Below are 115,343 nucleotides of genomic sequence, written 5' to 3'. Positions count from 1 at the left end.
CCTGCTCCTGCTCGATCTTGAAGAACCGCACCATCCGGGGGTGTTCGCGAAGGGTGACCAGCTCACCGGTGGCGGGGTTCTGGTAGCGGAAGAAGGAGGTGCGCTCCGGGTCGGCGAAGTCGCCGTCGAAGTCGACGATGTACATGCGCCAGCCCGGTTGGTCCTCGTTGGTGTGCCAGAGCCGGTAGGCGGACGGCGGGTACCACATGCTGCCCGAGAAGCGAACCTCCGCGTGGAACACGTCCTCCAGCGCGGCGATCGCGCGCGTCTTGGCTGCCAGGTAGGCGTCGTATCCTTGATGCGCGACGTGCTCGTCGAGGTTGATCAAGTGGAAGTCGCGCCTGACGTCACCGGCGGGCGCGGCGGCGACTCGGTCACGCCAGGCCTGGTACTCGGGACCGGATGGCGCCAGCGCCGTCGAGTGCAGGTCCTCCTCGCGAAACGCGTCGTGGAAACGGGCCAGGTCGACCGTTGACGGTTGAACCTTGAGCCGCGGGAGCTCGTCGATGATCGCGTCGAAGCCGGGCAGGTCGTTCATGTCGTACTCGTAGTGATAGACCGCGCCTGCCGGTGGCTTCGGGCGGTCCCCGGCCGGTGGGGCGTCCAGCGGCTCCGGCACGTCCCTGGCACCGGCCTCGGCGGATGCCGTGATGAGGTCGCGGACGGTGAAGTCGTAGCCGCCGGTACGGGCGAGCCGGATCACCTCCTCCACTCCGGTCAGGGCCTTCATCTGCTGCCGGACCTGCGGGTCCTCCTCGGCCAGGCGCAGGAACCGGGTGCAGGACTCAACGGTCATCGTGTCTCACTCCTTCGATGGGCGGGGCGGCACCGGCGGGTCGAGGAGCAGGACCGACGGGGTGCTCTCGGGCCGGGCCAGACGCAGGAAGTGCATGCCGAAACCCGCCAGGCCCAGCATCAGGCCCGGGAAGAATCCCGACTCCGGTCCCGGCCGGGCGTCCTCGAGGTTCCGCCATTGGGCCTGGGCCTGGACGTTGGCCTCCATCCGGAAGGCGGGCTCTTCGGCGAGTTCGGCGAACCGCAGGAACAACTCGGCGTTGCCCGAACGGCCATGGCAGAGCGAGTCGTTCTGCAGGCGCGGGAAGCCGCGCATCGTGGCCGTGAGCGCTTGACGCGCCTCGTTGAGCATGGCGTCGTCGTCCTTGCCGAGCAGGGCCCAGCTGTGGATCCGGGTCATTCCGATGCCGGCGGCGCCGTTGCACCAGGCGTTGGCGTAGTGGCGCCCGTTGCGGAGCCGGCCGCCCGGGATGCGCCGCAGGTCGTACCAGTCCTGCTCGTCGTGGTCGAAGTGGCGGGCCTCGTAGGCGAAGGCGCGCCGGCCGGCGTCGACGTATCCGGAACGGTCGTCGCGGCACCCGAGCATGATGAGTGCCCAGCCGATGCCGCCGGCTCCGTGCGAGAGGCCGGTCAGGTCGGCCGCCACGGTGCGCGGGTCCGGGCTGGGCCACGAGAGGGTGTCGCCGTCGGCCCGCGCATGGTGCAGCAGGTGCGCGGCGCATCGGTGCGCCTGCTCCAGGCCGTGGCCGCCGGTGGCGTCCGCGAGCCCGAGGAACACGGGGATGAGCCCGGCAACGCCGTGGAAGACGTCGAGGTGGCGGTCCTGCTCGATCAGGCCGGCGGCCTCGTCGGCGAGGCGGACGGCACGGTCGAGCAACGCGCGGTCGCCCCACAGGCGGTGCAGGTGGGTGAGGAGGTAGACCAGTCCACCGAGCCCGGCGAAGGCCCCGATGCGGCTGCGGTCGCGGGTGTCGAGCGCGTGGGCGAGGGCGCGTTCGGCGGCGCGGCGGAACTCCGGCCGCGGATCCGCCTCGTGGAGGTGGGCGAGGAAGAACGCGACGCCCGCCGACCCGAGGTACAGGTCGCCCTCGATGTCGACCTCGGCCTTGCCGTCGCCGGTGATGACGTACGACGTCCACGGCGCACCGTCCGGCTCGCGCAGCATCTGGCACAGCCGCAGCCCGACGGCGCTCGCCTGCTCGACGCAGGTGGCCGCGAAGTCCGGGCTCGTGACGTCGCCGCCGGACAGGCCCGCGGCGATGTACTGGTCCTGCTGGGCGCGGTTCCGCGCGGAGAGCCGCCGGATCCGCGCGGCGGCGTGGTCCAGCGGCGTCGTCTCGACCGTGGCCGCGACCTCGTCGTGGTGGTCGTGGACGAGCCGGTCGCCGTCGGCGTCGACGGTGAACATGGGCACGTCCAGCCGCCACATCGACGTCAGCTCCCAGGGCGGCAGCACGCCCTCACCGTCCCAGTTGCGGGGGAACGTGCGCACCGTGTTGACGAGCAGGTCCACCTCCAGCGGCTCGATCAGGCACTTGGGGTGGCGCGCGGCCGCGAGCAGTTGCGCGTAGACCTGCGTGCTCCAGTTGATGAAGCGCACCCGGGTGCCGGCGAAAAGGCCGGTCACGTACTCGACCGCCGGCTCGGGCCGCTCCTGGAACCACCGGTAGACGCGGTGGAACCCGGTCCTGATCGCGTCGATGAAGTCCTCGGCCCGGGTGAGCTCGTCGCCGACGAAGACGCGGTTGGGCGCTCCCGGCTCGACCAGCACGCCCGCGCGGTGTGTCACGGCCGCTCCGAAGGACATCCGGTGCTCGTTGATCCCTGGGACCGGCATCGGCATCCGGTAGGCGTCGCCCCCCGAGTAGCCGCTGAGCCTCATGCCCGTCTCGGTCGCGGTCGCGGGCGCAGGCCATTCGATCAGGCCGGTCCTGAACACCGAGTCCATGAGCGTGCCGGACGGCCGCGGCTGCCCCTTGGGCGGCGCGCCGAGCACGGTCTCGCAGTCGCAGATGAACGCGTGGCCGTCGGCGACCAGGACGTTCTCGAAGTGCAGGTCGCCCCCGCCGAGGATGTAGAAGATGGCGAGGTAGCCGCCGAGCTCGGCGTACACGTGCCCGGCCTGCTCGCGCGTCTCGACCCGGTTGCGTCCGGACGGGATCAGCGCCTCGTAGCCGTAACCGTCCCTGGGCAGCACCGGCTGCGGGGCGAAGTCGAGGACGTCGTCGTCGCGCAGCCGGACCAGCAGCTCCTGCAACGCGGCCTCGCCACGGACACAGCGCGGCTTGTAGACGAACGACGCGTCGGTGCCGTCCGCCAGCGTGACGTCGACGATCGCCACGCTGCGGGCACCGGCGTGCATGTCGGATCGGCCCAGGCGCACGGAGCGCACCCTGGCGATCGGCGTTCCGAAGAACGCCGCGGCGACGACGTCGGCGTCGGCGCGCAGCCGGGCGATCATCTCGCGGCCGTGGCCGGCGAGCAGCTCGGTGACGTGCGCCAGCCATCGTCCCAGGACCGGAAAGTCCAGGTAGAAGCGGTGGTAGGACGCGGCATCGGAGAACGTCTTGTCGAGGTAGGCCAGGTAGTCCTCACGGGTCGTCCGTGCCGGGTCGATGCCGTGCAGCGCGCAGTGCGCCTTGGAATCGGCCTCCACCGCCCAGGCCAGCGCCAGCTCGAAGCGGCCGAGCAGGTGCGCCTGGAAGTCGTCGATCACCTGGGCGTCGACGCGGAGGGCCGTCCGGCCGGCGTCCGCCGCGAGGGCTTCGCCCAGCCGCCGGCCCAGCTCGGTCAGGAACGGCTCACAGGCGATGGCGAGTCGGCCGTAGTAGACGTCGCGTTCGCGCCAGCTCGCCTCGGCGGCCCGGTCACCGGACCGGTCCAGCCCCCGCAGGGCGGCCTGGTACGTCGGCAGCCATTCGGCCTGCAGGTCCGTGAGGATCCGGCCGAGGGCGTCGTCGGGACCGGTGAGCGTCAGCTCGTGCCGCCGGTACTCGGTCAGGATGTCGGTCAGCGAGCGCCGGGTGTGCCGCGCCGGCCCCGGCCGTCGCGCGCGCTCCTCATGGAACCGCCCGGCCAGCCTGTCCGCCAGCCGGCCGATCCGCCACCGGTCGAACTCCGTCAGCGGTGGCGCGTCCTCGGCCGGCCGCAGCGCGGAGACGACCTGAGCCTGTTCGGAGAGGTTCGCGGCACGGGCCGCGAGGTCCAAGGGGAAGAGTGGGGTCACGGCGGGGTTCCTCGCTCCGGCGGTCTGCGCGGGCCGGTGGGCCGGTGGGCCGACCGTGTCGGCCCACCGGTTGGTTCTCGCTTGGCGGTCGACTACTTGGTGCCGCCGTCGCAGACGATCGTGAACGGGCCCGCGCTGCAGCTGCTCGCGCAGGCGTACACCTCGGTGGCGGCCACGCCCTCGGTCCAGAAGTCGAGGGTCTCCTCGTCCAGCGGCTCGACGGAGGCCGGAACGGCGCCCGCGGAGACGCCGAACGCCTCGGGAGCCGCCAGCACCTCGGCGCGGATGTCCGCGTCCGCCGCGGCGTGACGCAGTACGCTGCTCGGTGACATCACGTTTCTCCTTTTCTGTGGTGAACCCTGCCGTGCTACTCGACCAGTTCGGTCGCCAGTCGTATGCCGAGCTGCCGTTCGGCATTCTTGATCTCGGCTATCGCGGCGTCCATGTTCGGCTTGTCGTTCTGCCAGGCGATCATCTCCTCTTCCTCGGCGGATATTCCATCTCGAATCCAGAGGGATTCGAGCCATTCCTTGGTGGTCTGGGGGTGCAGGTCCGTCACCGGCGTCATCCGCGCCAGCAGCGGCTCCTCGTGGAGTGAGAGCGCGAGCCGGAGCACCTCCTGCAGTCTGCCGTCGGGCGGCAGCAGCGCGCACAGCAGCATGAGGTGCTGGATCTGACGGACCGTCTCGATCGCCCGATGCTTGGTCAGATCGCTCGGGGGCTTCGGCCCGGTGCCCTTGAGTCCCATGCGGCATGTCCTCCTCGGACGATCAGTGATCGCTTTGTGTAATGACTTCGTCACACAGAGTTAAACAAGATGGATGCTATTGGCGTGCCACTGGGAAGTCAAGGCCCTGCGGAATGTCCTATAGGAGGCGATTCGAGAGGAATGGAGGTCGGGGACTTGCCAGTCGAATTCATCAATGCTGGAATCTGCTCACGCGCGGAAGTGCGGAGAGCTCGAACGGTCCGCGAAGTCTCATTTTCCGGTATTCACCGTGGAGGAGGTGGAATGGCGACTCCCGCGACTCCTGTCACCGTCGATCTTTTGGATCCCGAACTGCTACGGGACCCGTTTCACGGCTATTCGCGGCTGCGCGAGCAGTCGCCGATGGCGCAGGTCGTGCACGGCGACCGAGGCTCGGCCCTCTGGATCGTCACGCGGCACGCGGACGTCCGGCTGGTGCTGAGCGACCGCAGGTTCGTCAACAACCCGCGCAACGTGCCCGGCATGGAGCTCGAGGACGGCCGCGTGGAGATCTTCCGGAACATGGGGATCGACGACGAGTACGCGCCGTACCTGCTCCGGAGCGTGCTGGACGTCGACGGCGACGACCATCTCAGGCTCCGCAGGCTCGTCTCCCGCACGTTCACGGCGCGCCGGGTCGCGGCGCTGCTGCCCCGGGTCAGGGAGATCACCGGCAGGCTGCTGGACCGCCTTCCCGACCAGGCGTCCCCGCAGGACGGCGTGGTGGACCTCCTCGAGCACTTCGCCTATCCGCTGCCGATCACGGTCATCTGCGAGCTGGTCGGCATCCCCGAGGAGGACCGCGAGCAGTGGCTGCGGTGGAGCCGCGCCCTGATGCGATCGCATGAGACCGGCAATTTCACCGCGGCGATCCGCGGCATCGTGCGCCACGTCGAGGAGCTCGTCACCCGCCGCCGGGCCGAGCCCGCCGACGACCTGCTGACCGCGCTGATCGGCGTCCACGACGAGGACGGCGCCGTGCTCAGCGAGTTCGAGCTGGTCACCATGGTGCTGACCATCGTGCTGGCCGGGCACGAGACCACCGCGCACCTGATCGGCAACGGCATGGTGGCGCTGCTGACCCACCGCGACCAGCTCGACCTGCTGCGCGCCGACACGACCGGGCTGCTGCCGCGCGCCGTGCACGAGCTGATGCGCTGGTGCGGGCCGGTGCAGGCCGCCCGGTTCAGGTACGCCGCCGAGGACGTCGAGATCGGCGGCAGGTGGCTGCGGAAGGGATCACCGGTGATGGCCAGCCTCGTCTCCGCCAACTTCGACCCGCGCCGCTTCGCCGACCCGCACCGGCTCGACGTCACCCGGCAGCCGGACGGCCGTCACGAGACCCACCTCGGATTCGGTCACGGCCTGCACTACTGCCTCGGCGCCGCCCTGGCCCGCCAGGAGGCGGAGGTCGCCTTCGCCGGCCTCCTCGGCCGCTACCCCGACCTGTCCCTCGCCGTCCCCCCGGAGAGCCTGGACCGCATCCCCATGCCCGGCGCCTGGCGACTGGCCGCCCTCCCCGTACGGCTCACCCCCACCGCATGACGGCCCACCCCGCCGTTCGCGGGACTCAGCGCGTGTTCCGTGCGGCGAGGCGGTAGAGGATCTCGCCGGCGTCCGGGACGACCAGGACGTCCGGGTCCGGGTTCGTGCTCCACCGGTCGACGTCGACGGTGGCGGGGTCGCGGTAGCCGAGGCCGTGGGCGGCGCAGACCTCCTCGGGGATGCCGGTGGCGAGCGTCACGTTGATCCGCGGCCGCTCCACCCCCGCCTCGAAGGTGCCCTGACCGCGCAGGTGCGTGCTGTGCGCCAGGACGCCGAGCGGCCGGTCGCGGAACCGGTCCCACTGGGCGAGGAAATAGTCGCGCGTGTGGTAGCCGATCTCGGCGAGGACCGCGCCGTGGGTGACGCTGAACCGGTCGATGTGCGGGGCGTAGACGATCACTTCACCGCCGTCGGCGATCACGGGCTCGACCTTGTACATCCCCTTGGCGGCCGTCCACATGTCGGCGTACCGGCGCGGCATCACCGACAGCACCGTCTTGTACGGCCGATCGACGTACCGGACGTGCACGCGGGCGGACAGGTCGGCGGCCGCGGCCCAGGCGTCCTCGGGCGTCCCCGCGTAGAGGCCGGCCAGGTCGGTCCCGCCCGGCCGTACGACCATGGCCAGGCACAGCTTCGGCGTCGGGATCATCGCGGCGGCGTGGTCGATGATCGCTCGTACGGGGGTGATGCCGCGGGTGCCGATGATGTCGTGGCTGGTGATCAGGGCGCCGAGCCAGTGCGAGAGATCGATCACCTCCGGGCCGGCGACGCCCGGGAAGAAGTACTTGTTGCCTCCGGAGAACCCGACGACCTCGTGCGGGAACACCGGGCCGCAGACGATCACGAGATCCGCGTCGACGACGAGACGGTTGATCCGTACGTCGACGGCGCTGTCGAGCCGTCCGCCGCTCAACTCGCGGACCTGCTCGGCCGTGATCGTGCCGAGGGCCGCGTACGTCGCCGGATCGGACCAGGCGTGGTTGAGAACGGTCATCTCCGGGAGCAGACGGTCCCGGCCGATCCCGGTGGCGCCGACGAGGGCGTCGAGGGCGGCGTCGTCCATGGGCTGGTGGGTGCCGAGCGCGACCAGGACGTCGATGCGGGCCGCGCGGCCGGCGAGCGCGTCGTGGAGCAGGCGGAGCATCAGGGGCATCGGCGCCGAACGGGTGCCGTCGGGGATGATGACGGCGACGTGCCGGCCGTCCAGATCCCGGCCGGCCAGCATGTCCTGAACGGTCCGGCGGATCTCCTCCTCGGTGAGCGTGCGCTGCGGCCCGCCCGTTCCCTGTACCACGATCGGATCTTCCTTCCCTCGGTCGCCACCGCCTTTCCGGAAGACCATCTCACCACCGAATCCCTGATGGAAGAACGGGGTTGCGCCCCGCGGAACGCACGGTTCCCCGCGCCGTGCGGAACGCACGGTTCCCCGCGCCGTGCGGAAAGGCGCGGTCCCACGGCGGGTCCTTCTGAGAATCCTCTGAGGAGCACCGGCCTAACCTCCTGCGCGTCGGACGAGTCGACCGCAGCGAGGCGACGATGCAGGACAGGCCAGACGACGCGCTCTTCCCCCGGGCTCTGCTGGACGCGCTGGCGAGCGCGCCGGAGGCGCCGGCGTTCGAGCACGGGGACCGTACGGTCGCGCGGGGTGCGCTGCTGGAGACGATCCGGCGGGTGGCGGGCGCGTTGCGGGCCGCGGGCCTCGGCCCCGGCCAGGGTGTCGCGCTGGTGACGTCGGTCTCGCCGGAGGCGTTCGCCGCGCGGGTCGCCGCGTACACGCTGGGCTGCCGGGTCGTCGGCGTACGGCCGGGGTACACGGCCGGGCAGCTCGCCGCGATGCTGGACGCCGACATCGCGGCGATCGTGGTCGACGGACCGTCCATGACGCCGGAGCTGATCGCGGAGGTCGGGGCGGCACCGCTGCTGTCGCTGGGGGAGAGCCCGGCCGGAGAGGACCTGCTCGCCGGAGCGGCCGACGGGCCGCTGACCGTCCAGGGACGACCCGGCGACGTCGCCCGGCTGACCTACACGAGCGGCAGCACCGGGCGCCCCAAGGGATGCGCGCAGACCTACCAGGCCCTCACCGCGCACTGGGTGCATCGGCCCGCCGCCTGGACGCCGGAGCTCGTCCGGATGGCGCACGGCTTCGAGCGTTGCCTGGTGTTCGGCACGCTGGCCAGCCCGGTGGTCATGGACTGGGCCACGTTGTGCCTGATGGGCGGGGGGACCTGCGTGGTCCCGGATCCGGACGACACGCGCCCGCTGTTCCCGTACGCCCTCGAGCGTCATCGGATCACCGGGACGATCATGACCGTGCCCCGGCTCTACCAACTGCTCGACGTGCTGCGCGAGGAGGCCGCCGACCTGGGGAGCCTGAGAGCGGTCATGGTGTCAGGGTCGCCGGTGAACCCGCGGCGGCTCGCGGAGGCCGTCGAGCGTCTCGGCCCGGTGGTGTACCAGGGGTACGGACAGAGCGAGGCGGGTCTGATCTCGGTGCTGACGCCCGACATGATCGCCGCGGGTCCGGCCGCCGTCCTGGCCTCGGTGGGCCGGCCGCTGCCGTTCGTCGACATCGAGGTACGGGACGAGGGCGGGCGCCCGGTCGGGGCGGGAGAGACCGGTGAGATCTGGCTGCGCAGCCCGTACATGATGAGCGGGTACTGGGGCGATCCGGCGCAGACCGCAGAAACGCTGCGGGACGGCCTGCTGCGCACCCGCGATCTCGGCCGGCTGGACGAGCGGGGCCTGCTCCACCTCGTCGGACGCAGCCGCGACGTGATCATCGTCAACGCCGAGGTCTGCTACGCCGGCCCGATCGAGTCGGTCCTGGCGGACCACCCGGACGTCGACCAGGCGTACGTCGTCGGCATCCCGGACGAGCGGACCGGCGAGGCGATCCACGCGTTCGTGGTGCCGGCCGAGGGCCGGACCCCGGAGCTCGGCGCGCTGGCCCGGGCGGTGCGGGAGCGGCTCGGCGCCGCGAGCGTGCCCGAGACGATCACGGTGATCTCCGAGGCGCCGGTCGCCGCCAGCGGCAAGTTCGACAAGCGGGCGCTGCGAGCCGGACTCGCGGACCGCGGGAAGCGGTGACCACGGATCGTCGTGGCGATGGTCGCCGTACGGGCCGGTTCCTCGCGACGAGAATTGTAACTGAACGTAATGTAATCGTGTCGGATGGTGCATGCTCACGCTTCGGGCGCAGGTAGAAGCAGGTACCCGAAGGGGGAGTTCCCCCGTATCGCCGTCGGCCGGGCAGAGGGACGATCGGTCGTGGTTCCTCCGAACGAGTACACCGAGGCGCAGAAATGACAAAAATCCCCCTCTGCGGCCGGGCTGAGGAGTCGGGCCGTTCGATACCCGCCGGTGGTGTCGTGTGACCTCCTACGACGACCTCCCCGCCGGATTCGCAGACATCGTCGCCCCCAGTCGACAGGCCAGGGCCCTCGCGCGCGCCCTGAGTTTCGGATGGCGGCCCATGGTCGACCGCCTGAGCGGACGCTTCGTCTCCCTCACGGTGCTCCGCATGGCCATCGAACACGGCACCCGCCTGCTACGACCGGATCCCGGAGTACGGGTCGAGGCCCTGGCCCGCGCGGCGGGCGCGCCGGTCTCCGGCGAGTGGGTCCGGCCGCCCGAGCCCACCAAGGGCGCGATCCTGTACCTGCACGGCGGTGGGTACGCGTTCTGCTCGCCGCGCACCCACCGGACGCTCACGAGCCGGCTCGCCGCCGACACCGGAATGCCGGTCCTGGCGCCGAGTTACCGCCTGGCCCCCGAACATCCGTTCCCCGCCGCGCTCGAGGACGCCCTGGCGGCCTACCGGTGGCTGCTCACCGACCTGCCGCCGTCCCGGATCGTGATCGCGGGCGACTCCTCCGGAGGCCACCTCGCCGCGGCCACGGTCGGCGAGGCGCTCCGTTCCGGACTGCCGGCGCCGGGCGGCGTCGTGCTGTTCTCGCCCTGGGTCGACCTGAGCTGCGAGCTGTCGGTGCTCAGCGACCGGGAGTACCGCGATCCGTTCATCAGCCCCGCGCTGGCGCGGCACTTCGGCCGGCTCTACGTCGGCGATCACAACGACTGGTCCGACCCGCGTCTGTCGCTGCTGGACTGTGACGGCCTCGAGCTGCCACCGTTCCTCATCCAGGTGGCGAAGCAGGAGGTCCTGCGTGGGGAGGCCGAACGGCTCGCCGAGGCCCTCACCAGCGCCGGAAACAGGTGTGAGCTGCAGATCTGGCCAGGGCAGATCCACGTGTTCCAGCTGTTCAACCGGCTGTTCCCCGAGGCGCGGGCGGCCGTACGGGAGGCGGCCGACTTCATCCACACCGTCGTCGGCATCGACGCTGCCGACGAGGCGGCCTGACCGTCGGGCACGTCTGACGCCGGTCGGCCGGTCCGACCGCCCGGATCTTCGAGGACCTCCTCCAGGCGGGCGCCCGGCCGGCGGCGTGCCCGGGCGCGCCCGAACGGGCCACCGCGCCGGAGTCCGGCCCGCACGGCGGCCCGGTCTGGATCGTGATCTCGCGGCTCCCCTCAGCCGCCCGGTGAGGAACCCGCCCGCGATGGGAATACGGAGATCGCCGGGTTCACCCCGCACGGGGATCGCCGGGCTCGCCCCACACGGGGATCGCCGAGTTCGCGCTGATCGGGCTCTACGCCGGGAACACCAGCGGAGGGCGCGGGCCGGCGGTCAGGTTTGGTCCCGGGCGGAGAGGGCATCTCGCGGCCGATCCAGGAGGTGGCTCATGACCGCGCACAGCGCGCACCTACGGGCGGCCGGACGCCGCGCGTCCAACAGCACGCCGTTTCAGCTTCTCGCCCGGAGCGGTCTCGCCGCCCGCGGCCTCAATTACCTTCTGGTGGGCTACCTCGCGATCAAGATCGCTTTCGGCAAGGGTGGTCACGCGGACCGGCAGGGCGCGCTGGAGACGGTCGCCAAGACGACCGGCGGCAGCGTGATCCTGTGGCTGCTGGCGCTCGGCTTCGCGGGCCTGGCCCTGTGGCGGTACAGCGAGGCCCTACTCGGCCAGTCCGGGCCGGACGGGCACAAGGCCACCAAGCGCCTGGCCTCCCTGGCGCGCGGGGTGTTCTACACCGGCGTGTGCGCCACCACGGTGGCTTTCATCATCGGCGCCGGCGGGCGGAGCTCCAGCGACAAGAAGTCCAAGGACTACACAGCGAAGGCGATGCACGAGATCCCTGCCGGGCGCTGGCTCGTCCTGCTCGTCGGGATCGGGTTCATCGCCGGCGGCATCGGCATCGCGGTCGGCGCCGTGCGGCGCAACTTCGAGAAGCAGCTCAAGACCGAGCAGATGAGCGCACGGGTCCGTAGGGTCGTCGAGGCACTGGGGATGGTCGGCCGCTCCACCCGGGCGCTCGTGTTCGCGGCGGCCGGGGTCTTTCTCGCCTACGCCGCGATCACCTTCGATCCCGGCAAGGCCAAGGGCGTCGACGGGACACTGCGCGAGTTCGCCTCCACCTCGGTGGGGCCGTGGCTGCTGGTCCTGGTCGCGTTCGGCCTCGTCGTCTTCGGCCTTTACTCCTTCTGCGAGGCCCGCTGGCGCCGGGTGTAGCGCCTCGCGGCGGGCGCCGTCGCCGGTCCGGCCAGGTCGTCCGGCGGCGTCGCCCGTACGGGCATCTCGTCCGATGCCGTCGCCGGTACGGCCGCGTCATCCGGTGCCGTGGCCCGTACGGTCGCCTCGCCCGGCTCCGGGTCGCCGGTCACCTCACGGGCGAGCGTCTGGACGGTGTGGGTGAGCAGGGCGACGCTGACCTCCAACCGGTGGATGCGCTCCTCCAGAAGGGCGATCGACGGTTCCGACAGCCCGGAGGCGATCTGCCGCGGCATCGGCTCTCCTCTCCCGTCCCGTGCGTCCACGCCCGATCCCGCCGCTCAGCTCGGCGGGATCGTGCTGCCCTCCGGGTGCCGTCCGGGCAGTACCGGCTCGATGCGGTAGAGCGCAGGGGTGGTGACGTGCCCGGCTCGGGTGGGCCGGTGCGCGCCGGCGGCCAGCGCGATCAGGTCCCGCGCCGTGAACAGGCCCGACAGCCGCCCGTCGTCGTCGAGGACCGGGACCACATCGGTCCCGGCGGCCAGCATCGCTCTCGCGGCCGTGGCGACGGAGTCCTGCGGGCGGACGTGCGGCGGCGAACGGTGACCGACGAGGGCTCCGACCGGCTTGCGCATCCGGTCGGGGCCGCCGCTGTCCCAGGCGGCGGCCAGCGTCTCGGCGTCCAGGACGCCGACGAAGCCCCCCTCATCGCTCAGGACGGGTACGTGATGGTAACCGCCCTGCCGCATCAGCTCCCAGGTCAGCAGCGCGGACTCCGTCTCGGTGACGGCGAGCACGTCCGTCGACATGGCCTCGCCCACCGGCTGTTCTTCCAGTGTCCCGGTCACGGGACCTCCTTCGTCGGAGGAGTGACCAGGGGGCTGTGCTTGTCGACTCCCTCGCTTCGCTCGGTCATGGTCTCGCCTCCACCATCATCGGATGAAACCGTCGTCCGCTGACGACGTCACTCCGGATTCGGATGAAGTGGTCGTGCCGTCCGGGGATCCATGGATCAAGCGGCAACCGGGACAACCCGGAGCGCTCCCCGGAGTCGTACACCGCCCGTGCCTGCCCGACGACGGTGACGGACCAGCCCGCCCGGTCGCCGGCGTCGAAGGCGTCCACCTCGAACGCGACGATCGCACCGCACGTCGCCGCGGCCAGCTTCGAACCGGACGCGGTCGCGATGATCACGTCCTCGCCGTGCAGGACGAAGTTCACCGGCTGGATCGCGGGCAGGGCCCGGTCGGTGAAGACGATCCGGCCGACCGGCACGGATCCCATCAGGGCGAGGCACTCCTCCCGGCCGAGGACCTCCAGCCCGTTCGCGTCGAGGCGCATACCTCGATGCTGTTCCGCCGGAGGTGTGCGGGGCAGAGGCGAACGTCCCATGTCCGATGGCCCTTCTCCGGCGGTGCGTCCGGTTCGGGACCTTCGTACTCGGCACGCGGCCTCGGTCCGCGGCGGGCGTCCGCCCGTCCGGGGACCTTCGTCCCTGCTGGCGTCCCGGCGGCCGTGATCAGATGGAGATCTCGGGCCGCCGACCGGCCGCGCGACGCTTCGTGCGAGGCGCGGGGGGTGTACGGAGCGGCTCGACCCGTGTCCCTCTCGCTCGAGGAGATCGCGCCATGACCTTGGCGGACGACGAACTGCGCCGGATCGACGCGTACTGGCGGGCGGCGAACTACCTGTCGGTCGGACAGATCTACCTGCGCGCCAACCCGCTGCTGCGGGAGCCGCTGACCCGAGACCACATCAAGCCGCGGCTGCTGGGTCACTGGGGGACCTCACCCGGGCTGAACCTCTGCTACGTCCACCTCAATCGCGTCATCAAGGAACGCGACCTGAACATGATGTACGTCATGGGCCCCGGGCACGGCGGCCCGGCGGCGGTCGCGAACGCCTGGCTCGAGGGCACCTACAGCGAGGTGTATCCGCCGGTGTCGCGTGACGCCGCGGGGATGGCCCGGCTGTTCCGGCAGTTCTCCTTCCCCGGTGGCGTGCCCAGCCACGTCGCGCCCGAGACGCCCGGTTCGATCCACGAGGGCGGTGAGCTGGGGTACTCCCTCGCCCACGCGTACGGCGCGGCGTTCGACAACCCGGACCTGATCGTCGCCTGCATCGTCGGCGACGGCGAGGCGGAGACCGGGCCGCTGGCGGCGAGCTGGCACTCCACCAAGTTCCTCGACCCGGTGACCGACGGCGCGGTGCTGCCGATCCTGCACCTGAACGGCTACAAGATCGCCAATCCGACCGTCCTCGCCCGCATCCCGGAGGCCGAGCTGGTCTCCCTGCTGGAGGGGTACGGCCACCGGCCGATCATCGTCAGCGGCGACGAGCCCGCGGACGTGCACCGGAAGCTCGCCGACGCCCTGGACGACGCTCTGACGGACATCGCCCGTATCCAGGCGGCCGCGCGCGGCGGCGAATCGACGGAGCGCCCGCGCTGGCCCATGATCGTGCTGCGGACGCCGAAGGGCTGGACCGGCCCGCGCGAGGTCGACGGGGTGCCCGTCGAGGGCACGTGGCGGTCCCACCAGGTGCCGCTCGGCCGGGTGCGGGAGGATCCGGAGCACCTGGCCGCGCTGGAGGCGTGGCTGCGCTCGTACCGTCCGGAGGAGCTGTTCGAGGAGGACGGCCGGCCGGTCCCGGAGCTGCGGGCGCTGCCGCCCGAGGGAGACCGGCGGATGAGCGCGAACCCGCACGCCAACGGCGGCCTGCTGCTGCGCGATCTGAACCTGCGCGACTTCCGCGACTACGCCGTGCCGGTCGACAAGCCCGGGACGACCTTCAGCGAGGCGACCCGCGTGCTGGGCGGCTTCCTGCGCGACGTGATCGCCGACAACCCGGACGATTTCCGGATCATGGGGCCGGACGAGACCGCCTCGAACCGCCTGTCGGCCGTCTTCGACGAGACGGACCGGGTCTGGGAGGCCGAGCGGCTGCCGACCGACGAGCACCTGGGCCCACACGGCAGGGTGATGGAGGTGCTCAGCGAGCACCTGTGCCAGGGCTGGCTGGAGGGCTACCTGCTCACCGGACGCCACGGGCTGTTCAACAGCTACGAGGCCTTCATCCACATCGTCGACTCGATGTTCAACCAGCACGCCAAGTGGCTGTACGTCACCCGCCGTCTGCCGTGGCGACGGCCCATCGCGTCACTGAACTACCTGCTCAGCTCGCACGTCTGGCGGCAGGACCACAACGGCTTCACCCACCAGGATCCGGGCTTCCTCGACGTCGTGGTGAACAAGAAGTCGGAGATCGTCCGGGTCTACCTGCCGCCGGACACGAACACGCTGCTGTCCGTGGCCGACCACTGCCTCCGCTCCCGCGACTACGTCAACGTCGTCGTCGCCGGCAAACAGCCCGCCCTGACGTGGCTGCCGATGGAGGAGGCGATCCTGCACTGCGCGCGCGGCATCGGGATCTGGGACTGGGCCGGCACCGACACCGGCGGCGACCCGGACGTCGTCCTGGCCTGCGCCGGCGACATCCCCACCCTCGAGACGCTCGCCGCGGCGGATCTGCTCCGCCAGTACTTCCCCGAACTCCGCGTCCGTGTGGTGAACGTCGTCGACCTGATGCGGCTGCAGCCCGACACCGAGCACCCGCACGGGCTGTCCGACGCGGAGTACGACGCGCTCTTCACCACCGACAAGCCGGTGATCTTCGCGTTCCACGGCTATCCCTACCTGATCCACCGCCTCGCCTACCGGCGGCACGGCCACCATCACCTGCACGTCCGCGGGTACAAGGAGGAGGGCACCACGACCACGCCGTTCGACATGGTGATGATGAACGACCTCGATCGCTTCCACCTCGTGATGGACGTCATCGACCGGCTCCCGCAGCTGGGCGGGCGGGCCGCGTACGTCCGTCAGCAGATGGTCGACCGCCGTCTCCAGGCCCGCGCGTACACGCGCGAGCACGGCGAGGACCACCCCGACGTGGCGAACTGGGTGTGGCCGCACGGCGGCGGGCTCTCATGACCGAGCGAAGCGAGGGAATCGACGAGCAGAGCACCTCGGTCATGCGGCCGGCGGAGGAGACCTCATGACGAAGGTGCTCGTGGTCAACGCCGGGTCGAGCAGCCTCAAGCTGAGCCTGCTCGACGCCGACGACACCGTACTGGCCCGCCCGCGGAGCCTGGAGGAGATCCCGGACCTGCCCGCCCCCGACGCGATCGGGCACCGGATCGTCCACGGGGGCCGGGAGTTCACCGAGCCGGTGCTGATCGACGACGAGGTCGAGCGGCGGCTGCGGGCGCTCGTCGACCTGGCCCCGCTGCACCAGCCGAAGTCGATCGACGGCATCGACGCCGTACGGGCGGTGCTGCCCGGCCTTCCGGAGGTGGCCTGCTTCGACACCGCCTTCCACGCCGGGCTGCCGCCCGCCGCCGCGACCTACGCCCTGCCCGCGGAGTGGCGGGAGAAGTACGGCCTGCGCCGTTACGGGTTCCACGGTCTGTCCCACGCGTACGCCGCGCGGCGGGCGGCGGAACTGGTCGGCGCCGACGCGGCGGGGCTGCGCGTCGTCGTCTGCCACCTGGGCGCCGGGGCGTCGCTGTGCGCGGTGGCCGGGGGCCGGTCGGTGGACACCACGATGGGGTTCACGCCGCTCGAGGGGCTGGTCATGGCCACCCGGTCCGGCAGCGTCGACCCGGGGCTGCTGCTGTGGCTGCAGCAGCACGCCGGCCTGACCGCCGACGATCTCGCCCAGTCGCTGGAGCACGAGTCCGGTCTGCTGGCCCTGGCCGGGACCGCCGACATGCGGCAGGTCCTCTCCCGCGACGATCCCGACGCGACGCTCGCGCTGGAGATCTACCTGCACCGGCTGCGCGACCGGATCGCCGGAATGGCGGCGGCCATGGGCGGTCTCGACGTCCTGGTGTTCACCGGGGGCGTCGGCGAGCACGCGCCCGAGGTCAGGCAGGGCGCGGCGGACGGGCTGGCCTTCCTGGGCGTGCGGATCGACCCGGAGCGCAACGCCGCCGCCCGCGCCGACGCGGACATCGGAGCCCCGGGGGCGACGGTCCGCTCGCTGGTCGTGACGGCACGGGAGGACGTCGAGGTCGCGGCGGGGACTCGGGCGGTGCTGCGGACGGCGCCCGGTTGACGTGCTCTCCGGCGGTTCGGTCCGATGTGCCCTGCACCCCGGTGACCTGGTGTTCCATACTGTGAGCAGCGGGTCCAGGCAGCAGCCTGACGGGGGAGGTCTCCGCTGCCATGCCTTCAGACAGCCGGTCGGGCCACGATCGGTCCGGCCTTCTGCCGCAGCTGCGGCTCGACGAACTGCTCGCCGAGCTGCAGACGCGGCTGGCCGCCGTGCTCACCACGCGTGACCGCGTGCACGCGCTGGTGGAGGCGGTCGTGACGATCGAGAGCGACCTCGACCTCGACGGTGTGCTGCGGCGGATCGTCCAGGCGGCGGCCGCCCTCGTCGGCGCCCGCCGGTGCGCGCTGAGAGTGATCGGGGAGGACGACCGGCTCGGGCGGCTCGTGACCGTCGGAGACTCCGACGGCTCCGGGACGGACTCGTGGTCGGACCGGTCGTTCAGCGTGCCGGTCCAGGTCCGGGACGCGGTGTTCGGCACGCTCTGCCTCGCCGACAAAGAGGACGGCGGCGAGTTCGACGAGAACGACGAGAACGTGCTCACGGCGCTCGCCGTCGCGGCCGGGGTGGCGATCGAGAACGCCCGGCTGTACGAGGAGGCCCGGCGGCGGGAGCGCTGGCTCGAGGCGTCGGCCGAGGTCTCGGCGTCGTTGCTGTCCGGCACGGAGCCGGAGGAGGTGCTCGTGTTGGTCGCCGAGCGCGCCCGGGAGGTCTGCTCCGCCGCCACTGCGTGCGTGCTCCTGGCCGCGGGCGACGAATTCGTCATCGAGGCCACCGCCGGCCGGCACGCCGACGCGCTCCGCGGAATACGGCTCCGCCTCGACGACGTCATCGGGGGCCGGGTCTTCCGGAGTGGCCGGTCCGTCGTGCCGGCCGACGCAGAGGAGTATCTGCGCGCCGCCGGGATCCGCCTGCCCGACCTGATCGGGCCGATGCTGATCGTCCCGCTGGGCTCGGGCATGACCGCGCGCGGCGTTCTGTCGGTGTACAACCCGCCCGGCGGGCCGAAGTTCGGGCGGTCCGCCCACCGGTTGCTGGAGGCGTTCGCCGTACAGGCGGCGGTGGCGCTGGAGCTCGCGGAGCGGCGCCGCGACGCCGAGCGGCTCGTGCTGCTGGAGGAGCGGGGCCGGATCGCCAAGGACCTGCACGACACCGTCACCCAGCGCCTGTTCGCGACGGCCATGACACTGGTGAGCACGGCCCAGGACATCGAACGGAACGATGTCGCCGTGCGCGTCCAGCAGGCGGTCGACGACCTGGACGACACGATCCGGCAGATCCGCTCGACGATCTTCGCTCTACAGATGGCGCCCGCCGAGCACGGACTGCGCTCGCGGATCCAGCGGGTGATCGACCGGGCGGAGGAGACCCTCGGCTTCGCCCCGGAGGTTCGCCTGAACGGCCCCTTGGACCTGGCGATGGACGACCAGGTGGCCGCGCAGGTGCCCGCCGTGCTGGCGGAGGCGCTGTCCAACGCCGCACGGCACGCCCGGGCCCATCGGGTGAGCGTGACCGTGACCGCGGCCGACCAGGTGGTCGTGCGGGTCGCCGACGACGGGATCGGGATCAGGTCGGGCGGACGCCGGAGCGGCCTGCGCAACCTCGCCGAACGGGCCGAGCGGCTCGGCGGTTCGTTCGACATCGGCCCGGGGGAGGACGGCGGCAGCGTCCTGGAGTGGCGCGTGCCCGCCCGCGGATCCGGTAAGGCGGAGCACGCCCGGTAAGGCGAAGGGTTCTCGTAAGGCGGAGACCTGGCGCCCGGCGGGCCCGCGTACGGGCCGCGGACGCTGAGACATCAACGATTCCGCTGGTGACAGGAGCCGAGCGGCGACCATCACGGGGACCTTGGTCCCTTCAACCGCGCCTTACCGGAGATGACGCTGGAGAGGTGAAGGAACCCCACGAACCCCACGAAGATCGTACGGCGTACGCGGCCGGTGGCGGCGGCCCGGCCGGGCAGCGACGATCTCCGCTGCCGATCGTCGTCGGGACGGACGGCTCACCCCGCGCCGGCCTCGCCGTCGAATGGGCCGCCGAGGAGGCGGGCCGGACGGGACGTCCACTGCACGTGCTCCACGCGATCGAACGCTGGCCGTGCGACATGCCGTTCCACCCGGCCCCCGGCCTGGGCGAATCCCGCACCGAGAGCGGTGCTCGCATCCTCGCCGAAGCCGTCGACCTGGCCCTGAAGGCCAGGCCGGACATCGAGGTCACCACCGGGCTGGTCGAGGAGGCTCCCGCCGAGGCGCTTCGGCAGGCGGCCTTCGGCGCGTACGAGACCGTGATCGGCAACCGCGGCCTCGGGGGCCTCGCGGCCCTGCTGCTCGGCTCGACCGGGTTGAAGGTCGCGGGGCACGTTCCCGGACCGGTGATCATCGTCCGGGGAGAGCCGGAGGAGACCCATGGTGAGGTCGTCGTCGGAGTCGACCGGTCCGGGGAGTCCGCCCTCGCGCTCCGGTACGCCTTCGAGGCGGCACGCGTCCGCGGCGCGTGGGTGCGGGCCGTGCACGTCTGGGAGACGTCGTTGATCGAGGCCGACGGCGCCTACCCGGCCGCGATCCGCGAAGCGGCCGCGTCCGCCGCGAACCTCCTGGTCGGCGCCGTGACACCCTGGCGGGACCGGTATCCCGAGGTCAGGATCATCGAACAGGCGGTCTCGGGGCACCCGGTCGGGGAACTCGTCGAGCGCTCCGCCCACGCGGACCTGCTCGTCGTCGGCGTGCGCTCCAACTGCGGTGGACGCCACGGCCTGCACCTCGGCTCGGTGAGTCATGGCGTGATCCATCACGCGCCCTGCCCGGTCGCGGTCGTCCGCGCCCGACCCTGACCAGGCGGGCGGCCTCAGCCTGACGGCTCCTTGCCGGGCGCCCCGACCGGCAGCCGGATCCGCACGCGGGTGTTCCCCGGCTCGCTGGTGAGCGTGCTGGACCCGCCGTGGGCCTGGACGACGGCGGACACGATCGCCAGCCCCAGCCCGCTGCCGCCGGCCTTGCGCGATCGTGAACCGTCGCTCCGTACGAAGCGTTCGAAGACGTCGTCGCGCAGCTCGGCGGGGACGCCGGGGCCGTCGTCGACCACCTCGAGGAGGACCGTCCCGTTCCGGTCGGGCGCGGCGACGCGCACGGCGACGTTCGTGCCCGGCGGGGTGTGGGTGCGGGCGTTGGCGAGGAGGTTGCCGAGGACCTGATGCAGCCGGAACTCGTCCCCGTACACCGTGACCGGGTCCTCCGGCAGGTCGAGGGCCCAGCGGTGGCCGGGGCCGGCGGCCCGAGCGTCGCTGGTCGTGTCGATGGCGAGGCGGGTCAGGTCGACCGGTTCGTGCGCGAGCGGGCGCCCGGCGTCGAGCCGCGCCAGCAGGAGCAGGTCGTCCACCAGATGCCCCATCCGAACCGACTCCGCCTCGATCCGGCGCAGGGCGTGATCGACCCGCGGACCGGTCTGGCCGGGGTCCCGGCGGGCCAGCTCGGCGTGGCTGCGGACGCTCGCCAGGGGGGTGCGCAGCTCGTGGCTGGCGTCGGCGATGAACCGCCGCAGCCTGTCCTCGCTGGCCTGCCGCTGGGCGAGCGCCGACTCGACGTGTTCCAGCATGTGGTTGAAGGCCGTGCTGACCTGCCCGACCTCGGTGTCGGGCTCGGTGTCCGGCACCCGGGCGGGCAGCGCGACCTCCCCGCTCGCCAGCGGCAGCTCGGAGACGTGGATGGCGGTCGCGGCGACGCGGCGCAGCGGGCGCAGGGCGAGCCGGACGAACGTGGCGCCGGCCACCCCGCCGACGGCGAGGACCACGATGAACACCGTGATCTCGACCATGACGAGCCGGCTCACCGTCTCATCGACGCCGTGCATCGGCAGCCCGGTGACCAGGACGTCGTGGTCCTCGCCGTGGCTGGCCATGAGCCGGTACTTGCCGAGGGACTCCAGTTCGACCGTCCGGGGCCGGCCGTCGGGGGACAGCGCCTCCAATCGCGCCTGGTCCGGCGCGGGCAGATCGAGCTCGCCGCCGTGGTCCCGTACGACGCCGCACTGGGTGACCTGGCCGTCTGCCAGGCGGGCGCCGAACGTGCCGACCGCCTGGCCCTTCACCCGGTCGAAGCGGTCGCCCTCCACGGCGTGCTCGAGGCTGATGGCGTACCGGCCCTTGGCGTCCTGGAGCTGGCTGTCCAGCCGGTCGATGAGGAAGCGCTGCAGGGAGAGGGTCGTGACGATGCCGACGATCGTGCAGGCGAGCGTGAACAGCAGGAGCGACCCGACGATCAGCCTGCCGCGCAGGGTACGGATCCGGAGGCGGCCCAGCGGGAGGCGGAGCCGGCGCCGGGGAACGCGGTGGCGGGGCAGGGGCCCTCCTTCGTCGGAGGAGCGACCCATGTGGCTGTGCTTTCGGTTCCCTCGCTCCGCTCGGTCACGGGTCATGAGGCGGGCGGCCGCAGGACGTAGCCGACGCCGCGCACGGTGTGGATCACCGGCTCGCGCCCGGCGTCGATCTTCTTTCGCAGGTAGCTGACGTACAGCTCGACGACGTGCGCCTGCCCGCCGAAGTCGTAGTTCCACACGCGGTCGAGGATCTGCGGCTTGGACAGCACCCGGCGCGGGTTGCGCATGAAGTAGCGCAGCAGCTCGAACTCGGTGGCCGTCAGCTCGATCAGGTCGCCGCCCCGGCGCACCTCACGGGCGCCCTCGTCGAGGGTCATGTCCCCGACCGCGAGGACCTCGCCGCCCTGCGCCCGCGCCAGTCCGGAGCGCCGGAGCAGGCCGCGCAGCCGGGCCAGCACCTCCTCGAGGCTGAACGGCTTGGTGACGTAGTCGTCACCGCCGGCGGTGATGCCCGCGACGCGGTCCTCCACGGCGTCCCGCGCGGTCAGGAACAGCACGCACACGTCCGGATTGTCCGCCCGTAGCCGGCGCATGACCTCCAGGCCGTCGAAGTCGGGGAGCATCACGTCGAGCAGGACGGCGTCGGGCCGGAACTCCCGGCCCGCCTTCACCGCCTCGGCGCCGGCCCCGGCGGTCATGACCTCCCAGCCCTCGAAGCGCAGGACGCTGGCGAGGACCTCCGCGAGGCTCGCCTCGTCGTCCACCACCAGCGCGCGCACGGGCGAACCGTCGGGGCGGGTCATCAACGGGTGCCTGGTCGACGGGGACTCGGGGGGCCGGGTGTCGTTCATCGTCACCTACGCTGCTCGCCGCACTTCTGCTCACCCTGAACGTTCGCTGAGAATCCCCTCTGAACGTCCCTCATCCGCGCAGGTCGCCGCGGTCTCAGCGGGCGCGCACAAGTGGTTCAGAAGGAACGTTCAGGTTCGAGCCCGAGAGTAGGCGTCCGAACGACCCAAAGCATACGGGGGGACAACTCGTGACCACTCTCGACGAACGGGCGGCGGTGCGCCGGCCACCCGGGCGCCGGCAGCCGGTGCGCGCCCGGCCCGAGCACGTGCTGGTCCCGATCGGCCTGGGAGCGGCCGCGGTGATCGCCCTCTGGTGGCATGACACTCCGGCCATCACCGGGTTCGGCGACTGGCTCACCAACGCCGGCCGCATCACCGGCCTGCTGGCGGGCTTCGCCACCGTCGTCCTCGTCGCCCTCATGGCCCGGATCCCGGCGCTCGAGCGCGGGGTCGGCACGGACCGCCTCGCCCGGTGGCACGCGATGGGCGGCCGGTACATGGTGTGGCTCGTCATGGCGCACGCACTCCTGATCATCTGGGGGTACGCCGTCACCGCGCACACGGACCCGATCCACCAGACCAAGACGCTGCTGCTGAGCTATCCGGACGTGCTGATGGCCACCGTCGCGGGGCTGCTCTTCGTCGGCGTCGGCATCGTGTCCGCCCGCGCGGCACGCCGCCGGATGCGCTACGAGACGTGGTACTACCTGCACTTCTACACCTACCTGGCGATCGCGCTGGCGTTCAGCCACCAGTTCGCGACGGGCGCCGACTTCATGACGAGCCTGCCCGCCCGCGTCCTGTGGTCGGCGCTGTACATCACCGTCGGCGCGCTGCTCGTCTGGTTCCGGATCACGGTGCCGCTGTGGCGGGCGTTCCGGCACGGGATGCGGGTCGAAGGCGTGTACCGCGAAAGCCCCGGCGTCGTCTCGGTGTGGGTCCGCGGTCGGCACCTGGACGAGTTCCGGGCCGAGCCGGGCCAGTTCTTCCGCTGGCGGTTCCTCACCCGTGACCTGTGGTGGGCCGCGAATCCGTACTCGCTGTCGGCCCCGGCCCGGCCGGACATGCTCCGCGTCACGGTGAAGAACTTCGGGGAGCACAGCGCCGCGCTGTCCCGGCTGCGGCCCGGAACCCGCGTGTTCGCCGAGGGCCCGTACGGGGCGTTCACCGCGGGGCGGCGCCGGCGGCGGAAGGTGCTGCTGCTGGCCGGCGGGGTCGGCATCACCCCCATCCGCGCGCTGTTCGAGACGCTCCCGGCCGCTCCCGGCGACCTGACGCTCGTCTACCGGGCCACCGACTGGTCCGACGTCGTCTTCCAGGAGGAGCTCCGCCGGATCGCGGAGACCCGCGGCGCGGCGCTGCACTACCTGGTGGGCTCGCGCCGGGACCTCGGCGGCGACCCGCTGTCCCCGCAGGTCCTCACGCGGATCCTGCCGGACCTGAGCGACCACGACGTCTACGTCTGCGGCCCGGACGGCATGGCGAACGCCGCGAAGGCGGCCCTCCACCAGGCGGGTGTGCCGCGCCGCCGCGTCCACCACGAGTCTTTCGAGTTCTGAGGAGACGAGAACCAATGAAGAGGGCGATCCTCACCATCGTCGGGACCGTCGCCGGGCTGGTCCTGCTGCTGAGTTTCAAGACGCATCAGGCCTCGAACAGTGGCGCCGCCGGGGCCGCGGCGGGCACGGGGTCGGGCACGGACAGCGGCGCGGCGGCGCCGGCGCCGAGCGCGAGCAGCGGCGAGAGCACCGGCACCGGAAGCGGGACCGGCAAGACGACCAGGTCCACGACCCGGACCGTCACCGGGAACACCATCGACACCCGCTGGGGCCCCGTCCAGGTACAGGTCACTCTCAAGGACGGGAAGATCACCAAGGTCCAGGCGGTCCAGCTGCCGAGCGAGAACCCCCGCGACCGGGAGATCAACGACTTCGCCGTGCCGCAGCTCGACCAGGAGACCCTGTCGGCGCAGAGCGCGCGGATCGACGCGGTCTCCGGCGCCACCTACACCAGCGAGGGCTACATCCAGTCGCTGCAGAGCGCGCTCGACAAGGCCGGCAAATGACGGCCCTGCGGCACGCCGAGCCCTGCATGGGAACGGTCTTCTCCTTCGACCTGCGCGAGCCGTACCCCGGCGACGGCGCGCTCGAAGAGGTCATCGCCTGGCTGCACTGGGTCGACGCGACCTTCTCGACGTACCGGCCGGAGAGCGACATCAGCCGGCTGGCGCGCGGTGAGGTGGAGGTGGGCGACTGCGCGCCCGAGGTCGGGGAGATCCTCGCCCTGTGCGACCGGCTCACCGAGGCCACCGACGGCTGCTTCAGCGCCTACGCCGGCGGCGCGCTCGACCCCTCCGGCGTGGTCAAGGGCTGGGCGATCGAACGCGCCGGGAGCATGCTGCGCGCGGCCGGCTCGCTGAACCACCACGTCAACGGGGGCGGCGACCTCCAGTTGTCCGGGGGGCCCGAGCCGGGCCGGCCGTGGCGGGTGGGCATCGCCGATCCGCTGCGCCCCGGCACGGTGGCCACGGTCGTCGCCGGGCGCGACATGGCCGTGGCGACCTCCGGAACCGCCGAACGCGGCGCGCACATCCTCGACCCGCGCACCGGACGGCCCGCGGCCGCCCTCGCCGCGGTGACCGTCGTCGGGCCGAGTGTCACCCTCGCCGACGCCTACGCGACCGCGGCCTTCGTGATGGGGGAGGCCGCCCGCGACTGGATCGAGGGCATGACCGGATACGAGGCGTACGGCATCGGGCTCGACGGGCGGGCCTGGGCCACCGCAGGGCTGCGCGCCGACGCCCCCGGTCAGCCCTCGACCAGGTCCGGCAGGTCGACCATGTCCACGAGGTCGGCGATCGAGTCCGCGACCCGCTGCGGGCGGAAGGGGTAACGCTCGATCTCGCCTCGGGCGGTCACCCCGGTCAGTACCAGGATCGTGTACAGACCGGCCTCCATGCCGGACACCACGTCGGTGTCCATGCGGTCACCGATCATCGCGGTGCTCTCGCTGTGCCCGCCGACGGTGTTGAGGGCGTTGCGCATCATCAGGGGGTTCGGCTTGCCGACGAAGTAGGGCTCCACTCCGGTGGCCTTGGTGATCAGCGCGGCGACCGCGCCGGTGGCCGGCAGCGCGCCCTCGGTGGAGGGGCCGATGGGGTCGGGGTTCGTGGCGATGAACCGCGCGCCCTTGTTGACCAGGCGGATCGCGGTCGTGATCGCCGTGAAGCTGTACGTCCGGGTCTCGCCCAGGACGACGTAGTCGGGGTCCAGGTCGGTCAGGACGTAGCCGATCTCGTGCAGGGCGGTCGTCAGGCCGGCCTCGCCCAGGACGTACGCCGAGCCGCCCGGGCGCTGGTCGTCGAGGAACTGCGCGGTGGCCAGCGCGGACGTGTAGATCGACTCGATGGGCACGTCGAGCCCGGCCGCCCGGAGCCGGACGTGCAGGTCCCTCGGGGTGTAGATCGAGTTGTTGGTCAGCACGAGGAACGGCTTGCCGGCCTCCTTGAGCCGGGTGAGGAACTCCTTGGCCCCCGGCACGGGCTGGCCCTCGTGCACCAGCACGCCGTCCATGTCCGTCAACCAGGTGTTGATCGGCTTGCGCTCAGTCATGCGACCAAATATCCCGCATCGCCGTGGCCGTTATCCAGCCGGGACCACCCCGGCGGGTGACCCCTCGGAGTCGTGGGGGTGTCCGGCCGCCGACCTGGCGTTCCTTCAGCGGCGGAGGCGGTTGATCACGCGGTCGAGGCCGCTGGGCGGCGGCCGGCGGAACGGCGCGGCCAGACGCGTCCGGCTGGTGCGGCCGCGCAGCGTCACGGCGCTGCCGAGCCGCCAGTGCGCGGCCTCGGACTGGTCGGCGGCCGCGACGACCGCGGCCGACGCGAGCAGCCGGTCGGGCGCCGCCGTCTTGGCGAGGTCGCTGAGCCGCGCGGCCTCGTTGACCGGATCCCCGACCACGGTGTACTCCAGGCGCTGCTCCGCGCCGATGTGCCCGGCGACGACCTGCCCGGCCGACACGCCGATCCCGGCGACCAGCTGGGGGAGCTCCTCCCGCAGCCGCCACGAGAGCTCACGGGCCGCGGCCAGGGCCTGGCCCGCCGGGTCCTCGAGCCGCTCGGGCGCGCCGAAGACGGCCAGGGCCGCATCCCCCTGGAACTTGTTGATCAGACCGCCGTGCCCGGCCACGACCTCGACGACGACGCCGAAGTAGGCGTTCAGCAGGGCGACGACCTCGCCGGGCGGCCGCGTCGCGGCCAGGTGCGTCGAGCCCTGGAGATCGACGAAGAAGACGGCGGCGTCGCAGGTCTCGCCGCCCAGGACGACGCCGTGTTCCAGCGCGTGGCGGGCGACGTCCTCCCCGACGTGCCGGCCGAACAGATCCCGCAGCCGCTCGTTCTCCCGCAGCCCCGCCGCCATGTGGTTGAACCCGGCCTGCAGCCGGCCAAGCTCGCTCGCGTCATAGACCGGGACCGACGCCCGCAGGTCACCGCGCTCGATCCGCGCCAGCCCCTCCCGTACGGAGCGGACCGGGTCGGCGATCGCCCGGGCGGCGAAGTAGGTCACCTGGAACCCCACCAGCAGGGCGACGCCGCCGAGCACCAGGATCGTGACGGCCAGCTGGGTGAGGGACATGCCGTCGACGACCAGCGCCGCCACCGCGGCGGCGACGAGGCCCAGGACGGGTACCCCGCTGCCGAGGGCCCACGCGAGCATGGTGCGCGGCGTGATGCCGAACCACGCGTCGTACTGCGCCGGGCCCGCCGCCATCACCACCGCCGCGATGGGCCGCAGCAGGCGCTCGGTGAGCAGGTACACGATCGCGCAGGTGGTGACCCCGCCGAGCACCGTGATCATGCCGACCTTCAGGGCGAGCAGATCGGAGTAGGGCGCGTCGATCACGGCCCAGCCGACCGCGCCCAGGCCCCACAACGTGCCCTGCATCGCCATCAGCCGCAGGGGGCCGCGCAGCACGCCGCGCCGCTCCTCCTCCGTGGGATCGTGCTCGTGGCGGGCGAAGGTGCGCACCGGGCGGAACAGCCACATCCCCCAGGTGACGCCGATCGGCGCGCCGAACAGGAGGTAGGCGCAGAAGACCAGGAGGTTGACGAGCCGGACGTGCGCGGGGTCGGCGATCCCCGGCGGGTCCGGCATCACGAACGTCGAGAAGAGCAGGACGAACAGCGCGCCGGCGAGGTTCGCGCCGCCGACCGCCACCATGAGCAGCCACCGCGCACGGCGTTCGAGCATCGCGCGCGAGGCGCCCGGCGGCCCGTCCAGCCGACCGTGCAGCCCCTTCTTCGTCACCGCCCTGGCGGCCACCGCCCGACTGCCTCCTCCGCGCATCTGTGGAAGACCAGTGTGACTGATCGTCCGGAGAACTCGCACGGGGGAGGGCGGGAGCCCCCGGCGGACGGCCTCGTGGCACGGTAGGGGGATGACCGTGATCGGGAGGATGGGGCTCGGGCTGGCCGCCCTCGGGCGACCGGCGTACATCAACCTCGGCCGCGAGGTGGCGCTGCCCGCCCAACGTACGGTGGAGGCGATGCGGGACGCCGCCTGGCAGGTGCTGGACGCCGCGTACGACGAGGGGATCCGCTGGGTCGACGCCGCCCGCTCGTACGGGCTGGCCGAGGAGTTCCTGGCCGGCTGGCTGGACGAGCGGGGGCACCGGGACGTCACCGTCTCCAGCAAGTGGGGATACGCCTACGTCGGGGAGTGGCGTCTGGACGCGGACGTCCACGAGGTCAAGGAGCACTCCCTGCCGAGGTTCCGGGACCAGTCGGCGCGGACGCGGGAGCTGCTCGGCGACCGCCTGGCGGTCTACCAGATCCACTCCCTCATGGCGGACGGCCCGGTGTTCGCCGACGCCGCCCTGCAGCGGGCGCTGGCCGACCTCGCGGCCGAGGGCGTACGGGTCGGCTTCTCCACGTCCGGGCCGGCCCAGGCCGAGACGGTACGGCGCGCGCTCGACCTCGAGGCCGACGGGCGACCCCTGTTCACGGCCGTGCAGTCGACCTGGAACGTCCTGGAGCCCTCGGTGGGCGACGCGCTCGCCGAGGCCCACACCCGTGGTCTCCACGTTCTCGTCAAGGAGGGGATGGCCAACGGTCGGCTCGCGGTCGAGCCGCCCGCGGCGCTACGGAAGATCGCCGCGGCGCACGGGGTCGGGACGGACGCGGTCGCGCTCGCCGCCGTGCTCGCCCGGCCCTGGGCGGACACCGTGCTGACCGGCGCGGTGAGCGTCCCGCAGCTGAGGTCCAACCTCGCGGCCGCGCGCGTCTCGCTGAGCGCCGACGACCGCGCCGCGCTGGACACGCTCGCCACCCCGCCGGAGGAGTACTGGAGACACCGCGCCGCCCTCGCCTGGACATGACGCGGTATCGCTCCAAACTGAGTACGAGATCCACCTATATCGGCGAACATGGCTATTGACGCCATGATCGCTATCCGCGACAGTCGTGACACTTGGAGCGAGGAGCAAGTTCACGAAGCGGGACGAAAGGCTCGGTGTATGGGTGGATCCGACGTCAGGGGCGCGATCCTGGCGCTGATGGCGACCCTCATCTACTACCTGGGCTTCATCGTCTTCCGAGTGGCGGCGGGCCGCATGCCCGAACTCCGCGGTACCCGTCCGATCCGCCTCCTGCGGTACACCTACACCGACTGGCTGTGGCTGTCCGGCCTGGTGATCGTGCTGGCCGGCGTGGCCACGCAGGTCAAGGCGCTGACGATGCTCCCGCTGAGCCTCGCCCAGCCGATCTTCGCCGCCAGTCTCCTGTTCATCCTCTTCTACGCCGGTGTCTTCTTCGGCGAGCGGCTGACCGGCCGCGAGTGGGCCAGCGTGGGCCTGTTCGGCCTCGCGACCGCGATGGTCGGAGCGTCGAACGGCCGGCACGAGGTGCTGACCAGCGCGGTCGCCGGGCCGCTCACCCTGGCCGCCGTCGTCGTCCCCGGCGTCCTGGTGGGGGTGGCGGTCCTCGTCGGCGGTGACATCCGGACGTTCGGCCGGCACGCGCGGCCGCTGGCCGGCATCGCGTACGGCATCGGCTCCGGCGTCAGCCTCGGTGTCTCCGAGCTCGCCCTCAAGGGGGTGGCCGCCATCTACAACACGCACGGGCTCGCGGCCGCCGCCTACGGCTCGCCGTACCCGTACGTCGCGGTCGGGATGGCGGCGCTCGGCCTGGCCCAGCTGCAGATCGGTCTGCAGCGCTGCCGGATGTCGATCGTCGTGGCCGTGCTCACCGTGATCGCCAAGACCCAGCTCGTCATTCTCGGCGCGCTGCTGTACAAGGAGCCGTGGCCGTCCGACCGCCTGCTGGTGGCGCTCCGGATCGGGGCGTTCGTCATGGCGGGTGCGGCGCTGGTGCTGTTCCCCCGGCACGAGGCCGTGGAGGAGCGTCCCGGCGCCGCGCTGGTTGCCTCCGCGCGCGAGCGCGCATAGGAGAGATTAACCGGACAGCCCCTAGCCTGACTTAATGGGTCAAAAGCCGCGTTTGTCATCTGATGTACTTCGGCGTGCGTCTAACGGGGCAGGGACTCGCGCGGCGCGCCGCGCGACAGAACGATGAGGTGGAATGGCCGACAACGACGCTGAGGACGTGACGCCGGAGAAGGCGTCGCCGAAGGCGCCGGACTCCAAGGGCCCGGCGGACGACGCGCCGGCCGCGGAGACGCGACGGGGCGAGAAGGGCGAGCCGGGCGATGAGCCGGCCGAGAAGAAGCCGGTGCCGTCGGAGGCCGCCGAGAAGGACCCCGAAAAGGGACCCGCCGAGGACGTCTCCTCGGCGGCCGACGGTCCCGACGAGGCGCCCGCGGGTGACGTGCCCGCCGAGAAGGCGCCGGCGGCGGCTGCGGTCAAGCCCGCCGGCCGCCGGGGACGGGTCCTGCGCTGGGTCGCGGTCGGGGTCGTGGTGGCGCTCCTCGCGGCGGGCGGCACGGCGTTCGGCCTGTACGAGAAGCTGCAGGGCAACATCCAGAAAGAGCACGTCGACCAGCAGCAGTTGGGCACGAAACGCCCGCCGAAGCTGAACAAGTCGATGAACATCCTGCTGCTCGGCTCGGACTCCCGGGACGGGGAGAACCACCAGTACTGGTCGCCGGACATCAGCGGGGAGCGCTCGGACACGACGATCCTGCTCCACCTGTCGCCGAACCGGGACCGCGCGGTCGCGATCAGCTTCCCCCGGGACTCCATGGTGCACGTCCCGGAGTGCAAGAAGAAGAAAGGCGGCACGGTGCCCGCCTTCTTCGGCATGCTCAACGCCGCGTTCGCCTACGCCGGGGCGACCTGCACCTGGAAGATGATCGAGGCGGACACCGACATCCACATCGACCACTACGTCAAGATCGACTTCGCCGGGTTCAAGCGGGTGGTCGACGCGCTGGGCGGGGTGGAGATCTGCGTGCCGCAGGCGGTCAACGACCCGCGCGCCGACCTGTCCCTGAAGGCCGGCCGTCAGGTCGTGAAGGGCAACGACGCGCTGGGGTACGTCCGGACGCGCTACGGCCTCGGCGACGGGTCGGACCTGGAGCGCATCCAGCGGCAGCAGAAGTTCATGGCCTCGGTGGTCAAGAAGGCCACGAGCGAGGACATGCTGACCGACCCGACGCGGGCGTACCGGTTCCTGAACGCCGCCACCAAGTCGATCGCCACCGACGACGAGTTCAGCGTCTCCGCGATGAAGAAGCTGGCCACGAGCCTCAAGGGGATCAGCGCGGGCACCGTGCGGTTCGTCACCGTGCCGACGCAGACCTATCCCAAGGACCCGAACCGGGTGCAGTGGGACATGTCCCAGGCGGGTCCGCTGTTCGAGGCCATCCGCAAGGACGACGACCTGCCCGCGCCGAAGCCGGAGCCGTCCAAGCCGGCGGCGCCCACGCCCGACCAGGTCAAGGTCACCGCGGTGAACGCGCCGAAGAAGGTAGTACGGGACCTGAAGGCTCAGGGCTTCCACGTCAAGGCGGCGAAGGGCCCGGCGCAGCCGCAGACCAGGATCCTCTACGGGCCGGGGGCCGAACGCTTCGCCGACGCCCTGGCGGTCGCCGTTCCCGGCGTGGTCATCGCCGCCGACAACGCGGTCGCGCCCGGCACCGTCTCGCTGGTCGTCGGCCCCGAGGGCGTGCCGGTGAAGGCGCCGGACATCCCGAAGGTCAACGGGGAGATCAACGCGGCGCAGAATCCGTGTCAGTGAGGACGGCCTCGTTGGGCCGGGGACCGGAGCGGAGGCCCGCCCACAGTCCCCGGCCCAGGTCCCGTACGAGCGCCGCCCGGTCGGCGGAGCCCGCGAGCGTACGGGCCCAGCGGCGGGCCGTCGCGCCGGCGTAGAGCAGGCGTTCCCCCGGGCCGAGGCAGCGGCTGCGGGTGAAGAGCCAGACCTTGTTGCGGACCTCGTGGAAGAACCGCCGCCCCGGGTCGAAGGCGGGGGAGGCGGTCTTGTGCACGGCCACGCTGTCCCGGCACAGCAGGCCGGTACGCCCGCGCAGCAGCCGCAGGGTGAACTCGAAGTCGTCGTTCCACAGGAAGTAGTCGGCGATCGGCAGCCCGCGCTCCCGTACGGCCTCGGCGTCGACGAGCACCGACACGAACGACGCCGAGCGGATCCGGGCACAGCCGGGGACGGGCGACGGCCGCGACCGGGGGGTGTTCATCGGATGGTCGCGGCCGTTGGTCCAGACGACGCGGCCGGCGACGAGCGCGGGGGGCCGCCCGCCGCCGTCCTGTCCCCGGTCGCGCGCCGCCAGGAGGGCGGCCAGCGCCTCCGGTTCGGGCACGGTGTCGTCGTCGAGCAGCCAGAGCGCGTCCGCTCCGAGGCTCAGGGCGTGGGCGATGCCCGTGGCGAAGCCGCCGGCGCCGCCGGTGTTGCGGGGGAGCGTGAGCAGGCGGGCGGCCGGGAACCGCTCGCGGACCAGTCGCGGAGTGCCGTCCGCGGAGGCGTTGTCGACGACCACGATCGTGTCCGGCGGGCGCGTCTGCCGCTCGAGGGCGGTCAACGCCTCGGTCAGGAGATCTCGTCGGTCGTGTGTGACAACCACGGCGGCAATTTGGGCGTCTTTCAGCTGACACCTCACGAATCGCCGGGTCAGTAGGAGTAAAGCCGCGCGCATGAAGCTCGCAAAAGTAGCATAGGATGCATTCCGCCCCACTGGCCTCATCGCCTCCCCTTCCGGAGCGAGACGGACGCATGGCCGAACCCTTCGCGCTTCTCCTCACCGTCTACGGCGGGGACCGGGCGGACCACGTGCGGGAGGCGTTCCACAGCTCGGTGGACGCCCAGACGCGCCGACCCGACCAGGTGATCCTCGTCCAGGACGGACCGGTCTCGGCCGTACTCGCCGACTGCCTGGCCCGGCTGACCGAGGAGAGCCCCGTGCCGGTGACATTCCTCCCGCTGGAGCACAACGGCGGCCTGGGCCTCGCCCTCGACGCCGGGCTGGCGGCCAGCCGGTACGACGTCGTGGCCCGCATGGACGCCGACGACATCGCCATGCCGCACCGCTTCGCGGTGCAGTTGCCGGTGATCGAACGGGGCGCCGACCTGGTCGGCGCGGGAATGCTGGAATTCGGGACGGGCCGGGAGGACATTGTGGGGAGCCGCACGCCGGTCTCCGACCCGGAGCACATCGCCCGGTACGCCCGGCTGCACGATCCGTTCAACCACCCGACGATCGTGTACCGGCGCACCGCCGTCCTGGCCGCCGGCGGCTACGGCGACATGCCGCTGATGGAGGACTACTGGCTGTTCGTGCGGATGATCGCGAACGGGGCCGAGGTCGTCAACCTGCCCGAGCCGCTCGTGTACTACCGCGTGGGCGAGGGCGCGTACGAACGTCGTGGCGGGCTGACGCTGCTGCGGGCCGAGCTGCGCCTGCAGGGCGAGCTGCGGCGCAGCGGCTTCACGACTCTCGCCCAGTACCTGCGCAACGTCGGCGTCCGCGGCGCGTACCGGCTGACGCCGTCGTGGATCCGCCGGCCGATGTACCGGCGGTTCGTCGCCCCCCGCGGTGCGGGGGCCCGGACGCCGGTGGAGGAGACGAGTGAACGCTGACCTGGTGGTCGCCGGCGCCGGCCTGTTCGGGTTGACCGTCGCCGAGCGCTGCGCCCGCGAGCTCGGCCTCCGGGTGCTGGTCGTCGAGCGCCGCGACCACATCGGCGGCAACGCCTACAGCGAGACCGAGCCGTCCACCGGCATCGAGGTCCACCGGTACGGCGCGCACCTGTTCCACACCTCGAACGAGCGGGTCTGGGAGTACGTCAACCGGTTCACCGCCTTCACCGACTACCGGCACCGGGTCTTCACGGTCTTCAAGAACCGCGTGTACCCGATGCCGGTCAACCTGGGCACCATCTGCGAGTTCTTCGGCCGGGTGATGTCCCCCGACGAGGCCCGCGCGCTGATCGCCGGGCAGGCCGCCGAGATCACCGACCCCGCCAACCTGGAGGAGAAGGCGATCTCGCTCATCGGGCGGCCGCTGTACGAGGCGTTCATCCGGGGCTACACCGCGAAGCAGTGGCAGACCGACCCCCGGGAGCTGCCGGCGGGGATCATCACGCGGCTGCCGGTGCGCTACACCTTCGACAACCGCTACTTCGCCGACCGCTACGAGGGCCTGCCGGTGGACGGCTACACCGCCTGGCTGGAGCGCATGGCCGACCACCCGAGGATCGAGGTCCGGCTCGGCGCGGACTTCTTCGACCTGGACGCCGTCGGCAACGTCCCGGTCGTCTACACCGGCCCGCTCGACCGCTACTTCGGCCACCGCGAGGGCGTGCTCGGCTGGCGCACCCTGGACTTCGAGCTGGAGGTCCTGCCGACCGGGGACTTCCAGGGCACGCCGGTGATGAACTACGCCGACGAGGACGTCCCGTACACGCGCGTTCACGAGTTCCGGCACTTCCACCCGGAGCGGGAGTACCCGGGAGACCGAACCGTGATCATGCATGAGTACTCTCGGTTCGCCGGGCCCGCCGACGAGCCGTACTACCCGATCGACACGCCCGCCGACCGCGCGATGCTGGACCGCTACCGCGAACTGGCCCGCGCCGAGAAGGACGTGCTGTTCGGCGGTCGTCTCGGCACCTACAAGTACCTGGACATGCACATGGCCATCGCGTCCGCGCTGACCATGTTCGAGAACCGGCTGCGGCCGCGTTTCACCGGAGGCACGGAATGAGGGTGCTGCAGCGCGTCGTGCTGCCCATCCAACGCGACCCGGACGTCGTCGGCCTGTACGTCGACGGCCGCGTCGTCTGGGGCCGGGAGAAGGCCGGCGAGGACGGCGCCACGACGCGGCGGACCACGGCACGGACCGGCTCCGAGGCCAGGATCACCGGCCGGCGGGGCCTCGTCGTGCCCGCCGGCAGGCGCGTGTCGTTCTGCACCTACTTCAACGCCTTCCCGGCGAGCTACTGGCGGCGGTGGAGCGTGGTCGACACCATCACGCTGCGGCTCCGGCTGCGCGGCGACGCCATCGTGAACGTCCACCGTTCCACGGGCAAGGGCCTCACCCAGCGGGTCACGCGGCTGGACGTCGACGCGAGCACCACCGTCGCCCGCGAGGTCGAGCTGTCGCTGAAACCGTTCATCGACGGCGGCTGGTACTGGTTCGACATCGTCGCCGGCGACCGCGAGGCCGTCCTGGACGGCGCGGAGTGGTGCGCCGACACCGACCGGCCGCGGGGCAGCGCGAGCATCGGCATCACGACGTTCAACCGGCCGGACTTCTGCGTCGAGCAGCTCGTCGCGATGGGCGAGGCGAGCGACGTGCTCGAGGTCGTCGACGAGATCTTCGTCGTCGACCAGGGCACCGACCGGGTCGAGGACCACCCGGACTTCGCGGCCGCCGCCGAGTCGCTGGGCGACCGGCTGCGCCTCATCGACCAGGGCAACATCGGCGGGTCCGGCGGGTTCGCCCGGGCGATGAACGAGACCCTGGACGCCGGGCGCAGCGACTACGTGCTGCTCCTCGACGACGACGTGACCGTCGAGCCGGAGGGCATCCTGCGCGCGGTGACCTTCGCCGACCTGGCCCGGACCCCGACCATCGTCGGCGGCCACATGCTGGACATCTTTCACCGGTCCGTGCTGCACGTCTTCGGCGAGACGATCGCGCGCTACCGCTGGTGGATGACGCCGGCCGCGCACACCCACCTGGGGCACGACCTGGCCGCGCACCCGCTGCGCCACACGCCCTGGCTGCACCGGCGGGTCGACGTGGACTACAACGCCTGGTGGATGTGCCTCATCCCGGTCGACGTGGTGCGCAAGGTCGGGCTGTCGCTGCCGTTCTTCATCAAGTGGGACGACATCGAGTACGGCATCCGCGCCGAGAAGGCGGGGTACCCGACCGTGTCGCTGCCGGGCGCGGCGGTCTGGCACGTGCCGTGGCATTCCAAGGACGACACGCTCGACTGGCAGGCCTACTTCACCGAGCGGAACCGCATCATCACCGCGCTCATGTACTCGCCGTACAAGCGGGGCGGCAACATGCTCAAGGAGAGCCTGTTCATCACCACCAAGCACGCCCTGGCGATGCAGTACTCCACGGCCGAGCTGATGCTGCTCGCCATCGAGGACGCGCTGCGCGGTCCCGAGCACCTGCACGAGTCGATGACCACGAAGCTCGCCGAGCTGCGGGCGCTGCGCGCCGCGTTCCCGGACGCGCTGGCCAAGCCGGACGTCGACGAGTTCCCCAAGGTCCAGCGGCGCAGGCCCCCCCGGCGCGGCCGTGAGCCGGCGCCGCCCGAAGGGCGCAAGGCGATGGTGCGGGCGGCGCTCGGCGGAGTGCTCCGGCACTCCCGGCCGGTCGACTCCTATCCCAAGGCGCACCCCGAGGTGGCCGTGCCGCACGTCGACCAGGCATGGTGGCTGCTGTCACGGTACGACAGCGCCCTGGTCACCTCGGCCGACGGCACGAAGGCCGCCTGGTACCAACGGGACCCGGCGCGGTTCCGCTCGCTGCTGCAGCGCGCCACGGCGCTGCACGCGCGGCTGGCGTACGAGTGGCCGGAGCTGAGCCGCCGCTACCGCGCGGCCGTCCCCGAGCTCACCTCGCCCGAGCGCTGGCGCGAGACGTTCGAGGCGGCCCGGCCGGAGGAGCGATGACGGCTCCGCCGCTGACCGCCCCGGGCAGCGGCGGCGGTCTGCTCGAGGTCGCCCGCCGCAGGTACCTGCTGCGGCTGCTGGTGCGCCGGGAGCTGCGCAGCCGCTACCAGGGCTCCCTGCTCGGGCTCGGCTGGTCCTACGTCCGTCCCGCCGTCAACTTCGCGGTCTACTTCTTCGTCGTCGGCATCTTCCTGAAGATGAGCAAGTCCATCCCCGGGTACCCGGTGTTCCTGTTCTCCGGGATGGTGCTGGTCAGCTTCTTCACCGAGACGCTGATCACCAGCACGTGGTCCGTCATCGGGAACGCGCCGCTCGTGCAGAAGATCTACCTGCCGCGCGAGATGTTCCCGGCCTCGTCCACGCTGGTCTCGGCCGTGCACATGCTGCCCGGCATGGCGATCCTGTGGGGCGGCGCGCTGCTCGGCGGCTGGCGGCCCTCCACGCTCGCGGTCGGGTCGATGGCGCTCGGGCTCGCGATCGTGGCCGTGCTCGGCCTGGCGTTCGGCCTGCTGTTCGCCGGGATCAACGTGTTCTTCCGCGACTTCGGGCAGGTCGTCGACATCCTCAACATCGTCATCCCGTGGACCACCCCGATGATCTATCCGTGGACGGCCGTGCAGGAGTCGGCGGGGAACGGCCTCGGCCTGCAGATCTACCTCGCCAATCCGCTCGGGACGGCGACGCTGCTGTTCCAGCGGGCGTTCTGGTGGCCCGCCAACCCACGCCAGGCGCACCTGCCCGACGGCACCCCGACCTTCCCGGACGGCAGGCACGCGTTCCCCGACCACCTGACCGTACGAGGGCTGGCGAGCCTCCTCGCCGCCGTCGTGCTGCTGGGGCTGGCCCAGATGGTCTTCCACCGCCTGCAGCGGCGGTTCGCCCAGGAGCTCTAGTTGGAATCGATCGTCGTCGACGGCGTGACGAAGCGCTTCACGCTGCGCCACGCGCACTCGATCAAGGAGATGACCGTACGCGCCGCGCGGCGCCAGAGCCTGTCGCAGCGGTTCACCGCACTCGACGAGGTGTCGGTGTCCGTCGAGCAGGGCGAGTCGCTCGCCCTGATGGGGCTCAACGGATCGGGCAAGAGCACACTGCTCAAGCTGATCTCCGGCGTCATGCAGCCCGACCGCGGCTCGGTCGGGGTCCGCGGCCGGGTCGCGGGCCTGATCGAGGTCGGCGCCGGCCTGCACCCCGACCTGACCGGCAGGGAGAACATCTTCCTCAATGCCGCGATCCTCGGCATGACCAAGGCGGAGACCCAGGCCAAGTACGACGAGATCGTCGCGTTCTCCGAGATCGAGAAGTTCCTCGACACGCAGGTGAAGTTCTACTCCTCCGGCATGTTCATGCGGCTGGGCTTCTCCGTCGCCGTCCACACCGATCCCGACATCTTCCTCGTCGACGAGGTGCTGGCCGTCGGCGACCCGCCGTTCCAGAAGAAGTGCCTCGAGCGCATTGAGGAGCTGGCCGACGAGGGACGCACGCTCGTCATCGTCTCCCACGACATGGGCACGCTCGAGAAGGTCTGCGGGCGGGGTGTCGTGCTGCGCGAGGGCCGGGTCGCGTTCGAGGGCGAGATCACCGAGGCCGTCGACCTCCTCAACCCGCCGGACGGTCCCCTTGACGCCGCCCGCCGGCAGCGGGGCCGCGAGGAGGCCAGGCTCGCCGCCGCCACGCTCAAGGCGGAGAAGGCCGCGGCCGCCGAGACGGCCGAGGTGATCGACGAGATCATGCCCGACGCCACGGCCCTGCCCGACCCGCAGGCGACGCTCGAGCACGCCCTGTCCCTCGCCGAGGGCCGGGAGGGAATGGCGCTGGAGTTCGGCGTCTTCTCCGGCCGTACGCTGCGGACCATCACCGCCGCCCGCGACGGCAAGAACGTCTTCGGCTTCGACTCCTTCGAGGGGCTCCCGGAGGACTGGCGGGAGGGCTTCCCGGCCGGCACGTTCGCGGTCGAGAAGCCCCCGGAGGTGCTCGGCGCCGAACTGGTCGTCGGACTGTTCGAGGACACCCTCCCCGGATTCCTCGACGAGCACCCCGAGCCGGTCGCCTTCCTCCACGTCGACGCCGACCTGTACTCCTCGACGCGGACCGTCCTGCGCCACGTCGGACCGCGTCTGCGGCCCGGCAGCGTCATCGTCTTCGACGAGTTCTTCGGCTATCCGGGCTGGCGCGAGCACGAGTACCGCGCCTGGACGGAGCACGTCGAGCGGACCGGCCTGCGGTTCCGCTATGAGGCCTACACGCGCGGCAACGAGCAGGTCGTCGTACGGATAACGGAGCGATGACCCCGATGGACGGCTCCACCAGGGACGAGGCCGAGGACGCGGAGGTCGCCGCGACCGGCGCCGCGCCCAAGAGCGGCGAGGCTCAGACCGGCGAGGCTCAGAGCGGCGGGGCTCAGGGCGGCGGGACCGTCCGTCGGCGGGACCGGCCGGGAGGACGGCTCCGCGAGCTCGACCTGCTGCGCTTCGTGGCCGCCGCCGCCGTCATGCTGCACCACTTCACCGGGGTGCCCGCGCCGGAGTGGCCCGGCGGGAGCGCCCGGAAGGTCTTCCCCGGCCTCGGCGAGGTGACGCGGTGGGGCTTCCTCGGAGTCGAGCTGTTCTTCCTGATCAGCGGGTTCGTCATCCTGATGAGCGCCTGGGACCGCCGCGTGGGCGACTTCGCCGTGTCCCGGTTCACCCGGCTGTTCCCGGCCTACTGGGTGAGCGTCTGCCTCTCCCTCGCCGCGTACCTCGCCTTCCGGTCCTACGTCCCCTTCGGGCCGAACACCGACGGGCCCATCATGCGGTTCCTGCCGAACCTGACGATGCTCCAGGAAGGCATCGGGTCGCAGCGCATGGAGGTCGTCTACTGGACCCTCTACGTCGAGCTGCACTTCTACGCGCTCATCGCGCTGCTCGTCTGGCGGGGTATCACCTACAGCCGGGTCGTCGCGTTCATGACCGGCTGGCTCCTGCTCAGCGTGTTCGCGATGGAGGCCGACTTCGGCTTCGTCAAGGTGCTGCTGCTCTGGCGGTACGCGCCCTTCTTCGTCGCCGGCATGGGGTTCTTCCTCGTCTACCGGTACGGCGGCAACCTCATCGTCTGGCTGCTCATCGCGGCGAGTTGGGCGCTCGGCTGCTACTACGACCTCAAGTACCAGTTCCCCGACTTCATCGTGCCGGGCGTCTCGGAGTACGTCATCCCGGCCGGCGTCACGTTGGTCTTCGCCGTCATGGCGCTCGTCGCCACGCACCGGCTGGCGTGGCTGCGCTGGCGCGGCCTCACGCTGCTGGGGATGCTCACCTATCCGCTCTACCTGGTGCACCAGACGATCGCGCGGACGCTCGTCCCGCGGCTGTACCCGCACATGAGCAGATGGGCCGTGCTCGTCGTACTGATCGCCGTGGCGCTGACCTCGGCCTACCTGATCTACCGGCTGGTCGAGGCCCCCGCACAGCACCGGCTCCGCGCCCGGCTGAAGCTCGCGCTGGCGCAGATCCGGCGGAACGGCCTCCCCGCGCCGGCCGGAGACGCCGACCGTGACGCGACGGCGCGGCCGGCGGGGGACGGTGCCGAGGCGGCGTCGTCCTGAGCGCGGGTCAGCGGGCGGGCGCCAGATCGATCGCGTCGATCTCCGCGCTGCAGGTCTGCCGGCTGAACCGGATCGTGTTCCGGCCGGCGTTCAGCCACACGTCGATCGCGTTGATGGTCCACTGGTCCCAGCCGTACGGGCGGTAGAGCAGCCGTCCCTGCGGCCGGCCGTTGACCGAGAGCGTCTGGCCGCACGGGGCGTCCATGCCGTCGGCGGCGCGCACGTACATCCGGTAGCGCCCGCCGCTCGGCAGCGGCAGCGCGAACTCCAGGTAGCTCTCCGGGGCGGCCAGGTACCCGGCCTTGCCGTTGCCCGACGCCCGTGTCGTGGTCAGCCGCTCCCCGTCGTTGATCGTGGTGTACGCCGGCGCCTCCGCCTCCCAGCGCGTCATCGGGACGCCGGTCAGCGCCGCGTACCACCGCGCCGCCATCTTGGAGTAGCCCCCGTCGGTCGGATGGATCCCGTCGGCGGACAGGTCGGCCTTGGTGAGCGCCGCGTGCATGTCGACGAGGTGGACGTGCCGGCCCTGAGCGGCCCGCGCGGAGACGATCCCCGGGATCGCCGCGTTGTACCGGCGGGCGAGCCGGTCGCCGGCCGGGGCGGCCAGCGGCACGATCGTGGCGACGTACACCTGGGCGTTCGGCAGCGTCGCGGTGATGAGGTCCACCAGCGCCGCGAGCCGCGCCGGAGCCTGGGGCAGCGCGCTGCGCTGGATGACGTCGTTCGTGCCGATGTGCAGGAGGATGACGTCGGGGCGGTACACGCGCAGCCACTCCCGTACGCGCACGGTGAGCTGGTGGATCCGCCACCCGGGATGGCCCTCCTCGTTGCGGTCGCCGAGCTGCGGGGGACCGGTCGCCCGTGACCCCACGAAGTCGGCCGACCTGCCGTCGGCCGTCAGGTACTGCCACAGGTCGGTGCGGTAACCGCCGAGCGTCTGCAGCCCGTCGGTGATCGAGTCGCCGAGCGGCATGATCCGTAGCGGCGGCCGGGGCGTCGCGACCGGAGCGGGACGGCGGGGCTCCGTCGTGGCACGGGATCTCGCCTCCACGCACGCCGTCGCCGTGACGAGCAGACACGCGCTCGCCACGGCCGCCACGGCGGTCCGGAGGCGGCCGGTCACGACCGTGCGGCCCGCATCGGCGTCGCGAACCTCACGGCAACGGCCTCCGCCACAGTGTCGGCTGCTCGCCCTTGTGATCGGCGCTGACCCCGACGGCGAGCAGGTCGCCGCCCAGCGGTGTCATCCCGGTGAGCCACTGGTCACCCCGCTCGGACAGGCCGGTGCCCTGGGGCGTCTGCGCGGTCCACGAGCGCCCGTCGCGGGAGGTCCACAGCACGACGTCCGAGCGTCCCAGCCGCCCCCCGGCGCCGGTCACGACGAAGCCCCGGGGGGTCGCGGTCGCGGCGGTGACGATCGAGTTACGGTCGCTGGAGTCCGGACCGTCCGGGCCGGCGGCCGGCAGCCGGACCTCCTGCCAGGAGGCGCCGCCGTCGGGGGAGACGAACGCGAACGCCCTCCGGCCGGAGGTCGTCGCGGCGGATCCGGTGGCGACGACCACGTTGCCCACGGCGGCGACCTTGTCGAACCACGCCTCCAGCGCGCCGGACGGCAGCGGCACCTGGTGCAGCGTCCACTTCTTCCCGTCCGTCGACGTCCAGGCGGCCGGCCTGCCCCTCGGGCCGTCCTTGACCGCCGGATCGTTCAGCCCGCCGACCGCGACGTAGCCGAACGAGCCGCCGACCGCTCCGCGCATCCAGCGATTGGCCTGCTGGTCGCCGGTGAGGTCCGGACCCGCGCCCCGATCCCAGGTCTTGAGATCGGTCGAATGCCAGGTCCCCGCCGAGGAGCCGTACTCGCCGACGATCACGTAGCCGGCCGGCCCGACCGTCGCCGCGTACGTGGCGACGTGGTCGGCGTCCCCGGGCTCGAACGCCTTCCCGCCGTCGACCGCCCGCCACGTCGTGCCGTCCTCGGAGGCGACGATCAGCGGGCGCGTCGTGTCGAACCCGACGGAGAGCCAGCCCGCGTTGCCCGACACCACGCTGATGAGGCGCTGCTTGCCCGGCCGGGCGAGCGCCTGGCCGGCCGCCTGTCCCCGGCTCCAGCGCCGGCCGTCGGCCGACGTCCAGACCGCGGCGTCACCGTTCGTGCTGCCCACCGCGACGCTGAGCCGGGAACCCGTCGCGACCGCCGTCAACGCCTGATCCGGCTGGACCGCTCCGGCGATCCGGGTGGGATCGACGGCGATCTCCTGCCCCTGGGCGTCGCGGACTGAGAGGACCGCGTCGGCGTCCTTGGCACCGGCCTCGCGACCGGCGACGATGGTCGCGCCCGCCGTGACCGCCATGCCCTGGATCGAGACGCTCGACGGCGTCGGCACCTCCCCGGCGTTCTGCCAGGCCCGTCCGTCCGGGCTGCGCGCCAGCAGCACCTTCCGGTCGCCGCCGATGAGGGCGGCCACGCCGTTGTCGAATCCGGCGAACCGCTGCAGACCGCCGTAGCCGGGCAGATGGATCTCCCCGGCGGTCTGCCACTGCTTACCGTCGGCGGACGTCATGATCACGCCGTACCGCTCCGACTTGGAACTGCCGTTCCGGCCGGCGACGAAGCCCCGCGACGTCGCCCCGATGGCGATGCCCGGCCCGGCGGTGCCCTTCGGGTGCGGGACGTCGACCGACTCCCAGTTCCGGCCGCCGTCGGCGGACCGCCACACGGCGTCCTTGACGACCCGGCCCTTGCCGTCGGTCGTCCACCCGTAGACGATCGCGGTGTTCCCCACGGTGGCGACGTCGACGAGGGACAGTGGACCGCCGGACAGTGACATCTTGAGCTGGTCGTTGCCCAGCCGCTCCCAGTTCCGGCCGTCCGCGGACAGCCAGACGACCGGCACCGCGTCGCTGTAGTCGCCCTTCTGCGAGGTCTCACCGATGGCGACGAAGCCGCTCGCGGTCCGCGCGACCCGGGCGATCCGGTCCCGGCCGAAGGACGCGCCCGCCGTGTCCGGCTGGCGGACCCAGGTGCTGCCGTCCTTGCTCGTCCACACGGCAGTCCCGGTGTGCGAGCCGCCGAGGGCGACCCAGCCGCCGCCCGATCCGGCGATCGCCCGTGGGACGTCGCCGTACGCGGGCTCGGCGCCGTCGGTCGTGCGCAGCCCGGCGAGGCGGAAGGAGCGCCCGCCGTCGGTCGAGTAGAGGAACTCGGCCCGGTAGTCCGCGGTGTCGGCCTCGCCGCCGATGGCGACCACCGTCGAACCCGACGACGCGACCCCGAGCAGCTCCTGATCCCGCCCGTCCGTGCCGGCCGCCGGGTCGGGGGCGAAGATACGGCCCGCGAGCTGGGCCGCCGGTGTCTTCGGCGCGGAGCCCTTGTCCGTGCCGGTGAGGACGTACACGCCACCGGCGACCAGCCCGGCGACCACCACGCCCCCGACGCCGATCAGGATCGGCCGCAGCGGTACCCGGCGACCCGTCCGGCCGGGCGTCTCCGTACGCCACGGCTCATCGAACGTGACGGACCGGTGCTCGCCGGACGTCCGCGGATCGCGCTCGGGGGCACCGGGCGGTCGTGGGGTCGACCGGGGGGCCATCGCGGACGGCGGCAGATCCAGCGCGGTCGACTCGCCCGGGCCGTAGGCGGGGAAGCGCGGCTCGGGCGGTTCCTGCCCGCCCGGTCCGTACGGAGGCGAGGGAGGCGCGGGCACGGCGGGGGAGGGCTCGACGGCCGGGTCCCACACCGGCTGCGGCGGGATCCGCCACGGATCGTCCGCCGGCTCCCACTCCTGTGTCTCCGGCGGCTGCTGCGGTATGTCGTCCTGCGGCTCCACCGGTGCCTCCGGCGCGGAGCCCTGGGGAGAAGGCGGGCCGAAGTCCAGAGGTTCGTCCGCCGGTGCCTCCGGCGGGGCGTCCTGGGGAGGCCGGCCGAAGTGCAGGGGCTCTTCCTGCGGCGGCGCGTACGGCGGCTGCGGCTGCTGCGCCGGGGCGTACGGCTCCTGCGGCGGGTGCGGCGGGGCGTACGGCTCCTGGGGCGGCTGCGGTGGCGCGTACGGCGGCGAACCGGGCAGGCCCTGCGGCGGAGCGCCGTACGGGGGCGCGGGAGGCACGGCCCAGGGCGGCAGCGGCGGCTGGGCCGGATCCGGCCCCCAGGCCGGAGGCGGCGGGGGAGGAGGCGACCACTGATCGTCGGACGGAGGCTCTTTGTTCGGATCGTCGTCCGGCGGCTTCTGCCCGGCCACGCGCACCCTTTCCGTCCATCGCCGCGAGGGCGACCCCCACCCGACCTCCACGCAGAGTGTCGTGGCCAGATCTTATCGGGGCAAAGTGGTCATGGCGGTCCCGTTTGTCCCCGGTGTCCTGCTCCAACGACCGGTCGAGTCGTGAAAGTCGCGAACGCTGGTGGAATCGACCGGTCGATTCTCCGGTGAGTCCGATCGCTGTCTGTGTTGTGTGGAGAGCGATGCGTGTCGCCTGCGGCGGTCTGTGTCTGGCCACACCCGGCCGCGCCCTTCTCCTTCTGTCGAATCGCTGCAGATGAACGGCCGTACCAGTTGAGTAACGCAACGTCGTCGGTGATTTACCTCACACCTTACCGTCTGTTCTGTTGATCTTGCCGATGTTACGGTCCGTCCGGACCTTTACCTTGCCTTTACGCATGGGAGAAATGTGACCAGCAGACGAAAGGCCGGCGGCCGACGTAGACGCCTTGCCGGTGCCCTGGCAATGATTCTGACGGTCACGCTGGTCAATTCCCCACCTCTGGAGTCGTCGCATGCTCGGGCGGCCGACGGAAATGGCGCCCGCGAGGTTCGGGCCGGTGCGGCGGAGGCCGTCCGGCAGGCACGCGACTCCGGGAAACAGGTGGAGGTCGGGTCCCTTCTGGGCGAGAACCGCGAGGTGTACGCGCAGCCTGATGGCTCGTTCGAGGCCGTCGAGCACCTGCGTCCGGTACGCACCAGACGGAATGGCGCGTGGGTTGATCTCGACACCACGCTGACCAAGCGGGCGGACGGCCTCATCGCGCCGACGGCGTCAACGATGGACTTGACATTCTCCGGTGGCGGAAGCGGGCCGATGGCGACGATGATGCGAGCTGGCCGGAAATTGTCACTATCGTGGCCGACTCCTCTTCCCACTCCCGTGTTGAACGGCTCTACGGCCACCTATAAGGACGTCATCGCCGGAGTCGACCTCCAATTGCATGCAGATGCCGATGGTTTCTCGCACGTTCTTGTGGTCAAGACGCGAGACGCCGCGCAGGATCCCCAACTCGCGAAGCTCAAGTTCGCCACGGCGACGACAGGGGTCGCGCTTCAAGAGGACACCGAGGGCGGCCTTCGAGCGGTCGACGCGGGGGGCGGTGGCACGGTCTTCGAGGCGCAGCAGCCGCTCATGTGGGACTCGGCCAAAGACTCGGCCACGGCGAACACTGCCGCGAAGGCGCGGTCGGCCACCGGAGATCCCGGCGACGGGCCCGGCGGTGCGACGCACCGCGCGTCGGTGGACATCGACGTGACCAGGGACGCGGTGACGCTCACCCCGGACCAGAAGCTGCTGAGCGACCCGGCGACGACCTTCCCGGTCTACATCGACCCGGTCTACCGGAACAAGACCGCTACGCACTGGCTGATGGTCAGCAGCGGAGGCTGGAAGGCCTACGACTTCAAGAACGACGAGGGGATGGGCTACTGCCCGTACAGCTACACCTACGACTGCGGGTCCCCTCATATCAAACGCCTGTTCTACCGGATGCCGACCAGCGGGTTCGGCGGCAAGACCATCCTCTCGGCCGAGTTCCAGATCAAGGAGACCTTCGCCCCCAGCTGCGATGGTCGGTCGGTCGAACTGTGGAAGACGAAGGCGTTCACGACCTCCTCGACCTGGAGTTCGACCGACGACAACTGGCTGAAGAAGCTCGACTCGAAGGACGTGGCCAAGGGCTATCCGGGCTGTCCGGCGGGTGACGTCATATTCGACGCCACATCGGCGATGAAAGAGGCGGCCCAGGGCGGCTGGTCGACCCTGACGCTGGGGCTGCGGGCGACGCACGAGGACGACCAACTCGGCTGGAAACGGTTCGCCGACGATGCCGACCTGCGCGTGCACTACAACACGCCTCCGCCACAGCCAAAGATGAGCAATCTCTCGATGGACCCAGGGGGTATCTGCACGTCCGGCAGTGGCCGCCCGGCTGTGAACAAGCGTCCGGTTGCCAAGGCGATCCTTACTGATCCGGACGATGAGGACGCCAACAAGGTTTCCGCGCAGTTCCAGGCCTCGTGGGACGACGGATCGGGCTGGGGGACGCGCTGGACCTCCAGTCTCATCGGCCCCAAGAAGAGCGGATCCACCTTCTACGTGACGTTGCCGGAGACGATCCCCCAGAACACGCTGATCGAGTGGCACGTCCGGGCGTACGACGGAACGAGCTACAGCGCGTGGAGCTACGCCGGAAACGCCACCGGCTGCTACTTCGTGTATGACTCGACGAGGCCAGAGCCCCCTACGGTCTCCTCAACCGACTATCCGAAGTCGGATCCCGAGAACGCGGATGAACAATGGACCGACGGGGTCGGGAAGTACGGGACCTTCACCGTCACGTCGCCTTCGAAGGACGTGACGAAGTACTGGTACGGCCTGAACGCTGCTCCCTCTGCGGCCAATGAGGTCAAACCCGCGGTCACCGGTGGACCGGTCTCCATCAACCTCATGCCGACCCATGCGGGGATGAACCGTTTGTTCGTCCAGACGTGGAACGCGGCCAACAGCAACAGCGTCATCGCCGACTACGAGTTCAAGGTCAAAGCGGGTTCTGACCCGAAGGCCACCTGGAACCTGGATGAGGCCATCGACTCCGGGCAGGTCATGGCCGGCGTTCGCAAGGAGCCGGGCGCCACCACGGATCCGGATCCCATTCCGGCCGACGTCCACGGCGGTGCGACGCTCGGCGTGGACGGCGTCACGAAGACCGCCATGCAGCTGAACGGCACGGACGCCTACGCCGCGACGTCCGGACCGCTGATCGATACGAGTAAGAGCTTCGCCGTCTCGGCCTGGGCGCGTGCGGTGGACGGTAGTCATCACGGCACCATCGCGACTCAGCTCGGCAGCCGGAAGGGGGGCTTCTTCTTTGACCTGCGAGCCGCGTCGGGTTCCACTCCGATTCGCTGGGGCTTTGGCCGGGCGGGAGCCGACAGTGACAGCGACCCGAACTGGTACGCGGCGTATTCGGCCACGGCGCAGCTGAACCAGTGGACACACCTGGTCGGGGTCTACGACGCCGTCGCGAAGACGATGTCGCTGTACGCCAACGGGCGGCTCGCGCAGACCGTATCCTGCCCGACCGCCTGGAAAGCGGAGGGCCCCTTCCAGATCGGACAGACTCTGTGGAACGGCAACCGCGATGACTACTGGGCCGGGGACCTCGACGACATCCGCGTCTTCGACCGGGTCGTCACCGGCGAGGAGGCGAAGGATCTCTTCACCCAGCGGCCCGTGGTCGCGGCGCGCTGGAAGTTCAATGACTCCACCTCCGCGCTGCGTACGGCCAAGGCCTACTGGAAGCTGGACGAGGCGGCGGGGGCCACGCGCGCCGAGGACGCACAGGGCACCTTCCCCGCAGGCGCGCACGGAGGCGTGATCTTCGGCGGGGCCGGCAAGGTCGGCAAGGCACTCCACCTCAATGGCTCCACCGGCTATCTGGCGACGTCCGGCCAGGTCGTCGATACGACCAAGAGCTTCTCGATCTCCGCTTGGGCCAAGCTCGCTAGCAAGACCGGCACGCCCGTCATCGCGGGCCAGGAGGGCAGCCGCAACAGCGCGTTCGTGCTGTACTACTCCAGCTTCTACGACCGGTGGATCTTCAACATGCAGACGCCGGACGCGGACGCGCCGACGGTGATCCGGGCTCAGTCCACGCAGGCACCGGCCCTGAACGGCTGGACGCATCTTGTCGGCGTCTACGACGCGGACGCCAAGAAGATTCGCCTCTACGTCGACGGAAAGCTCCAGCAGACGACAGATCAACCTAACAGTTGGGCCTCGACCGGACCGGTCAACGTCGGTCGGCATCGGTCGAAGGCGGCCTACTCCGCCTCGAATTACTGGAACGGCGATGTGGACGACGTCCGCATCTTCGATCAGGCCGTCACCGACTCCGAGGCCGTGCTGCTCGCCGGCGGCACGCCGGCCTCCACGGTCGCCGCCGCCGACGACACGGCCTACGGCAGGCACGCGATCCTGTCCGGCAACGCCTACGTCGACCAGGGCGGGGGCTGGGTGGGCAACCCGCCTGGCGGCCTGGTCCTCGACGGCGACGGCGACTACGCCGCCACCTCGGTGCCGGTGCTGCACACCGACCAGAGCTTCACGGTCGCCGGATGGGTGCAGACCGCCGGACGCCCGACGCGCAAGGCCGCGATCTTCAGCCAGGAGGGCAACGTCAACAGCGGCTTCACGCTCCGCTACGCGCCCGACCCTCAGGATCCCGAAGAGGCCGGTGGCTATGAGGTCGACCTGCCCGACAAGGACGAGGCAGGCGCGGTCCATCAGACGGCCGCCAATTCCAGTTTCCAATCCGACAGCTCTTGGGACCACGTCGCGATCGTCTACGACGCCTTCGCCGATCAGGTACGGCTGTACGTCAACGGCGACCTGATGGAGGTCGGCGACAACGTCTCCCACCGCGACAACACCCTCGCGTTCGACGCCCTGAAGGCCTTCCAGATCGGCCGGACCAAGACGGACGGCGCCTACGGCGAGTACTGGCCCGGCGTGATCGACGATGTCTGGGCCTTCAACGGCGTCCTCGACGACGAGCACATCCAACAGCTGACCAACGGCACCGAACTGCCCACGGACACCTCCTGACGAGGCACCGCCGGCACCTCCCTCTGACTATTCATCCCTATCTGAGCCCACCCTGTCGGCCGCCGCGTGGGCGCGGCACGGCCTTTCGGAGGACAACGTGCGCAAGCGAGTGGCGATCTCGCGACTCGGGTCGGGCCGGTTCCGGCGTCGGATCGCGCTGGCCATGGCGGTGCCGGTCATAGCGGCTCTGGCCCCGGCCCTTCCCGCTCACGCCGATGACGGCACGGGCCGGCCGAGCGTTCAGCACACCGACCGGAAGGTCAAGGGACACGACGTCAAGACGCGTCCCCGCACGCCGGATCCCGCGACCCGGCGGCACGAGCCGCCAAAGGCCACCTGGCCTGAGTCCGGCACGGCGGAGGTCACGGTGCCCGACGCGCGGCCTGCGACCGGACGGGCGCAGACCTCCTCTCCGGTGAAGGCCGGCAGGCTTCCGGTCTGGGTGAGCGTGCCGACGAGGTCATCGGCCACGTCGGTGGCGGCCCAGAGCGGGCCCGCCAAGGTCAAGGTACGGGTACTCGACCGGAAGACCGCTCAGCAGATCGGCCTCACCGGTCCCGTGCTCATGGTCGCCCGGACCGACTCCGCTGCGGTCACCGACCGCGTCGGTGTTCAGCTGGACTACTCCGGCTTCGTGAACGCCTTCGGTGGCTCGTACGGAGCGCGGTTGCGGCTCGTTCAACTCCCCGCCTGTGCCCTCACGACGCCCGAGCGCGCGGACTGCCGCCGGGGTAAGCCACTGGCGACGCGGAATGACACCGAGGCCAAGCGGCTGACGGCCGACGTCGACGCGGCACCGGCCGGCACCGGCGCGACCGTGCTGGCCGCGGCCGCCGGAGCGTCCAGCGACAAGGGTGACTACAAGGCGACATCGCTCGCCGCCTCGGCCACCTGGCAGGTCGGCATGCAGACCGGGGACTTCACCTGGTCCTATCCCCTCCGGGTCCCGACCGTCCCCGGCAACTTGGAGCCGAAGCTCGCCATCGGCTATTCCTCGGGCAGCGTCGACGGCCGGACATCGAACACCAACAACCAGCCGTCATGGGTCGGCGAGGGATTCGACCTCTGGTCGGGCTACATCGAACGGCGCTACAAGTCCTGCGGCGACGACGGTGCGCCCAAGACGGACAGCAACGAGCCCGCCGACGAGTGCTGGGCGTACGACAACGCCACGATCAGCCTCAACGGAAAAGCCGGAGAGCTGATCCCGGCGGGCAACGGCAAGTGGCGGCTGCGCGGCGACCCTGGCTGGCGCGTGGAGAAGCTGACCAGCACCGCGACCGGCAACGGGGACGACGACGGCGAGTACTGGAAGGTCACCACGACCGACGGTACCCAGTACTTTTTCGGGCAGAACCGCCTCCCCGGCTGGACCAGCGGCAAGCCGGAGACCAAGTCGACCTGGACGGTGCCGGTCTTCGGCAACGACTCCGGGGAGCCCTGCCACAAGGACACCTTCGCCGACTCGTGGTGTCGGCAGGCATGGCGGTGGAACCTCGACTACGTCGTCGATCCGCATCACGACGCCATCGCCTACTACTACACGCCCGAGACGAACCGGTACGCGCGCGACCTCAAGCCCGAGGACGGCACTTCGTACGAGCGAGGCGGCTATCTCGACCACATCGAGTACGGCCTGCGCTCGGACGGCAACCTGTTCGCGCAGCCGCCAGCCCGAGTCGACTTCGGCACCTCCGAGCGTTGCATCCCCGACGCCGACTTCGACTGCGACCCGGCCAAGATCGGTCACAAGCCGGACTACTGGTGGGACGTCCCCTGGGACCAGAACTGCGATGAGGGGGCCAAGTGCGAGAACAAGGACCTCAACGTGATCAGGGCGGCACCGACCTTCTGGACGCGCAAGCGTCTCACGAAGGTGACGACCCAGATCCTGAAGTCGGACGGCTACCACAACGTCGACTCGTGGGAGCTGGCCCATGGCTGGGGCATGGCGGACGTCGACCGCGACCTGCTGCTCCAGTCCATCACCCACAAGGGTCTCGCGGGCATGGAGAACGGGGTGACCCCCGTGACGCTGCCGGCCGTCACCTTCAACCACGTACAGATGCCCAACCGGGTCGACAAGCTCGGCGACGACGTCGGCCCGTACGTCAAGTACCGGCTCGGCACCATCTTCGACGAATCCGGTGGCCAACTCGACGTCAACTACTCCCACCAGCAGTGCATGGCGGACGCGTTGCCGACGCCGGAGACCAACACGTCGCGCTGTTTCCCCACCTACTGGGTGCCCCCGGACGGCACGAAGGATCCGAAACTCGACTGGTTCCACAAGTACGTCGTCGAGCAGGTCGTGCAGTCGGACCGGACCGCCCACGCGCCGGACACGGTGACGAACTACGACTACCAGGGCGGGGCCGCCTGGCACTTCGACGACGATGACGGCATCACCAAGGAGAAGTACAAGACCTGGTCGCAGTGGCGCGGCTACGCCCTGGTGCGCGAACAGTCCGGCGGCTGGAACGACATGCGCACGCAGACCGACCACCAGTACTTCCGCGGCATGAACGGGGACCGCCTGAACAAGGACGGCGGTAAGAAGAACGTCACGGTCACCGACGGCGAGGGCGGCACCTACCCGGACGATGACGCCCGTCAGGGCTTCGAGTTCAAGACGACCGCCTACCTGAAACCGGGCGGCGACGTGGCGTCCAAGACCATCAACACGATCTGGACGCACCAGACCGCCGAACGCGTCCGTAGTTGGGGCACCACGACCGCCGACCTCACCGGTACCGCGAGCACCCGGACGCTCACCACCCTCGACGGAGGAAGGGCTCCGCGCGAAACGCTGGTCAAGAACACCTATGAGGACACGACCGGCCTCCCGACCCAGGTGGACGACCAGGGCGACACGGCGACCGGCAAGGACGACCGCTGCATCACGACCGACTACGCGATGAACAACGACGCGTGGATGCGCGACTTCCCCAGCCGGGTGGAGACCGTCGCCGTCAAGTGCGGCAGCACCGTGGACCGGCCCGGGCAGGTACTCGGAGACGTCCGCACGTACTACGACAACGGGGCCTTCGGCGCCGCGCCGTCCCAAGGCGACGTGACGAAGACCGAGAAGGTCGCCGACTACGACGGCTCCACGCCGAAGTACGTGACCGGCGAGACCATGACGTACGACGGCTACGGCCGGCCCCTGACCAGCACGGACGTCGCGGGCCACACGACCACCACGACCTACACGCCCGCGACCGGCCTGCCCACCGGATCCACGGTGATCGGACCGCCCGTCAAGCCGGGTGACACGTCGACCGCGATGAAGACCAGCAGCGTGCTGGACCCCGCCTGGAACCTGCCGACCTCCACGACCGACGAGGGCGGCAAGGTCACCGACCTGGAGTACGACGCGCTCGGCCGCCTCACGAAGGTCTGGCTGCCGAACCGCTCCAAGGCGAACAAACAGACCCCGAACCTCCAGTACGGCTACCTGATCACCAAGGACGCCCCCGCCACCATCGAGACCCGGACCCTGAACAACGACGGCAGCCAGAAGACCAGCTATCAGATCTACGACGGTCAACTGCGCATCCGGCAGACCCAGTCGCCCGGTCCCGACGGTGGCCGCCTGCTCGCCGACACCTTCTACGACGCGCAAGGACAGATCACGCGGACGTACGCGCCGTACTACGGCGAGGGTGCACCGACGGCGACGCTGTACGGCGTCGACAAGGTCGGAAACGTAGAGTCGCAGACCGCCTACGAATACGACGGGCTCGGCCGGGTCACCACGCAGCGGCTCCTGGCCGGCAACGGTGACCTCCAGGAGAAGTGGCGCACGACGACGACCTACTCGGGCGACCGGGTCTCGGTCGACCCGCCGCACGGCGGCACACCGACGACCACCATCACCGACGCCCGGGGCCAGACGGTCGAGGTCCGCCAGTACAAGGGCGAGGGCCCGACGGGCGACTACGACGCCACGAAGTACACCTACTTCCCGTCCGGCAAGCCGGACACGCTGACCGACGCCGCCGGCAACGAGTGGCGCCACAAATACGACCTGCGCGGCCGGGAGATCGAGAGCGACGACCCGGACAAGGGCACGACGAAGACCACCTACGACGACCTGGACCAGGTGACGTCGACCGAGGACGCCCGCGGCAAAAAGCTCTTCTACGGCTACGATCCGATCGGCCGCAAGACCGAGGAGCGCGAAGGCTCGGCGACCGGCCCGGTGCTCACGTCGTGGCTGTACGACACGCTGCGCAAGGGCCAACTGACCAGCACGACCCGCACGGTCGGCGGCCAGAACTACGTCAGCAGGATCAACGAGTACGACAACCTCAACCGGCCCCTCCGGACGACCTTCACGATCCCCTCGGTGCCGGGGGAGGAGAAGCTCGCGGGTAGTTACCAGTACGACACCCGCTACAACCTCGACAACACCCCGCAGTCCCTCGGCCTTCCGGCGACCGGCGGCCTTCCCAACGAGGCCGTCGTCTACTCCTACGACGACCTCGGCCGACCGACGACGACGACCGGGACGACGAAGTACGTCACGAAGTCCGATTACTCGCCGACCGGCAGACCCCAGCAGTACGAACTGTCCACCGGTGGGAAGAAGACCTGGCTGACCTACGGGTACGAGTACGGGACGCAGCGTCTCAACGAGTCACGCGTGAACCGGGAGGACGTCGCGGGGACCGACCGGGACGCCGAGTACGGGTACGACGACGCCGGAAACGTCACCTCGATCACCGACCGGTCCCGGGCCGGCACCGACAGCCAGTGCTTCCGGTACGACTACCAGAGACGTCTCACCGAGGCGTGGACGCCCACCGGTGGGTGCGACACCGATCCCGCGAGCAACGCCCTGGGCGGCCCGGCCCCGTACTGGAGCAGTTACCGCTACGACCTCACGGGTAACCGGACCAGCGAGGTCCAGCACGGCGTCGGCGTCGGCACCGACACGACCCGCACCTACCACTACCCCGACCCGGGCCACGGCCAGCACCAACTCGCCTCGATCGACCAGACGGGCGCCGCCGGGAACCGCACCGACAGCTTCTCCTACGACGCGGCCGGCGACATCACCCACCGCGGCATCGGTGCCGCCGCCCAGGACCTGACCTGGGACGGCGAAGGACACCTGGCGACCAGCACGGACACCAGCGGCACCACCACGTACGGCTACGACGCCGACGGCGGCCGCTTCCTGCGCCGCGAGCCCGGCGCCACCACCCTGTACCTGCCCAGCATGGAACTCCGCCTGGACAAGGCCACGAACCAGGTGGCGGCCACGCGCTACTACACCCACGGCGGTACCACCGTGGCGATGCGCACCAGCGCGGGCGTGCAGTTCCTGTCGGCGGACCCGCATGGCAGCGCCGACCTGGCCATCAGCGCCGGCGACCAGACGATGTCCCAACGACGCTTCGACCCGTTCGGCCGATTCCGCGGCGACCCGAGCGGCGTCTGGCCGAACGACAAGGGCTTCGTCGGAGGAACGATCGAGTCCGACGGCCTCACCCATCTGGGTGCCCGCGACTACGACCCCGCCACCGGCCGGTTCATCTCCGTGGACCCGGTGTTCGACGCCGGAAATCCGCAGTCGTGGAACGGCTACGCGTACGCCGGCAACAACCCCGCGACCAACTCCGACCCAAGCGGCCTGATGTACCCGAGCGACATGCCCGAACCACATGGCAAAACTCGGGGCCTCGGCAGCGGCTGCAAATACAGCTGTCCGAGCGGAACCTTCCCTGGTGACAGAAGCGGCGGTGGAGGTGGCGGCACTTCCGTCGCCCACCATTCGTGCAACTGGTTCTGTCATGCCAAGAACATCTTCAACGCCACGATCGACGAAGGCGTCGACGTATGGGTGAGCTCGTCCCGCGTGATAGAGCAGATGCCCTCGCTGCTGGTGGGCGGCGCGGCCTCTCTCGGCTGCGCCGAGGGCGTCCAGACCCAGTGCGGTGTGGCGAACGACAACACCTACCACCCGCCGCCCGAGACCCACATCCCCCTCGGCGGTGACACGTCCGCGCCCGAGTACAAGGTCACCCGCCTGGTGGTCAGGTACGCCCCGATCGTCCTCGGCGGCGCGGGCGCGGCGCGAGCCGCCATGCGCGCCGGCCTGCGAGCCGGCCTACGCACCGGCGTGCGCGCCGCCCTGCGGGCGGAGGAGGAGGGCGTGGTATCCAGCCCTTCGGTGAGGCCTTCAGGCGGGTGCGTCGGCGTCAACAGCTTCGTGTCAGGCACGAAGGTCCTCCTAGCGAACGGCAAGTACAAGAACATCGAGGACGTCCAGGTCGGGGAAGAGGTCCTCGCCACGGACCCGAAGACCGGCAAGACCACTTCCGAGCCTGTCATCGCCGCATTCGGGGGCACCAACTACACCAGCCTGGTCCGGATCACCGTCGACACCGACGGGCGACACGGCCACCGCACGGGTGTAATCGTCGCTACCGAGCACCACACGTTCTGGAATGAGACCGAGCACACCTGGACGAGGGCAGACCAACTCACCGCCAAGGTCAAGCTCCGCACGCCACAAGGCAAGACGCTACGTGTGATCAGTATCGCTCGACGATCTGATCACCCCACGGTGCGGGATCTGACAATCGCCGAGCTTCACACCTACTATGTAGAAGCAGGCACCACGCCTGTCTTGGTGCATAACTGCGGGACGGCACGTTTCTCGGTCGACAGCCAAGGCACTGTTACGGATCATGTCGAGGGCGATCCGAACATTCTCGATCGGAATCCTCTTGACGGAACGAACTACACCTCCAAGGTGAAGGCTCAGATTGAAAGCGGCGATAATCACGGTTTTCCTGCGATGATTGACAGTTTGCCAACCATGGCGGATACGTCCATCGTAAGAGGCGGTGACGGAATCCCGAGAATGCATGTGAAGCTGCCCGGAGAGATTAATGGAACGCGAGGGACGTTCCACTGGATCATCGAACAGGATGGCTCGATTAACCACCGATTCTTTGACGCGCGGATGAGGTAGTGGCTTCAGAGAGACAAGAGAGGCTGCTGGCGACGTTGCCTCGCTGGCTGCACGAACGTGCTGCAGACTTGAGTAGCGAAGGATCTGCTGAGTATGCGTTCCCGGCCTCCGCTGCGCAGGACGTGTTCGATGCACTGATCGTTGCGGGCATCGCCGTCCTCGGCGGCGATCTATGGAAAGTGGATAGCGCAGGTTTCGCCCCGTGCTATGAAAGCTGGTTCAGCGAGTCGAGAAATAGTGTAGACGTAAGCGAACGGTGGCGCGAATTCCTTGCGCGAATTCCAGACGACGATATGTATTACGTAACGTTTATCGCTTAGGGTGGGTGAAGGATGCTCCGCAAGAATCTTGCTCCCTCATATAGGCGCTTCCTGAGCAATATGCTATCGGCTCTGTGAGTGCCTTCGCATTGAGAGGGCCAGTCGCTTGGTGGGGTCGTTGTGGCGCTGAGGACGCTGCCGTGGTCGCTGTTGTGCGCTCCGGTTGCCGTCAGCGTTGCCGTCAGAGCCTGGTCGGCCGTGTGAGGAGTCGTAGGGTTTCTACAATCACCGCGTTTCTCAGGGGGCGTCCGGGAAGTTCGGTGGCAACCCCGACCCGTACCGCAGGGCCGTTCACGGCCCGAGGAACGGAAGCGGGGGCGGCAGTCGATCGCCTAAGGCCGTGCGGTACGCAACCGCCTACGGCGCGACTGTCGTATTCTCCTGGGTTCTTCTCGTGGTGTCGTGACCGGTGCGGCGTGGGGACGGCTGGACCGCCGAGGGCTCTCTTCCTCCTGTTTCATCGGCGTTCCGTGCTGGTTGGGCGGTCGTCCGGGTCGGGCCGGGATCGGCCCGCAGAGGCCGCAGGCCCGGCCCGAGGGCCGGTCGGCCGCCGGCGGCCCGCGTAGCGGGGCGCCTTTAAAGACGTAGAGAAAGTCCTCATCCGGCAGGTCTGGCCGTTTTGTCGGGTCTCATGATCTGCGTGACACATCGTGCTCAGGAGGTGCGTGACACTCTGCCGAGTGCTGGTGGAGTTGAGCGTGGTCGAGCAGCGGTATCAAGCCGTGCTGCAGGTGTTGTCCGGGGCGAGTGTCACCGAGGTCGCCGGACGGTTCGGAGTCTCGCGTCAGGCGGTGCATCGGTGGTTGAGCCGATACCGCGACCATGGCCTGGCCGGCCTGTCGGACCGTTCGTCCCGTCCGCGTTCCTCACCGACCCGGACACCTGCCGAGATCGAGGCGCTGATCTGCGAGCTGCGGCGTAATCACCCCTCCTGGGGCGCCCGGCGTCTGGTCTGGGAGCTGACCCGCCGGGGCTGCCCGGAACCGGTCCCGTCGCGGGCGACGGTGCACCGGGTGCTGGTCCGGCACGGCCTGGTCCAGGTCACCCCTCGGGGCCGGCGGCGGGAGGACTGCAAACGCTGGCAGCGGTCCGAACCGATGCAGCTGTGGCAGATGGACATCGTCGGCGGGGTATTCCTGGCCGATGGGACCGAGTGCAAGGTCGTCACCGGCGTCGATGACCACTCCCGCTACTGCGTGATCGCCGCCGTGGTGGCCCGCCCCACCGGCCGCGCCGTCTGCCTGGCCCTCGCAGAAGCCTTGGGCCGGTTCGGAATCCCTGATGAGCTGCTGACCGACAACGGCAAGCAGTTCACCGCCCGGTTCGGCCGCGGTGGAGAGGTGCTGTTCGACCGGATCTGCCGGGAGAACGGGATCACTCACCGGCTGACCCGCCCCAGCTCACCGACCACCACCGGCAAAGTCGAACGCTTCCACCAGACCCTGCGCCGTGAACTGCTCAACGACCACGGACCCTTCACCAGCATCACCCACGCCCAGCAAGCCCTGGACGCCTTCGTCACCGACTACAACCACACCCGGCCCCACCAGGCCCTGAACATGGACCGCCCCGCCGACCGGTTCCAACCCCGCCACGATGAGCAGTTGCCACTGCGCTTGCCCCCAGCCTGCAAGCCCTCCCTGATCCCACCGACTCACAACCCGAGCCCGAAGCCGGGACCCTCCCAGAGCCGGTGATGGTCGACCCTGCCGAACTGGTGATGCCGGCGGACGAGACCGACCCAATCGATCTGGCGGTCCAGTTCACCCGCGTGGTCCCGGCCTCGGGGAATCTGGCGGTCTGCGGGCAGCAGTTCTGGCTCGGCACCCACCGCGCCGGCCTCACCATCACCTTCCGGGCCGATGTCAGCATCGTCGAACTGCTGGCCGCCGGGACCAGGATCAAGAAGGTCCCCTCCCGGCTCACACCTGCGCACCTACGACGGCTCCTGGCCAACGGCGGCACCCGCATCACCCCCACCCCCGCTCCTACTCGCCCCGGCAACGACGAAGCCTTCGAGGTCGACCGCACCATCAACGCCTGCGGCCTGCTCAGCCTCGGCGGCCGCCAGCATCCGGTCGGCTACCAATTCGCCGGCCGACGCGTGACCGTCCGCATCGACGCCACCGTGATGCACCTCCTCGACGGGCTCACACTGTTGCGCACCCTGCCCAACCCCCTCACCGACACCGACCTGGCCCGCATTCGCGACGCCCGCCCTGCCGGGCACGACCCCCACCCCGCCAGCGAAGCAGTGCGAGTGCAGCGGCGGGTCAGCAGCCGCGGCCAACTCGTCATCGCCGGCCAAAAGATCCAGGTCGGCATCAGACACGCCAGAGCCACCGTCACGATCGAAGACACCGACGGGACCTTCCGCATCACCCACGCCGGCCAAGTCCTCGCCGAGGTCGCCCGCACCACCACCAAACCCATCACCCGGTTCAAAGCCCGAAAGCCAGAACCACCCCGGCGAACCACCCGCCCCGGCGACCAAACCGACCCGTCTCCGGCAGCGATCCCGCTACAGTCAGCCGAGGAAAAACAACAGATCATCTAGCCGGAGTGTCACCCACCTCCCGCACCGGATCTGTCACAGAGGTCATGAGACCCGACACAGGTCTGGCCGTTTTTGGCCCTAGGTGCTGGCCGGGATCGCTGCGGCGGGCTCGTTCACCCACATCCGCGACACCGCCCGCCAGCACGGACAGCACGGCTGGATGGCCTGGGCCATCGCCGTCTGCATCGACCTCACCTGCGTCATGGCCGCCCGCGAACGCCAACGCGACCGGCGCACCGGCCGCCGGCCCGGGCCGATCTCCTGGCCATCGCTCGTGTTGGCCGGCGGGCTTCCGCTTTTTGACCTTCCGTGATGCTATGACGGTCACTATCGGTAGAAGTTTGAGGTTGAATTGTGTCGGAGCATGCAGTAATCGTGACATATCAACTAAGTGGCGACGGTTTCGGGAATGAGCAGGAGCGTCAGGCGATACGGCACATGAAGGCGCGTCTGGGTACTGTGATCGAACAGGCCGGCGTCGGGGAGTTTGATGGTGACGAGTTTGGGGGTGGCGCGGTGACGATGTATAGCTACGGCCCCGACGCTGATGCACTTTTTGCGGCCGCAGAGGAGACGCTTAGAAGTCTCGCCTTCCGTCCAGCCGTCGCTGTTCTCCGATACGGCGATGCTGCAGATATGGAAGCTAGAGAGGTTCGTATTACTCTTTAGGTATGTAAGCGGAAAGTGTGGGATGGTTGATTTTTCCGGCTCCGACGATATGAGCTGGCCCGAAGACCGAGCGGCCGATCCCTCGGAAGCAATGGATTCATTTCGAATGATGTACGATCGTGGGGCGAAGCGCCTTGAGCCTGCGCTGCGGGCCACCCAGATCGTCGTGACCGACTGGGTTCTGGGTGAAGCAGGGGCAGGTACGGATGACCCATGGAATCTCCCTAGAGATCTTCCCTGCCGTCTCCAGCAGAGTTGAGAGCTGGAGGTTCTTCGTTGAGGGCGAAGATCATTTCGTCTACCGTGATCGCTGATGGAGAGCTGAACAGCGTCAAACGGAAAGTGTCGCGCCACTCTGGACACTGCCAAGCGGATCGCTCTCCCGAATGAGAGGTGCCGAGACATGCCGAGGCGGTCGGTGATCGTCGCTGCGGTTCTCGTGTCGGCTGGGACGGGATGCTCGCTTGTTGGCGCCGGCCAAGGAAATCCGGTCGCGGCCGCGCAGCCGACTTCGGCACCGTCAGCGGTCGTGCGGACGACGGGCGACGCTCACGCGCCGTGCACCGTCCCTCGTGGATCCGGCAATGAGCGGGTGCATGGCTTGGTCGCGGTCGACCCTCACCCTGTCGGCATTGTCGTCGTGTGGCTGCCTGGCATGAACCAGCATGCCGTGCCGAGTTAACACGGGGGAACGCCGATCTGGCGCGGCGCATTGCCAAGGATGTCGAAGCGGCACCGAAATGGCCGTCCGGGGTCTTCCACTGCCCGATGGACGATGCCCTGGATGCAGAGTTGTACTTCGAACAGCCCAGGCACGCGAAGGCGGAACTGGTCGACGCCGGCCTTGCCGGCTGCAGAGGGATTGCCGCTCCGGGTAGGTCGGCGCGCCAGTTCACCGACCGATTCTCCCGCGACCTCGCGTCGATCGCGCCGTCTCCGTGGCGAACCCGGCTCTGACGAGTTGATAGCTGAGAGTGATCGTCAGGAACCCGGACGCCGAGAGTCGCCTGGCTGGCCGGGGCGTTGCTCGAACGCCTGACCAGCGGCCTGCGGCTGACGCCGGATCGGATCGATGTCATGGCCGACCGGTGCGGCGCCTCCCCCGAAGCGAGCGGCGAGGTGGCAACGTGCAAGAACTCCTGCGTCCCAGCCACGATCGGATGGTGGGCAACGTCCGCGCCTGGCTCATCGACGACCTCTAGGGCAGGCACCAGGTGCTACGCGAGATCGCTGGCACGTACTGCCGGACGGCGGTCGTATCCGGCAGGTCTACGGCACGGGGTCGCCGAGGGCGCCCTGAATGCGCGCGGAAGGCTCACTCATGACCCTGGACCTGTCCGGTATCGGGCTGCCCAGGGCACGAGGGCCTACCTCCACCCCAGGCGACAACCGGAGGCCGGTGTGACAAGCCTGGCCTTTCCGAGGTAGTTCCCCGAGCCTTCTGCGCCCGGCAGGTCAGGCGTGCTGGTCCTCGTCGGCGACCGCGACGCAGCCGCCGAGGGATAAGCCACGCGTCGAGTGGCAGGAGAAGCCTCGGCCGTCGGCGCTTTGCCGTCGCCGTTGACCGATTGCCGTCGGTGTAGACCGTCCGGCGTCCGGATAGCCGGATTTCCCCGGTCAATGGCGGCGGCAATGTCCAATGCCGGCCGCCTTGGTGGGTGGGGCTCCCCGTGGGCGTGCGGAACGCTCGGGCAACGCGGCACGTTCGGGCGCGCAGATGCCGGTAAAGAGCGATAAGTCGGGCCGCCAGCAGGGGCGTTTCCCGAGGCTTGTGTATGCGGCTCACCCGCGTTACACCGCCGAATCATCCAGAGCGCCGAGAGCGGAAGGCGTCCGGGGTGGCGGTGGCGCGCTCACGCGCCGACCGGCCTGTTCGTAAAGCTTCGTGGTCGATCTGCCTTCGAGCTACCGATCGGTGGTTGGCACATACCGTCACGAGTGCATCGGCATCGCAGGTCGCCGGTCGGTCGATTCCGCAGAGGGGCACCCGGATCGATCTCGTCCGACGTCACCACGGAGATGCTCGGCCTTTCCAGGGCTTCCGGAATTGTGGCGAGGGTCGGTGTGCCGGATCAGTCTTTCGGCAGTCGATCCGAAGGACGTGACGAGCGTGGACATCGCCCGACTGTACGAGATTCCCCGCAGGTTCGATCTTAAGCTGTTCGCCTATGCGGAGAACGTTTATCTCGTCCGTAATCTGGTAGATCAAGCCGTTGACTCCTGGGGCCTGTCGGAGAACGTCAGATTCGCCGGACGGCTCATCCTCACGGAGTTGGCCACCAACGCGGTGCGGCTCTACGAGGGCAAGGAAGTGCACGTGTGGGTCTCCAGTCAGGCCGGCCGGGATCTTCTGGAGCTGGCCGTCTGGGATCCCGACCCCGACGACCTTCCCAGGCTCCTCCCGTTGACCGAGTGCGGCGAGTCCGGTCGCGGACTCGCACTGGCCTACGAGCTGTCCGACCAGCGGCTCGGCTGGTACCGGTCGACGACGGCCCGCGGAAAGGTCGTCTGGGCTCGCGTCGGACCGTAGTCCCGATGTATGGAGCCGTCTGGAGCGGTGCTGGTATTGGGGCCGCAGTGCCCGTCTGGGCGAGTTTTCGGGAATCGGCTGCGTTAAGGCAACGAAGTATCTACTCTCCGTAAGTGGTCACTCACGCTGGATAACCCAAGGAGAGTCGATGTCGGTCGTCCGGGCTCCGCTCAACCCGAAGGTCTCGCTCTGGCACATGCTCGCGTACCTGCTCAGGTGGGAGCGCGAGAAGAACGGCCTCTCGCTCGCTCAGTGGGGGAAGATCGCCACCGCCGCGCCGTCGACCGTCTCCAACGTCGAGGCGGGACGGAGAAAGATCGACGAGAGGCAGGCCAAGATCATCGACCGCCACTTCCGGACCGGCGGCCTCTTCGAGCTGCTGCTCTGGTACGCCCAGAACGGCCACAACCCCGACTGGGCCCAGTCCGTCACCGCGTACGAGGCCATCGCCCAGCTGATCAGGATCTACCAGGGTCAGTACATTCCAGGACCCTTTCAGACCGAGGACTACGCGCGAGCCCTGCTGCTGGCCAGCAGTGACGGCAAGGATCTCGACGAGACACTCAAGGCCAGGATGGAGCGGCAGACCGCCATCTTGGACAGGCCGGATCCGCCGTACGTCTGGGCGCTACTGGACGAGGAGGTCCTGGACGACTGCATCGGCGGCTTCGAGGTCATGCAGGCACAGCTCCGGTACCTGCTCGAACTGATGCAGCGGCCGAACGTCTCCATTCGCGTCATCCCGCGCTCGACAGGCGCCCATATCGGGAAGGACGGCTCGTTCCGCGTCATCACTGTCGATTCCCGCGATATTGCCTACGCTGGAGCGGCGAGAGGCGGTCGGCTGATCGAGATGTGCGGCGAGGTCGAGCAGTTCCGTATGGACTTCGACCGGATCGGGCAGAAGGCAGCCTCCGAGGACGCCTCACGCGTGCTGATCGAACGGCGATTGGAGGCCACCGAGTGGCGATGCAGTGGCGCAAAAGCTCAGTTAGCACCGGGGTCAACGACGAGGCGTGCGTCGAGGTGGCGTCGCTGACCTCACAGGAGACCGCCGGACTCACGACCGGCGAAGTCGGTCGCTGAGCGACACGGCGCGGCCGGTACGGGCACCGCGGACACCGGGACCGTACGGCCGCGCCTCGGCTTATGACGGCCTACTTGAGCCATTCGGCGGTGGGCCAGGTCTCGCGGCGCCAGGCGCTGTCCCAGAACATCCACTCGTACTCGGTGGCGCGGAAGAAGGCGCGGGTCATCGCCTCGCGGGTCGCCGGGTCGGTGGTCGCGGCCAGGCGGTCGGTGATGTCCTTGGCGCGTTCGGTGGACTCGGCGAAGGCCGGGTCGGAGTAGGTCGCGATCCAGGCGCGGTACGGGTGGTCCTCGACGTCGGCGGTGTTCTCGAGCAGGGCGGTCCCGACGTCCTGGTACACCCAGAAGCACGGCAGTACCGCCGCCGCCAGCACCGGGTACGGGTCGGCGAGGGCCGTCGCCTGGAGGAAGGACGCGTAGCCGAGGCAGGTGGGGGAGGTGTCGATGCCCGCCAAGTCGTCGGCGGTCAGGCCGAACTCCTCGATGTAACCGGCGTGCAGCGTACGCTCCGCCGCCAGCGCGGCGTGCGCGCTCTCGGCGAAGAAGACGGCGTCGTCGGTGTCGGTGGCCCGGGTCGAGGCGACCGCGAGCGCCCGGGAGAACGCCTCCAGGTAGCGGGCGTCCTGCACGATGTAGAAGGCGAACCGCTCGCGGTCCAGCGTTCCATCGCTGAGGGCGGTGTTGAACGGGTGCTCGTGGATCGCGCGGAGCAGTCGCGCCGAGCGCTTCCACACGTCGTCGCAGAACATCGGGATCTCCTCAGCGGTCGGCGGACGGCACGGCACGGACGCTCGACAGCACCAGGGGAGAACCGGTCATGGCGACGTCCCTTCGCTAGTCCTAGCTAGATCAGGTTCGACGGGTGTGTTCTCAGCCCGGGCCATGCCGGGCACCCCGCGTCACCGCCGACCGTAACAAGGATCGCCCGGGACCTGCCACTCACGGCGGCGCCCAAAACGGGCCTCCAGCGGGTGTGAGGCCGTCTCCGCCGGCCGCCGCGCCGGCGTGTAAGGAGGCTTGAGCAACAACTCCTGATTCGCGGGTCGTTCGACGCGTATCGTCCAGGCATGGACTCCGCTGCTTCGCCCCGCGTCCTCGTCATCGGGTTTGATCCGTATCGGGTGCCCGGGCCGTGGGATCCCGAGCCGGCGGCCAAGGCGATCGAGGCGGGGCTGACCAAGTTCGCCGAACATGGCGTGGGCGTCGAGACCTGCCTGATCGGCCTTGATGGAAATGACGACGTGGAGGCGGTCGTCGGCAGTGCGCTGCGAGCCCATCCGTGGGAGTGCGTCACCGTCGGCGGTGGCCTGCGGCACTCAGACGATCAGGTTGAACTCCTCGAGCAAGTGATCAACCTGGTGCGGCGGCACGCACCCGATGCGGCCATCGCGTTCAACAGCTCCCCGGCCACCACCTACGAGGCCGCTGCCCGTTGGATCAAGTGACGACGGCGAACCACGCGGCTCGAGTGTCACCTCCTGACTCGTCGTCGGGACGCTCGACGAGAGCCACTCATGGCCTGACGCGTTCGGGGAACCCGGTCCAGCGCAGGTCGGCCGGGAGGTGGCTCATGTCGTTGAACATCACGATCGTGGGCGGCAGGCCGTCGCGGTACTCGATGACCGTCAGTGCGGTGTTGGCGCTGTTCAGCCCGAGCCACCGTGACGGGGGCGCCTCCAGCGCGTGCCGCACCAGCCACGCGATCGGGTAGGCGTGCGTCACCAGGACCTCGTGCGTGTCGGGACGGCTCCTTTCCGTGGTCGTGTCGGGGACCTTCGCGAACCGGACGACCAGGGCCGCGGCGAGCCTCTGGCCCGACGCCGCCTCGGCGTCGTCGTAGCCGTCGAAGAAGCCGGCCCAGGACGGGGGCGTTTCGGCGGCACTGGGGACGTAGGGCACGTGGTCGACGAGTTCGGCGGCCTCGGTCACGGGCACGTTCGGTAGATGCCGGGCGAGTTCGTGCGCGCTCGCCACGGCGCGTGGTAGCGGAGAGTGCCACACGGCGTCGACCGGTATGCCGGCGAGCCGTTCGCCCAGCAGGCATGCCTGCCGCCGCCCGACGTCGGTGAGCTCCCCGAACGCGTCGGCCGCGCCGTGGCGTGCCAGGTAGAGGTGTCGCGTTGTCATCAGTGGTCAGGGACGCGGCGTCCGTGCGGACCCGTTCCCATCTCCTTTCGGCCTGTAGGTGTGGGTTCGGCGGCTACGTAGGCGGGGCGCGACGCCCGGCGATGGCTCCCGGCCGAGGCGGAAGTGATCGGTCACGCGTTCGTCCCGGTGACGGTGCCGGCGGTGCCGTCGACGGTGATGACGGCGTCGTCGCGGAGCCTGGCTGTCGCGTTCGGGATGCCGAGAACGGCGGGGATGGCCTGCTCGCGGGCGACGATCGCGGCGTGGGAGAGCGCGCCTCCTGTCTCGGTGACGACGCCGGCGGCGATGCGCAGCAGCGGCGTCCACGCGGGGTCGGTGAAGGGGCAGACAAGGATGTCGCCCGGCTGCACGCGCGCGAAGTCGCCGGGACCGCGGACGATCCTCGCGGTGCCGGTCACGGTCCCGTGGCTACCCGGTATTCCGTTGAGCGTGGCAGGTGGGGTGTCCGAGGTGTCGGAAGGCGATGGTGGCGGTGGGGGCGTGGCGGTGACCGGCCGGGCTTGCAGGATCCAGGTGCGGCCGTCGACGATCGCCCATTCGATGTCCTGCGGTCCGCCGAGTACGGCGGCGATCTCCTTGCTCAACGCGGCGAGGTGCGTGGCGGTCGCGTCGTCGAGCGCGGGTCGGTGCCGGACACGGGTGGGCACGTCGCGAACGACGAGCCGCGTACCGCGCCGGTCGAGGCGGGTCCGTTTGTCCGCGACGGTGCGTGTGACCGACCCGTCCTCGGCGACGCGATAGGCGTCAGGGGTGACGGTGCCCCCGACGACGCTGGGGCCCAGGCCCCAGGACGCCTCGATCTCGGTCGCGTCGTTCGGGACCGCGGGCGTGAACATGACCCCGGACACCTCGGCGTCCAGATGGCGCTGGAGGATGACGGCCATCACAAGGTCGTCGGACGGCCGGCCGTCGCGTCCGGAGGCGTCCCGGTAACCGAGGGCACGTGGAGACCACAGCGAGGCCCAGCAGGCGCGTACGGCATGGGCGACCTCGCCGACTCCGCGCACGGCGAGAAAGCTCTCGTACCGACCGGCCGCCGACGCCTGACCGGTGTCTTCGTTCGCCGCCGATGATCTCACCGCCACGGGCGGGTCGCCGAGCTCGTCGAGTGCGCGTCCCAGCGCGTCGACCAGGGTCGCGTGGAGCGGGCGGCCCTGAATCGCCTGCCGCGCCGCGTCAAGCTCGTCCGGCTCGCCGGTGAACCGCCCGAGGCCCAGGTCGCCGACAGCGGCCCGGTACGCGGCGAACGGGACGACGAAGCCGTCAGGAACCGGCAGGCCCGCGCGGAACAGCGCGCCGAGTGCCCCGGCCTTGCCTCCGCAGGTATCGGCGGCGGCCTCCATGAGGGGTACGAGCACCGATCCTCACCTCTCAACAGAACGTTGACAACGTTTTGTTGAGGGTGCATCATCGGTCGCATGCCCCGCAAGCAGGACATCGCTCACAGCGCGCATGCCGACCACCTCCGGGCCCGGCGTGAGCAGGACGCGCGTGAGCGTCTACTGGACCTGGGCGCCGACGCGCTCGACGCCCGTCCGTGGCGACCGTCGCCCGCGCCGCCGTCGGCGGTCGACCTCGTGCAGTTCGCCGTCTGGCGCTGCGCCGACCTGGACCCGGAGGACATCCTGAGCGCGCTCGCCCTCCTGCCCGCCGCGCGCGCGGAGGTCGAAGGACTCGAATCCGCCCTGCTGTTCATGGCCCGGAGTGCGGGATTGACCTGGGCGCAGATGGCGGACGCGATGGGGTTCAACTCCCCGCAGGCGTGCCAGCAGCGGTACACCCGCCTGGCGGCACGACAGGACGCCGGCTCGTGACGCGGGACTCTTCACTGGGTCTCCTGGTGCTGCACGCCGTGCGCATCACCGGGTTCGCGGACACCCCCGTCGTCGCTCATCGGTACGGGCTCGACGCGGCCGAGACGGAAGAGACGCTGCTCGACGCCCAGGCACGTGGCTGGGTCGAGCACACCGCCTTCGCCGGCACCGGAGGTTGGTCGTTGACCGAAGCGGGCCGAGCCGAGAACGAGCGCCTGCTCGCGGCCGAGCTCGCACGCGTCGGCGACGCCGAGGAGGTCCGTGACGTCTACCGCGCGTTCCTCCCGCTGAACGCCCTCCTGCTACAGGCCTGCACCGACTGGCAACTCCGGCCCGCCGCCGGCGATCGGCTCGCCGTCAACGACCACTCCGATCCCGCCTGGGACGCCGGAGTCCTGTCCGAGCTCGCGGGCGTCGACCGCGCGCTCAGGCCACTCGCGGACCGGCTCGAGGGCGTCCTCACCCGGTTCCACGGATACGGCGAACGGTTCACCGCGGCCCTGGCGCGCGCCCAGGCCGGGGAGGGCGAGTGGGTCGACCGCACCGACGTCGACTCCTGCCATCGGGTCTGGTTCGAGCTGCACGAGGACCTCATCGCCACGCTCGGCCTCGACCGGCATGCGGAACCCTGACCCCGGACTCCGCCGCCCCGCATCCACGATTCGGCGCCGGGCGATCCTTGTCACGGTCGGCGGAGACGCGCCACCCGAGGCTTCGAGGCGTACCGAATGCTCGGCAACCGCGTTCCACGGAAAGGGCAAAGCGCCCATACCGACGCCACGGGCGGACCTTCTCCGAGCATTCGGTGCCCCCCGCACGACGAGCCCCAGCGAGATCCTCCGGACGGTCGACCTCGACCGCGGTGCGTTCGCGTGCGCGCTCGGGGGCTCGGACCGGCGCACGCTGTTCGTCGCCGTCGCCGTCGCCGTCGCCGTCGCCGTCGCCGTCGCCGAGTGGCCGGGCTGGCCGACGCCGTACCCCGTGGCGGCGGGCAGGTGTTCGCGACCGAGGTCACGGTCCCAGGTGCGGGCCGACCCTGACCCGGCGGCGAGTCCCGTCGCCTTCTCACGCCGAACGTCAACGGGACCGGCGCGACAGGTCGATCTGATAGCGGATGAAACCGCGGTTCTCGGCCATCGAGTCGTACAACCGCCGGGCCGTGCTGTTCGACTCGTGGGTGTGCCAGTAGACGCGGGCGCAGTCGTGGGCCTTCGCCCAGTCCGCGACCGCCGTGATCAGAGCGCGGCCGACGCCCTTGCCGCGTACGTCCGGGGCGGTGAAGAGGTCCTGTAGGTAGCAGACGTCGGCGTCGGGCATCGAGGTACTGGCGTGTGTGAGGAAGTGCACGATCCCGACGAGCCGCCCGTCGAGCTCCGCGCCGAGGGCGTGCATGCGGGTGTCCGCCTGGAACTCGCGCCACGCCCGCTCGTACATCTCGTCGGGTTCGACCCGCTCGTAGAAGGCGACGTAGCCGCGGAACAGTTCCTCCCAGGAGGCCCTGTCGGACGGAACGAGCCTGCGGACGCTGATCATCGGTCTCCTGCGCGATCTGGTGCGGCATCGTCGGCGACGGCCGACTTCGGCTCCCGAGCGTACGGACGAGCGCCCGGCGCGAACACGGCCACTCGCGTGCGAAAGCGCGAGACCAGTCCCGTCGCCGCGAGCGGCGCGGTCGCTGCCACATCCCCGGCGCCACGAAGGAACGTCGCTCATCTCGAGGACCTGAGTGCGACACCGGAGAAGGACCTGAGTGCGACACCGGAGATGGGAACAGGGCTGTACCGCCGATTCTCGAACCAGCACCCTCGAGCCGGCTTGTTGCCGCGCGACAACAAGCCAGGACAGTGACCACCGCGGCTAAGGGTCGTGAAGGACGACAAACAAGACAAGGAGTTGTTTCGTGATGACGAACAACGCCACACGAAGTGAGCGATCCCGCCGGTTGGACGGTGCTGCCGTCCACGGCGAGAGAGGGCAGGTCGCCGAGAACTCGGCGCGCAGCGCCGACGGCCTGACGGCGAGCCGGCTGTTCCGAGCAGATCGCAGGGCGGCCGCTGTGCGTGCGGTCCTGAAAACCAAAGGGCTGTACTCGTTCACGTCCGAGACCGAACGGGACGCCGTGGCGACGACCCTCGGTGACACGTACGACGCCGCATGGGAGACCGTCGCGCCGTTCTACGTGAGGGCCGTGCATCGCATGCTCGGAGACCTCCGCGAGGAAGTCGCGCGCGGCGCGCTGCTCCTGGTGCTCGGCCGCGACGCCGAGAACATCGAGAAGGTCATTCACTGGTTCGACCCACGGGTCCGGGCGCGGTGCGTGGACATCCGCATCAACCGGGAAACAATCGCGAACGCCTTGGCGGATCGCGAACGCAACCACGGCGAGACCTTCCCCGAACTGGCCGAGATGTTCGGCAACCTGGCCTGGAATCCGCCCACCACCGACGAGTCGATGGCGGGCGCGTCGACCAACCTGACGACCCTCCTGCGTAGGCAGGGTCTTCCGGTCGACGATCCTGAACCGCCGCACGACCTCATCGTGCTGGACAACGGTATGCGTGGCACGACCCGTGCCGCGCTCAAGCAGATGTACTGGCCGCATGCCAGGGAAACGCTGGTGCGCGGCTTCTACCTGTTCCGCGCCGGTGTGTACGGCGACCCCCAGCCGAACGCGGACCGAGGGTATGTATACGACCTCGACGCGGAGGCCAGCAACGGCGGCAGGAACCTGGACGAATTGCCGGATGATCCGGATCTGAAAGGTCTGACCTTCCGCACCAACACCACGCTCTTGCTGCTCGAATGCCTGACCAGCGGCCCGTGGCTGACGCCGGACCGGATCGACGCCAACGGCCGATCGGTGCGGCGCCTCGCCCGGAACGAGCCTCTGCTGGAGGAGGGTCTGAATCCGGCGCGCCGATCAGCGCGCTTCTTCAATGTCCGCGTCTTCGAAGGTGTGCTGCGCATCGTCCGTGCGGCCATCGGAGATTGCGCGCGCTACGCGGCCCTGAGCGAACGGGGAGGTGGCGACGTTCAAGAGCTGCTGCGTCCCGGTCACGAGCGAATGGTGCGCAACGCGCGCGCCTGGGCCTCCGATGACTTGGCGGCCATGCACCCGGTGCTACGCGAGATCGCCGGAACGTACTGCTGGACGGAGTACTGGCCGACGATCGTCGAACTCGCCGACGCCATCGACGCCGCCGGCCTGTCAGCCGAATCCGCCCAGGGCGTCTGGGCGGCATTCGACGAGTTGCGGGATGACACGGCCAGAGCGGCGTTCGTCGCGGCGGCCGTGCGCGGCAGGTTCACCGCGCAGGGGTCGCCGAGCGCACCCTGAGTACGCGCGGCGGGCTCACACATGCCCTGGACCGGCCCGGCATCGGGCCGGCCCAGGGTACGGGGAGGCTCATCTCCGCCCCGGACGACAAGAGAAGGCCGGTCGGCGCGTCCACGCGCCGACCGGCCTGAGTCCCGCCAATCAGCGCGCGGCGTTGTCCGGCCTCGCCGTGGATCTTCTCGTTGCCTGGATCATCGCGATGGAGTCGCGCAGGCTCAGAGATCCTTGAGCGTCTGTGGCTTTCGCGCGAGGACGAGCCGGTAGCGCGGGTTGCCGTCGTCGCGTCGGCCCAGGGGCGTCAAGGGAACCGTCGTCACGGTGAATCCGGCCGCCGTCAGGTCGTCGCGGACCGCCTGCAACGGGCAGGTCCGGTAGTACATGACGAACGGGGGACGCCACACGGCGTTCCGGACCCGCATGGCCAGGTCGAATCCGAGCAGCGCCCAGTACCAGCCCGACGTGACGGGCGGCGGCGCGCCGAGGGGGAAGGCGAAGAGCCCACCGGGCCGCAGCGCGCGGTACACCCCGGCGAACAGCGCGGGCCGGTCGGCGGGCAGGAAGTGTCCGAGCGCTCCGAAGCTGACCGCGAGGTCGAAGGCCGCGGTGAAGGGCAGGGCGCGAACGTCGGCCCGTACCCACTCGGCGGCCGGGTGCGCTGCGCGCGCCTGCGCGAGCATGCCGGCGCTGAAGTCGACACCCGTGATCCGCCCCTGGCAGACGGCTTCGAGGGTCCGCGTGCCCGCGCCGGTGCCGCAGCACACGTCCAGCCCCTGGCCGAACGGCCCGAGCGGACGAAGAGCGTCGGCGGTCGCGTCGAGAACGCTGTCAGGGGTGCGAAACGGCGTGTGGTCGAACCGTGGAGCCAGCAGGTCGTAGCCGTGTTCGACCGAGGACAGCGCCTGGATCGCCAGTTCACGTAGAGATGGGCCTTGAGGCGAGAACACCGGCCAAGGGTAAGCCGGACCGATCGCTCGGAAAAGCGCCGCCTGCGGTGGTGGCCTGTAGGCGTATGCGCCTTTCCAAGACGCGGTTACCGAGCATTCGGTACGCCGTGGTCGCCGCCTCCTTGAGCCACCGAGGCCGGGCGGGCCGGTCGGTCGGCGATGGCGTGCTTCACTTCGCGGGTGACCGAATACGACGTGCTGCGGGTCTTCTGCGGGCCGGACGGGAACGACGGCAACGCGCTCGGGGTCGTACGGGACGGGGCCGCCGTGCCGACGGAGCGGGAGCGGCAGGCGTTCGCGCGGCGGCTCGGGTTCAGCGAGACCGTCTTCGTGGACGACGCCGAGCGCGGCGTCATCGACATCTACACGCCGACGCTGCGGCTGCCGTTCGCCGGGCATCCGTGTGTCGGCACGGCCTGGCTGCTCGGCCTGCCCGCGCTGATCACCCCGGCCGGGCGGGTCCGCGCCCGGCGCGAGGGGGAGTGGGCGTGGATCGAGGCGCGGGCGGAGTGGGCGCCGCCGCGCACGCTGCGACAGTACGGTTCGGCGGCGGAGGTCGACGCGTTGCCCGTGCCGCCGCCGGGGGAGTGGATCTACGCGTGGGCATGGCAGGACGAGGTGGCCGGTGGGGTGCGGGCCCGTGCCTTCCCCGGCCGCGATGACGGGATCGACGAGGACGAGGCGACCGGCGCGGCGGCGCTGCTGCTGACGGCCCGCCTCGGCCGCGCCCTGACGATCACCCAGGGCCGCGGCTCGCGGATCGCGACCGCTCCGAGGCCGGGCGGGCTGATCGAGGTCGGCGGACGCGCCCGCCCGGCAGGGAACGCGATGCCTCCGCGGTGAGGTTGCCGCCGTCGTTGTCACCTTGCCGCCGGTGGTGTCGGGGCGATGACCGGTCTGCCGGGTCTGTGAGGTCAACACCGACGTCACAGTGGCTGATCGATCCGACGGGATGACGTCAGGAGGCCGTTGAGCCGGCATCGCCTTCGGACAGCGGGCACGGACTCTGGGGTCCGATTGAAGAGCCGCCTCCGGTGACCTGCGAACCGCGCCGGAGCCGCGCCGGCCTTACAGGTGGGATCGACGGCCGGTGCCTTCCGCGACAGGCCCTGGTGGGCGGGTCATCGGCCGGGGGTGGGAGACCAGAGGCCGGGGGCGGTGCCGTCCTCGACGTGCCCGCGGTACGTCGCGACCTTGTCGTGGATGATCTCCAGGCTCGCGCTCAGCTCGGCGATCCTGGCCTGGACGGTGCGTTCGTGCTCCTCGAGCAGGGCCAGCCGTTCTCGCTCGTTGCCGGGACCGGACCGTACGAGCTCGGCGAACCGCTTCATCGTGGCGATCGACATGCCGGAGTCGCGGAACCGGTTGCACAGCAGCAGCCACTCGACGTCGGCGGGATCGTAGACCCGCTGTCCGCCCGCCGACCGGCGGATCGGGCCGAGGAAGAGGTCCTCACGCTCGAAGAACCGGAGGGCGTGCACGCTGAGCCCGGTCCGCTCCGCGACCTGCCCGATGGACAGGCCGCCCGCATTCCTCGTCACGACGTCGAGCGTACAACTTGACCTAGAGAGAACTCTAGGTTTTAGCGTCCTGAGCCATGACAGCGAAGCAGCAGAAGATCGGCAGTGGTTTCGGCGCGCACAGCACGGCGGAGGAGGTCCTGGCCGGGATCGACCTGTCGGACCGGACGGCCCTGGTCACGGGCGGCTACTCCGGCCTCGGGCTGGAGATCACGCGCGCGCTCAGCGGGGCGGGCGCACTGGTGATCGTTCCCGCCCGGCGGCGGGCGACGGCGGAGGAGGCCCTGCGCGGCATCCCCCGCACGGAGGTCCGCGAACTCGACCTGGCCGACCTGGAGAGCGTCCGGGTGTTCGCCGAGTCGTTCCTGGAGACGGGCCGCACGCTCGACCTCGTCATCGGCAACGCCGGGATCATGGCCTGCCCGGAGACCCGGGTCGGGCCCGGCTGGGAGGCGCACTTCGCGACCAACCACCTCGGGCACTTCGCCCTGGTCAACCGGCTCCGCCCGGCGCTGGCCCCGGGCCGGGCCCGGGTCGTCGCGGTGGCCTCCTCGGGACACTTCCTGTCCGGCATCCGCTGGGACGACGTCCACTTCCGTACCGGCTACGACCGGTGGCTCGCGTACGCGCAGTCGAAGACCGCGAACGCCCTGTTCGCCGTGCACCTCGACGCGCTCGGGGCGGAGGACCGGCTGCGGGCGTTCGCGGTGCACCCGGGCAGCATCCTCACTCCGCTCCAGCGGTACATCCCGCACGAGGAACAGGTCGCCCAGGGGTGGATCGACCCGGAGGGGCGGCCGGCGGAGGGCTTCAAGACCCCCGAGCAGGGCGCGGCGACGGCCGTGTGGGCGGCCACGTCGCCGCTGCTCGACGCCCACGGCGGGGCGTACTGCCAGGACTGCGACATCGCGGAGCCCGCCACCACGGACGACATGCTCATCGGCGGGGTCAAGCCCTGGGCGGTGGACCGGGACGAGGCCGCGCGGCTCTGGACGCTGTCCGGCGAGCTCACCGGGGTGGACGCGTTCGCCTGACGGCAAGGGCGAGAGCTGCCGAAAAAGACCGGAATGGTGGGCAGCCCACCATGATCATTTCCCGACCCCCCGCTGCGATGATCTTGAAAAGTCGATCTTGGAGAGAGGGGTCGGAGATGCGGCTACGGACGGCACTCGCGGGCGCGGGACTGGCCGGGATGGCGGTCGTCGGGGTCGGTGTTCCCGCCCAGGCGGCCAGTTGGCAGCCGTATGGGGTCTACGGCAGCTACAAGGCGTGCGTCGACGCGGGACAGCAGTACGTGCGGGAGAACTTCAACGCCTACAAGTGCACCACCGCCTTCGCGGGCTACCAGCTCTGGCTGAAGTGACCGCCTCGTCCACCGGCGGACCCGCCGGGGCCGACGCCCTGGTGAGCCCGCCGGTGGGCGGCGAGCGCGGCTGCGGCTGAAAGGACCGTGAAAGCGTCTTGGCCCGGCCCGGCGGCCGGTTTAGCCTTCGTCGACTCATCGGGAAATCGATTTCCCGATTGCCTCCGCGAACGAAGGAGAACGCCGATGGGACGCCCCAGAAGCAGGCCGAGACGCGGCGGAGCGGTCGCGCTCGCCGTCGCGGCCGGAACGCTGACCGCCGGAGGCGCGCAGCTGCCCCGGCACGACGCGGTGGCGGCGACCGCCGCCAGGTGGAGAAGCTGAACCGCGGCGTGGTCAGCGTGCGGTCCGGCAGCGGGAACTTCGTCGGCTGGCGGCTGCTCGGCACCGACCCGGCCGGCGTGTCCTTCAACCTCTACCGCGGCTCGACGAAGGTGAACTCCGGCCCGATCACGAACTCGACGAACTACTACGACAGTGGCGCGGCGTCGGGCGCCTCGTACACGGTGCGGCCCGTGGTGAACGGCGCCGAGCAGGCGGCGTCGGAGGCGTCGCTGCGGTTCGGCAGCGGCGGCTACCTGGACGTGCCGATAAGCGCGCCGCCCGGCGGGACGACGCCGGACGGCGTCTCGTACACCTACAGCGCCAACGAGCCCGCCCGGCCGAACGTCTATACCCCCTGACCCCGACGAACACGCCGGAACGGCCGTGGTGGGAGCTCCCGCCACGGCCGTTCGGGCGTGGGCGTCAGACCTTGCCGACGCCCGCGCCGGCGGTGACGGTGCCCTTTACCGTCGAGGCGGACTCGGCCGAGTAGGAGTAGGGGATGCTCGCGACGCTGGAGGAGTTGCGGGTGGTGACGCTGCCCGAGTTCACGAGGTGGTTGTCGCTCGCCTTGAGGTTCCCGTCGGGGGAGTCACCGGTCTGGATGACCGTGGGGGTCTTGACGCCGTCGAAGTAGTTCTTCTCGACGAAGACCCCGGCGTCGCAGGTGGAGGCGACACCGTAGCTGGTGACCGCGCCGTAGTAGTTGTTGAAGACGTGCACCGGGTTGCCGAAGCGGACCCGCGGGTGCCGCTGGGTGGTGCCGTCGAACCAGTTGTGCACGTAGGTCACCCGCAGGTGGCCGATGTCCTCGGACCCGTTGTCGTCGGAGTGGCCGAGCAGCGCGGTCTTGTCGTGGTTGTGGAAGTGGTTCCACGACACGGTCGCGTAGTCGGAGGCGCGCTTGATGTCGACGAGTCCGTCGTAGGCGTTGGACAGGTCGTTGTGGTCGATCCACACGTTCGTGGAGTACTGCACGTTGATGGCGTCATCGGCCGAGCCGGTGAACGTGAGGTTCCGGATGATCACGTTCTTGGCGTTGGCGACGTTGAGCCCGTAGCCGGTGATCTTCCCCGCGGTGCCGACGCCGACGATCGTCTTGTTGGACGTCACCTTCGTCATCGACGACAGGGAGATCGAGGCGGTGACCTTGATGATGTACGAGCCGCTGCGCGAGGCGTAGTCGGTGAGCTGCGACGCGGTGGTCACGGTGACGGTCGTGCCGCCCGCGCCGCCGGTCGTCCCGCCGTTCAGGCTCGCGAAGCCGACGGGGCTGGACTCGTACGCGGCGGCCACCGGGGCGGCCGTCCCGGCGGTCTTGGCGGTCGCGCCGGTGCCGGTCAGCGCGCCGGCCCCGACGGCGAGGCCGAGGACCGCGACCGCGCTCAGGGGACGCAGTGGGAGCCGCCGGAGCCGGGCCGTGCCGTGCGTGTCGTTCCCCATGGGGAACCTCCTCCAGGGGTGGGTGGTGCGGTGGGAGCGGGGTGTGGAAAAGGTTTTCCTCTCGCAGAGTCGCGCCGTCCGGTGAGAGGCGTCAACGCGTCACCGCGACCTCGTCCACGCGGGCGGGGCGCTGGCGCCGTCCGCCCTCGTCCCACCAGCGCGAACCCATGACGGTTTCTTGACAGAGCCCTGACAGGTGTCGTGAAAGTTTCATTTCCGGGGGTCATCCCGCTTCGGTGGAATGGTTCATGGTCTGGGATGGTTGTTGGCGCTAAGGGCCGGTCGTCCCCTCGGGGAGGGCCGGTCTCGTGCTGCCGGGCGAAGGGACATGGATGTGACGACCACGAATCCCCGCAGAACGGCCCAGGGGGTGGGCCTACGATCGGAGCGGGGACCCGTGCTGGTCGCGCTCATGCTCAGCACCGGACTCGTCGCCCTGGACAGCACGATCATCGCCACGGCGGTGCCGTCCGTGGTCCACGACCTCGGCGGCTTCACCCAGTTCCCCTGGCTGTTCTCGATCTACCTGCTGACCCAGGCGGTCAGCGTGCCGCTGTACGGGAAGCTGGCCGACGTGTTCGGCCGCAAGCCGATCATGTTCTTCGGCATCGGAGCGTTCCTGCTCGGCTCGGTGCTGTGCGGGGCCGCCTGGAGCATGCTCAGCCTCATCATCTTCCGCGCCGTCCAGGGCATCGGCGCCGGCGCCGTCCAGCCGATGAGCATGACCATGGTCGGCGACATGTACACCGTCGAGGAACGCGCCCGGGTCCAGGGCTACCTCGCCAGTGTCTGGGGGATGTCCGCGGTCGTCGGACCGACCCTCGGCGGCGTGTTCTCCGACTACCTGTCCTGGCGGTGGATCTTCTTCATCAACCTTCCGCTGGGCGCCTTCGCCGCGTTCATGCTCGCCCGGCGCTTCACCGAGTCGGTCGTACGACGCTCGCACCGCCTGGACTACACCGGCGCCGTCCTGCTCACCATCGGCTGCTCCCTGGCCATCCTCGGCCTGCTGGAAGGCGGGGTCTCCTGGGGCTGGGCCTCGGCGCCGAGCCTCCTGATCTTCGCGGTCGGCCTGGCCGCCCTGATCGCCTTCTGCCTGGTCGAACGGCGGGTGGCCGAGCCGATCCTGCCGCTGTGGGTCTTCGGCCACCGCGTCCTGGTCGGCGCGACCCTGACGTCCGTGGTGGTGGGCGCGGTGACGATCGGGTTGAGCTCGTACGTGCCGACGTACGCCGAGGGCGTGCTGGGCACCAGCGCTCTGGTGGCGGGGTTCGCGCTCGCGGCCCTCACGGTCGGCTGGCCGCTCGCCGCCTCCCAGGCCGGGCGCGTCTACCTGCGCATCGGGTTCCGCGACACCGCGCTGATCGGCAGCGGCGTCGCGGTGGTCGGAACGCTGCTGTGCCTTCCGCTCGGCGTGTCCGCGAAGGTCTGGGAGGTCGCGGCCGCGTGCTTCGTGATCGGCGTGGGCCTCGGCTTCACGGCGAGCCCGACGCTGGTCGCCGTGCAGTCGGTCGTGGGGTGGGAGCACCGCGGCGTCGTCACGGGGAACAACATGTTCGGCCGGTCGCTCGGCAGCGCGGTCGGCGCCGCGGTGTTCGGCGCGATCGCCAACGGCACGCTCGCGCACCGGTTCGCCCACCCGCCGGCCGCGCTCGCCGGCCGGCTCGGCCGGAACGTCGACGCCACCAGCGTCGTCTCGGCGGGCCGGGGCAAGGATCCGGCGGTCGCGGCCTTCGTCCGGAACTCACTGAACCACGCGAGCCACAACGTGTTCCTCACGCTGGCCGCGCTGGCGATCCTCGGCGTGGCGGCCGTCGCCCTGATGCCGCGCCGGGCCGAGACACTCGACCTCGGCTGAGCGGCCGAGGGCCCCTGCGGGCGTGACTCCCGCAAGCGGATGGACGTTCCCGGCCGGGGGCTCCCCGGGCTCAGGCACGGAGCACGGCCATCGCTCATTGGGCGAGGGTCGGAGCCTTTCGTGACCAGCGGCCTTCTTCCAGCTCGCGGATGATGAAGCGGGCGAGGTCGGCGCGGGCGATCATCCGGCCGTGCGGCGGGGTGACGCCCTCGCCGACGCGATACTCCCCGGTGGAGGGAGTGTCCGTCAGCCGGGTGGGACGCACGAACGTCCAGTCCAGCGGGCTGTCGCGGATGATCGTCTCCATCCGGCGCATGTCGCCGTAGAGCTCTTTCAGCAGCGTATGGGCGACGGCGCGGTACCACAGCGGAAAGCCCGGGTCGTCGTCGCGCACTCCGGCGGAGGAGATGGTGAGCAGTCGGCGAACACCCGTGGCCGTCATCGCGGTGACGAGCGATCGGGCGGCGTCGGAGTACAAGCCGTGCGCGCTGCGACCGGCCGGCCCGATCGCGGAGACGACCGCGTCGTGGCCGGCCAGAACGGCGCGGACCGTGGCCGGATCGCGTACATCCGCCGGGACCGCCGACAGACGTTCCCCGGCCGCCTCGGCGAACTGCGCACGGAAACCCTCGGGATCACGTACGGCCGCGGTGACGACGTGCCCGGCGTGAAGCGCTTCGCGGACGATCACTTGGCCGGTGCGTCCGGCGGCACCGAAGATGACGAGGCGGCTCATGACGCGTTCCCCTTCGTGTGAGCGGCCGTGTGCGGCGGTCGGCCGCCACGGCTGCGGGCTCGATGAAATTACAGTAGCAGGAACTTTTTAGTAGCTGTAAAAATGCTCTGACGGCATCTCTGTTACGGTGGTCCCTGGCCACGGGCCGGGTGCCGGGGAGACCAGGAGGAGATCGGTGGCGGAAGGGCTCCGGGAGCGCAAGAAGCGCCAGACCCGGCAGCGGATCTCCGATACCGCGACGGATCTGTTCTTCAGTCGGGGGTTCGACGCCGTGCGGGTCGTCGACGTGGCGGCCGCGTGCGGGGTGTCGGAGAAGACCGTCTACAACTACTTCCCCACCAAGGAATCCCTGCTGCTGGACCGCGAAGCCCATCTCGCCGATGTGCTGCGCGAGGCGCTGGGCCCCACGGCGCTCGTCGCCTCCCCGATCGAGGCCGTGAAACAGGCGTTCACCGCCGAGATCGGAGCCTTCTTCGACCGCGCGGGGGCCGCGCGGGGCGACTTCCGCCAGGTGCTGCGCCTGGCCGAGGTCATCGAGTCGTCACCGTCGCTCCGCGCGGCCCAGCGCGACATGGTGGACCGCCTCGCCCACGTCGCCGCCGAGGCGATGGCGCGGCGGGCCGGTCTGGACCCGCTCGACCCCGCACCGCAGATCACCGCCAACGCCATCACGGGCCTGTGGGCGGTCGCCTTCCGCGCTCTGCGGCGCGAGGCGGAGGCCCGTACCGACGACGCCGCCGCCCACGCCGCCGTCGTCGCCGACATCGAACAGGCGGCGAGTCTGCTGGAGACCGGCCTGTGGTCCTTCGACCTGCTGGTTCAGGGCCATGACGACCGTGATCATCTAGCCAGTGCGGCGCGGGCCTCCGACCGTTCGCGCGAGCGCGTGCTCGCCCGTCTTCGCCGCGCCCGCGAGACCTGGGCGCGGGCGCGGCCTTCCGACGCTCCGACATCTCCGGGCGCCTGAACGCGCGTGAGCGCGGTGACTCCGGCGGTGAGCCGCCCGGGCGCCGGCCGCTCTTCTCAGGCGGCCTTCGGCGGGATGCGCCGGGTGACGTCGGCGCGGAGAGCGGCCAGGTCGACCCCGGCGTCGATGAGGAGGCGGACGGCCAGACCGTGGTCCTCGCGGAGCAGGCCGAGCAGCATGTGCCCGCTGCCGATGTGGTTGTGTCCGAGGGCGAGGGCCTCTCGCAGCGCGAGTTCCAGGATCTTCTTGGCCCTCTTGGTGAGAGGGATGTGGCCCTTTCTCGCGCCCCGGTGGTGGCATCCTCTCGGGTCGAGCGCGCCGGGGCCGAAGCTGGCCTCGGTCGCCTCGCGGACCTGGTCCAGGTCGATCCCGATCGTCGCCAGTGCCTCCGGGTCGAGCCCGTTGTCCGGCGACCCCGTGAGCAGGGTCATCCGCCGGTCGATGTCGGATCCGGTGACGCCCTGGGCCGTCAGGGCCTGCGCCGCCGGACCGTGACCTTCGTTCAGGAAGGCCAGCAGCAGGTGCTCGGTGCCGATGAACGGATGGCGCCGGCGCCGGGCCTCCTCCTGGGCCAGCCTCACCACCTGGCGGGCCTCGTCGGTGAACCGTTCGAACATCCTTACCGCTCCTTCCCGAGGATCCGCCGGCCGCCGCCGTACTTCTTGTGAACCGCCTGCCGGCTGACGCCGAGGCAGACGGCGATCTCCTGCCAGGACCATCCCTGGTCGCGCGCGTTCTCGACCTGCAGCCCCTCGAGGCGCTCGGCGAGTTCGCGCAGTGCGCGCACCGCCCGCAACCCGATCGCCGGGTCGCGGCTGCCCGCCGCCTGGGCGAGCTGGACTCCGTCGTTCATGTCGTCAACATAGGTTGACAGGAGAGGGGCTGTCAACCTCGGTTGACGCCTTATCGGGGTGGGGTGAGCCCGTGCGAAGGAAGCCGGGGCTCGGATCAGGGTGGCCGACCTGCCGCCGTACGGAGCCGGTGGGTCGGGGTGAGTCACTATCGCGGACCGGCGGCGTCGAAGGAGGCCTGGGCGGCGAAAATGTCCTGGGCGTGGTCGCGGATCCAGTCGGACAGGTCCTCCAAGGGCTCGGTGATGCCCTTGCCCAGCGTCGTCAGGCCGTAGGTCACCTTCGGCGGTGTGGACGGTTCTACCGTGCGGGACACCAGGCCGTCCCTCAGCAGCATGCGCAGCGTCTGGGACAGCATCTTCTCGCTGATCCCCTCGATCTTGTCGCGCAGCTCGGAGAAGCGCAGGTCCCGCTCGCGCATGGCGGTGAGGATGAGGACACCCCACCGGCTGGTGACGTGGTCGAGCACCATCCGGGCCGGGCATTCCCTGTGAAACGTGTCACTCACGCCGTCTCGCCGCCGTCCCGTCCTGCGCACCGTCTCTGACGTAGGGAGCTTACCTACAGGTATGTACTTACCCAGAGTTAGCCGTCTCTTCTACCGTCGCCGTGACCTGACAGGAGACTCGAGGAGGAGAAGTGCCAAAGGTCGCCCTCATCACCGGCGCCGGTCGCGGGATCGGCGCCGCGACGGCCACGGAGCTGGGACGACGCGGCTTCCACGTCGTCGTCAACTACCGCGGCAACGCGGTCAGCGCGGAGAAGGTCGTGGACGAGATAGCGCGAGAAGGCGGCACGGCGGAGCTCGCCCGGGCCGACGTCCGCGATCCGGAGCAGGCCGCCGCCCTCATCCGGGACCGCGACACCCTCGACGCGCTCGTCTGCAACGCCAACATCGCCCCGCCGTTCGCGCCGCTCGACGCCATGACCTGGGAGGACTTCATCGGCAAGGTGGACGGCGAGTTGGCCGCCGTCTTCCACCTGACCAAGCGGGCCCTGGAGGTGATGCGCGGCCGGCGGAGCGGGCGGATCGTCTACGTCTCCAGCCTCAGCGCCGAGCTCACGCGCCCCGGCGCGATCGCGCACGCCACCGCCAAGGCGGCGCTCGACACCTTCGCGCGGCACGTCGCCGCGGAGGCCGGGCCGTACGGGATCGGGGTGAACGTCGTCGCCCCCGGCGCGGTGCGTACGGACGCCACGGCCCAGATGATGACGCCGGAGGTGGAGAAGGCGCGCGCCGAGCGTTCGGTGCTGCACCGGATGCTCGAGCCCGAGGACGTGGCGAAGGTGATCGCCGCGGCCGTGGGCGGGGACCTCCATGCGACGACCGGCATCCGCATCCCCGTCGACGGCGGCTCCCGCGTGCTCTCCGCTCCCTGAGCCCGTTCTTCGGGCGCGCCACGATCGCAGGGGACCGAATGAGATTCGACTCACGCGTCCCGTGATCTTCCGTTGCGCCACCGTCGTTGGACATACTCGACGCACGGCTCACGGTGACGGAGGGACGGGATGACGGTTCTCACCAGCGCGCTGGACACCGCCGGGCCGGACTACGCCGCTCGGCGGGCGGCGATGCTGGCCAGCCTGGCGGAGCTGGCCGCCGAGCACGCCAAGGCGGTCGCGGGCGGCGGGCCCAAGTACGTCGAGCGGCACCGCAAGCGCGGCAAGCTGCTGGCCCGCGAGCGGATCGAGCTGCTCCTCGACCCGGACTCACCGTTCCTGGAGCTGTCGCCGCTGGCCGCCTGGGGGACGGGTCCTGCCGGAGGCGGGCAAGGCCAACACTTCACGGTCGGGGCCAGCGTGGTCACCGGCATCGGCGTGGTCGAGGGCGTCGAGTGCCTGATCTCCGCCAGCGACCCGACCGTACGGGGCGGCTCCAGCAACCCGTGGACGATGCGCAAGTCGTTCCGCGCCGCGGAGATCGCGCTGCGGAACCGCCTGCCCGTCATCAACCTGGTCGAGTCCGGCGGCGCGGACCTGCCGACCCAGAAGGAGATCTTCATCCCCGGCGGCCGTACGTTCCGGGACCTGACCCGGCTGTCCGCCGCCGGGATCCCGACGATCGCGCTGGTCTTCGGCAACTCCACGGCGGGCGGCGCGTACCTGCCCGGCATGAGCGACTACGTGGTCATGGTCAAGGACCGGGCCAAGGTCTTCCTCGGCGGGCCGCCGCTGGTCAAGATGGCCACCGGCGAGGAGTCCGACGACGAGAGCCTCGGCGGCGCCGAGATGCACGCCCGCACCAGCGGCCTGGCCGACTACATGGCCGCCGACGAGTACGACGCGCTGCGCATCGGCCGCCGCATCGTCGCCCGGCTGAACTGGCGCAAGCAGGGCCGCGAGCCGCTGCCCGTACGCCCGCCCGCGTACGACGAGGACGAGCTGCTCGGCATCGTCCCCGAGGACCTCAAGATCCCGTTCGACCCGCGCGAGGTGATCGCCCGGATCGTCGACGGCTCCGACTTCGACGAGTTCAAGCCGCTGTACGGCGACAGCCTGATCACCGGCTGGGCGGTGCTGCACGGCTATCCGATCGGCATCCTCGCCAACGCGCGCGGCGTGCTGTTCAGCGCGGAGGCGCAGAAGGCCGCGCAGTTCATCCAGCTGGCGAACCAGAGCGGCACGCCGCTGCTGTTCCTGCAGAACACCACCGGCTACATGGTCGGCGCGGAGTACGAGCAGGGCGGCATCATCAAGCACGGCGCCATGATGATCAACGCGGTGTCCAACAGCCGCGTCCCGCACCTGACCGTGGTGATGGGCGCGTCGTACGGCGCGGGCAACTACGGCATGTGCGGCCGGGCGTACGACCCGCGGTTCCTGTTCACCTGGCCGAGCGCCAAGTCGGCGGTGATGGGCCCGGCGCAGCTCGCCGGCGTGCTGTCCATCGTCGGCCGCCAGGCCGCCCAGGCCCGCGGCCAGGCGTACGACGAGGAGGCGGACGCCCAGATGCGCGCGATGGTCGAGCAGCAGATCGAGGCCGAGTCGCTGCCGTTCTTCCTGTCCGGGCGGCTGTACGACGACGGCGTCATCGACCCGCGCGACACCCGTACCGTCCTCGGCCTCTGCCTGTCCGCGATCAACAGTGCCCCCGTCGCCGAGGCCCCGGAGGGCTTCGGTGTCTTCAGGATGTAGGCGATGATCTCTCGACTGCTCGTCGCGAACCGTGGCGAGATCGCCCGCCGGGTCTTCCGCACCTGCCGCGATCTCGGCATCAGCACGGTCGCCGTGTTCTCCGACCCCGACGCGTCCCTGCCGCACGCCGGCGAGGCGGACCTGGCCGTGCGCCTGCCGGGCGCCGCTCCCGCCGAGACGTACCTCGACCAGGAGGCGATCGTCGCGGCGGCCAAGGCCTCCGGGGCGGACGCGGTGCACCCCGGCTACGGCTTCCTGTCGGAGAACGCCGCGTTCGCCGAGGCGGTCATCGCGGCCGGGCTCACCTGGGTCGGGCCGCCGCCGGCGGCGATCGCCGCGATGGGCTCCAAGATCGCGGCCAAGCGGCTGATGCGGGACGCGGGCGTGCCCGTCCTCCCGGAGCCGGACCCCGCGACGGTGACCGAGTTCCCCGTGCTGGTCAAGGCGTCGGCGGGTGGCGGCGGCCGGGGCATGCGGATCGTCCGTACCGCCGAGGAGTTGCCCGGCGCGGTCGAGTCCGCGCAGCGGGAGGCGGCGTCGGCGTTCGGCGACCCGACGGTCTTCTGCGAGCCGCTGCTGACCGGCGCCCGGCACATCGAGGTGCAGGTGCTCGCGGACTCCCACGGCACGGTCTGGACGCTGGGGGAGCGGGAGTGCTCCATCCAGCGGCGGCACCAGAAGGTGATCGAGGAGGCCCCGTCCCCGGCGGTGGACGCCGCGCTGCGGGAGCGCCTGTCGGAGGCGGCGGCCGCGGCCGCCCGCGCGATCGGGTACACCGGCGCGGGCACCGTGGAGTTCATGCTCACCCCCGACGGCGGGTTCTTCTTCCTCGAGGTCAACACCCGGCTGCAGGTCGAGCACCCGGTCACCGAGTGCGTGTACGGCGTGGACCTGGTCGCGCTGCAGCTCGAGGTCGCCGAGGGCGGCGCGCTGGGCGACCCGCCGCGGCCGCGCGGCCACGCGATCGAGGCGCGGCTGTACGCCGAGGACCCCTCCGAGGGCTACCGGCCGCACAGCGGCCCGCTGCCCGCCTTCGAGATCCCGGGCGTGGACGCGGAGTTCGCCGTCCCTCCCGCGCACGGGCTGCGGCTGGACGCCGGCGTCGTCTCCGGCAGTGTCGTCTCGACGCACTACGACCCGATGCTCGCCAAGGTCATCGCCTACGGCCCCAGCCGCGCGGCGGCGATCCGCCGCCTCACCGCCGCCCTGGCCGGGGCCCGGATCCACGGGCTCGTCACCAACCGCGACCAGCTCGTCGCCACGCTGCGCCACGACGCCTTCCGCGCGGGCGACACGGACACCGGCTTCCTCGACCGGCACCCGGCGACCGCGCCGCTCGCCGACGAGGAGGCCGTACGCCTGTCGGCGCTCGCCGCCGCCCTCGCCCGTGCCGCCGCAAGCCGCCTCGCCGCGCCCGTCCTGCGCGACCTGCCCGCCGGCTGGCGCAACGTCCCCTCCCAGCCGCAGCGCACCGTCTTCGAGGAGGCGGAGGTCGCCTACCGGCTCACCCGCGACGGCCTGGCCGCCGAGGGCCACCCGGACGTCGCGCTGGTGTCCGCCGAACCCGACACGGTGGTCCTCGACCGCGGCGGCGTACGGCTCCGGTTCGGCGTCGCCTGGTACGACCGGGCCGTGCACGTCGAGTCCGTCCTCGGGCCCGTGACGCTCACGCCCGTGGAGCGACTGCCCGACCCCGCCGAGCAGGTCGCCCCCGGCACGCTCCTCGCCCCCATGCCCGGCTCGGTCGTACGCGTCGCGGTGCGCGAGGGCGACACCGTCGAGCGCGGCCAGCCGGTGCTGTGGCTGGAGGCGATGAAGATGGAGCACCAGATCCTCGCCCCGGCCGCCGGGGTGGTCACGGCCCTGCACGCCGAGGTCGGCCGCCAGGTCGAGACCGGCGCCGTCCTCGCCGTGGTGACGACGGATGCTCGGCGACCGTAGCCCAGGACGACGGCAAAGCCCCCATATCGGCACACCGGGCGGGACCTTTGCCGAGCATCCGGTACGGCCTCGCACGACCACCCCGAGGAGATAACGGGCGATCTCCACAGGTCACACACCGGGGTCGCCCGGCCTCTTCCACCGGCGTCTACTCAGCGGAGAATTCTCTCCGCTGAGTAGACAACGCCAGAAACGACGCCCCGGACCGGCGGCGGACCGTCCCGCCCGGCCGGTGCCGCACACATCCCGCGCCGTCACAGATCGACCAGCACGTGATCCACCGGACAGCACACCTAGACGAGTCTTTCCGAACACGGTTAGTGGTCATAGGCGGTCAGTGAGCGGCTGACCGCTTGGCCGTTCTGGAAGTTGTGCCAGATCGCAGCGGCGAGCGCCAGGACACGCTGCGCGACGCGTACGGCAACGCCTTCGATGGTCGGTGCACCGTGCTGCTCCAGATCGAGCTGGCCCTTAAGGGTGTCGTTCACGGACTCGATGAGCTGGCGGACCTTCTTGAGCATCGGCTCTGCAGGCCGCATGACCTCCCGTTTGCGAGACGGCCGCAGCAGCGTGATGCCCTGTGCGGACAGTGACCGCTCGAAGGGCTTCGACGCGAAGCCCTTATCGCTGATCAGCAGCAGGCCCGGCCGCTCGCGCACCAGATCGGCATCGACCTCCAGCATGGCGGCCAGCACCTCCCGCTCGCCGAGCTTGGGATCGGCCAGCGCCCACAGGATCGGCATCCCCGACGGCGTGCACACCAGGTACAGCCGCAGTCCCCAAAAGAACCGCGAATGCGACGCGCAGTAGCCGTAGTTCGCCCAGCCCGCCAACTCCGATCGCCTGACCGTGGGGCGGGACATGCCGCACGGCACCGGCGTGGAGTCGGTGATCCACACCATGTCGTGCCAGAAGTCGGTGTCCCTGGCCAGCATTCGGATAACCCGTTTGATCTGCGGAAGCGCGGCCTTGAGCCGCTTGTTGTAGCCGGGATCTTGCGGGATGAACGGGAACAGGTGCCGGTAGTGCGCGCGGGCGTGCCGCAGCCAGCGGGCTTCGCAGTGGAATCCGAGCATCGCCTGCATCACCGCCAGACACACAAGTTCGATCATGGACACCCTCCCTTCGTCTCGCGGGCATTCGGAAAGACTCGTCTAGGCGGCGACGGCACTCGTCCGGGTTCAGGGGGCGGTGAGGCGGGCGCGGAGGGCGGTGGCGCCGGACTCGGTGAGCCAGTCGGTCAGGGTGCGCAGGCCGGGGTGGATGACGCGCAGTGCCTCGATGTCGGCGTGCCAGCGGTCACCGGCCTCCCAGCGCTTCCTGGCCTCGGCGACGTGCGGGCCGAGCGCGGCGGCCTCGTCGTCGGTGAGCTGCTCGTACCGGACCGGAATGCCGGTGGCCGCGCTGATGGCGGCGGCGGCCTCGACCGGGGTCGGTTCGTCGCCGGCCAGTTCCAGGGTCCGTCCGGCGAACCGGGCCGGGTCCGCGAACGCGAGCGCGGCGAACTCGGCGATGTCCTCCAGCGCGATGATCTGCATGGGCCCGTGCGGAGAGAAGAGGTGCCGGTGCACGCCGTCGGAGATGCCCTCGATGCCGAGCCCTCCGACGCCGAGGTAGTTGGTCATGAACCGGACCGGGCGCAGCACGGTGGGCAGGGCGATGCGGTCGCGGAGGTACTCCTCGATCAGCGCCTTCCCCTCCGGGACCCGCGACGCGGCCGACGCCGAGGCGACGGTGCTGAACACGACCTGCTCGATCCCCGCCGCGGCGGCGGCGTCGATCAGCGCCCGGCCGCGGGCCACTTCGAGATCCGTCTCGGGGCCGGCCGGTCCGAAGGTCACGGGCGGGACGCCGAACACGGCGGCGGCGCCGTCGAACGCGGGCCGCAGGCTCGCCGGTTCGTCCAAGTCGCCGCGCATGAGCCGGGCGCCCGCGGCGGCCAGTTCGGCGGCGGCGGGCGCGTCCGGGTCACGCACCAGGGCCCGTACCGGCCACCCTCCCGCGAGCAATCGCCGGGCGGTGGCGCCGCCCTGCTTGCCGGTGGCGCCGGTGACGAGGATGGGGGAGTCGGGGTCTATCGGTGTCGCGGTGGTCATGGTGTCCTTTCCGGAGATGGCGCGGGATACTGACGAGATCCGGAATGCTCCCCCCGTTTCAGTGCGTGGACAAGGATTTCGTGACATGACAGCAATCCCGGCGCCGGCATCCGCCGGGCGTGCCGATGCCCGCCGCAACCGAGAGATCGTGCTGCGCACGGCGATGCGCGTGTTCGCCGAGGACGGACTGGAGGTGTCACTCGGCCGGATCGCGCAGCGCGCCGGGGTCGGCGCCGGGACCGTCTACCGGCACTTCCCGAGCAAGGAGATCCTCATCGAGGCGGTGCTCGCCGAACACATCGAGGGCCTGGCGGCCGCCGCCGACCGGTGGGCCGCCCGCGCCGCGCCCGGTGACGCGTTGTTCGGGTTCCTGCTCGAAGTGATCGAGAAGTCGGCGGGCCGGAAGCACATCTGCGACGTGCTCACCGCCGACCAGGGCTGGCCGCGCGTCGTGATGGCCGCCGCGGGGCAGCGGTTCCGCCAGGCGCTGGAGCGCCTGCTGCGCGACGCGAAAGAGGCCGGTGCGATCCGCGCCGACGTACGGTCCGACGACCTGTCCGCGCTGGCCGTCGGCGGTGCCGCGCTGCGTTCGGCGCACCGGGACCCGGAACGCGGCACACGGCTGGTACGGCTGCTGCTGGACGGACTGCGTCCCGGTGCGGTCACGAAAGCCGAGGCGTTCCGTGACCCATCCTCCCTGCCGCGTCACGGAACCACCGCCGAGAGGGTCTGCGTGGAATGCGGCGCGCGGCTGCCTGTCCGCGCCACCGGGCGGCCACCCCGCTACTGCGGTCCGACCTGCCGCCAGCGCGCCCACCGCCGCCGTCTCGCCGGCCGGCCACAGCCTTAGGAGTCGCTCCAGGTCTGGCGGGCGTCGAGGAACGCGGGCAGGTGTCGCCTGCTCCACTCACAGCACGCCTCCATCGGCTCCAGAAGCGTGCGCCCGAGCGCGGTCAGCTCGTACTCCACCCGTGGCGGCATCTCGGCGTACGCGGTGCGCCGGACGAAGCCATCGCGCTCCATCGCCCGGAGCGACTCGGTGAGGACCTTCGGCGTGATGCCGCGTAGCGGGATCCGCAGCTCGGAGAAGCGGCGCGGGCCGCCCTCCAGACATCGGATGATCCGGGCGGTCCACTTGTCGCCAATGCGGATCGGCATGGCGCCGTCCCGGCACTCGTGGAACATGTCGGGATCGAGAGGCTGAGTCACTTCACACAGACTACGTAGCTATCGTTGCGGTAACCAAGAGAGCGGCGGATAGCGTCCGCGACAGCGGCCGGAGATCGCAGCCGGCCATGCCGAACGGAGCATCCCCATGAGCGGAATCGTCATCTTCGGCGCCGGTGGGCGGGCGGGTCGGCGCGCGGTCGCCGAGGCCGTCGCGCGCGGGCACCGGGTCACCGCCGTCGTCCGCGACCCCGCCGCGCACGCGGACCTCGCCGGTGAGCGGGTGACCCTGGTCGCCGGCGACGTCACCGACGCCGGCCGCGTCGCCGCGGTCGCCGCCGGGCACGACGCGGCGATCAACGCGGCCGTTCGGCTGGACGTGTCATCGGAGGACTTCTTCGCGAGCGCGGCACACGCCCTCCTGGACGGTCTGGCGCGGACGGAGGTACGCCGGCTCCTGCTGGTCGGCATCGGCACCGTCCTGGAGACCGCGCCCGGCGTCCCGGTGCACGACGCGCCCGGCTTCCCGGCGGAGGGGCGGGCGTTCTCGCTGGGGCACGCCGTCCAGGTGGAGGTGTTCCGCGGCGCGGACACCGAGATCGACTGGCTCGTGCTCGCTCCGCCGCCGGTCGTCCTCGGCGACGAGGCCCCTCGGACGGGCCGGTACCGGATCGGCGGCCGGCAGGTCCTGCCGTCCGGTGAGGGCGAGGGCTTCTCCTACGCCGACCTCGCGGTCGCGCTCGTCGACGAGATCGAGGATCCGAAGCACCACCGGACCCTCGCCGCGGTCGCCGCCTGATCGCGGGGCGGTGGCCCCGGTGCCGGAGGACGGCGGCTGCGTAAGATGTGACCGCGCCGATCACGCGGACGCGTGCGGCGCCTGAAACCGTCACTGTATGGGCCGGGACGGATCCTCCTCGGGCCGTGGCCCGGCCACCGGCAGGGGACGCCTCCCGGATGCCTCCGGGGAGGGCCATGGAACCGCTCGTCCGTCTCACCGCCGAGGGCGGCGTCGCGACCGTCACCCTGGACTCGCCGCGGAACCGCAACGCGCTGTCGAGCCGGCTCGTCGCCGAGCTGCGCGAGACGCTCACCGCGGTGACCGCGGACGACTCCGTGCGCGTCGTCGTCCTGACGGGCACCGGCCCGGTGTTCTGCGCGGGCGCGGACCTGAAGGAACAGCGGGCGGGCGGGGCGCCGCCGGACGTCCCGGGTCTGCTGACGCTGATCTGGGAGAGCCCCAAGCCCGTCGTCGCGCGGCTCAACGGACCCGCGCGGGCCGGCGGGCTCGGCCTCGTCACCGCCTGCGACATCGCGGTGGGGCCGGACAGCGCGACGTTCGCGTTCAGCGAGGTGCGGCTCGGCGTGGTGCCGGCGATGATCGCGGTGACCTGCCTGCGCCGCATGGAGCCGCGCGCCGCCGCCGAGTACTTCCTGACCGGCGAGGTCTTCGACGCCCGGCGCGCGCAGGAGATCGGGCTGCTGAACCGCGCCGTGCCCCCGGAGGAGCTGGACGCGACCGTCGCCCACTACACCGGGATGCTGCTGCGGGGCGCGCCGGAGGCCCTCGCCGTCGCCAAACGGCTGCCGCGCATGGTCCCGGGCGCGTCGGTGGCGGAGGACTTCGCGCGGATGGCCGAGCTGTCCGCCGAGCGGTTCGCGTCGGAGGAGGCGCAGGAGGGGATCGCGGCCTTCCTGGAGAAGCGCGATCCGCGGTGGATTCCGTGACCGTGGCCGACGTACGCGCCGAGCCGGCGAGCCGGCGACTGCTCACCGCGGAGATCTGGGTCGTCTTCGCGGTCTCCCTGGGCGCCAGCGGGGTCCAGGCGCTGCTGCAGCTCATCGCCTCGCTCACCGCGCCGAAGGCGCTGTCGCACCAGAAGGCGCTGATCGTCGGCTCGTACGCGCCCGGACGGCCCTGGATCGACCTGCTGTTCCAGCTGTTCGCCATCGCGAACGCGCTGGCGCCGGTGGCGCTCGTGGTCTACCTGCTGGCCCGCTCGGGCGAGTCCCTGGCGACGATCGGCGTGGACCGGCGGGAGCCGCTGCGGGACACCCTGCGCGGCGCGGTGCTGGCCGCCGTCATCGGCGGGGCCGGGCTGGGGTTCTATCTCGCCGCGTACTACTCCGGGGCCAACCTCGCCGTCGTGCCGGCCCGGCTGCCGGACGTCTGGTGGCGCATCCCGGTGCTGCTGCTGTCCGCCGCGCAGAACGGCGTCCTCGAAGAGGTCATCGTCGCGGGCTACCTGCTGCGCAGGCTCTCCCAGCTGGAGTGGTCGCCGGGGCGCGCGCTGGCGCTCAGCGCGGTGCTGCGCGGGTCGTACCACCTCTACCAGGGGTTCGGCGGGTTCGCCGGAAACGTGATCATGGGCTTGATCTTCGGCCGGCTGTACCAGCGGTGGGGCCGGGCGGCGCCGCTGATCGTGGCGCACACGCTGATCGACGCGGTGACGTTCGTGGGGTACACCCTCCTGCACGGGCACGTGGCCTGGCTGCCCTGAGCGCCAGCCCTTTCTTCCTCTTTCATCGATTTTCACGGCCCCTCGCGAGGGCCGCCCGGCGGCGGGGCGGGAAAGCGACCTGCTCGCGAGCGGGGACGAACCCGTGGCGATCATCGCCGTGAAACTCCCCGTTTACACGCTCGATACATTCCCCTTGACAACCCTTTCGCGCGCCTTGGATTGTGGGAGCGCTCCCACACCCCCGCCACTCGAGCCACAGCGCCCGAAGGGAGTCATTTCCGTGAACGGAAGGGAACTCTCCGCACCCTCCTGCACCATGGAGACGCCGACGCTCGCGCACGTCGAGACCCCCACTCTCGCGCACGTCGCCGCTCTCGCCGGAGTCTCACCCGCCACCGCGTCACGCGTGATCAACGGGACCGCGCGGGTCAGCCCGCGCGCCCGTTCCCGCGTCGAAGAGGCCGTGCAACGTCTCGGCTACGTGCGACACCGCGCCGCCCCCGCGGACCGTCGCAGCGGATCGATCGCCGCGGTGGTCTGCGAGGACGACGCACGCGTCTTCACCGATCATTTCTTCGCCCGCCTGTTCTCCGGCGTCCGGCGCGAGCTGGGCGACGACCGTGAGCTCGTCGTCCTGATCGTCGGTCGCGCCGGCCGTTGGGGCACGGTCGCCGAGTACCTGCGCGGTGGCCGTGCCGACGGCGTGCTGCTGATCAGCGCGCACGGCGCCCCCGCGATGGCACTCCGGCAGACGGGCGTGCCCGTCCTGCTGGCCGGGCGGCCGTTGTGGACGACCCCGCTGCCGTACGTCGACGCCGACAACCGCGGCGGCGCCCGTACCGCCGTGGACTACCTGCTCAAGTGCGGACGCCAGACGATCGGGACGATCGCCGGGCCGCCCGACCGGGCGGTGGGCGTCGACCGGCTGGCCGGCTACCGCGCCGCCGTCGGCGACGCCGGCCTGCCGACCGCCGGGTTGATCACTTACGGCGACCTGCACCAGGCGTCGGGCGAGCACGCGATGAACCGCCTGCTGGACCGCAGGCCCGACATCGACGCCGTGCTGTGCGCCTCCGACCAGATGGCCGTCGGAGCGCTGCGCGCGCTGCGCCGCACCGGGCGTCGGGTCCCCGACGACGTCGCCGTCGTCGGCTTCGACGACTCACCGATCGCCGGCCGGGTCCGCCCCCGGCTGACGACCGTACGCCGGCCCATCGAGGACATGGGCGTCCGAATGGCCCGCGAGCTGCTCGGCCGCATCGCCGGGGAGGCGTCCTCCGGCCAGGGCGTCGTGCTGAACACGAAGCTCATCATCCGCGACTCCGCGTGATTCTCCGGCCGCGCAGGCCGACCCCCTCAGCAGCCGGCCCCGGTGGGCCGGTGGTGCTCCCCGTCAGGAGGAATCCGCCAATGAAGAGACGGCAAAGGTGGCGACCGTTCCTGGTCGTCCTGTCGCTCCTGGCCGGCATGTTCGCCGCCGGCACCGGCGCGCACGCCGCCGATGTGCAGTGCAAGGTCGACTACTCGGTCAACGACTGGGGCTCGGGCTTCACCGCCAACATCACGCTGACCAACCTCGGACCGGTGATCAACGGCTGGACCCTGAAGTACTCCTACACCGGCAACCAGAAGCTCACCCAGGGCTGGAGCGGCAACTGGACGCAGTCCGGCCAGGACATCACCGTCACCAACCTGAGCTACAACGGCACGATCGCCACGAACGGCACGACCAGCTTCGGCGCCAACTTCAGCTACAGCGGCACGAACGCCAAGCCGACGTCCTTCTCCGTCAACGGGACGGTCTGCAACGGGGCGTACCAGGCGCCGACCGTGGCACTGACCAGCCCGGCCGCCGGCGCGACGTACAGCTCGGGCGCGACGATCCCGCTCGCCGCGACCGCGAGCGCCAATGACGGCGCGACGATCAGCAAGGTCGAGTTCTACAACGACACGACGCTGCTCGGCACCGACACCTCCTCGCCGTACTCCTTCAGCTGGACGAACGTGCCGGCGGGGGACTACTCGCTGTACGCCAAGGTGTACGACAGCCAGGGCGCCACCGCCGAGTCCACGCCGGTCGGCGTGCACGTCGCCAGCGGCCCCGCCGTCGTCGCGAGCCCGACCGCGCTGACCGTCCAGCAGGGCAAGACCGGGACGTTCGGCGTGAAGCTGTCGAGCCAGCCGTCCGGCAACGTGACCGTCACGGTCGCGCGGGACAGCGGGAACACCGGTCTCACGGTCTCCGCGGGCGGCACGCTGACCTTCACGTCATCCAACTGGGCGACCGCGCAGAACGTCACGATCAGCGCGGACTCCTCCGGTACGGGCGCGGCGACCTTCACCGCCAAGGCGACGGGATACGACACCGCGAGCGTCACCGTCACCGAGATGAAGTCGAACGGCACGTACGAGGATCGGTTCCTCACCCTCTACAACAAGATCACCGACCCGGCCAACGGCTACTTCAGCAAGGAGGGCATCCCGTACCACTCGGTGGAGACGCTGATGGTCGAGGCGCCCGACCAGGGCCACGAGACCACCTCCGAGGCGTACAGCTACCTGATCTGGCTGCAGGCGGTGTACGGGAAGGTCACCGGCGACTGGAGCAAGTTCAACAACGCCTGGGCGATCATGGAGAAGTACATGATCCCGTCCCACGCGGACCAGCCGACCAACAGCTTCTACAACGCGAGCAAGCCGGCGACGTACGCGGCCGAGCACGACCTGCCCGACCAGTACCCCTCGCAGATCGACTCGAGCGTCACCTCCGGTCAGGATCCGATCGCGGCCGAGCTGAAGTCCGCGTACGGCACCGACGACGTCTACGGCATGCACTGGCTGCAGGACGTCGACAACGTCTACGGCTACGGAGACACCCCCGGCGGCGGCTGCGAGGCGGGCCCGAGCACCAACGCGCCGTCGTTCATCAACACCTACCAGCGCGGCCCGCAGGAGTCGGTCTGGGAGACGATCCCGCAGCCGACCTGCGACAAGTTCACCTACGGCGGCAAGAACGGCTACCTGGACCTGTTCATCAAGGACTCCAGCTACGCCAAGCAGTGGAAGTACACCGACGCCCCGGACGCCGACGCGCGCGCCATCCAGGCCGCGTACTGGGCCGACACCTGGGCCAAGCAGCAGGGCAAGGGCTCGGACGTGTCCGCCACGGTCGCCAAGGCGGGCAAGATGGGCGACTACCTGCGGTACTCCTTCTTCGACAAGTACTTCAAGAAGATCGGTAACTGCACCAGCCCGAGCTGCCCGGCCGGCACCGGCAAGGACAGCGAGCACTACCTGCTGTCCTGGTACTACGCCTGGGGCGGCGCGACCGACTCCAGTGCCGGCTGGGCGTGGCGGATCGGCGACAGCGCCGCGCACTCCGGCTACCAGAACCCGATGGCGGCGTACGCCCTGACCAACGACTCGGCCATGGCGCCGAAGTCCGCGACCGGCGTCGACGACTGGAAGAAGAGCCTGCAGCGGCAGCTGGAGTTCTACCGCTGGCTGCAGTCCTCCGAAGGCGCCATCGCCGGTGGCGCGACCAACAGCTGGGGCGGCGCGTACGGCACGCCGCCGTCCGGCGACTCCACCTTCTACGGCATGGCCTACGACTGGGAGCCGGTGTACCACGACCCGCCGAGCAACCAGTGGTTCGGCTTCCAGGCGTGGTCGATGGAGCGGGTCGCCGAGTACTACTACGTCACCGGTGACACCGCGGCCAAGACCGTGCTGGACAAGTGGGTGGCCTGGGCCACGGCCAACACCCAGCTGAATCCCGACGGGACCTACCAGATCCCCTCGACCCTGCACTGGAGCGGTCAGCCCGACACCTGGAACCCCTCCAGCCCCGGCTCCAACGCCAACCTGCACGTCACGATCGCCGACTACACCAATGACGTCGGCGTGGCCGGGGCATACGCCAAGACCCTGGCCTACTACGCGGCCAAGTCCGGCAGCACCACGGCCAAGTCGACCGCGCAGACGCTGCTCGACGACATGTGGGCGGGCGACCAGGACGGGATCGGCGTCTCGGTGCCGGAGACCCGCACGGACTACAACCGGTTCACGCAGGCGTACAGCACCTCCAACACCAACCACGACGGCGTGTACGTGCCCTCCGGCTGGACCGGCACGATGCCGAACGGCGACAAGATCGACAGCAACGCGACGTTCCTGTCGATCCGCTCCTGGTACAAGCAGGACCCCTCCTGGTCGAAGGTCCAGTCGTACCTGAACGGCGGAGCGGCGCCGGTCTTCAACTACCACCGGTTCTGGGCGCAGGCGGACATCGCGACGGCGATGGCGACCTACGGCCAACTCTTCAACCAGTGATCGATCGCTCCGGGGGCGCCGGCCCGCGCCCCCGGAGCACCCCACCCACGCCCCCTCCGCCCCGCCCGATGGAGCCGTCCGATCCCGGAACCGCTCCCGAACCGTCCGAGGAGGACACACCCTTGATGAAAGTCAACCCCCGCCGCGGCGCCATGCTGCGGATGGACCGGGCAGGAGTGGCGATCGCCGCGCTGCTGCTCGGCCTCGTCTCCGTGCTGTTCGGCATGGGCCGGGCCCACGCGGCCGTCGGCTGCAAGGTGACCTGGTCGGTGAACCAGTGGAACAACGGCTTCACCGCGAACATCGGGATCACCAACCTCGGCGACGCGCTCAGCTCCTGGACCCTGGAGTGGGACTTCGCCGGGAACCAGCAGGTCACCCAGGGCTGGAGCGGGACGTTCTCCCAGTCCGGCAAGCACGTCACGGTGAAGAGCCTGTCCTACAACGGCAGCCTCGCCACCAACGCGTCGACGTCGCTGGGCTTCAACGCCTCCTACTCCGGGACGAATGACGCCCCGACGTCCTTCACCCTCAACGGCACGACCTGCACCGGGTCCGCCGGCGGCGGTACCCCGACGCCGACCCCCACTCCGACACCCACCCCCACTCCGCCCGGAAACGGCGGATCACACGCCGACAACCCGTTCACCGGCGGCAAGGGCTACGTCAACTCCGAGTGGTCCACCGAGGCCAAGAACGACGGCGGAAGCGCGATCGCCAACCAGCCGACCGCCGTGTGGCTGGACCGCATCGCGGCGATCAACGGCGTCAACGGCGGGATGGGCCTGAAGGCCCACCTCGACGCCGCCGTGGCGCAGGGCGCGAGCTACGCGCAGTTCGTCATCTACGACCTGCCCGGCCGTGACTGCGCGGCGCTCGCCTCCAACGGCGAACTCGGCCCGACGGACATCGGCCGCTACGAGACCGAGTACATCGACCCGATCGCCTCGATCATGAGCGACTCGAAGTACGCGAACCTCAAGATCGTCACCTACATCGAGCCCGACTCGCTGCCGAACCTGGTCACCAACGTCAGCGGCAACACCGCGACCACCCAGTGCCAGACGATGCAGCAGAACGGCAACTATGTGAAGGGCGTCCAGTACGCGCTGAACAAGCTGCACGCGATCAGCAACGTCTACACCTACCTCGACGCCGCGCACCACGGCTGGCTCGGCTGGGACAGCAACTTCGGGCCCGCCGCGCAGCTGTTCGCCACGGTCGCCAAGGGCACCACCGCGGGCGTCAACAGCGTCGACGGCTTCGTCATCAACACCGCCAACTACTCCCCGACCACCGAGCCGTACCTGCCGGTCAACTCCCAGACCCGCGCCTCGACCTGGGTGGACTGGAACTACTACGTGGACGAGTCGAGCTTCGGCGCGGCCTTCCGCCAGCAGCTGATCTCTTACGGCTTCCCGTCGAGCATCGGCATGGTGATCGACACCTCCCGCAACGGCTGGGGCGGCTCGGCTCGGCCGACCGGCCCGAGCACGGCGAGTGACATCAACACCCAGGTCAACGCCGAGCGCGTCGACCGCCGGCCGCACGTCGGCGACTGGTGCAACCAGGCCGGCTCCGGCTTGGGCGCCCGGCCGACCGCCGCCCCGGCCGCCGGCTTCGACGCCTACGCGTGGGTCAAGCCGCCGGGCGAGTCCGACGGCTCGAGCACCAGCATCCCGAACGACGAGGGCAAGGGCTTCGACCAGATGTGCGACCCGAACTACGGCGGGAACGTGCGCAACGGCAACAGCCCGAGCGGCGCCATGGCGAACGCCCCGCTGTCCGGTCACTGGTTCTCCGCGATGTTCCACCAGCTCCTGCAGAACGCCTACCCGCCGGTGCAGTAGGACACCGGTCACCATGACGCGGGCCTGACCCGCGCCACCGACGCCGGGCGGAGGCGATGCCTCATGTCGCCTCCGCCCGGCCCACCAGGAAGGCCCGCGGCCACGCGGGGAAGCCCCGGAGAGTGACCTTCCCGGGGCGATCGATGGACTGGGCACCGGGGTCGGACTCAACGGTGGGAGCGCCGTGACCCCGGTGCCCTTTCGTCATGTTCGAAAGTCTCTGGTCGAACGGCAACCTTTCCCGGCCCTGCGGCGACTGGACGGGTAGAACGCCGGGGCCGCCACCGAACGGTGTGGGAGCGCCGGGCGGCCCCGGCGTCCGCCTCAGTGCCGCGCCCCGGACTCCGTGATCCAGCCGGGCAGGGGCTCGCGGGCCGCCAGCCAGGCCGGGGGAATGCCGGCGACGCCGGTGTGGGCCGCGACGATGCCGCCGGTGATCGCCGCCGTCGTGTCGATGTCCCCGCCGACGGCCACGCAGGCGCGCACCGCCCGTTCGTAGTCGGAGAGGTGGCGAGCGGCGACCCACAGGCAGAACGGCACGGTGTCCGCGGCGAGCACCCGGGAACCGTTGCCGAGTTCGTACGCCGCCTCCTCCCGGCTCCGGTCGAGCAGGCTCGCCGCCCGGCGGACGCCGTCGTGCACGGCACCGCGCGGCGTGTGCGTGAGGACCGCGTCGAGGAGCCCGTCCGCGTCTCCGCGCGTGACGTACGACGCGGCGACGGCGACCGCCACCGCGCCGGCGACGCCTTCGGGATGCGCGTGCGTGACGACGGCCGAGGCGGCCGCCTCCAGCGCGACGCGTTCGAGGTCACCGGGGTAGTGGGCGCCGAGCGGCGCGACGCGCATGGCGGCGCCGTTGCCCATCGACCCGCGACCGCCGAACTGCGCGGGGGAGGCGGTGCGCCAGGACTCGCCGTCGCGGAGCGCCCGCAGGAGGACGACGGTGCCCGGTCCGTACCCGCGATAGGGGTCGTACCGGCCGGCGAACGCGGTGGCGAGGGCATCGCGGTCCACCTCACCGTGCCGGTGCAGGACGTCGAGGAGGTTGCAGGCCATCTCGGTGTCGTCCGTCCACGGCCAGGGAGCGGGCGGCACGGCGGTCTCGTCGAGGAGCAACGGGCGGTTCTCGACGGCGAAGAACTGGGCGCCGAACGCGTCGCCGACGGACAGCCCCGCGAGGGAGGCGAGAGCGGTCATCGCCCGTCACGGTAGCGGACGCCGGAGCGAACTTACTACGTAAAGGCGGCCGGCCGGGTCCGTCCGATCCGGTCGCGTCGGGTGTCGCCGGGAGGTAGGGCTCCGTCTTCCGGCATCCCCTCTTGACGTGGACGGTTTCCGGCGTGTTTCATACTCCTCACTCCCGTAAACGTTTACGGAAGCCGCTTCGGTGGTCTGTAAACGTTTACGGCAACGATAACGACAACTACGGGTGCCGCGTGCACTCGCGGGCGAGGCCGGAGGGAAGCCGTGGCTCAGGGACCGACGATCACAACGATCGCCGCGCGTGCGGGGGTCTCGATCGCTTCGGTGTCGCGCGTGCTGAACGGGCTGCCGACCCGCGAGGACACCATACGGAAGGTGATGACCGCGGCCGACGAGCTCGGCTACGTGCCGAACGCCGCAGCCCGCTCGCTCAAGTCCAACCGTACGTACCAGGTCGCGTTCGCGATGGCCGACATCGGCAACCCGACGTACGTCGCGATGGTCCGGGAGATCCAGCCCGTGCTGAAGGCGGCCGGGTACCGCCTGGTCCTGCACTCGACCGACGGCGACGTCGACGACGAGCTCGACGTGCTCCGGCGGCTGGGGGAGCGCTACGCCGACGGGCTCATCATCAGCCCGCTGCGCGGCTTCGCGCAGCAGCACCTCGACCTGCTGGCCGGCGCGCCGGCGCCCGTCGTCGTGATCGGTTCGGTGCCCCGGGACACCCCGGTCGACAACGTGCGGACCGACTCGCGGACCGGCGTGCGGCTGGCCCTGGAGCATCTGTACGGCCTCGGGCGGCGGAGCATCGGGTTCCTCAACGGTCCGCTCGACACGGTCCCGGGCGCGGCGCGCGCCGCCGCGTACACCGACGCGCTGGCCTCGCTCGGCCTGCCGTACGAACCGGACCTGGTGGAGGTCGGTGACTTCTACCGGGCCGCGGGCGCCCGGGCGGCGCACCGCCTCCTCGAGCGCTCCCGGCCGGACGCCCTCCTGTGCGCCAACGACCTGATCGCGCTCGGCGCGCTCGACGCCCTCCGGGAGGAGCGCCTGCGGGTGCCGGAGGACGTCGCGCTGGTCGGCATGGACGACACCGAGCTGGCGACCGCGGCCTGGCCGACGCTCACCAGTGTCAGTCTCGGCTCGGCCGAGCGCGGCCGGCGGGCCGCCGAACTGCTCCTCGACCGGCTGGAAGACGGCGCCGCCGCGCCCCGGATCGTCACGGTCGAGCCCACGCTCGTCGTACGCGCCTCGACGGAGGGAGCTCCGTGAGCCCAGTGACCGCAACCCGGCCCGCCGCCCGCCCCTCTCGGGCCGGACGCCCGGCGTCAGGCCCGAGGCCGCGCCCCAGAGGCGACCGGGGGACGCTGCTCCTGCTGCTGCCGGCCCTCGTGCCGGTCCTGCTGTTCAGCCTCGGGCCGCTGCTGTACGGCATCTACCTGTCGTTCACGGACGCGCGCGGCGGCCGGAACGCCGTCATCTCCTTCGTCGGGCTGAAGAACTTCGGCGACGTCCTCGCGGACACCGACTTCTGGTCGTCGTTCAAGATCGGTCTGATCTGGGCGGTCAGCGTCACCGTGCTGCAGTTCCTGGCCGCGCTCGGCCTGGCGCTGCTGCTGAACCAGAACCTCCGGTTCCGCACGTTCGCGCGGGTGCTGGCGATGGCGCCGTGGGCGATGCCGCCCATCGTGATCGGGCTGATCTGGCGGCTGGTGTACCACCCCAACGCCGGCATCCTCAACGCGATCCTGCAGGACCTGCACATCCTCGACCACAACGTCGACTGGCTCAACGACTTCAGCACCGCGCTGCCGGCGATCATCGTCGTCGGCGTCTGGACCGGGATGCCGCAGACCACCGTGGTGCTGCTCGCCGGGCTGCAGGGCGTGCCGAAGGAACTGCACGAGGCCGCCGCCGTCGACGGCGCGAGCGTGTGGCGCCGCTTCTGGAACGTGACACTTCCGCAGCTGAGGACGGTGATCGTCACGATCACCGCGCTGGACTTCGTGTGGAACATCAACCAGTTCGCCATGGTCTACGCGCTGACGCAGGGCGGCCCCGGCGGCCGTACGCGCCTGCCGATGCTGTTCGCGTACGAGGAGGCGTTCCGCTACGGGTTCTTCGGGTACGCGGCGGCGCTCGGCGTCGCGATCACCCTCGTCGTGCTCGTCGTCCTTGGCTTCTACCTCTGGCGCCAGATGAAGGAGAGCGCCCGGTGAAAAGCACCCTGAAGTACGCCGGGCTGCTCGGCTACATCGTCTTCCTGGCCTTCCCGCTGCTGTGGCTGCTGTCGACGGCGTTCAAGACGCCGCGCGAGATGGCGACCCTGCACCCGCGCTGGATCCCGCAGCACCCGACGCTGCGCAACTTCAGCGACGCGTTCGCCGCGCAGGACCTCACCGGCAGCGCGGTCCGCAGCCTGATCGTCGCCGTCTCCGTCGCGGTGCTGACCGTGGTCATCGCGCTCCCGGCGGCGTACGCGCTGGCGCGACGGCGTTCGGTGTTCAACCGGATCGCGATCGGCTGGGTGCTCGTCAGCCAGGTCTTCCCGGTCGTACTGATCATCATCCCGCTCTTCATCATCCTGCGCCGGCTCGACCTGGTGAACACGCTGCCCGGACTGGTCCTCGTGCACGTCACCTTCGTCCTGCCGTTCGCGCTGTGGATGCTGCAGGGCTACGTCCGCGGTGTTCCCCGCGAGCTGGAGGAGGCCGCCTCCGTCGACGGCGCGGGGCGGGTGCGGACGCTGGTCAGCGTCGTCGCGCCGCTGCTCGCTCCCGGGGTCGTCGCCGCCCTGCTGTTCTCCTTCATCTCCTCGTGGAACGAGTTCTTCTTCGCCCTGGTGATCCTCAAGGACCCGGACAAGGCGACCCTGCCGCTGACGCTGGTGAAGTTCACCGGCGCGGAGCAGGCCGCCCGGCTCGGCCCGCTGGCCGCCGCGTCCCTGCTGGCCACCATCCCCAGCCTCATTTTCTTCGCCATCATCCAACGCCGGCTCCGCTCGGGCCTTACCGCCGGTGCCGTCAAGGGTTAGTAGGAGGTACCCATGCGTCGCGGTCTTCGCTCCGCGCTCGCGGTCGCCGCTGCCACCGTCATCGGCCTGACCGCCGGCTGTTCCGGGGGCGGCAACGACTCCGGAAAGCCGGTCACCCTGAAGTTCCTGAGCCTGGCCTGGCAGAAGGACTCGCTGGCAGCCAACAAGCGGCTCGTCGCCGAGTGGAACAAGGCCAATCCGAAGATCCAGGTCCAGTACGTCCAGGGCAGCTGGGACAACGTCAACGACCAGCTGGTGACCTCCTTCGAGGGCGGTGACCCGCCGGACGTCATCCACGACGACTCGTCCGCTCTCGCCGGGTTCGCCGGGCAGGGCTACCTCGCGGACCTGACCAAGCTGATCCCGACCGAGCTGAAGAACGACATCCCGGACGCCGCCTGGGGCACCGCGACGTTCGACGGCCAGGGCGGGCAGGGGATCTACGGGGTGCCGTTCCTGCAGGAGTCGCAGGTCATCCTGGCCAACAAGAAGATGCTCGACGCCGCCAAGGTGCGCATCCCCACGGCCGACAACCCGTGGACCTGGGACGAGTTCCAGCAGATCAGCAAGAAGCTCACCGTCGGCAAGCGGTACGGCATCGCGTGGCCGCTCAAGTCGCCGGTGAACAAGGTGCTCAACCTCTCGCTGAACTTCGGCGGCACGTTCTTCCAGACCTCCGGCGGCAAGACGACGGTCAAGGTCGGCCCGCAGGAGAAGGAGGTCCTGCAGCGGATCCACGACCAGCTCTACAAGGACAAGACCGCCGACCCGTCGACGCTCGGCATGGGCACGACCGACCCGCTGCCCGGGTTCTACGCGGGCAAGTACGCGATGGTGCCCGCCGGGATCTACCTGCGCCAGCAGGTCGTCGAGCAGGCGCCGAACGGCTTCCAGTGGGTGACGATCCCGCCGCTGAAGGGCCAGACGACCCAGCAGGGCGCGATCTCGCAGACGCTCTCGGTCGCCGCCGACAGCAAGCACGCCAAGGAGTCGATGAAGTTCATCTCCTGGTTCCTGAACGGGCGGCACCAGGTGGACCTGGCCAAGGGTGACTGGCTGATCCCGACGAGCAAGACGGCCGCGCAGGACCCGTCGCTGACCACCGACAAGAACGGCTGGAACGTCGCGACCGCCTCGGCCAAGAGCCTGATCCTCGCGCCGTACCTCAAGGTCAACGGCTTCGACGAGTTCAAGAGCAAGGTGGCGACGCCGGCCCTGCAGTCCTACTTCGCCAACAAGATCACGATCGACCAGTTGGCGCAGAAGCTGACCGAGGACGGCAACAAGGTCCTGGAGCGCTACAACAAGTGAGCGAGTTCCGCGACCGCGCCCGGGGGTGTCTGCTCGGCCTGGCGGCCGGCGACGCCCTCGGGCGGCCCGCCGAGAACCTCACGCCCGAGGAGATCATCAGCCGGTGGGGCCGCCTCACCGAGCTGGAGCCCGGGCCGGACGGCGGCCCGGCGGGCACCGACGACACCGAATACGCGATCTTCGCGGCGTCGCTGCTGACGGAGCATGGCTCGGCGCTCACCGCCGAGGACGTCGTCGCGGCCTACCGTGAGCAGGTCCTGACGATCACCGGGCCGATGAAGGGCGCGGGCTTCTCCGAGCTGGGAACGGTCCAGGCGCTGCGGCGGGGACTGACCCCGCCGCTGACCGGGCGCTGGCACGACCACGGCTGGTCCGACGGCCTGGCGATGCGCGCCGCCCCGTACGGGGTGTTCGCGGCGGGCGATCCGGACGAGGCGGCGCGGCTCGCGGCGGTCGACGGCGCGGTCAGCCACAGCGGCGAGGGGATCCTCGGCGGGCGGGCCGTCGCGGCGGCGGTCGCCGTCGCCATGGCCGGCGCGTCGCCCGCCGACGTCGTGGCCGCAGGACTGGGCGCGGTCCCGGACGACTCCTGGACCGCCCGCAGCGTGCGCGCGGCCGTACGGATCGCCTCCGTGCGGGACCGGGACGGGCTGGCGGCGGACCTGCACGAGGCCGTGGTCGTGCGGCACTACCCGTGGACCGACCTGGCCCCGGAGGCGGTCGCGCTGGCGTTCGCCGCGTACCTCGCCGCCGGCGGCGACGTCGAGGAGTCCGCGGTCACCGCGGTGAGCCTGGGCCGCGACGCCGACACCACCGCGGCCATCGCCGGGGCGCTCGCGGGGGCGGGCCGCGGCGAGGGCGGCGTCCCGGAGCGCTGGGCGCGGGCCATCGGCCCGGTCCGCGGCGCCTGCCTGCCCGCCGTGGCGGGCCGGGACGTCCGCGAGGTCGCCGAGGCGCTGGCACGGGCGCGTACGGCGTCGGACGGCTGAACGAGCGGAGGAGACAGATGTCATCGGGGGATGTACCGGACCGGGTCCGTGGCGCGTTCGCCGGGCTGGCGATCGGTGACGCGGCCGGCTGGCCGGCCGCCCGGCACCGCTGGGGGCTGCTGGCGCCCTGGACCCGCCGGCTCGGCCGCGAGCTCGACGGCTTCGCCGAGGACCACCGGGTCACGACGCTGCCGGTGCCGTTCGCGTTGAACCAGCCGGTCGCCGTCCTCGGGATCGGCCCGTCCGACGACGCCGAGTGGCTGGCCTGGACCGCGCGCACACTCGGCACCGACCGCCGCGCGGCGTTCGAGGCCCTGCGCGACGACGTACGGGCCCGGATCTCGGTGCGCACCGCACTGGACAACCTGGCGCGCGGCGTCGGCCCGCCCGCCAGCGGCCACGACAACCCGCACTTCTTCGACGACGCGGCGGCCGTGCGGGCGGTCGCGTTCGGCGCCGCTCATCCGGGAGAACCGGAGACGGCGTCGCGGGCCGCGCGCGCCGACGCGCAGATCACCAACGCCGAGGACGGCGTGCACGCGGCCGGCGCGATGGCCGCCGCGATCGCCGTCGCGGTGGCCGGCGCCCCGGCCGGCGACGTCGTCGCCGCCGCGCTGGCCGAACTGCCCGCGGGCACCGCGATCCACCGGGCGGCGACCGCCGCGCTCGACCTGCCCGGCGACGCGTTCGGCCTCGTCCCGAGCCTGGACGCGGCCCTGCAGGACCACGTGTACAGCTACGGCGTCGCGGCGGCGCGGACGGTGCCGGTGGCGCTCGCCCTCACCCGCGCGTCGGACGGCGACCTCGCGCGGGCCGTCCCGGCCGCCGCCTGTCTCGCGTCGCTGGCCGACTCGGCGCCCGCCCTCACCGGGGCGCTGACCGGCGCGGTCACCGGGTGGGCGGCGCTGCCGGAGACCTGGCGGGAGCGCGCCCGGCACCTCGCCGGGTGCTGCCTGCCGGAACTCGCGGGCGCCGATCTCATCGCCATCGCCGATCGACTCAGCGGCCCCGGACGGGCCGGGACCGCTCACCAGGAGGAAAAGGCATGACTCCGTTGCAGGACAAGGCCGTCGGCGTGCTCGTGGGCGCGGCGGTCGGGGACGCGCTCGGCGGGGCGACGGAGGGGTGGACCCCCGAGCAGATCCGGGAACGCTACGACGGCCCGGTCACCGGCATCGTCCCCCCGTACTTCGCCGACTGGCGCAACGCGCGCCCGATCGCGCCGTACCACAAGGGCGACGGGCACGTCACCGACGACACCCTCATGACGCACGCCCTCGTGCGGGTGTACGAGAGGGTGGGCGGCCACCTGGACGCGTACGCCGCCGCCGAGCACCTCGTGCCGGAGATGATGGGGGAGAAGCGCTGGATCCCCGAGCTGGAGGCGGAGGCACTGCCGCTGCAGCGGGTGTTCCTCGCCGAGAAGTGGCTGGTGCTCCGGCTGCACTACGGCCACATCGACCCGCGTGAGGCGGGCGTGGGCAACATCGTCAACTGCGGCGCCGCGATGTACATGGCGCCGGTCGGCGTCGTCAACGCCGCCGACCCCGACGGCGCGTACGCCGAGGCGATCGACCTCGCCGGGGCCCACCAGTCCAGCTACGGCCGGGAGGCCGCGGGCGTGTTCGCGGCGGCCGTGGCCGAGGCGATGCGGCCGGGCGCCACCACGGACTCGGTCGTCTCGACCGCCGCGCGGCTCGCCAAGGACGGCACGAGGGCGGCGATCGAGGCGGTCTGCGAGCGGGCCCGCGACCACGCGCGCTGGGAGGGGTCCTTCGAGGCCCTGCGCGACGCGATGCGGCCGTTCGACACCGTCGCCGACACCTACCGCGACCAGGGCATGGGCGCCCGGCGGCCCAGCCGCACGCACAGCATCGAGGAGCTGCCGCTCGCGCTGGCGTTCCTGCTGATCGCCGGCGGCGACTACCGCGAGACCGTGCTCGGCGCGGTCAACTACGGCCGTGACGCGGACTCGATCGCCAGCATGGGCGGCGCCATCGCCGGCGCGCTGGGCGGCAGGGCGGCCGTACCGGCCGACTGGCGCGAGGACGTCGCCGTCGCCAGCCGCCTGGACCTGGAGGCGCCCGGTCTGGCGATCGCGGCGGTGGCCGAGCGCGTGCACGCCGCCGACGTGGCGCGGCGGCGTGCGCACGAGCAGGCGTTCGCGGAGCTGCGGTGATGCGGCTGACCTGGGTCCAGCCCGAGGACCTGATCGGGCATGAGCTCCGCCAGGCCGCGCAGGACGGCCGCGACGTCGCGGACATCGCGGCGCGCTGGCACGCGGCGGGCGGGCACGACGCGCCGCCGCGCGCGGGCGCCTCACCGGAGCCGGCGTCGCCGCAGCTACGGACGCTGGCCGAGCAACTGCTCGACGAGCTCGCGGCGGTGCCGTCGCCCTACGACGAGCCGACCGAGCTGGACGAGATCATCGCCGCCTGCCCGGACTGGCCCTCGGGCACACCGCGCGCGGCGTCGCTCGACCGGCTGCACGGCGCGTGGCTCGGCCGGGCCGCCGGGTGCGTGCTCGGCAAGCCCGTGGAGAAGATCCCCCGCGCGGGCATCCGGGAGATCGCCGAGGCGACCGGCAACTGGCCGATCCGCGGCTGGTTCACCGCCGAGGGACTTCCCGCCGAGATCGCCGAGCGGTGGCCGTGGAACCGGCGCAGCGCGGCCAACAGCCTCGCCGAGAACCTCGACGGGACCCCCGAGGACGACGACCTCAACTTCCCGATGCTCGCCCTGGCGATCCTGGAGCGGTACGGGCGGGACTTCACGACCGACGACGTCGCGCAGGCGTGGCTGGACGAGCTGCCGGGCGGCCGGGTGTTCACCGCCGAGCGGGTCGCCTACCGCAATCTGCTGCTCGGCGTCGAGCCGCCGCGCACGGCGACGTACCGCAACCCGTTCCGGGAGTGGATCGGCGCGCAGATCCGCGCCGACGTGTACGGCTGGGTCAACCCCGGCGACCCGGCGGCCGCCGCGTCGATGGCGCACCGGGACGCCCGGCTCAGCCACACGGCCAACGGCGTGTACGGCGCGATGTTCGCCGCGGCGATGTGCGCGGCCGCCCTGGTCGCCGACACGGTCGACGAGGTCGTCGAGGCGGGACTGGCGGTCGTGCCGCCGGAGTCCCGCCTGGTGCGCGCCGTACGGCAGGCCGTCGCGTCGGCCCGCGCGGAGACCGACTTCGAACGGGTCGCCGACGGCCTGTACGAACGCCACGGCGACCTGCACTGGGTGCACACGATCAACAACGCCGCGCTGGTCGCCGCCGCCCTCGTCCACGGCGCGGGCGACTTCACCCGGTCGATCGCGGCCGCGGTGGCGGGCGGCTGGGACACCGACTCCGACGGCGCGACGGTCGGCTCGGTCGCCGGCGCCCTTCTCGGCGCCGGGCGGCTGCCCGACCAGTGGACCCGGCCGCTGCGCGACCGCGTCGCCAGCAGCCTGACCGGATTCGACGGCGCACGCCTCAGCGACCTGGCCGCCCGCACCGCCGCCCTCGCGGAGCGGCGATGACGGCCCTCGCGGAACGGCCAGACCGCCCTTCCGGAGCGGTGAGAGGTCTTCGCCGACCGGCGATGACGGCTCTCCTGGGGCAGCGATGACAGAACGGAGGGATGGGCGATGACCGAGCGGAGCGAGGGCATCAATCGGCACAGCACCTTGGTCATGGGGCCGACGAAGGAGGCACCATGACCCGCCCGCTGGACGGCGTCCGCGTCCTGGACCTGGCGACCCTGTTCGCCGGGCCGATGGCCGCGATGTTCCTCGGCGACTTCGGCGCCGAGGTCGTCAAGGTCGAGCACCCCCGCCGGCCCGACCCCGCGCGCGGGCACGGCGCGGCCAAGGACGGCATCGGCCTGTGGTGGAAGATGCTCGGCCGGAACAAGCAGACGATCACCTTGAACCTCTCCGAGCCCGAGGGTCAGGACGTCCTGCTCCGCCTGGCCCGCGACGCCGACGTCATCATCGAGAACTTCCGCCCCGGCACGCTCGAACGCTGGAACCTGTCCTACGAGCGGCTGAAAGAGGCCAATCCCGGCCTCGTACTGGCCCGGGTCACCGGCTTCGGCCAGTTCGGCCCGTACGCGCGGCGCCCCGGCTTCGGGACGCTCGCCGAGGCGATGAGCGGGTTCGCGGCGATGACCGGCGAGCCGGACGGGCCGCCGACGCTGCCGCCGTTCGGGCTGGCCGACGGCATCGCCGCGCTCGCCACGGCGTACGCGGTGATGACCGCGCTGCGGGCCCGCGACCTCACCGGCGACGGGCAGGTCGTCGACCTGTCGATCCTCGAGCCGATCCTGACCGTGCTCGGCGGCCAGCCGACGGGCTACGACCAGCTCGGGCTGGTCCCGCCGCGCACCGGGAACCGGTCGGTCAACAACGCGCCGCGCAACACCTACCGGTGCGCGGACGGCTCCTGGGTCGCCGTCTCCACCTCCGCGCAGAACATCGCCGAGCGGGTGATGCGCCTCGTCGGACGGCCCGAGTACGTCGACGAGCCATGGTTCGCCACGGGCGCCGGCCGGGCCGCGCACGCCGACGAGCTGGACCATGCGGTGGCGGCGTGGGTGGGGGAGCGGACCCGGGACCAGGTGCTCGCCGAGTTCGAGAAGGCCGAGGCGGCGGTCGCGCCGATCTACGACGTGCGCGACATCATGGCCGACCCGCAGCTCGCCGCGCTGGACGCGATCACGACCGTCGACGACCCGGACTTCGGCCCGCTGCGCATGCAGAACGTCCTGTTCAGGCTGTCGGCCACGCCCGGCGAGCTGCGCTGGACCGGGCGCGCGCACGGCGCCGACACCGACCGCGTCCTCGGCGCGGCCGGCCTGACCGCCGACGAGATCGACGCGCTCCGCGCCCGCGGGGTGATCTGACGGTGCCGACACCGCCGTACGTCGCGCCCTGCGCCCGTGAGGTGATCTGACGGTGCCCACGCTGCTGTACGTCCCCGCCGACCGGCCCGACCGGGTGGCCAAGGCGCTCGCCACCGACGCCGACGTGGTGATCCTCGACCTGGAGGACGCCGTCGCCCCGGCGCACAAGGACCGGGCCCGAGAACACGTCGCGGAGCTGCTGGCGGATCCGCCGCGCCCGGTCCAGGTGCGCGTCAACGACGTGCGGACCGCCTGGGGCCGCGCCGACCTTGCGGCCCTGGCCGGACTGCTGCCGGCGACGAACGGCGTCCGCCTGCCGAAGATCGAGTCCGTGGACCAGGTGCGGCGGATCGCGGAGCTCGTCCCCGGCACCGGCCTGCACCTGCTCCTGGAGTCGGCGCTGGGCGTCGAGCGGGCCCACGACCTGGCGGCCGCCCACCCGGCGGTGGCCTCGATCGGGCTCGGCGAGGCCGACCTCAAGGCCGACCTCGGCGTGGCCGACGAGACGGGCCTGGTCTGGGCGCGGTCCCGGGTCGTCGTCGCGGCGCGGGCCGCCGGCCTGCCCGCTCCGGTGCAGTCGGTCCACCCCGACATCCGCGACCTGGACGGGCTGGCCGCGTCCTGCCGGCTCGGCCGCGCCCTCGGCTTCCGCGGGCGGGCGGCGATCCACCCCGCCCAGCTGCCGGTGATCGCCGAGGTCTACCGCCCGACCGCCGAGGAGATCGCCGCCGCCCGCCGCGTCGTCGCCGCCTACGAGGAGGGCGACGCCACCGGAACCGGGGCCGTCGCCCTCCCCGACGGCGGTTTCGTCGATCTCGCCGTCGTCCGCCAGGCGCGGAACGTCCTGGCCGAGGCCGCCGGCGAGCGGTCCGCCTGACGGGGGTCGCGGGGGAGTTCTCCCTCGTCAGGGTCTGCGGGCGACGCCGCCGAGCGTCGCGACCTCCCTCGGCGGGCCGAACGGGTCCGGTTCGGGACGCCACCGCTGGATCGGCACGATACCCGGCTCGACCGGTTCGAGGCCGGCGAAGAAGCCGGTGACCTGTTCCGGCGTCCGCAGGTGGTAGGGGACCGCGCCGCTGTCCTTGTAGCGCCGGCTCGCCTCCCGGTGCGCCGCTCCGACGTCGATGCTGTCGGCGAGCGCCAGGAAGCTGCCGGAGGGCAGCGCGTCCATCAGCCGCCGGACGATCGACCGGGCCTCCTCGTAGTCGTCGACGTGGCCCAGCACGCCCATGAACATCAGCCCGACGGGGCGGGTCAGGTCCAGCGTGCCGGTCGCCGCTCGGACGATCTTCTCGGGCGCGCGCATGTCGGCGTCGATGAAGTCGGTCCTGCCCTCGGCGGAACTCGTCAGCAGCGCGCGGGCGTGCGCGAGGACCAGCGGATCGTTGTCGACGTAGACGATCCGGCAGTCGGACGCGACGCGCTGCGCCACCTCATGGGTGTTGTCGACCGTCGGCAGGCCGGTGCCCACGTCGAGGAACTGCCGGATGCCCTCCTGTCCGGCCAGGTACCGTACGGCGCGGGCGAGGAAATGACGGGCCGCGCGGGCGGTGTCCACGATGCCGGGGAAGATCTCCCGGTACTGATCTCCGGCGACCCGGTCGACCGGGTAGTTGTCCTTTCCACCCAGCCAGTAGTTCCACACACGGGCCGAGTGCGGGACGCTCGTGTCGATCTCCGGCGACGGCGCCGGTCCGGGGCTGGTGGAACTCTCGTTCACGGGCCTTCCTCGCTGCCGTCCGATGGGCGTGATCCCTATCCTGCCGGTTCCTCCCCGCGCGACGCGATCATCGTCTGCGGGGCCGTGCGCGGGGACCGGACGAGATGCTCGGACGAGATGCCCACCTCGCGGGGAAATATCACTTATGAGGCGATATGTCGCTCGGATGTGGCGAGGTTCGCCGAGGTATTCGCGCGCCCCACCGGAAGCGGGCCTGGGTGCCCGCGACCGCCGACGCCCTTGACGGCCATCGTCGATCGGATCATTATGAACATGCGTTCATGAACGCATGTTCATTTCGTCCGTCGAGGAGTCGTGATGTCACAGATCGTCAACACCGCGCAGGCCGAGGCGTGGAACGGCTACGAGGGGGAGCACTGGGCCGGCCACGCCGACCGGTACGACGCCGTGAACGTCGGGTTCAACCGGTTCGTCCTGGAGGCGGCCGCGATCGGCGAGCGGGACCGGGTGCTGGACATCGGCTGCGGCAACGGGCAGTTGACGCGGCTCGCCGCTCGTACGGCCCGATCCGGCAGCGCCCAGGGGATCGACCTGTCCGCGCCGATGCTCGCCACGGCCCGCGCCCGCGCGGCCGAGGAGGGCGTGGCGAACGTGACCTTCGAGCAGGCGGACGCGCAGGTCCACGCGTTCCCGGTCGGCGACTTCGACGCGGCGATCAGCCGGTTCGGGGTGATGTTCTTCGCCGACCCGGTCGCCGCGTTCGCCAACATCGGCCGCGCGCTCCGGCCGGGCGGGCGGCTCGCCTTCGTGTGTCTGACCGGGTTCGAGGGCACCGACCTGGGGGCCGTCTTCGGGGCGATGGCCGCCCACCTGCCCCGGCCCACCGGGCCCGACGGGCGTGGCCCCACCTCGTTCGCGGACCCCGCGCGCGTACGGGAGGTGCTGACCGGGGCCGGATTCGGCGAGGTCGACTGCACGCTCGTCGAGGCGGACCAGACCTGGGGCCGGGACGTCACCGACGCCGCCGCGTTCATCCGTGACTGGGGGCCCGTCCGATCCCGGCTGCGCCAGGCGAGCCCCGAGGCGGCGACCCGGGCGAGCGACGCCCTCACGACCGTGCTCCGGTCCTTCGCGGGGCCCGACGGCGTGCGGCTGCGCGGCACGGCATGGCTGGTGACCGCCCGGCGTCCCGCCTGAGGACCGCCGTTCCCCGCGCGGCTCACTACGATGCCTGCTGATGGCACCGAGAAGAGCGGCGGCGCTCCGCGACGGCGGCGAGCAGAGCCTGCGCGCACACCTGATCGCCACCGCCGAACGCCTGATCGCCGAGCGCGGCACGGCCGGGCTCACCGTGCGCGGGATCGCCCGCGCGGCCGGGGTCGCCGACGGAGTGCTCTACAACCACTTCGCCGACAAGGAAGAACTGCTGGCCCACGCCCTGCGGGCCCGCGTACGGGCCGTCGAGCGCGCCCTCGGCGAGCTGCCCGAGCCGGGGAGCGGCACCGTCGAGGGCAACCTGCGCGCCTACCTCGTCCACGGTCTGGACCTGCACCGGGCGATCCTGCCGGCGTTCGCCGGGCTGCTCGCCCAGCCCGAGGTCCTCGCCCGGTTCGCCGACCTGGTGCGGCCGGGGGACGACTGGCGGGACCGGCTGATCGGCTACCTGCGGGCCGAGCGGGAGCTGGGGCGGCTCGCCCCGGACGCGCCGGTGGAGCCGGCGGCGCGAATGCTGGTCGGCGTCTGCCACGAGGCGGTCCTGTCCCTGCTGCTGCGGCACGCCGGGACGCCGGACACCGCGCCCGCCTCGCCGGACGAGATCGACGCCGTGGTCGCCGCCGTGCTGCGCGGCATCGGTCGCTGAGCGGGCGGTGGCGGCGGCCCGATAACGTGCGGCCATGAGACTCGGTGTCCTGGACGTCGGATCGAACACCGTTCACCTGCTGGTGGTCGACGCGCACCACGGCGCGGCGCCGTTGCCCGCCTTCTCCCACAAGGACGAGATGCGGCTGGCCGCGCACCTGGAGGGCGACCGGCTGTCCGCGGAGGGCGCGGCGCTGCTGGAGAACTTCGTGGCGGACGCCATGCGCATCGCCGAGGACAAGGGAGTGGAGCGGCTGATCGGATTCGCCACCTCGGCGGTCCGCGAGGCGGCCAACGGAGAGGACGTCCTGGCGAAGGTCCGCGCGGAGAGCGGCGTGGACCTGCAGGTCCTCCCCGGGGAGGAGGAGGCGCGGCTGACCTTCCTGGCGGCCCGGCGGTGGTTCGGCTGGTCCGCAGGCCGGCTGCTGCTCCTGGACATCGGCGGCGGCTCCCTGGAGATCGCCGCGGGCGCCGACGAGGACCCGGACTTCTCGGCCTCCCTGCCGCTGGGAGCGGGGAGGCTGACCCGTGACTGGTTCTCCGCCGATCCGCCGCCGCCCGAGGAGGTGCGCGCGCTGCGCAAGTCCGTCCGGGCGGCGATCGGCCGCGAGGTCTCCGGGGTGACCCGGCGTGGCACGCCGGACCACGCCGTGGCGACGTCCAAGACGTTCAAGCAGCTCGCGCGGATCGCCGGGGCCGCCCCGACCGGGCAGGGCCCCCTGGTCCAGCGGGTGCTCAGCCACGCGGACCTCACCGAATGGGCCGAGCGGCTGGCCGGGATGACCGCGGCCGAGCGCGCCGGGCTGCCGGGGGTGTCACCGGGCCGGGCGCCGCAACTCGTCGCCGGGGCCATCGTCGCGGACGCCGCGATGGACCTGTTCGAGCTGCCCGAGGTCATGATCTGCCCATGGGCGCTGCGGGAGGGCGTCATCCTGCGTCATCTCGACGCGTTGCCCGCGTGGACCTGACCCGCCGCGCGTACCGGCCACGGCCAGGAATGTTGACACGTGCGCGTTCGCGGCCAACTATGAGCAGGATTAATCATGATCAGGCTCGGGCCGGATTCGGGGTGCCAGCCCGACGACTCCTCTCGGGAGGTACCGGGTGCTGTCATGGCGTGACCGACCGGTCGCGATCGCCGTCTCTCTCGCAACCCTGACGCTGGGCGCCTGCGCCGCGGTGCCCGCCGCGGAGGCGGCGCCCGCCGCGGGCCCGCGGGTCATCCACGATGCCCGCGCGGTGACCCTCACGGTGCCCGCCTCGGCCGGAGCGCCGGGATACTCCGTCAAGGTCGCCACCGGCTCACTGACGATCACGACCAGGCGCGACGGGCACACCGTGCTGGCCACCGCGGGCGGCACGACCGGCGGCCTCCGCTTCCGCTCCGGTGGAGCGTGGCAGCGGGCCACCAAGGTCACCCACTGGTCCTGGAAGAACGGCGTCCTGCGTCTCGACGCCGCCACGACCCGGGACGGCGTCACCGCCGAGGCGCTGATCACCCCGAAACCCGACCGGTACGCCCTGTCCTGGAGCGTCAAGGGCGGCGGCGCCGACCAACTGGGCCTCGCCTTCGACCTGAAGTCCGCGGGCCACTGGTACGGCCACGGCGAGACGGCCACCTCGAAGGGCGGCCCGAGCACCGACCAGCCGTGGCCGCTCGACACCGGCAACGTGCACGACAGCGCCTTCGGGCCGGCGTCGTACGAGATGGTCGACCCGTTCTGGTACACCTCCAGCGCCACCGGGCTGCTCGTCGACACCGGCGAGGTGATGGACGTCGCCATCAACGACGCGAACGACGGCCTCGGCCGCTTCACCGTCGCCTCCGGTGGCACCTACAACGCGACCGTCTTCGTGGAGTCCGACCCCTTCCAGGTCTACCGCGACCACACCGGCGTCGTCGGCAAGCCCGCCAAGAGCGACGCCACCTACACGCAGTTCGAGAAGCCGCTCTGGAACTCCTGGGCGCAGTTCTACACCAAGGTCGACCAGACCAAGCTTCTCGACTACGCCCAGAAACTGCACGACAACGGCATCCCCGGGCACACGATCCAGCTCGACGACCGGTGGGAGTCCAACTACGGCAACCTGACCTTCAACACCGCGACCTTCCCCGACGCGCGCGCGATGTCGGACAGGATCCACGCGATGGGCTATGACTTCGGGCTCTGGGTCACCCTGTGGATCAACCTGGACTCCACCAACTACCAGTACGCCGTCGACCACGGTTACCTGCTGAAGGACAAGGCCGATCCCACCAAGCCGTGCACGGTGAGCTGGTGGAACGGCACCGCCGGCATCGTCGACCTGGCCAACCCCGACGCCAAGGCCTGGTACGTCGCGAACATCAAGAAGCTCATGAGCACCTACCGGGTGGACGGGTTCAAGTTCGACACCCGCTTCTTCGATGACACCTGCGCGCCCGACAAGGGCTACCAGCGCGCCGACTACCAGCGGCTCGGCGCGCAACTGGCCGACCAGTTCGACCTGCAGGGCGCCGGCATCCGCGTGCACTGGAGCGGATCGCAGCAGACCGGCTTCGTCATCCGCCAGGTGGACAAGGGGACCGGCTGGAACTCCCTCGCCGCCGCGGTCGCGCAGAACCTCGCGATCTCCACCATCGGTTACCCGTTCGTCGAGACCGACATGATCGGCGGTTCCCTGAGCCAGCCCGCCCCGGCGAAGGATGTCCTCATCCGGTGGGCCCAGTCGGCCTCGCTGATGCCGCTGATGTACTCCTCGACGTCACCGGCCGGAACGAACGACCCGAAGACCGGCAAGCCGGTTCCCTACGACCAGGAGACCATCGACCGGTACCGCGACGCCGTCCAGGCGCACGGCAGGCTCGCGCCCTACATCTGGGACCAGGTGAAGCACAGCGTCGCCACGGGTGACCCGATCATGCGCCCGCTGTTCTTCGACTTCCCGAAGGACGCCAGGGCGTACACGGTGAGCGACGAGTGGATGCTCGGCCCGGCCGTGCTGGCCGCGCCGAAGCTGAGCAGCGGCGACACCCGTGACGTGTTCCTGCCGACGGGGAAGTGGTTCGACGTCAACCGCGGCACGGTCGTCCAGGGCCCGAAGATCCTGCGCGGCTACCGCGCGCCGCTCGACGTCACACCGGCGTTCGTCGACGTGAAGGCCGCGGGTGCCGACAAGGCGATCCGCGCGCTCAGGCGCACCGGCGCCGCGCCGGCGGCCGGCTGACCGGAGCGGTACGAGTGACGGCCGCGGCCGGTGACCTCCGTCACCGGC

At 71.0% G+C, this 115,343-nt stretch carries 95 protein-coding genes, 3 pseudogenes and 1 riboswitch (1 of these 99 running past the window's edge); of the genes and pseudogenes, 65 read left to right on the top strand and 33 right to left on the bottom strand.

Translation table 11 applies throughout. The features are described 5' to 3' along the window. The 4 genes from AB0K82_RS12750 to AB0K82_RS12735 all read right to left on the bottom strand — a co-directional run. Window positions 1-796 carry the 5' portion of a Nif11-like leader peptide family natural product precursor gene (locus AB0K82_RS12750; RefSeq protein ID WP_364395922.1) on the bottom strand. 107 nt of this gene lie to the left of the window's left edge, so only the first 796 of its 903 coding nucleotides appear in the window; it begins with the start codon at window positions 794-796; its stop codon lies beyond the left edge, outside the window. A 6-nt stretch (window positions 797-802) separates the two neighbouring features. Then, window positions 803-4,021, bottom strand: a complete 3,219-nt coding sequence (locus tag AB0K82_RS12745) for a type 2 lanthipeptide synthetase LanM family protein (protein ID WP_364395920.1) — start codon at window positions 4,019-4,021, stop codon at window positions 803-805. A gap of 92 nt (window positions 4,022-4,113) precedes the next feature. Then, the gene (locus tag AB0K82_RS12740) at window positions 4,114-4,353 is read right to left on the bottom strand and encodes a cinnamycin family lantibiotic (RefSeq protein WP_364395919.1); all 240 of its coding nucleotides are present in this window, start codon (window positions 4,351-4,353) and stop codon (window positions 4,114-4,116) included. Between the two features lie 35 nt (window positions 4,354-4,388). Then, entirely contained in the window at window positions 4,389-4,769 is a 381-nt protein-coding gene (locus tag AB0K82_RS12735; RefSeq protein ID WP_364395917.1) for a DurN family substrate-assisted peptide maturase, read from the bottom strand. 264 nt (window positions 4,770-5,033) lie between these two features. On the opposite strand from AB0K82_RS12735, the gene AB0K82_RS12730 reads away from it, so the two are divergent. Beyond that, window positions 5,034-6,314 carry a cytochrome P450 gene (locus AB0K82_RS12730; protein ID WP_364395915.1) on the top strand — a complete coding sequence of 427 codons (1,281 nt, stop codon included), beginning with the start codon at window positions 5,034-5,036 and terminating at the stop codon, window positions 6,312-6,314. Window positions 6,315-6,339: 25 nt separating this feature from the next. On the opposite strand, the gene AB0K82_RS12725 is transcribed toward AB0K82_RS12730, so the two are convergent. Further along, entirely contained in the window at window positions 6,340-7,611 is a 1,272-nt protein-coding gene (locus AB0K82_RS12725; protein ID WP_364395913.1) for a lactate racemase domain-containing protein, read from the bottom strand. A gap of 242 nt (window positions 7,612-7,853) precedes the next feature. Here AB0K82_RS12725 and AB0K82_RS12720 point away from each other — a divergent pair, with 242 nt between their 5' ends. From AB0K82_RS12720 to AB0K82_RS12710, 3 genes are all read left to right on the top strand, one after another. Further along, a complete protein-coding gene (locus tag AB0K82_RS12720; RefSeq protein ID WP_364395911.1) occupies window positions 7,854-9,404 on the top strand; it encodes an AMP-binding protein in 1,551 nt (516 codons plus the stop codon). A 385-nt stretch (window positions 9,405-9,789) separates the two neighbouring features. Further along, window positions 9,790-10,674 (top strand): alpha/beta hydrolase, encoded by an 885-nt coding sequence (locus tag AB0K82_RS12715; protein ID WP_364395909.1) that lies wholly within the window; start codon window positions 9,790-9,792, stop codon window positions 10,672-10,674. A 382-nt stretch (window positions 10,675-11,056) separates the two neighbouring features. After that, window positions 11,057-11,884, top strand: a complete 828-nt coding sequence (locus tag AB0K82_RS12710) for a DUF1206 domain-containing protein (RefSeq protein ID WP_364395907.1) — start codon at window positions 11,057-11,059, stop codon at window positions 11,882-11,884. Here the strand turns inward: AB0K82_RS12710 and AB0K82_RS12705 are convergent. From AB0K82_RS12705 to AB0K82_RS12695, 3 genes are all read right to left on the bottom strand, one after another. Continuing rightward, window positions 11,848-12,159 carry a hypothetical protein gene (locus tag AB0K82_RS12705; protein ID WP_364395905.1) on the bottom strand — a complete coding sequence of 104 codons (312 nt, stop codon included), beginning with the start codon at window positions 12,157-12,159 and terminating at the stop codon, window positions 11,848-11,850. The two genes, AB0K82_RS12710 and AB0K82_RS12705, sit on opposite strands and share 37 nt — an antisense overlap. Before the next feature lie 45 nt (window positions 12,160-12,204). After that, on the bottom strand, window positions 12,205-12,711 hold the full coding sequence (locus tag AB0K82_RS12700) for a CBS domain-containing protein (protein ID WP_364395903.1): 507 nt from the start codon (window positions 12,709-12,711) through the stop codon (window positions 12,205-12,207). A 64-nt stretch (window positions 12,712-12,775) separates the two neighbouring features. Continuing rightward, window positions 12,776-13,204 (bottom strand): pyridoxamine 5'-phosphate oxidase family protein, encoded by a 429-nt coding sequence (locus tag AB0K82_RS12695; protein WP_364395901.1) that lies wholly within the window; start codon window positions 13,202-13,204, stop codon window positions 12,776-12,778. Between the two features lie 287 nt (window positions 13,205-13,491). Between AB0K82_RS12695 and AB0K82_RS12690 the strand changes: the two genes are divergently transcribed. The 4 genes from AB0K82_RS12690 (at window position 13,492) to AB0K82_RS12675 (ending at window position 19,805) form a co-directional block, all read left to right on the top strand. Continuing rightward, entirely contained in the window at window positions 13,492-15,855 is a 2,364-nt protein-coding gene (locus AB0K82_RS12690) for a phosphoketolase family protein (protein ID WP_364395899.1), read from the top strand. Window positions 15,856-15,919: 64 nt separating this feature from the next. Further along, complete coding sequence (locus AB0K82_RS12685; RefSeq protein ID WP_364395897.1) at window positions 15,920-16,981, top strand: acetate/propionate family kinase; 1,062 nt, start codon at window positions 15,920-15,922, stop codon at window positions 16,979-16,981. Between the two features lie 110 nt (window positions 16,982-17,091). Further along, on the top strand, window positions 17,092-18,702 hold the full coding sequence (locus AB0K82_RS12680) for a GAF domain-containing protein (protein ID WP_364395895.1): 1,611 nt from the start codon (window positions 17,092-17,094) through the stop codon (window positions 18,700-18,702). A gap of 164 nt (window positions 18,703-18,866) precedes the next feature. Beyond that, window positions 18,867-19,805, top strand: coding sequence for a universal stress protein (locus AB0K82_RS12675; protein ID WP_364395893.1), 939 nt, complete (start codon window positions 18,867-18,869; stop codon window positions 19,803-19,805). Window positions 19,806-19,819: 14 nt separating this feature from the next. On the opposite strand, the gene AB0K82_RS12670 is transcribed toward AB0K82_RS12675, so the two are convergent. Both AB0K82_RS12670 and AB0K82_RS12665 read right to left on the bottom strand, forming a co-directional pair. Then, the gene (locus AB0K82_RS12670; RefSeq protein ID WP_364395891.1) at window positions 19,820-21,340 is read right to left on the bottom strand and encodes a HAMP domain-containing sensor histidine kinase; all 1,521 of its coding nucleotides are present in this window, start codon (window positions 21,338-21,340) and stop codon (window positions 19,820-19,822) included. A 41-nt stretch (window positions 21,341-21,381) separates the two neighbouring features. Beyond that, on the bottom strand, window positions 21,382-22,137 hold the full coding sequence (locus tag AB0K82_RS12665; RefSeq protein WP_364395889.1) for a response regulator transcription factor: 756 nt from the start codon (window positions 22,135-22,137) through the stop codon (window positions 21,382-21,384). 188 nt (window positions 22,138-22,325) lie between these two features. Here AB0K82_RS12665 and AB0K82_RS12660 point away from each other — a divergent pair, with 188 nt between their 5' ends. The 3 genes from AB0K82_RS12660 to AB0K82_RS12650 are packed head-to-tail and all read left to right on the top strand — an operon-like array spanning window position 22,326 to window position 25,029. Beyond that, the gene (locus AB0K82_RS12660) at window positions 22,326-23,696 is read left to right on the top strand and encodes a ferredoxin reductase family protein (protein WP_364395887.1); all 1,371 of its coding nucleotides are present in this window, start codon (window positions 22,326-22,328) and stop codon (window positions 23,694-23,696) included. A gap of 14 nt (window positions 23,697-23,710) precedes the next feature. Continuing rightward, window positions 23,711-24,202, top strand: coding sequence for an FMN-binding protein (locus AB0K82_RS12655; RefSeq protein WP_364395885.1), 492 nt, complete (start codon window positions 23,711-23,713; stop codon window positions 24,200-24,202). After that, window positions 24,199-25,029 carry an FAD:protein FMN transferase gene (locus AB0K82_RS12650; RefSeq protein WP_364395883.1) on the top strand — a complete coding sequence of 277 codons (831 nt, stop codon included), beginning with the start codon at window positions 24,199-24,201 and terminating at the stop codon, window positions 25,027-25,029. Before AB0K82_RS12655 ends, AB0K82_RS12650 begins: the two co-directional genes overlap by 4 nt. On the opposite strand, the gene AB0K82_RS12645 is transcribed toward AB0K82_RS12650, so the two are convergent. Next, complete coding sequence (locus AB0K82_RS12645) at window positions 24,945-25,748, bottom strand: HAD-IIA family hydrolase (protein WP_364395881.1); 804 nt, start codon at window positions 25,746-25,748, stop codon at window positions 24,945-24,947. The two genes, AB0K82_RS12650 and AB0K82_RS12645, sit on opposite strands and share 85 nt — an antisense overlap. Before the next feature lie 105 nt (window positions 25,749-25,853). Continuing rightward, entirely contained in the window at window positions 25,854-27,458 is a 1,605-nt protein-coding gene (locus tag AB0K82_RS12640) for an adenylate/guanylate cyclase domain-containing protein (RefSeq protein ID WP_364395879.1), read from the bottom strand. Window positions 27,459-27,573: 115 nt separating this feature from the next. Here AB0K82_RS12640 and AB0K82_RS12635 point away from each other — a divergent pair, with 115 nt between their 5' ends. The 3 genes from AB0K82_RS12635 (at window position 27,574) to AB0K82_RS12625 (ending at window position 31,330) form a co-directional block, all read left to right on the top strand. Further along, a complete protein-coding gene (locus tag AB0K82_RS12635) occupies window positions 27,574-28,512 on the top strand; it encodes an aldo/keto reductase (RefSeq protein WP_364395877.1) in 939 nt (312 codons plus the stop codon). A 138-nt stretch (window positions 28,513-28,650) separates the two neighbouring features. Then, window positions 28,651-29,580, top strand: coding sequence for a hypothetical protein (locus AB0K82_RS12630; RefSeq protein ID WP_364395875.1), 930 nt, complete (start codon window positions 28,651-28,653; stop codon window positions 29,578-29,580). Between the two features lie 133 nt (window positions 29,581-29,713). Next, complete coding sequence (locus AB0K82_RS12625) at window positions 29,714-31,330, top strand: LCP family protein (protein WP_364395873.1); 1,617 nt, start codon at window positions 29,714-29,716, stop codon at window positions 31,328-31,330. On the opposite strand, the gene AB0K82_RS12620 is transcribed toward AB0K82_RS12625, so the two are convergent. Then, window positions 31,302-32,171, bottom strand: a complete 870-nt coding sequence (locus AB0K82_RS12620) for a glycosyltransferase (protein ID WP_364395871.1) — start codon at window positions 32,169-32,171, stop codon at window positions 31,302-31,304. The two genes, AB0K82_RS12625 and AB0K82_RS12620, sit on opposite strands and share 29 nt — an antisense overlap. 149 nt (window positions 32,172-32,320) lie before the next feature. Between AB0K82_RS12620 and AB0K82_RS12615 the strand changes: the two genes are divergently transcribed. The 6 genes from AB0K82_RS12615 to AB0K82_RS12590 are packed head-to-tail and all read left to right on the top strand — an operon-like array spanning window position 32,321 to window position 39,821. After that, complete coding sequence (locus AB0K82_RS12615) at window positions 32,321-33,184, top strand: glycosyltransferase (protein ID WP_364395869.1); 864 nt, start codon at window positions 32,321-32,323, stop codon at window positions 33,182-33,184. Next, the gene (gene glf / locus AB0K82_RS12610; RefSeq protein WP_364395867.1) at window positions 33,174-34,310 is read left to right on the top strand and encodes a UDP-galactopyranose mutase; all 1,137 of its coding nucleotides are present in this window, start codon (window positions 33,174-33,176) and stop codon (window positions 34,308-34,310) included. Before AB0K82_RS12615 ends, glf begins: the two co-directional genes overlap by 11 nt. Then, window positions 34,307-36,241 carry a glycosyltransferase gene (locus tag AB0K82_RS12605; protein WP_364395865.1) on the top strand — a complete coding sequence of 645 codons (1,935 nt, stop codon included), beginning with the start codon at window positions 34,307-34,309 and terminating at the stop codon, window positions 36,239-36,241. Before glf ends, AB0K82_RS12605 begins: the two co-directional genes overlap by 4 nt. Next, complete coding sequence (locus AB0K82_RS12600; protein ID WP_364395863.1) at window positions 36,238-37,134, top strand: ABC transporter permease; 897 nt, start codon at window positions 36,238-36,240, stop codon at window positions 37,132-37,134. Before AB0K82_RS12605 ends, AB0K82_RS12600 begins: the two co-directional genes overlap by 4 nt. Then, window positions 37,135-38,529, top strand: coding sequence for an ATP-binding cassette domain-containing protein (locus AB0K82_RS12595; RefSeq protein WP_364395862.1), 1,395 nt, complete (start codon window positions 37,135-37,137; stop codon window positions 38,527-38,529). After that, window positions 38,526-39,821, top strand: coding sequence for an acyltransferase (locus AB0K82_RS12590; protein ID WP_364395860.1), 1,296 nt, complete (start codon window positions 38,526-38,528; stop codon window positions 39,819-39,821). Before AB0K82_RS12595 ends, AB0K82_RS12590 begins: the two co-directional genes overlap by 4 nt. 7 nt (window positions 39,822-39,828) lie before the next feature. Here AB0K82_RS12590 and AB0K82_RS12585 read toward each other — a convergent pair whose 3' ends face one another. From AB0K82_RS12585 to AB0K82_RS12575, 3 genes are all read right to left on the bottom strand, one after another. Further along, window positions 39,829-40,944: a GDSL-type esterase/lipase family protein gene (locus AB0K82_RS12585; protein ID WP_364395858.1), complete on the bottom strand. Its 1,116-nt coding sequence runs from the start codon at window positions 40,942-40,944 to the stop codon at window positions 39,829-39,831. A gap of 31 nt (window positions 40,945-40,975) precedes the next feature. Next, window positions 40,976-44,056: a hypothetical protein gene (locus AB0K82_RS12580; RefSeq protein WP_364395856.1), complete on the bottom strand. Its 3,081-nt coding sequence runs from the start codon at window positions 44,054-44,056 to the stop codon at window positions 40,976-40,978. 343 nt (window positions 44,057-44,399) lie between these two features. Further along, window positions 44,400-44,756: a hypothetical protein gene (locus tag AB0K82_RS12575; protein WP_364395854.1), complete on the bottom strand. Its 357-nt coding sequence runs from the start codon at window positions 44,754-44,756 to the stop codon at window positions 44,400-44,402. A 294-nt stretch (window positions 44,757-45,050) separates the two neighbouring features. Between AB0K82_RS12575 and AB0K82_RS12570 the strand changes: the two genes are divergently transcribed. From AB0K82_RS12570 to AB0K82_RS12525, 10 genes and pseudogenes are all read left to right on the top strand, one after another. Further along, on the top strand, window positions 45,051-48,686 hold the full coding sequence (locus tag AB0K82_RS12570) for a LamG domain-containing protein (RefSeq protein WP_364395852.1): 3,636 nt from the start codon (window positions 45,051-45,053) through the stop codon (window positions 48,684-48,686). Window positions 48,687-48,783: 97 nt separating this feature from the next. Beyond that, window positions 48,784-55,674: a polymorphic toxin-type HINT domain-containing protein gene (locus tag AB0K82_RS12565; protein WP_364395850.1), complete on the top strand. Its 6,891-nt coding sequence runs from the start codon at window positions 48,784-48,786 to the stop codon at window positions 55,672-55,674. Continuing rightward, window positions 55,674-55,994, top strand: a complete 321-nt coding sequence (gene imm40 / locus AB0K82_RS12560) for an Imm40 family immunity protein (RefSeq protein WP_364395848.1) — start codon at window positions 55,674-55,676, stop codon at window positions 55,992-55,994. The genes AB0K82_RS12565 and imm40 overlap by 1 nt, the downstream gene beginning before the upstream one ends. Window positions 55,995-56,659: 665 nt before the next feature. Continuing rightward, window positions 56,660-57,691: an IS481 family transposase gene (locus AB0K82_RS12555; RefSeq protein ID WP_364395847.1), complete on the top strand. Its 1,032-nt coding sequence runs from the start codon at window positions 56,660-56,662 to the stop codon at window positions 57,689-57,691. Then, complete coding sequence (locus tag AB0K82_RS12550) at window positions 57,691-58,551, top strand: hypothetical protein (protein WP_364395846.1); 861 nt, start codon at window positions 57,691-57,693, stop codon at window positions 58,549-58,551. The genes AB0K82_RS12555 and AB0K82_RS12550 overlap by 1 nt, the downstream gene beginning before the upstream one ends. 82 nt (window positions 58,552-58,633) lie before the next feature. Further along, a pseudogene (locus AB0K82_RS12545) lies at window positions 58,634-58,849 on the top strand (DUF2637 domain-containing protein); the annotation flags it as partial. 140 nt (window positions 58,850-58,989) lie between these two features. Then, window positions 58,990-59,220, top strand: a complete 231-nt coding sequence (locus AB0K82_RS12540) for a hypothetical protein (RefSeq protein WP_364395845.1) — start codon at window positions 58,990-58,992, stop codon at window positions 59,218-59,220. Window positions 59,221-59,862: 642 nt separating this feature from the next. Next, complete coding sequence (locus tag AB0K82_RS12535; protein WP_364395843.1) at window positions 59,863-60,177, top strand: hypothetical protein; 315 nt, start codon at window positions 59,863-59,865, stop codon at window positions 60,175-60,177. Between the two features lie 1,153 nt (window positions 60,178-61,330). Further along, complete coding sequence (locus tag AB0K82_RS12530) at window positions 61,331-61,750, top strand: ATP-binding protein (RefSeq protein WP_364395841.1); 420 nt, start codon at window positions 61,331-61,333, stop codon at window positions 61,748-61,750. A gap of 148 nt (window positions 61,751-61,898) precedes the next feature. Then, complete coding sequence (locus tag AB0K82_RS12525; RefSeq protein WP_364395839.1) at window positions 61,899-62,789, top strand: helix-turn-helix transcriptional regulator; 891 nt, start codon at window positions 61,899-61,901, stop codon at window positions 62,787-62,789. A 118-nt stretch (window positions 62,790-62,907) separates the two neighbouring features. Here the strand turns inward: AB0K82_RS12525 and tenA are convergent, their stop codons facing one another. Next, window positions 62,908-63,588 carry a thiaminase II gene (tenA, locus tag AB0K82_RS12520; RefSeq protein WP_364395837.1) on the bottom strand — a complete coding sequence of 227 codons (681 nt, stop codon included), beginning with the start codon at window positions 63,586-63,588 and terminating at the stop codon, window positions 62,908-62,910. A gap of 60 nt (window positions 63,589-63,648) precedes the next feature. Beyond that, window positions 63,649-63,746, bottom strand: a riboswitch (TPP riboswitch). A 160-nt stretch (window positions 63,747-63,906) separates the two neighbouring features. On the opposite strand from tenA, the gene AB0K82_RS12515 reads away from it, so the two are divergent. Beyond that, window positions 63,907-64,284 carry a hypothetical protein gene (locus AB0K82_RS12515; protein WP_364395835.1) on the top strand — a complete coding sequence of 126 codons (378 nt, stop codon included), beginning with the start codon at window positions 63,907-63,909 and terminating at the stop codon, window positions 64,282-64,284. Window positions 64,285-64,351: 67 nt separating this feature from the next. On the opposite strand, the gene AB0K82_RS12510 is transcribed toward AB0K82_RS12515, so the two are convergent. Together AB0K82_RS12510 and AB0K82_RS12505 are read right to left on the bottom strand one after the other, a co-directional pair. After that, the gene (locus AB0K82_RS12510; protein ID WP_364395833.1) at window positions 64,352-64,966 is read right to left on the bottom strand and encodes a histidine phosphatase family protein; all 615 of its coding nucleotides are present in this window, start codon (window positions 64,964-64,966) and stop codon (window positions 64,352-64,354) included. A 131-nt stretch (window positions 64,967-65,097) separates the two neighbouring features. After that, window positions 65,098-66,345, bottom strand: coding sequence for a PEP/pyruvate-binding domain-containing protein (locus tag AB0K82_RS12505; RefSeq protein WP_364395831.1), 1,248 nt, complete (start codon window positions 66,343-66,345; stop codon window positions 65,098-65,100). A gap of 60 nt (window positions 66,346-66,405) precedes the next feature. Between AB0K82_RS12505 and AB0K82_RS12500 the strand changes: the two genes are divergently transcribed. Both AB0K82_RS12500 and AB0K82_RS12495 read left to right on the top strand, forming a co-directional pair. After that, complete coding sequence (locus AB0K82_RS12500; RefSeq protein WP_364395829.1) at window positions 66,406-66,801, top strand: DNA-binding protein; 396 nt, start codon at window positions 66,406-66,408, stop codon at window positions 66,799-66,801. Beyond that, window positions 66,798-67,433, top strand: coding sequence for a transcriptional regulator (locus AB0K82_RS12495; protein WP_364395828.1), 636 nt, complete (start codon window positions 66,798-66,800; stop codon window positions 67,431-67,433). Before AB0K82_RS12500 ends, AB0K82_RS12495 begins: the two co-directional genes overlap by 4 nt. Before the next feature lie 445 nt (window positions 67,434-67,878). Here the strand turns inward: AB0K82_RS12495 and AB0K82_RS12490 are convergent, their stop codons facing one another. Next, window positions 67,879-68,334, bottom strand: coding sequence for a GNAT family N-acetyltransferase (locus tag AB0K82_RS12490; protein WP_364395826.1), 456 nt, complete (start codon window positions 68,332-68,334; stop codon window positions 67,879-67,881). Between the two features lie 370 nt (window positions 68,335-68,704). Here AB0K82_RS12490 and AB0K82_RS12485 point away from each other — a divergent pair, with 370 nt between their 5' ends. After that, on the top strand, window positions 68,705-70,138 hold the full coding sequence (locus AB0K82_RS12485) for a hypothetical protein (RefSeq protein WP_364395824.1): 1,434 nt from the start codon (window positions 68,705-68,707) through the stop codon (window positions 70,136-70,138). Between the two features lie 215 nt (window positions 70,139-70,353). Here the strand turns inward: AB0K82_RS12485 and AB0K82_RS12480 are convergent, their stop codons facing one another. Beyond that, the gene (locus tag AB0K82_RS12480; protein ID WP_364395822.1) at window positions 70,354-71,082 is read right to left on the bottom strand and encodes a methyltransferase domain-containing protein; all 729 of its coding nucleotides are present in this window, start codon (window positions 71,080-71,082) and stop codon (window positions 70,354-70,356) included. A gap of 180 nt (window positions 71,083-71,262) precedes the next feature. Between AB0K82_RS12480 and AB0K82_RS12475 the strand changes: the two genes are divergently transcribed. Next, on the top strand, window positions 71,263-71,925 hold the full coding sequence (locus tag AB0K82_RS12475; RefSeq protein ID WP_364395820.1) for a PhzF family phenazine biosynthesis protein: 663 nt from the start codon (window positions 71,263-71,265) through the stop codon (window positions 71,923-71,925). Between the two features lie 278 nt (window positions 71,926-72,203). Here AB0K82_RS12475 and AB0K82_RS12470 read toward each other — a convergent pair whose 3' ends face one another. Continuing rightward, window positions 72,204-72,623: a MerR family transcriptional regulator gene (locus tag AB0K82_RS12470; RefSeq protein WP_364395818.1), complete on the bottom strand. Its 420-nt coding sequence runs from the start codon at window positions 72,621-72,623 to the stop codon at window positions 72,204-72,206. 56 nt (window positions 72,624-72,679) lie between these two features. Here AB0K82_RS12470 and AB0K82_RS12465 point away from each other — a divergent pair, with 56 nt between their 5' ends. The 4 genes from AB0K82_RS12465 (at window position 72,680) to AB0K82_RS12450 (ending at window position 74,648) form a co-directional block, all read left to right on the top strand. Continuing rightward, window positions 72,680-73,636, top strand: coding sequence for an SDR family NAD(P)-dependent oxidoreductase (locus AB0K82_RS12465; RefSeq protein ID WP_364395816.1), 957 nt, complete (start codon window positions 72,680-72,682; stop codon window positions 73,634-73,636). Window positions 73,637-73,752: 116 nt separating this feature from the next. Beyond that, window positions 73,753-73,965, top strand: coding sequence for a hypothetical protein (locus tag AB0K82_RS12460; protein WP_364395814.1), 213 nt, complete (start codon window positions 73,753-73,755; stop codon window positions 73,963-73,965). Between the two features lie 186 nt (window positions 73,966-74,151). Next, entirely contained in the window at window positions 74,152-74,289 is a 138-nt protein-coding gene (locus AB0K82_RS12455; RefSeq protein ID WP_364395812.1) for a hypothetical protein, read from the top strand. Then, window positions 74,277-74,648 carry a hypothetical protein gene (locus AB0K82_RS12450; protein WP_364395810.1) on the top strand — a complete coding sequence of 124 codons (372 nt, stop codon included), beginning with the start codon at window positions 74,277-74,279 and terminating at the stop codon, window positions 74,646-74,648. Before AB0K82_RS12455 ends, AB0K82_RS12450 begins: the two co-directional genes overlap by 13 nt. Before the next feature lie 64 nt (window positions 74,649-74,712). On the opposite strand, the gene AB0K82_RS12445 is transcribed toward AB0K82_RS12450, so the two are convergent. Further along, a complete protein-coding gene (locus AB0K82_RS12445; RefSeq protein WP_364395808.1) occupies window positions 74,713-75,732 on the bottom strand; it encodes a right-handed parallel beta-helix repeat-containing protein in 1,020 nt (339 codons plus the stop codon). Window positions 75,733-76,129: 397 nt separating this feature from the next. Between AB0K82_RS12445 and AB0K82_RS12440 the strand changes: the two genes are divergently transcribed. Then, the gene (locus AB0K82_RS12440) at window positions 76,130-77,590 is read left to right on the top strand and encodes an MDR family MFS transporter (RefSeq protein ID WP_364395806.1); all 1,461 of its coding nucleotides are present in this window, start codon (window positions 76,130-76,132) and stop codon (window positions 77,588-77,590) included. Window positions 77,591-77,684: 94 nt separating this feature from the next. Here the strand turns inward: AB0K82_RS12440 and AB0K82_RS12435 are convergent, their stop codons facing one another. After that, a complete protein-coding gene (locus AB0K82_RS12435) occupies window positions 77,685-78,326 on the bottom strand; it encodes an SDR family oxidoreductase (RefSeq protein ID WP_364395804.1) in 642 nt (213 codons plus the stop codon). A 175-nt stretch (window positions 78,327-78,501) separates the two neighbouring features. Here AB0K82_RS12435 and AB0K82_RS12430 point away from each other — a divergent pair, with 175 nt between their 5' ends. Continuing rightward, entirely contained in the window at window positions 78,502-79,293 is a 792-nt protein-coding gene (locus tag AB0K82_RS12430) for a TetR family transcriptional regulator (RefSeq protein WP_364395802.1), read from the top strand. A 56-nt stretch (window positions 79,294-79,349) separates the two neighbouring features. Here the strand turns inward: AB0K82_RS12430 and AB0K82_RS12425 are convergent. The 4 genes and pseudogenes from AB0K82_RS12425 to AB0K82_RS12410 all read right to left on the bottom strand — a co-directional run. Continuing rightward, window positions 79,350-79,568: pseudogene (locus tag AB0K82_RS12425) on the bottom strand (Clp protease N-terminal domain-containing protein); the annotation flags it as partial. Window positions 79,569-79,637: 69 nt separating this feature from the next. After that, window positions 79,638-79,910, bottom strand: a pseudogene (locus AB0K82_RS12420) (Clp protease N-terminal domain-containing protein); the annotation flags it as partial. 2 nt (window positions 79,911-79,912) lie between these two features. After that, the gene (locus AB0K82_RS12415; protein ID WP_252783236.1) at window positions 79,913-80,146 is read right to left on the bottom strand and encodes an RNA polymerase subunit sigma-70; all 234 of its coding nucleotides are present in this window, start codon (window positions 80,144-80,146) and stop codon (window positions 79,913-79,915) included. A gap of 146 nt (window positions 80,147-80,292) precedes the next feature. Beyond that, complete coding sequence (locus AB0K82_RS12410; RefSeq protein WP_364395800.1) at window positions 80,293-80,652, bottom strand: helix-turn-helix domain-containing protein; 360 nt, start codon at window positions 80,650-80,652, stop codon at window positions 80,293-80,295. 131 nt (window positions 80,653-80,783) lie between these two features. Here AB0K82_RS12410 and AB0K82_RS12405 point away from each other — a divergent pair, with 131 nt between their 5' ends. The 3 genes from AB0K82_RS12405 to AB0K82_RS12395 all read left to right on the top strand — a co-directional run bounded on the left by AB0K82_RS12405 (window position 80,784) and on the right by AB0K82_RS12395 (window position 85,220). After that, window positions 80,784-81,524 carry an SDR family oxidoreductase gene (locus AB0K82_RS12405; protein WP_364395798.1) on the top strand — a complete coding sequence of 247 codons (741 nt, stop codon included), beginning with the start codon at window positions 80,784-80,786 and terminating at the stop codon, window positions 81,522-81,524. Window positions 81,525-81,653: 129 nt separating this feature from the next. Next, window positions 81,654-83,279: a carboxyl transferase domain-containing protein gene (locus AB0K82_RS12400; RefSeq protein ID WP_364395796.1), complete on the top strand. Its 1,626-nt coding sequence runs from the start codon at window positions 81,654-81,656 to the stop codon at window positions 83,277-83,279. 3 nt (window positions 83,280-83,282) lie between these two features. After that, window positions 83,283-85,220 (top strand): biotin carboxylase N-terminal domain-containing protein, encoded by a 1,938-nt coding sequence (locus AB0K82_RS12395; protein ID WP_364395794.1) that lies wholly within the window; start codon window positions 83,283-83,285, stop codon window positions 85,218-85,220. 317 nt (window positions 85,221-85,537) lie between these two features. On the opposite strand, the gene AB0K82_RS12390 is transcribed toward AB0K82_RS12395, so the two are convergent. Continuing rightward, window positions 85,538-86,332, bottom strand: a complete 795-nt coding sequence (locus AB0K82_RS12390) for an IS982 family transposase (RefSeq protein WP_364395792.1) — start codon at window positions 86,330-86,332, stop codon at window positions 85,538-85,540. A 69-nt stretch (window positions 86,333-86,401) separates the two neighbouring features. After that, a complete protein-coding gene (locus AB0K82_RS12385; protein WP_364395790.1) occupies window positions 86,402-87,316 on the bottom strand; it encodes an NmrA family NAD(P)-binding protein in 915 nt (304 codons plus the stop codon). Between the two features lie 85 nt (window positions 87,317-87,401). Between AB0K82_RS12385 and AB0K82_RS12380 the strand changes: the two genes are divergently transcribed. Next, window positions 87,402-88,166 (top strand): TetR family transcriptional regulator, encoded by a 765-nt coding sequence (locus AB0K82_RS12380; RefSeq protein WP_364395788.1) that lies wholly within the window; start codon window positions 87,402-87,404, stop codon window positions 88,164-88,166. On the opposite strand, the gene AB0K82_RS12375 is transcribed toward AB0K82_RS12380, so the two are convergent. After that, the gene (locus AB0K82_RS12375) at window positions 88,163-88,525 is read right to left on the bottom strand and encodes a helix-turn-helix domain-containing protein (protein ID WP_364395786.1); all 363 of its coding nucleotides are present in this window, start codon (window positions 88,523-88,525) and stop codon (window positions 88,163-88,165) included. The genes AB0K82_RS12380 and AB0K82_RS12375 overlap by 4 nt on opposite strands. Window positions 88,526-88,631: 106 nt before the next feature. Here AB0K82_RS12375 and AB0K82_RS12370 point away from each other — a divergent pair, with 106 nt between their 5' ends. From AB0K82_RS12370 to AB0K82_RS12345, 6 genes are all read left to right on the top strand, one after another. Continuing rightward, the gene (locus AB0K82_RS12370; RefSeq protein ID WP_364395784.1) at window positions 88,632-89,282 is read left to right on the top strand and encodes an NAD(P)H-binding protein; all 651 of its coding nucleotides are present in this window, start codon (window positions 88,632-88,634) and stop codon (window positions 89,280-89,282) included. Between the two features lie 176 nt (window positions 89,283-89,458). Beyond that, a complete protein-coding gene (locus tag AB0K82_RS12365; protein WP_364395782.1) occupies window positions 89,459-90,211 on the top strand; it encodes an enoyl-CoA hydratase-related protein in 753 nt (250 codons plus the stop codon). After that, window positions 90,199-90,984 (top strand): CPBP family intramembrane glutamic endopeptidase, encoded by a 786-nt coding sequence (locus tag AB0K82_RS12360; RefSeq protein ID WP_364395780.1) that lies wholly within the window; start codon window positions 90,199-90,201, stop codon window positions 90,982-90,984. The genes AB0K82_RS12365 and AB0K82_RS12360 overlap by 13 nt, the downstream gene beginning before the upstream one ends. A 241-nt stretch (window positions 90,985-91,225) precedes the next feature. Further along, a complete protein-coding gene (locus AB0K82_RS12355; protein ID WP_364395778.1) occupies window positions 91,226-92,275 on the top strand; it encodes a LacI family DNA-binding transcriptional regulator in 1,050 nt (349 codons plus the stop codon). Window positions 92,276-92,355: 80 nt separating this feature from the next. Beyond that, a complete protein-coding gene (locus AB0K82_RS12350) occupies window positions 92,356-95,277 on the top strand; it encodes a glycoside hydrolase family 48 protein (RefSeq protein WP_364395776.1) in 2,922 nt (973 codons plus the stop codon). Between the two features lie 125 nt (window positions 95,278-95,402). Then, the gene (locus AB0K82_RS12345) at window positions 95,403-97,127 is read left to right on the top strand and encodes a glycoside hydrolase family 6 protein (protein WP_364395774.1); all 1,725 of its coding nucleotides are present in this window, start codon (window positions 95,403-95,405) and stop codon (window positions 97,125-97,127) included. Between the two features lie 324 nt (window positions 97,128-97,451). Here AB0K82_RS12345 and AB0K82_RS12340 read toward each other — a convergent pair whose 3' ends face one another. Next, on the bottom strand, window positions 97,452-98,324 hold the full coding sequence (locus AB0K82_RS12340) for an ADP-ribosylglycohydrolase family protein (protein WP_364395772.1): 873 nt from the start codon (window positions 98,322-98,324) through the stop codon (window positions 97,452-97,454). A 270-nt stretch (window positions 98,325-98,594) separates the two neighbouring features. Between AB0K82_RS12340 and AB0K82_RS12335 the strand changes: the two genes are divergently transcribed. The 10 genes from AB0K82_RS12335 (at window position 98,595) to AB0K82_RS12290 (ending at window position 109,424) form a co-directional block, all read left to right on the top strand. After that, window positions 98,595-99,602: a LacI family DNA-binding transcriptional regulator gene (locus AB0K82_RS12335; protein ID WP_364395770.1), complete on the top strand. Its 1,008-nt coding sequence runs from the start codon at window positions 98,595-98,597 to the stop codon at window positions 99,600-99,602. Further along, window positions 99,599-100,549, top strand: coding sequence for a sugar ABC transporter permease (locus AB0K82_RS12330; protein WP_364395768.1), 951 nt, complete (start codon window positions 99,599-99,601; stop codon window positions 100,547-100,549). The genes AB0K82_RS12335 and AB0K82_RS12330 overlap by 4 nt, the downstream gene beginning before the upstream one ends. Next, the gene (locus AB0K82_RS12325) at window positions 100,546-101,364 is read left to right on the top strand and encodes a carbohydrate ABC transporter permease (protein WP_364395767.1); all 819 of its coding nucleotides are present in this window, start codon (window positions 100,546-100,548) and stop codon (window positions 101,362-101,364) included. The genes AB0K82_RS12330 and AB0K82_RS12325 overlap by 4 nt, the downstream gene beginning before the upstream one ends. A 12-nt stretch (window positions 101,365-101,376) precedes the next feature. Then, window positions 101,377-102,675, top strand: coding sequence for a sugar ABC transporter substrate-binding protein (locus AB0K82_RS12320; protein WP_364395765.1), 1,299 nt, complete (start codon window positions 101,377-101,379; stop codon window positions 102,673-102,675). After that, on the top strand, window positions 102,672-103,664 hold the full coding sequence (locus AB0K82_RS12315; protein WP_364395763.1) for an ADP-ribosylglycohydrolase family protein: 993 nt from the start codon (window positions 102,672-102,674) through the stop codon (window positions 103,662-103,664). Before AB0K82_RS12320 ends, AB0K82_RS12315 begins: the two co-directional genes overlap by 4 nt. Before the next feature lie 17 nt (window positions 103,665-103,681). Continuing rightward, window positions 103,682-104,713, top strand: coding sequence for an ADP-ribosylglycohydrolase family protein (locus tag AB0K82_RS12310; protein ID WP_364395761.1), 1,032 nt, complete (start codon window positions 103,682-103,684; stop codon window positions 104,711-104,713). Beyond that, window positions 104,710-105,843 (top strand): ADP-ribosylglycohydrolase family protein, encoded by a 1,134-nt coding sequence (locus AB0K82_RS12305; protein ID WP_364395759.1) that lies wholly within the window; start codon window positions 104,710-104,712, stop codon window positions 105,841-105,843. Before AB0K82_RS12310 ends, AB0K82_RS12305 begins: the two co-directional genes overlap by 4 nt. After that, window positions 105,843-107,183: an ADP-ribosylglycohydrolase family protein gene (locus tag AB0K82_RS12300; protein WP_364395757.1), complete on the top strand. Its 1,341-nt coding sequence runs from the start codon at window positions 105,843-105,845 to the stop codon at window positions 107,181-107,183. Before AB0K82_RS12305 ends, AB0K82_RS12300 begins: the two co-directional genes overlap by 1 nt. Window positions 107,184-107,359: 176 nt before the next feature. Beyond that, a complete protein-coding gene (locus AB0K82_RS12295; RefSeq protein ID WP_364395755.1) occupies window positions 107,360-108,547 on the top strand; it encodes a CoA transferase in 1,188 nt (395 codons plus the stop codon). Between the two features lie 52 nt (window positions 108,548-108,599). Next, entirely contained in the window at window positions 108,600-109,424 is an 825-nt protein-coding gene (locus AB0K82_RS12290) for a CoA ester lyase (protein ID WP_364395753.1), read from the top strand. A 27-nt stretch (window positions 109,425-109,451) separates the two neighbouring features. Here the strand turns inward: AB0K82_RS12290 and AB0K82_RS12285 are convergent, their stop codons facing one another. Further along, window positions 109,452-110,267 carry an SAM-dependent methyltransferase gene (locus AB0K82_RS12285; RefSeq protein ID WP_364395751.1) on the bottom strand — a complete coding sequence of 272 codons (816 nt, stop codon included), beginning with the start codon at window positions 110,265-110,267 and terminating at the stop codon, window positions 109,452-109,454. Between the two features lie 318 nt (window positions 110,268-110,585). On the opposite strand from AB0K82_RS12285, the gene AB0K82_RS12280 reads away from it, so the two are divergent. From AB0K82_RS12280 to AB0K82_RS12265, 4 genes are all read left to right on the top strand, one after another. Continuing rightward, on the top strand, window positions 110,586-111,425 hold the full coding sequence (locus AB0K82_RS12280; protein WP_364395749.1) for a methyltransferase domain-containing protein: 840 nt from the start codon (window positions 110,586-110,588) through the stop codon (window positions 111,423-111,425). Between the two features lie 40 nt (window positions 111,426-111,465). Beyond that, window positions 111,466-112,089: a helix-turn-helix domain-containing protein gene (locus tag AB0K82_RS12275; protein WP_364395747.1), complete on the top strand. Its 624-nt coding sequence runs from the start codon at window positions 111,466-111,468 to the stop codon at window positions 112,087-112,089. 34 nt (window positions 112,090-112,123) lie between these two features. After that, a complete protein-coding gene (locus AB0K82_RS12270; protein ID WP_364395745.1) occupies window positions 112,124-113,056 on the top strand; it encodes a Ppx/GppA phosphatase family protein in 933 nt (310 codons plus the stop codon). A 136-nt stretch (window positions 113,057-113,192) separates the two neighbouring features. Continuing rightward, the gene (locus AB0K82_RS12265) at window positions 113,193-115,295 is read left to right on the top strand and encodes a glycoside hydrolase family 31 protein (RefSeq protein ID WP_364395743.1); all 2,103 of its coding nucleotides are present in this window, start codon (window positions 113,193-113,195) and stop codon (window positions 115,293-115,295) included. The last annotated feature ends 48 nt before the right edge of the window (window positions 115,296-115,343 follow it).

The sequence above is a fragment of the Actinoallomurus sp. NPDC052274 genome (assembly GCF_040679475.1).
GTDB classification, from domain to species: Bacteria; Actinomycetota; Actinomycetes; order Streptosporangiales; family Streptosporangiaceae; genus Actinoallomurus; species Actinoallomurus liliacearum.
The sequence above is the reverse complement of the archived record's forward strand: the minus strand, read 5'-3'. Positions and strand labels throughout refer to the sequence as shown.

Bases quoted from the DNA above. Each gene is read 5' to 3' on its own strand.
- AB0K82_RS12615 (WP_364395869.1), top strand. From the start codon at position 32,321: ATGGCCGAACCCTTCGCGCTTCTCCTCACCGTCTACGGCGGGGACCGG.
- AB0K82_RS12365 (WP_364395782.1), top strand. From the start codon at position 89,459: ATGGAACCGCTCGTCCGTCTCACCGCCGAGGGCGGCGTCGCGACCGTC.
- AB0K82_RS12605 (WP_364395865.1), top strand. From the start codon at position 34,307: ATGAGGGTGCTGCAGCGCGTCGTGCTGCCCATCCAACGCGACCCGGAC.
- tenA (WP_364395837.1), bottom strand. From the start codon at position 63,588: ATGTTCTGCGACGACGTGTGGAAGCGCTCGGCGCGACTGCTCCGCGCG.
- AB0K82_RS12370 (WP_364395784.1), top strand. From the start codon at position 88,632: ATGAGCGGAATCGTCATCTTCGGCGCCGGTGGGCGGGCGGGTCGGCGC.
- AB0K82_RS12455 (WP_364395812.1), top strand. From the start codon at position 74,152: ATGGGACGCCCCAGAAGCAGGCCGAGACGCGGCGGAGCGGTCGCGCTC.
- AB0K82_RS12720 (WP_364395911.1), top strand. From the start codon at position 7,854: ATGCAGGACAGGCCAGACGACGCGCTCTTCCCCCGGGCTCTGCTGGAC.
- AB0K82_RS12390 (WP_364395792.1), bottom strand. From the start codon at position 86,332: ATGATCGAACTTGTGTGTCTGGCGGTGATGCAGGCGATGCTCGGATTC.
- AB0K82_RS12705 (WP_364395905.1), bottom strand. From the start codon at position 12,159: ATGCCGCGGCAGATCGCCTCCGGGCTGTCGGAACCGTCGATCGCCCTT.
- AB0K82_RS12300 (WP_364395757.1), top strand. From the start codon at position 105,843: ATGCGGCTGACCTGGGTCCAGCCCGAGGACCTGATCGGGCATGAGCTC.
- AB0K82_RS12550 (WP_364395846.1), top strand. From the start codon at position 57,691: ATGGTCGACCCTGCCGAACTGGTGATGCCGGCGGACGAGACCGACCCA.
- AB0K82_RS12655 (WP_364395885.1), top strand. From the start codon at position 23,711: ATGAAGAGGGCGATCCTCACCATCGTCGGGACCGTCGCCGGGCTGGTC.
- AB0K82_RS12685 (WP_364395897.1), top strand. From the start codon at position 15,920: ATGACGAAGGTGCTCGTGGTCAACGCCGGGTCGAGCAGCCTCAAGCTG.
- AB0K82_RS12305 (WP_364395759.1), top strand. From the start codon at position 104,710: ATGACTCCGTTGCAGGACAAGGCCGTCGGCGTGCTCGTGGGCGCGGCG.
- AB0K82_RS12540 (WP_364395845.1), top strand. From the start codon at position 58,990: ATGAAGGCGCGTCTGGGTACTGTGATCGAACAGGCCGGCGTCGGGGAG.
- AB0K82_RS12515 (WP_364395835.1), top strand. From the start codon at position 63,907: ATGGACTCCGCTGCTTCGCCCCGCGTCCTCGTCATCGGGTTTGATCCG.
- AB0K82_RS12275 (WP_364395747.1), top strand. From the start codon at position 111,466: ATGGCACCGAGAAGAGCGGCGGCGCTCCGCGACGGCGGCGAGCAGAGC.
- AB0K82_RS12385 (WP_364395790.1), bottom strand. From the start codon at position 87,316: ATGACCACCGCGACACCGATAGACCCCGACTCCCCCATCCTCGTCACC.
- AB0K82_RS12445 (WP_364395808.1), bottom strand. From the start codon at position 75,732: ATGGGGAACGACACGCACGGCACGGCCCGGCTCCGGCGGCTCCCACTG.
- AB0K82_RS12650 (WP_364395883.1), top strand. From the start codon at position 24,199: ATGACGGCCCTGCGGCACGCCGAGCCCTGCATGGGAACGGTCTTCTCC.
- AB0K82_RS12635 (WP_364395877.1), top strand. From the start codon at position 27,574: ATGACCGTGATCGGGAGGATGGGGCTCGGGCTGGCCGCCCTCGGGCGA.
- AB0K82_RS12310 (WP_364395761.1), top strand. From the start codon at position 103,682: ATGTCATCGGGGGATGTACCGGACCGGGTCCGTGGCGCGTTCGCCGGG.
- AB0K82_RS12460 (WP_364395814.1), top strand. From the start codon at position 73,753: ATGCGGCTACGGACGGCACTCGCGGGCGCGGGACTGGCCGGGATGGCG.
- AB0K82_RS12590 (WP_364395860.1), top strand. From the start codon at position 38,526: ATGACCCCGATGGACGGCTCCACCAGGGACGAGGCCGAGGACGCGGAG.
- AB0K82_RS12345 (WP_364395774.1), top strand. From the start codon at position 95,403: ATGAAAGTCAACCCCCGCCGCGGCGCCATGCTGCGGATGGACCGGGCA.
- AB0K82_RS12320 (WP_364395765.1), top strand. From the start codon at position 101,377: ATGCGTCGCGGTCTTCGCTCCGCGCTCGCGGTCGCCGCTGCCACCGTC.
- AB0K82_RS12270 (WP_364395745.1), top strand. From the start codon at position 112,124: ATGAGACTCGGTGTCCTGGACGTCGGATCGAACACCGTTCACCTGCTG.
- AB0K82_RS12400 (WP_364395796.1), top strand. From the start codon at position 81,654: ATGACGGTTCTCACCAGCGCGCTGGACACCGCCGGGCCGGACTACGCC.
- AB0K82_RS12435 (WP_364395804.1), bottom strand. From the start codon at position 78,326: ATGAGCCGCCTCGTCATCTTCGGTGCCGCCGGACGCACCGGCCAAGTG.
- AB0K82_RS12525 (WP_364395839.1), top strand. From the start codon at position 61,899: ATGTCGGTCGTCCGGGCTCCGCTCAACCCGAAGGTCTCGCTCTGGCAC.
- AB0K82_RS12500 (WP_364395829.1), top strand. From the start codon at position 66,406: ATGCCCCGCAAGCAGGACATCGCTCACAGCGCGCATGCCGACCACCTC.
- AB0K82_RS12350 (WP_364395776.1), top strand. From the start codon at position 92,356: ATGAAGAGACGGCAAAGGTGGCGACCGTTCCTGGTCGTCCTGTCGCTC.
- AB0K82_RS12670 (WP_364395891.1), bottom strand. From the start codon at position 21,340: ATGGGTCGCTCCTCCGACGAAGGAGGGCCCCTGCCCCGCCACCGCGTT.
- AB0K82_RS12415 (WP_252783236.1), bottom strand. From the start codon at position 80,146: ATGAACGACGGAGTCCAGCTCGCCCAGGCGGCGGGCAGCCGCGACCCG.
- AB0K82_RS12395 (WP_364395794.1), top strand. From the start codon at position 83,283: ATGATCTCTCGACTGCTCGTCGCGAACCGTGGCGAGATCGCCCGCCGG.
- AB0K82_RS12510 (WP_364395833.1), bottom strand. From the start codon at position 64,966: ATGACAACGCGACACCTCTACCTGGCACGCCACGGCGCGGCCGACGCG.
- AB0K82_RS12710 (WP_364395907.1), top strand. From the start codon at position 11,057: ATGACCGCGCACAGCGCGCACCTACGGGCGGCCGGACGCCGCGCGTCC.
- AB0K82_RS12490 (WP_364395826.1), bottom strand. From the start codon at position 68,334: ATGATCAGCGTCCGCAGGCTCGTTCCGTCCGACAGGGCCTCCTGGGAG.
- AB0K82_RS12715 (WP_364395909.1), top strand. From the start codon at position 9,790: ATGGTCGACCGCCTGAGCGGACGCTTCGTCTCCCTCACGGTGCTCCGC.
- AB0K82_RS12625 (WP_364395873.1), top strand. From the start codon at position 29,714: ATGGCCGACAACGACGCTGAGGACGTGACGCCGGAGAAGGCGTCGCCG.
- AB0K82_RS12735 (WP_364395917.1), bottom strand. From the start codon at position 4,769: ATGGGACTCAAGGGCACCGGGCCGAAGCCCCCGAGCGATCTGACCAAG.
- AB0K82_RS12680 (WP_364395895.1), top strand. From the start codon at position 17,092: ATGCCTTCAGACAGCCGGTCGGGCCACGATCGGTCCGGCCTTCTGCCG.
- AB0K82_RS12690 (WP_364395899.1), top strand. From the start codon at position 13,492: ATGACCTTGGCGGACGACGAACTGCGCCGGATCGACGCGTACTGGCGG.
- AB0K82_RS12665 (WP_364395889.1), bottom strand. From the start codon at position 22,137: ATGAACGACACCCGGCCCCCCGAGTCCCCGTCGACCAGGCACCCGTTG.
- AB0K82_RS12730 (WP_364395915.1), top strand. From the start codon at position 5,034: ATGGCGACTCCCGCGACTCCTGTCACCGTCGATCTTTTGGATCCCGAA.
- AB0K82_RS12485 (WP_364395824.1), top strand. From the start codon at position 68,705: ATGACGAACAACGCCACACGAAGTGAGCGATCCCGCCGGTTGGACGGT.
- AB0K82_RS12695 (WP_364395901.1), bottom strand. From the start codon at position 13,204: ATGCGCCTCGACGCGAACGGGCTGGAGGTCCTCGGCCGGGAGGAGTGC.
- AB0K82_RS12740 (WP_364395919.1), bottom strand. From the start codon at position 4,353: ATGTCACCGAGCAGCGTACTGCGTCACGCCGCGGCGGACGCGGACATC.
- AB0K82_RS12645 (WP_364395881.1), bottom strand. From the start codon at position 25,748: ATGACTGAGCGCAAGCCGATCAACACCTGGTTGACGGACATGGACGGC.
- AB0K82_RS12465 (WP_364395816.1), top strand. From the start codon at position 72,680: ATGACAGCGAAGCAGCAGAAGATCGGCAGTGGTTTCGGCGCGCACAGC.
- AB0K82_RS12295 (WP_364395755.1), top strand. From the start codon at position 107,360: ATGACCCGCCCGCTGGACGGCGTCCGCGTCCTGGACCTGGCGACCCTG.
- AB0K82_RS12280 (WP_364395749.1), top strand. From the start codon at position 110,586: ATGTCACAGATCGTCAACACCGCGCAGGCCGAGGCGTGGAACGGCTAC.
- AB0K82_RS12380 (WP_364395788.1), top strand. From the start codon at position 87,402: ATGACAGCAATCCCGGCGCCGGCATCCGCCGGGCGTGCCGATGCCCGC.
- AB0K82_RS12600 (WP_364395863.1), top strand. From the start codon at position 36,238: ATGACGGCTCCGCCGCTGACCGCCCCGGGCAGCGGCGGCGGTCTGCTC.
- AB0K82_RS12340 (WP_364395772.1), bottom strand. From the start codon at position 98,324: ATGACCGCTCTCGCCTCCCTCGCGGGGCTGTCCGTCGGCGACGCGTTC.
- AB0K82_RS12630 (WP_364395875.1), top strand. From the start codon at position 28,651: ATGGGTGGATCCGACGTCAGGGGCGCGATCCTGGCGCTGATGGCGACC.